Origin of the sequence: Streptomyces sp. DH10, from assembly GCF_029813805.1 — a bacterium.
In the GTDB taxonomy this organism is placed as follows: Bacteria; Actinomycetota; Actinomycetes; order Streptomycetales; family Streptomycetaceae; genus Streptomyces; species Streptomyces coeruleofuscus.
In genome coordinates this window covers 287,563-401,495 of the sequence record NZ_JARVKU010000005.1, presented here as the reverse complement: position 1 = coordinate 401,495, position 113,933 = coordinate 287,563, and the positions used below count along the sequence as shown (strand labels likewise).

The 113,933-nt window shown below is 71.7% G+C and carries 107 protein-coding genes and 5 pseudogenes (2 of these 112 only partly in view); 60 read left to right on the top strand and 52 right to left on the bottom strand.

From position 1 onward, the window contains the following. The 4 genes in view from QC385_RS13590 to QC385_RS13575 are tightly spaced (at most 34 nt apart) and all read right to left on the bottom strand, a layout consistent with a single transcriptional unit that may run on beyond the window. A protein-coding gene (locus QC385_RS13590; RefSeq protein ID WP_279541552.1) for a glycosyl hydrolase family 28 protein crosses the window boundary here: on the bottom strand, positions 1-167 show its 5' portion. Its footprint begins 1,366 nt before the window's first position; only the first 167 of its 1,533 coding nucleotides appear in the window; it begins with the start codon at positions 165-167; its stop codon lies beyond the left edge, outside the window. Positions 168-201: 34 nt separating this feature from the next. Next, positions 202-1,065, bottom strand: a complete 864-nt coding sequence (locus QC385_RS13585) for a carbohydrate ABC transporter permease (RefSeq protein ID WP_279541551.1) — start codon at positions 1,063-1,065, stop codon at positions 202-204. Next, complete coding sequence (locus tag QC385_RS13580) at positions 1,062-2,057, bottom strand: carbohydrate ABC transporter permease (protein ID WP_279541550.1); 996 nt, start codon at positions 2,055-2,057, stop codon at positions 1,062-1,064. The genes QC385_RS13585 and QC385_RS13580 overlap by 4 nt, the downstream gene beginning before the upstream one ends. After that, positions 2,054-3,403, bottom strand: coding sequence for an extracellular solute-binding protein (locus tag QC385_RS13575; protein ID WP_279541549.1), 1,350 nt, complete (start codon positions 3,401-3,403; stop codon positions 2,054-2,056). Before QC385_RS13575 ends, QC385_RS13580 begins: the two co-directional genes overlap by 4 nt. Positions 3,404-3,906: 503 nt before the next feature. Here QC385_RS13575 and QC385_RS13570 point away from each other — a divergent pair. From QC385_RS13570 to QC385_RS13530, 9 genes are all read left to right on the top strand, one after another. After that, positions 3,907-4,920: a hydroxyacid dehydrogenase gene (locus QC385_RS13570; RefSeq protein WP_279541548.1), complete on the top strand. Its 1,014-nt coding sequence runs from the start codon at positions 3,907-3,909 to the stop codon at positions 4,918-4,920. A gap of 363 nt (positions 4,921-5,283) precedes the next feature. After that, complete coding sequence (locus QC385_RS13565) at positions 5,284-6,372, top strand: LacI family DNA-binding transcriptional regulator (RefSeq protein ID WP_279541547.1); 1,089 nt, start codon at positions 5,284-5,286, stop codon at positions 6,370-6,372. 393 nt (positions 6,373-6,765) lie between these two features. After that, entirely contained in the window at positions 6,766-8,103 is a 1,338-nt protein-coding gene (locus tag QC385_RS13560; RefSeq protein ID WP_279541546.1) for an ABC transporter substrate-binding protein, read from the top strand. A 10-nt stretch (positions 8,104-8,113) separates the two neighbouring features. Continuing rightward, a complete protein-coding gene (locus QC385_RS13555) occupies positions 8,114-8,998 on the top strand; it encodes a carbohydrate ABC transporter permease (RefSeq protein ID WP_279541545.1) in 885 nt (294 codons plus the stop codon). Continuing rightward, positions 8,998-9,912: a carbohydrate ABC transporter permease gene (locus QC385_RS13550; RefSeq protein WP_279541544.1), complete on the top strand. Its 915-nt coding sequence runs from the start codon at positions 8,998-9,000 to the stop codon at positions 9,910-9,912. Before QC385_RS13555 ends, QC385_RS13550 begins: the two co-directional genes overlap by 1 nt. 138 nt (positions 9,913-10,050) lie before the next feature. Further along, positions 10,051-11,649, top strand: a complete 1,599-nt coding sequence (locus tag QC385_RS13545; protein ID WP_279541543.1) for a glycoside hydrolase family 43 protein — start codon at positions 10,051-10,053, stop codon at positions 11,647-11,649. Between the two features lie 214 nt (positions 11,650-11,863). Next, positions 11,864-12,907, top strand: coding sequence for a LacI family DNA-binding transcriptional regulator (locus tag QC385_RS13540; RefSeq protein WP_279541542.1), 1,044 nt, complete (start codon positions 11,864-11,866; stop codon positions 12,905-12,907). A gap of 187 nt (positions 12,908-13,094) precedes the next feature. Further along, complete coding sequence (locus QC385_RS13535; protein ID WP_279541541.1) at positions 13,095-13,517, top strand: RidA family protein; 423 nt, start codon at positions 13,095-13,097, stop codon at positions 13,515-13,517. Between the two features lie 225 nt (positions 13,518-13,742). After that, entirely contained in the window at positions 13,743-14,765 is a 1,023-nt protein-coding gene (locus tag QC385_RS13530; protein WP_279541540.1) for a DUF5954 family protein, read from the top strand. Here the strand turns inward: QC385_RS13530 and QC385_RS13525 are convergent. Further along, positions 14,750-15,169, bottom strand: coding sequence for an SRPBCC family protein (locus QC385_RS13525; RefSeq protein ID WP_279541539.1), 420 nt, complete (start codon positions 15,167-15,169; stop codon positions 14,750-14,752). The genes QC385_RS13530 and QC385_RS13525 overlap by 16 nt on opposite strands. 124 nt (positions 15,170-15,293) lie before the next feature. On the opposite strand from QC385_RS13525, the gene QC385_RS13520 reads away from it, so the two are divergent. Beyond that, positions 15,294-15,695, top strand: coding sequence for a VOC family protein (locus tag QC385_RS13520; protein ID WP_279541538.1), 402 nt, complete (start codon positions 15,294-15,296; stop codon positions 15,693-15,695). A 57-nt stretch (positions 15,696-15,752) separates the two neighbouring features. Then, a complete protein-coding gene (locus QC385_RS13515; RefSeq protein WP_279541537.1) occupies positions 15,753-16,226 on the top strand; it encodes a hypothetical protein in 474 nt (157 codons plus the stop codon). A 4-nt stretch (positions 16,227-16,230) separates the two neighbouring features. On the opposite strand, the pseudogene QC385_RS13510 reads toward QC385_RS13515, so the two are convergent. Then, positions 16,231-16,534: pseudogene (locus QC385_RS13510) on the bottom strand (transposase); the annotation flags it as partial. Between the two features lie 27 nt (positions 16,535-16,561). Here QC385_RS13510 and QC385_RS13505 point away from each other — a divergent pair. From QC385_RS13505 to QC385_RS13495, 3 genes are all read left to right on the top strand, one after another. Next, the gene (locus QC385_RS13505; protein ID WP_279541536.1) at positions 16,562-16,786 is read left to right on the top strand and encodes a hypothetical protein; all 225 of its coding nucleotides are present in this window, start codon (positions 16,562-16,564) and stop codon (positions 16,784-16,786) included. A 173-nt stretch (positions 16,787-16,959) separates the two neighbouring features. After that, complete coding sequence (locus QC385_RS13500) at positions 16,960-17,955, top strand: DUF7847 domain-containing protein (protein WP_279541535.1); 996 nt, start codon at positions 16,960-16,962, stop codon at positions 17,953-17,955. A 164-nt stretch (positions 17,956-18,119) separates the two neighbouring features. Then, positions 18,120-18,758, top strand: a complete 639-nt coding sequence (locus QC385_RS13495) for a TetR/AcrR family transcriptional regulator (protein WP_279541534.1) — start codon at positions 18,120-18,122, stop codon at positions 18,756-18,758. Here QC385_RS13495 and QC385_RS13490 read toward each other — a convergent pair. Both QC385_RS13490 and QC385_RS13485 read right to left on the bottom strand, forming a co-directional pair. Continuing rightward, positions 18,742-19,404, bottom strand: a complete 663-nt coding sequence (locus QC385_RS13490) for a response regulator transcription factor (protein ID WP_279541533.1) — start codon at positions 19,402-19,404, stop codon at positions 18,742-18,744. The two genes, QC385_RS13495 and QC385_RS13490, sit on opposite strands and share 17 nt — an antisense overlap. After that, complete coding sequence (locus tag QC385_RS13485; protein ID WP_279541532.1) at positions 19,401-20,522, bottom strand: sensor histidine kinase; 1,122 nt, start codon at positions 20,520-20,522, stop codon at positions 19,401-19,403. The genes QC385_RS13490 and QC385_RS13485 overlap by 4 nt, the downstream gene beginning before the upstream one ends. A gap of 263 nt (positions 20,523-20,785) precedes the next feature. Here QC385_RS13485 and QC385_RS13480 point away from each other — a divergent pair, with 263 nt between their 5' ends. The 4 genes and pseudogenes from QC385_RS13480 to QC385_RS13465 form a co-directional block, all read left to right on the top strand. Beyond that, the gene (locus QC385_RS13480) at positions 20,786-21,706 is read left to right on the top strand and encodes an ATP-binding cassette domain-containing protein (protein ID WP_279541531.1); all 921 of its coding nucleotides are present in this window, start codon (positions 20,786-20,788) and stop codon (positions 21,704-21,706) included. Then, positions 21,703-22,527, top strand: a complete 825-nt coding sequence (locus QC385_RS13475) for an ABC transporter permease (RefSeq protein WP_279541530.1) — start codon at positions 21,703-21,705, stop codon at positions 22,525-22,527. Before QC385_RS13480 ends, QC385_RS13475 begins: the two co-directional genes overlap by 4 nt. 277 nt (positions 22,528-22,804) lie before the next feature. Beyond that, positions 22,805-23,350, top strand: coding sequence for a GNAT family N-acetyltransferase (locus tag QC385_RS13470; protein WP_279541529.1), 546 nt, complete (start codon positions 22,805-22,807; stop codon positions 23,348-23,350). A gap of 267 nt (positions 23,351-23,617) precedes the next feature. Further along, positions 23,618-23,863: pseudogene (locus tag QC385_RS13465) on the top strand (transposase); the annotation flags it as partial. Between the two features lie 179 nt (positions 23,864-24,042). Here QC385_RS13465 and QC385_RS13460 read toward each other — a convergent pair. Continuing rightward, entirely contained in the window at positions 24,043-24,732 is a 690-nt protein-coding gene (locus QC385_RS13460) for a helix-turn-helix domain-containing protein (RefSeq protein WP_279541528.1), read from the bottom strand. A gap of 108 nt (positions 24,733-24,840) precedes the next feature. Beyond that, positions 24,841-25,812: an AraC family transcriptional regulator gene (locus tag QC385_RS13455; RefSeq protein WP_279541527.1), complete on the bottom strand. Its 972-nt coding sequence runs from the start codon at positions 25,810-25,812 to the stop codon at positions 24,841-24,843. Between the two features lie 81 nt (positions 25,813-25,893). Here QC385_RS13455 and QC385_RS13450 point away from each other — a divergent pair, with 81 nt between their 5' ends. Further along, positions 25,894-26,739 (top strand): NmrA family transcriptional regulator, encoded by an 846-nt coding sequence (locus QC385_RS13450; protein ID WP_279541526.1) that lies wholly within the window; start codon positions 25,894-25,896, stop codon positions 26,737-26,739. Positions 26,740-26,992: 253 nt separating this feature from the next. Here QC385_RS13450 and QC385_RS13445 read toward each other — a convergent pair whose 3' ends face one another. After that, positions 26,993-28,150: a YihY/virulence factor BrkB family protein gene (locus QC385_RS13445; protein ID WP_279541525.1), complete on the bottom strand. Its 1,158-nt coding sequence runs from the start codon at positions 28,148-28,150 to the stop codon at positions 26,993-26,995. 109 nt (positions 28,151-28,259) lie between these two features. Here QC385_RS13445 and QC385_RS13440 point away from each other — a divergent pair, with 109 nt between their 5' ends. The 15 genes from QC385_RS13440 (at position 28,260) to QC385_RS13375 (ending at position 43,082) form a co-directional block, all read left to right on the top strand. Next, positions 28,260-29,894, top strand: a complete 1,635-nt coding sequence (locus QC385_RS13440) for an acyl-CoA dehydrogenase family protein (RefSeq protein ID WP_279541524.1) — start codon at positions 28,260-28,262, stop codon at positions 29,892-29,894. 247 nt (positions 29,895-30,141) lie between these two features. Next, positions 30,142-31,419: a GAF domain-containing protein gene (locus tag QC385_RS13435; RefSeq protein WP_279541523.1), complete on the top strand. Its 1,278-nt coding sequence runs from the start codon at positions 30,142-30,144 to the stop codon at positions 31,417-31,419. Between the two features lie 173 nt (positions 31,420-31,592). Then, positions 31,593-32,921 (top strand): hypothetical protein, encoded by a 1,329-nt coding sequence (locus tag QC385_RS13430; protein WP_279541522.1) that lies wholly within the window; start codon positions 31,593-31,595, stop codon positions 32,919-32,921. 22 nt (positions 32,922-32,943) lie between these two features. Further along, positions 32,944-33,516, top strand: coding sequence for a GNAT family N-acetyltransferase (locus QC385_RS13425; RefSeq protein ID WP_279541521.1), 573 nt, complete (start codon positions 32,944-32,946; stop codon positions 33,514-33,516). Between the two features lie 126 nt (positions 33,517-33,642). Continuing rightward, the gene (locus tag QC385_RS43995; protein WP_310887545.1) at positions 33,643-33,726 is read left to right on the top strand and encodes a putative leader peptide; all 84 of its coding nucleotides are present in this window, start codon (positions 33,643-33,645) and stop codon (positions 33,724-33,726) included. A 129-nt stretch (positions 33,727-33,855) separates the two neighbouring features. Further along, the gene (locus tag QC385_RS13420; protein WP_279541520.1) at positions 33,856-35,553 is read left to right on the top strand and encodes a nitrite/sulfite reductase; all 1,698 of its coding nucleotides are present in this window, start codon (positions 33,856-33,858) and stop codon (positions 35,551-35,553) included. Beyond that, positions 35,550-35,729, top strand: coding sequence for a hypothetical protein (locus QC385_RS13415; protein ID WP_150483728.1), 180 nt, complete (start codon positions 35,550-35,552; stop codon positions 35,727-35,729). Before QC385_RS13420 ends, QC385_RS13415 begins: the two co-directional genes overlap by 4 nt. Then, entirely contained in the window at positions 35,726-36,436 is a 711-nt protein-coding gene (locus QC385_RS13410; RefSeq protein WP_279541519.1) for a phosphoadenylyl-sulfate reductase, read from the top strand. Before QC385_RS13415 ends, QC385_RS13410 begins: the two co-directional genes overlap by 4 nt. Before the next feature lie 65 nt (positions 36,437-36,501). Beyond that, positions 36,502-37,038 (top strand): adenylyl-sulfate kinase, encoded by a 537-nt coding sequence (gene cysC / locus QC385_RS13405; RefSeq protein ID WP_436801031.1) that lies wholly within the window; start codon positions 36,502-36,504, stop codon positions 37,036-37,038. Beyond that, positions 37,035-37,970: a sulfate adenylyltransferase subunit CysD gene (cysD, locus tag QC385_RS13400; protein ID WP_279541517.1), complete on the top strand. Its 936-nt coding sequence runs from the start codon at positions 37,035-37,037 to the stop codon at positions 37,968-37,970. Before cysC ends, cysD begins: the two co-directional genes overlap by 4 nt. A 2-nt stretch (positions 37,971-37,972) precedes the next feature. After that, a complete protein-coding gene (locus QC385_RS13395) occupies positions 37,973-39,307 on the top strand; it encodes a sulfate adenylyltransferase subunit 1 (RefSeq protein WP_086851634.1) in 1,335 nt (444 codons plus the stop codon). Between the two features lie 216 nt (positions 39,308-39,523). Next, entirely contained in the window at positions 39,524-40,627 is a 1,104-nt protein-coding gene (locus QC385_RS13390; RefSeq protein ID WP_279541516.1) for an aliphatic sulfonate ABC transporter substrate-binding protein, read from the top strand. A 36-nt stretch (positions 40,628-40,663) separates the two neighbouring features. After that, positions 40,664-41,452, top strand: a complete 789-nt coding sequence (locus QC385_RS13385; protein ID WP_279541515.1) for an ABC transporter ATP-binding protein — start codon at positions 40,664-40,666, stop codon at positions 41,450-41,452. Then, positions 41,439-42,335, top strand: coding sequence for an ABC transporter permease (locus tag QC385_RS13380; RefSeq protein WP_279541514.1), 897 nt, complete (start codon positions 41,439-41,441; stop codon positions 42,333-42,335). Before QC385_RS13385 ends, QC385_RS13380 begins: the two co-directional genes overlap by 14 nt. A gap of 6 nt (positions 42,336-42,341) precedes the next feature. Continuing rightward, on the top strand, positions 42,342-43,082 hold the full coding sequence (locus QC385_RS13375; RefSeq protein WP_279541513.1) for a sirohydrochlorin chelatase: 741 nt from the start codon (positions 42,342-42,344) through the stop codon (positions 43,080-43,082). 17 nt (positions 43,083-43,099) lie between these two features. Here QC385_RS13375 and QC385_RS13370 read toward each other — a convergent pair whose 3' ends face one another. The 8 genes and pseudogenes from QC385_RS13370 to QC385_RS13335 all read right to left on the bottom strand — a co-directional run bounded on the left by QC385_RS13370 (position 43,100) and on the right by QC385_RS13335 (position 46,598). Next, entirely contained in the window at positions 43,100-43,234 is a 135-nt protein-coding gene (locus QC385_RS13370; protein WP_279541512.1) for a hypothetical protein, read from the bottom strand. 103 nt (positions 43,235-43,337) lie between these two features. Continuing rightward, positions 43,338-43,619: pseudogene (locus tag QC385_RS13365) on the bottom strand (MFS transporter); the annotation flags it as partial. Continuing rightward, entirely contained in the window at positions 43,619-44,467 is an 849-nt protein-coding gene (locus QC385_RS13360) for a GvpL/GvpF family gas vesicle protein (RefSeq protein WP_279541511.1), read from the bottom strand. The gene QC385_RS13360 and the pseudogene QC385_RS13365, both read right to left, overlap by 1 nt. After that, the gene (locus tag QC385_RS13355; RefSeq protein WP_279541510.1) at positions 44,464-44,826 is read right to left on the bottom strand and encodes a gas vesicle protein; all 363 of its coding nucleotides are present in this window, start codon (positions 44,824-44,826) and stop codon (positions 44,464-44,466) included. Before QC385_RS13355 ends, QC385_RS13360 begins: the two co-directional genes overlap by 4 nt. Further along, positions 44,823-45,074, bottom strand: a complete 252-nt coding sequence (locus QC385_RS13350) for a gas vesicle protein GvpG (protein WP_150483717.1) — start codon at positions 45,072-45,074, stop codon at positions 44,823-44,825. Before QC385_RS13350 ends, QC385_RS13355 begins: the two co-directional genes overlap by 4 nt. 2 nt (positions 45,075-45,076) lie before the next feature. After that, positions 45,077-45,796 carry a GvpL/GvpF family gas vesicle protein gene (locus QC385_RS13345; protein WP_279541509.1) on the bottom strand — a complete coding sequence of 240 codons (720 nt, stop codon included), beginning with the start codon at positions 45,794-45,796 and terminating at the stop codon, positions 45,077-45,079. Then, positions 45,793-46,179, bottom strand: a complete 387-nt coding sequence (gene gvpJ, locus QC385_RS13340) for a gas vesicle protein GvpJ (protein WP_279541651.1) — start codon at positions 46,177-46,179, stop codon at positions 45,793-45,795. Before gvpJ ends, QC385_RS13345 begins: the two co-directional genes overlap by 4 nt. A 122-nt stretch (positions 46,180-46,301) precedes the next feature. Next, positions 46,302-46,598: a gas vesicle protein GvpO gene (locus QC385_RS13335; RefSeq protein ID WP_086851657.1), complete on the bottom strand. Its 297-nt coding sequence runs from the start codon at positions 46,596-46,598 to the stop codon at positions 46,302-46,304. A 70-nt stretch (positions 46,599-46,668) separates the two neighbouring features. Between QC385_RS13335 and QC385_RS13330 the strand changes: the two genes are divergently transcribed. Next, entirely contained in the window at positions 46,669-46,851 is a 183-nt protein-coding gene (locus tag QC385_RS13330) for a hypothetical protein (protein WP_279541508.1), read from the top strand. Here the strand turns inward: QC385_RS13330 and QC385_RS13325 are convergent. Both QC385_RS13325 and QC385_RS13320 read right to left on the bottom strand, forming a co-directional pair. Then, positions 46,823-47,371, bottom strand: a complete 549-nt coding sequence (locus QC385_RS13325; RefSeq protein ID WP_279541507.1) for a DUF1697 domain-containing protein — start codon at positions 47,369-47,371, stop codon at positions 46,823-46,825. The two genes, QC385_RS13330 and QC385_RS13325, sit on opposite strands and share 29 nt — an antisense overlap. A gap of 213 nt (positions 47,372-47,584) precedes the next feature. Continuing rightward, positions 47,585-47,905 (bottom strand): hypothetical protein, encoded by a 321-nt coding sequence (locus tag QC385_RS13320; protein WP_279541506.1) that lies wholly within the window; start codon positions 47,903-47,905, stop codon positions 47,585-47,587. Positions 47,906-48,105: 200 nt separating this feature from the next. Between QC385_RS13320 and QC385_RS13315 the strand changes: the two genes are divergently transcribed. Beyond that, on the top strand, positions 48,106-49,056 hold the full coding sequence (locus QC385_RS13315) for a zinc metalloprotease (RefSeq protein WP_279541505.1): 951 nt from the start codon (positions 48,106-48,108) through the stop codon (positions 49,054-49,056). A 27-nt stretch (positions 49,057-49,083) separates the two neighbouring features. Here QC385_RS13315 and QC385_RS13310 read toward each other — a convergent pair whose 3' ends face one another. From QC385_RS13310 to QC385_RS13290, 5 genes and pseudogenes are all read right to left on the bottom strand, one after another. After that, positions 49,084-50,286: a glycosyltransferase gene (locus tag QC385_RS13310; RefSeq protein WP_279541504.1), complete on the bottom strand. Its 1,203-nt coding sequence runs from the start codon at positions 50,284-50,286 to the stop codon at positions 49,084-49,086. A 46-nt stretch (positions 50,287-50,332) separates the two neighbouring features. Beyond that, positions 50,333-51,112, bottom strand: coding sequence for a 23S rRNA (adenine(2058)-N(6))-methyltransferase Erm(O) (erm(O), locus tag QC385_RS13305; RefSeq protein ID WP_279541503.1), 780 nt, complete (start codon positions 51,110-51,112; stop codon positions 50,333-50,335). A 281-nt stretch (positions 51,113-51,393) separates the two neighbouring features. Then, complete coding sequence (locus QC385_RS13300) at positions 51,394-52,668, bottom strand: ABC transporter substrate-binding protein (RefSeq protein ID WP_279541502.1); 1,275 nt, start codon at positions 52,666-52,668, stop codon at positions 51,394-51,396. Next, a pseudogene (locus QC385_RS13295) lies at positions 52,668-53,500 on the bottom strand (carbohydrate ABC transporter permease). Before QC385_RS13295 ends, QC385_RS13300 begins: the two are co-directional and overlap by 1 nt. After that, positions 53,497-54,441, bottom strand: a complete 945-nt coding sequence (locus QC385_RS13290) for a carbohydrate ABC transporter permease (protein ID WP_279541501.1) — start codon at positions 54,439-54,441, stop codon at positions 53,497-53,499. Before QC385_RS13290 ends, QC385_RS13295 begins: the two are co-directional and overlap by 4 nt. Before the next feature lie 176 nt (positions 54,442-54,617). On the opposite strand from QC385_RS13290, the gene QC385_RS13285 reads away from it, so the two are divergent. Beyond that, a complete protein-coding gene (locus QC385_RS13285; protein WP_279541500.1) occupies positions 54,618-55,481 on the top strand; it encodes a phosphotransferase enzyme family protein in 864 nt (287 codons plus the stop codon). Positions 55,482-55,485: 4 nt separating this feature from the next. On the opposite strand, the gene QC385_RS13280 is transcribed toward QC385_RS13285, so the two are convergent. Next, positions 55,486-56,391 carry a LysR family transcriptional regulator gene (locus QC385_RS13280; protein WP_279541499.1) on the bottom strand — a complete coding sequence of 302 codons (906 nt, stop codon included), beginning with the start codon at positions 56,389-56,391 and terminating at the stop codon, positions 55,486-55,488. 91 nt (positions 56,392-56,482) lie between these two features. On the opposite strand from QC385_RS13280, the gene QC385_RS13275 reads away from it, so the two are divergent. Both QC385_RS13275 and QC385_RS13270 read left to right on the top strand, forming a co-directional pair. After that, positions 56,483-57,481, top strand: coding sequence for a DMT family transporter (locus tag QC385_RS13275; RefSeq protein WP_279541498.1), 999 nt, complete (start codon positions 56,483-56,485; stop codon positions 57,479-57,481). Beyond that, the gene (locus QC385_RS13270) at positions 57,412-57,948 is read left to right on the top strand and encodes a YbaK/EbsC family protein (protein WP_279541497.1); all 537 of its coding nucleotides are present in this window, start codon (positions 57,412-57,414) and stop codon (positions 57,946-57,948) included. Before QC385_RS13275 ends, QC385_RS13270 begins: the two co-directional genes overlap by 70 nt. Positions 57,949-58,001: 53 nt before the next feature. On the opposite strand, the gene QC385_RS13265 is transcribed toward QC385_RS13270, so the two are convergent. Both QC385_RS13265 and QC385_RS13260 read right to left on the bottom strand, forming a co-directional pair. Next, positions 58,002-58,718 carry an exonuclease domain-containing protein gene (locus QC385_RS13265; protein ID WP_086851686.1) on the bottom strand — a complete coding sequence of 239 codons (717 nt, stop codon included), beginning with the start codon at positions 58,716-58,718 and terminating at the stop codon, positions 58,002-58,004. A gap of 139 nt (positions 58,719-58,857) precedes the next feature. Further along, on the bottom strand, positions 58,858-60,129 hold the full coding sequence (locus tag QC385_RS13260; RefSeq protein ID WP_279541650.1) for an SAV2148 family HEPN domain-containing protein: 1,272 nt from the start codon (positions 60,127-60,129) through the stop codon (positions 58,858-58,860). Between the two features lie 448 nt (positions 60,130-60,577). Between QC385_RS13260 and glgX the strand changes: the two genes are divergently transcribed. Together glgX and treY are read left to right on the top strand one after the other, a co-directional pair. Continuing rightward, the gene (glgX, locus tag QC385_RS13255) at positions 60,578-62,710 is read left to right on the top strand and encodes a glycogen debranching protein GlgX (protein ID WP_279541496.1); all 2,133 of its coding nucleotides are present in this window, start codon (positions 60,578-60,580) and stop codon (positions 62,708-62,710) included. A 160-nt stretch (positions 62,711-62,870) separates the two neighbouring features. Beyond that, entirely contained in the window at positions 62,871-65,240 is a 2,370-nt protein-coding gene (treY, locus tag QC385_RS13250; protein WP_279541495.1) for a malto-oligosyltrehalose synthase, read from the top strand. Positions 65,241-65,266: 26 nt separating this feature from the next. On the opposite strand, the gene QC385_RS13245 is transcribed toward treY, so the two are convergent. Then, on the bottom strand, positions 65,267-66,217 hold the full coding sequence (locus QC385_RS13245) for a LysR family transcriptional regulator (RefSeq protein ID WP_279541494.1): 951 nt from the start codon (positions 66,215-66,217) through the stop codon (positions 65,267-65,269). Between the two features lie 87 nt (positions 66,218-66,304). Here QC385_RS13245 and lpdA point away from each other — a divergent pair, with 87 nt between their 5' ends. Next, positions 66,305-67,726 carry a dihydrolipoyl dehydrogenase gene (gene lpdA, locus QC385_RS13240; protein WP_279541493.1) on the top strand — a complete coding sequence of 474 codons (1,422 nt, stop codon included), beginning with the start codon at positions 66,305-66,307 and terminating at the stop codon, positions 67,724-67,726. A 173-nt stretch (positions 67,727-67,899) separates the two neighbouring features. After that, positions 67,900-69,150: a M14 family zinc carboxypeptidase gene (locus tag QC385_RS13235; protein WP_279541492.1), complete on the top strand. Its 1,251-nt coding sequence runs from the start codon at positions 67,900-67,902 to the stop codon at positions 69,148-69,150. A gap of 252 nt (positions 69,151-69,402) precedes the next feature. On the opposite strand, the gene QC385_RS13230 is transcribed toward QC385_RS13235, so the two are convergent. Beyond that, a complete protein-coding gene (locus tag QC385_RS13230; protein WP_279541649.1) occupies positions 69,403-70,770 on the bottom strand; it encodes a M14 family zinc carboxypeptidase in 1,368 nt (455 codons plus the stop codon). A gap of 185 nt (positions 70,771-70,955) precedes the next feature. Then, positions 70,956-71,507, bottom strand: a complete 552-nt coding sequence (locus QC385_RS13225; protein WP_279541491.1) for a DUF1707 and FHA domain-containing protein — start codon at positions 71,505-71,507, stop codon at positions 70,956-70,958. A 173-nt stretch (positions 71,508-71,680) separates the two neighbouring features. Between QC385_RS13225 and treZ the strand changes: the two genes are divergently transcribed. Next, positions 71,681-73,426, top strand: a complete 1,746-nt coding sequence (gene treZ / locus QC385_RS13220) for a malto-oligosyltrehalose trehalohydrolase (protein ID WP_279541490.1) — start codon at positions 71,681-71,683, stop codon at positions 73,424-73,426. A gap of 22 nt (positions 73,427-73,448) precedes the next feature. Here the strand turns inward: treZ and QC385_RS13215 are convergent, their stop codons facing one another. Then, complete coding sequence (locus QC385_RS13215) at positions 73,449-74,486, bottom strand: aminoglycoside phosphotransferase family protein (RefSeq protein ID WP_279541648.1); 1,038 nt, start codon at positions 74,484-74,486, stop codon at positions 73,449-73,451. Positions 74,487-74,533: 47 nt separating this feature from the next. Continuing rightward, positions 74,534-75,661, bottom strand: a complete 1,128-nt coding sequence (locus tag QC385_RS13210) for an aminopeptidase P family protein (RefSeq protein ID WP_279541489.1) — start codon at positions 75,659-75,661, stop codon at positions 74,534-74,536. 184 nt (positions 75,662-75,845) lie between these two features. Here QC385_RS13210 and QC385_RS13205 point away from each other — a divergent pair, with 184 nt between their 5' ends. Beyond that, entirely contained in the window at positions 75,846-76,601 is a 756-nt protein-coding gene (locus QC385_RS13205; protein ID WP_279541488.1) for a phosphodiesterase, read from the top strand. Here the strand turns inward: QC385_RS13205 and QC385_RS13200 are convergent. From QC385_RS13200 to QC385_RS13175, 6 genes and pseudogenes are all read right to left on the bottom strand, one after another. Then, complete coding sequence (locus QC385_RS13200; RefSeq protein WP_279541487.1) at positions 76,594-77,148, bottom strand: PDZ domain-containing protein; 555 nt, start codon at positions 77,146-77,148, stop codon at positions 76,594-76,596. The genes QC385_RS13205 and QC385_RS13200 overlap by 8 nt on opposite strands. 227 nt (positions 77,149-77,375) lie before the next feature. After that, positions 77,376-77,894, bottom strand: a pseudogene (locus QC385_RS13195) (multicopper oxidase domain-containing protein); the annotation flags it as partial. 86 nt (positions 77,895-77,980) lie between these two features. Next, a complete protein-coding gene (cyc2, locus tag QC385_RS13190) occupies positions 77,981-80,146 on the bottom strand; it encodes a germacradienol/geosmin synthase Cyc2 (protein ID WP_279541486.1) in 2,166 nt (721 codons plus the stop codon). A 324-nt stretch (positions 80,147-80,470) separates the two neighbouring features. Continuing rightward, positions 80,471-81,661, bottom strand: coding sequence for a damage-control phosphatase ARMT1 family protein (locus QC385_RS13185; RefSeq protein WP_279541485.1), 1,191 nt, complete (start codon positions 81,659-81,661; stop codon positions 80,471-80,473). 109 nt (positions 81,662-81,770) lie between these two features. Continuing rightward, positions 81,771-82,418 (bottom strand): ScbR family autoregulator-binding transcription factor, encoded by a 648-nt coding sequence (locus tag QC385_RS13180; protein ID WP_279541484.1) that lies wholly within the window; start codon positions 82,416-82,418, stop codon positions 81,771-81,773. Positions 82,419-82,718: 300 nt separating this feature from the next. Then, on the bottom strand, positions 82,719-84,518 hold the full coding sequence (locus QC385_RS13175) for a S8 family peptidase (protein ID WP_279541483.1): 1,800 nt from the start codon (positions 84,516-84,518) through the stop codon (positions 82,719-82,721). 353 nt (positions 84,519-84,871) lie between these two features. Here QC385_RS13175 and QC385_RS13170 point away from each other — a divergent pair, with 353 nt between their 5' ends. Beyond that, entirely contained in the window at positions 84,872-85,813 is a 942-nt protein-coding gene (locus QC385_RS13170; protein WP_279541482.1) for a lytic polysaccharide monooxygenase, read from the top strand. A gap of 18 nt (positions 85,814-85,831) precedes the next feature. Here the strand turns inward: QC385_RS13170 and QC385_RS13165 are convergent, their stop codons facing one another. Then, the gene (locus QC385_RS13165) at positions 85,832-86,473 is read right to left on the bottom strand and encodes a Tat pathway signal sequence domain protein (protein ID WP_279541481.1); all 642 of its coding nucleotides are present in this window, start codon (positions 86,471-86,473) and stop codon (positions 85,832-85,834) included. A gap of 647 nt (positions 86,474-87,120) precedes the next feature. On the opposite strand from QC385_RS13165, the gene QC385_RS13160 reads away from it, so the two are divergent. The 8 genes from QC385_RS13160 to QC385_RS13125 all read left to right on the top strand — a co-directional run bounded on the left by QC385_RS13160 (position 87,121) and on the right by QC385_RS13125 (position 95,062). After that, complete coding sequence (locus QC385_RS13160; protein WP_279541480.1) at positions 87,121-87,792, top strand: DUF6230 family protein; 672 nt, start codon at positions 87,121-87,123, stop codon at positions 87,790-87,792. Then, complete coding sequence (locus tag QC385_RS13155) at positions 87,792-88,250, top strand: DUF6114 domain-containing protein (protein ID WP_279541479.1); 459 nt, start codon at positions 87,792-87,794, stop codon at positions 88,248-88,250. The genes QC385_RS13160 and QC385_RS13155 overlap by 1 nt, the downstream gene beginning before the upstream one ends. A gap of 125 nt (positions 88,251-88,375) precedes the next feature. Continuing rightward, a complete protein-coding gene (locus QC385_RS13150) occupies positions 88,376-89,632 on the top strand; it encodes a cytochrome P450 family protein (protein WP_279541478.1) in 1,257 nt (418 codons plus the stop codon). Between the two features lie 324 nt (positions 89,633-89,956). Continuing rightward, on the top strand, positions 89,957-90,967 hold the full coding sequence (locus QC385_RS13145) for a substrate-binding domain-containing protein (protein ID WP_279541477.1): 1,011 nt from the start codon (positions 89,957-89,959) through the stop codon (positions 90,965-90,967). A 194-nt stretch (positions 90,968-91,161) separates the two neighbouring features. Further along, complete coding sequence (locus QC385_RS13140) at positions 91,162-93,684, top strand: sensor histidine kinase (RefSeq protein WP_279541476.1); 2,523 nt, start codon at positions 91,162-91,164, stop codon at positions 93,682-93,684. A gap of 14 nt (positions 93,685-93,698) precedes the next feature. Beyond that, positions 93,699-94,130: a roadblock/LC7 domain-containing protein gene (locus QC385_RS13135; protein WP_020271575.1), complete on the top strand. Its 432-nt coding sequence runs from the start codon at positions 93,699-93,701 to the stop codon at positions 94,128-94,130. Between the two features lies 1 nt (position 94,131). Then, positions 94,132-94,491 carry a DUF742 domain-containing protein gene (locus QC385_RS13130; protein WP_193503679.1) on the top strand — a complete coding sequence of 120 codons (360 nt, stop codon included), beginning with the start codon at positions 94,132-94,134 and terminating at the stop codon, positions 94,489-94,491. Continuing rightward, a complete protein-coding gene (locus QC385_RS13125; RefSeq protein WP_279541475.1) occupies positions 94,478-95,062 on the top strand; it encodes a GTP-binding protein in 585 nt (194 codons plus the stop codon). The genes QC385_RS13130 and QC385_RS13125 overlap by 14 nt, the downstream gene beginning before the upstream one ends. Positions 95,063-95,095: 33 nt before the next feature. Here the strand turns inward: QC385_RS13125 and QC385_RS13120 are convergent, their stop codons facing one another. From QC385_RS13120 to QC385_RS13090, 7 genes are all read right to left on the bottom strand, one after another. Beyond that, on the bottom strand, positions 95,096-96,010 hold the full coding sequence (locus QC385_RS13120; RefSeq protein WP_279541474.1) for a hypothetical protein: 915 nt from the start codon (positions 96,008-96,010) through the stop codon (positions 95,096-95,098). A gap of 129 nt (positions 96,011-96,139) precedes the next feature. Next, on the bottom strand, positions 96,140-97,099 hold the full coding sequence (locus QC385_RS13115; RefSeq protein WP_279541473.1) for an ABC transporter substrate-binding protein: 960 nt from the start codon (positions 97,097-97,099) through the stop codon (positions 96,140-96,142). 91 nt (positions 97,100-97,190) lie between these two features. Next, positions 97,191-97,856 (bottom strand): ABC transporter permease, encoded by a 666-nt coding sequence (locus tag QC385_RS13110; RefSeq protein ID WP_279541472.1) that lies wholly within the window; start codon positions 97,854-97,856, stop codon positions 97,191-97,193. Continuing rightward, positions 97,853-98,539, bottom strand: coding sequence for an ABC transporter permease (locus QC385_RS13105; protein ID WP_150485608.1), 687 nt, complete (start codon positions 98,537-98,539; stop codon positions 97,853-97,855). The genes QC385_RS13110 and QC385_RS13105 overlap by 4 nt, the downstream gene beginning before the upstream one ends. A gap of 8 nt (positions 98,540-98,547) precedes the next feature. After that, complete coding sequence (locus QC385_RS13100) at positions 98,548-99,669, bottom strand: ABC transporter ATP-binding protein (protein WP_279541471.1); 1,122 nt, start codon at positions 99,667-99,669, stop codon at positions 98,548-98,550. Positions 99,670-99,735: 66 nt separating this feature from the next. Beyond that, positions 99,736-101,217, bottom strand: coding sequence for a sensor histidine kinase (locus QC385_RS13095; RefSeq protein ID WP_279541470.1), 1,482 nt, complete (start codon positions 101,215-101,217; stop codon positions 99,736-99,738). Then, positions 101,214-101,912, bottom strand: a complete 699-nt coding sequence (locus tag QC385_RS13090) for a response regulator transcription factor (RefSeq protein ID WP_279541469.1) — start codon at positions 101,910-101,912, stop codon at positions 101,214-101,216. Before QC385_RS13090 ends, QC385_RS13095 begins: the two co-directional genes overlap by 4 nt. Positions 101,913-102,064: 152 nt before the next feature. Between QC385_RS13090 and QC385_RS13085 the strand changes: the two genes are divergently transcribed. From QC385_RS13085 to QC385_RS13070, 4 genes are all read left to right on the top strand, one after another. Further along, positions 102,065-103,405 (top strand): ferredoxin reductase family protein, encoded by a 1,341-nt coding sequence (locus QC385_RS13085; RefSeq protein WP_279541468.1) that lies wholly within the window; start codon positions 102,065-102,067, stop codon positions 103,403-103,405. A 13-nt stretch (positions 103,406-103,418) separates the two neighbouring features. Further along, the gene (locus QC385_RS13080; RefSeq protein ID WP_279541467.1) at positions 103,419-103,835 is read left to right on the top strand and encodes an FMN-binding protein; all 417 of its coding nucleotides are present in this window, start codon (positions 103,419-103,421) and stop codon (positions 103,833-103,835) included. A 4-nt stretch (positions 103,836-103,839) separates the two neighbouring features. Continuing rightward, entirely contained in the window at positions 103,840-104,574 is a 735-nt protein-coding gene (locus QC385_RS13075; protein WP_279541466.1) for an FAD:protein FMN transferase, read from the top strand. 163 nt (positions 104,575-104,737) lie between these two features. Then, the gene (locus QC385_RS13070; protein WP_279541465.1) at positions 104,738-105,736 is read left to right on the top strand and encodes a lysylphosphatidylglycerol synthase transmembrane domain-containing protein; all 999 of its coding nucleotides are present in this window, start codon (positions 104,738-104,740) and stop codon (positions 105,734-105,736) included. A 15-nt stretch (positions 105,737-105,751) separates the two neighbouring features. Here QC385_RS13070 and QC385_RS13065 read toward each other — a convergent pair whose 3' ends face one another. The 4 genes from QC385_RS13065 to QC385_RS13050 all read right to left on the bottom strand — a co-directional run bounded on the left by QC385_RS13065 (position 105,752) and on the right by QC385_RS13050 (position 110,568). Then, on the bottom strand, positions 105,752-106,690 hold the full coding sequence (locus QC385_RS13065; protein WP_279541464.1) for a Dyp-type peroxidase: 939 nt from the start codon (positions 106,688-106,690) through the stop codon (positions 105,752-105,754). 124 nt (positions 106,691-106,814) lie between these two features. Continuing rightward, positions 106,815-108,878, bottom strand: a complete 2,064-nt coding sequence (locus QC385_RS13060; RefSeq protein ID WP_279541463.1) for a beta-galactosidase — start codon at positions 108,876-108,878, stop codon at positions 106,815-106,817. 28 nt (positions 108,879-108,906) lie between these two features. Continuing rightward, positions 108,907-109,521 (bottom strand): carbohydrate ABC transporter permease, encoded by a 615-nt coding sequence (locus QC385_RS13055; RefSeq protein ID WP_279541462.1) that lies wholly within the window; start codon positions 109,519-109,521, stop codon positions 108,907-108,909. A gap of 282 nt (positions 109,522-109,803) precedes the next feature. Then, on the bottom strand, positions 109,804-110,568 hold the full coding sequence (locus tag QC385_RS13050) for an SIS domain-containing protein (protein ID WP_279541461.1): 765 nt from the start codon (positions 110,566-110,568) through the stop codon (positions 109,804-109,806). 139 nt (positions 110,569-110,707) lie between these two features. On the opposite strand from QC385_RS13050, the gene QC385_RS13045 reads away from it, so the two are divergent. Beyond that, positions 110,708-111,592 (top strand): MurR/RpiR family transcriptional regulator, encoded by an 885-nt coding sequence (locus tag QC385_RS13045; protein WP_279541460.1) that lies wholly within the window; start codon positions 110,708-110,710, stop codon positions 111,590-111,592. Positions 111,593-111,698: 106 nt separating this feature from the next. Continuing rightward, positions 111,699-113,933, top strand: partial view of an NEW3 domain-containing protein gene (locus QC385_RS13040; RefSeq protein ID WP_279541459.1) — the 5' portion only. 2,019 nt of this gene lie beyond the right edge of the window; only the first 2,235 of its 4,254 coding nucleotides appear in the window; the start codon lies at positions 111,699-111,701; the stop codon falls past the right edge of the window.

The window sequence follows — 113,933 nt, the reverse complement described above, 5'->3', positions numbered from 1 at the left end:
ACGGGCACCTTCGGAAGCGTCGGGTGGATGACCACGCTGTCGCCGGTGGTGCCGGTCTCATCCGCCGCGGCGGCCTGTGCGGTGCCGGCGATGCTGCCGGCCAAGCCTGCGGCGGCGATGACACCGGCGGCCTGGAGGGTGGTCCGGCGTGACAGGGGCGTGTTCATGAGTGACTCCTTGCAAAAGGATCAGGAAGAGGGGCTACTTCAGTCCGGTCGTGGACATCCCGGCCACGAAACCGCGCTGGGCGATCAGGAAGATCAGCAGGATGGGGACGACGTACATCACGGAGGCCGCGGCCTGGAGGTTGGCGACCGGGGTGCCGGCAGAGGTGACGTACGTCGTCATGACGGCGACGGCGAGCGTCGACTTGTCGGTGGACAGGAGGAGTTGGGGCGCGATGTAGTCGCCCCAGCTCCAGGTGAAGGCGATCACGAAGCTCGCGGACAGCACCGGCCAGGACTGCGGCAGGAAGATCCGCCAGAAGATCATGCCGTAGCCGCAGCCGTCGACGATCGCGGCCTCCTCCAGCTCACGCGGCAGCCCGGCGAAGAACTGCCGGAAGAGGAAGACCAGATAGGGAGCGGCGGCCAGTCCCCAGAACACCCACGGCCAGTACGTGTCGACCATGCCGAGCTTGGCGAAGATCAGGTACGTCGGCAGCAGGGTGATCATCTGGGGCAGCATCATCGAGCCGATGAGAATGCCGAACAGCGTCTTCTTGCCGGGGGCTTCCAGGCGGGCGAAACCGAAGCCGACCCAGGCCGAGCTGAGCGTGACGAGCACGGCGTAGATCAGGGCGATGATCAGGGAGTTGCGGGCGTAGCCGAGGAAGTCGATCAGGTTGAAGGCGTCGGCGAAGTTCTGCCACTGGAAGTCGGTGGGCAGCCAGTGCACGGGCGAGGCGGCCAGTTCCGCCGGGGTCTTCAGGCCGGAGAGGATCAGCCAGCCGAAAGGACCGATGAACAGCCCGGTGAGGGCGACGAGGACCGTGTAGAGGACGAGGCGGTTGACGCGCACCCGCACCCGGGGCGCGGAGTTCGGCGGCAGGCTGGTGGCGGTCACTTCTTCGCCTCCGGGTCGACGTTGTAGAACACCACGCCGGACGTGAACTTGAAGATGAGTCCGGTCACGATGAGGATCAGGACGAAGAGCACCCACAGCAGTGCGGAGGCGTAGCCGTAGCGGCCGAGCGCGAAGTACTGCGAGAAGACGTGCATCATGTACAGGTAGTTGGACTGCGGCAGGGCGGTGACGCCGGCCGTGGTGCCGTCCGGTGACAGCAGCAGCGGCATGATGGTCTGCACGGAGGCGATCACGCCGGTCACGGTCTGGAAGAGCAGCACCGGCGACAGCAGCGGCACGGTGATGCTGCGGAAGGTCCGCCAGGCACTCGCCCCGTCGATCCGGGCGGCCTCGTGGAGTTCCCGGGGCACGTCCTGGAGCCCCGCCAGCGAGATGATCATGACGTTTCCGGCCGCCCACAGCACGCTCATCAGCAGCACGTAGCGGGCGTAGGGGTCGGCGAGCCAGCCCAGCGCGTCGAAGCCGAACAGGGTGATGACGCCGTTGGCGGCACCGGAGTTCTGGTCGAAGAGCGCCTTGAAGGTGAGGCCCACACCGACCGGGGGCACGACGGCCGGCAGGTAGAGCAGGGTGCGGAACAGCCCGCGCGCCTTGACCGGCCGGTTGACCAGGACGGCGAGCCCCAGCCCGGCGATGATCGACAGCGGCACCGACGTGAGCGCGAACAGGCCGGTGCGGCCCAGGGAGTTCCAGGTCTGCGGGTCGGAGAACAGCTCGGTGTAGTTGCCGAGGCCGACGAAGCGCCAGTGCGGCGAGATGCCGTCGTACGTGGTGAAGCTCAGCCACAGCGCGTACGCCATCGGCACGATCGTCAGCAGCAGGAAACCGAGGATCCAGGGCGCGGTGAACAGGTAGAAAGCGCGATGCCTGCGCACGGTCATGGAGATCCGGGGCCGCCGGTCCGGCGCGGCGCGGCCGGCACTCGCGGCCGGGCGGGACCGTTCTGTGACGGGTATCTGGTCGACCGTCATCCCACCTGCTCCTTACCGCGCTTGAGCTGCTCGTTCATGGCCGAGTTCAGGCGGCCCGCCAGGGTGTCGACGGACATCCGGCCGTTCATCGCGGCCGGGGCCTCCTGGTTGAAGAGGGCGTAGAGCGAGTCCGCCGTGGCGTAGGGCGTGTAGGCGATCACCGAGAAGTGCTTCAGCTCGGCGTTCTGCACCTTCAGCACGCGCTTCTGGTAGTCCTCCTGGGCCGGCATCAACGGGCGCAGGGACTTCAGCGTGGGGATGCCCCAACCGCTGGAGGCGCGGCCCTTGGCCGGTCCCTCGCCGAAGAACCACTCGAAGACCCGCCAGGCGGCGTCCTTGTTCTTCGCCTTCCTCGGCATCCACAGTCCGGTGCCGGCCTGGCAGGGGCTCACCCGCTGACCGCCCTCGAACATGGGGGCCGGGGCGAGGCGGGCGAGGGGCGCCAGCTTCTTGTCGGCGTTGATCAGGCCGCCGAGCCAGTAGCCGGAGTTGGACATGGCCATGCGGTTCGCCTGGAACGTGGGACCGTCCCAGGTGTTGGGGTCCGGCTGGATGATGCTGGGGCCGACTTTGGCCCGGCCGTACTCGATGTACCAGTTCAGCGCCTTGCGGGCCTCGGGGGTGGTGAAGTCGACCCGGGAGAAGTCGTCGCTGAACAGGCTCCCGCCCGCCGCCGCCGTCAGGCTCGCGAGGAGGTTGGGCGTCAGCACGCCGTTGTAGCTGCCGCCGAAGACGGTCGTCTGGCCGCTCTTGCGCCGGGTGAGCCGCTTGGCGTTCTCCAGCCACTCCTCGAAGGTGACCGGCTCGGTCTCGGGCGGGTGGTCGACGCCCGCCTCGTCGAAGAGGGCGGTGTTGTACCAGAACATGGAGTCCTGGGAGAAGTCCTTCGCCATGCCGTAGCGGGGGCCCTTGCCCTGGATACGGCCGTCGAAGCGCCACAGGTCGTTGACCGGGTCCAGGTCGTCGACCCGGAGGACGCTGCTCCCGGCGAAGTAGGGGTCCAGGTCCTCCATCACGTCCCGCGCCGCGAAGTAGGGCGCGTCGGTGGCGCCGACACCGCGGACCAGATCGGGCGGGGCGCCGTTGGTCATCATGCCGATGAGCTTGGTGATGTCGTAGCGCACCGTGACGATCTTGACGCCGATGTCCTTCTGGGCCTGTCTGATCAGCTCCGGTGAGATGTCGTCGGGCTTGACCATCAGCGTGACCGTCTCGCCGCCGCCGCTGACGCCGCCGGAGACCCGCATCGCGCAGCCGTTCAGCGCCGCCGTGCCGGTCGCGGCGCCGGCCGCGGAGAGGGCGAGGAATCGGCGGCGGCTCAGGGAAGCACCAGCATGTGGGTGCATGAACGCACCACCTCCTTGCTTTTCCGGCTTGCTGTGGCAACCGGTTGTTGTGCGTGGGGCAGAGCTTCTTGCCGTCGGGATGGCGCGTCAAGAGCCTTGACGAGTTTTCGAAAAGACTGTGTAACCTCGGTGTCATCAGCCAGAGTGCTGGTGAGTCCTGTTTTCGGCCGTCGGGATCAAGCCGCCGACAGGTGGTGGGACGCCCCTGACCAGGGGCGGGTGGGACCTCGTTTCGGCAACAAGTTTGGGAACCGGTTGCCGAAGTGGCCGACCGAGCGCTCAGGTGCCGACGGTGGCGCAGTCGGCCTCCACCTCTGCGCACTGAAACCTCAGTAACCGATTACCGAACTTGCTCGTGCCAGCCCCCGAGGGCCGGAGGCTCCTGCCTACTCCTCTACTGACAGCTGCCGCCCCGGCCCTGCCGATTGACCACCGCTTCCCGGCGGATCTACGGTAGAAGGCGCTTTCTGAAACTGTTTCCATCCTCTGCTCCCAGGAGTGTCATGCCCAGCCCTCAGCTGCCGCGGGCCGTGTTCGCGATGGACCCGGTACACCTCCCGCTGCTCTTTCCTCCGCCGCTGATGGAGCGGCTGAGGCGCACGGCCGACATCGATCCCGGGTTGGTCGTGCGGGACTTCACCGATCCGGCCGCGGCCGGCGCACTGGCCTCCGCCGAGGTGCTGATCACCGGCTGGGGCTGCCCGCACCTGGACGCCGGCGCCCTCGCGGCGGCCCCGAAGCTGGACGCCGTCCTGCACGCGGCCGGGTCCGTGCGCTCCCTGGTCGGCGACGCCCTGTGGGAGCGCGGCGTGAAGGTGTCCAGCGCGGTGACGGGCAACGCCGTGCCCGTCGCCGAGTACACGCTCGCGATGATCCTGCTCGTGGGCAAGGACGCCTTCGACCACCGCGAGCGCTTCCGCCGCACGCACGCCTACCCGGGCCCCGCTCAGACCGCGGCCACCGGCAACCTCGGCCGCCGGGTCGGCGTCATCGGCGCGTCCCGTGTGGGCCGCCGACTGCTGGAGCTGCTGCGGCCGTTCGACCTCACCGTCCTGCTGCACGACCCGTATGTGAGCCCGGCCGAGTCCGCCGCCCTCGGTGCCGAGTCGCTGTCGCTGGAGGACCTGCTCAGGCACAGCGACATCGTGAGCCTGCACGCCCCCGACATCCCCGAGACCCACCACATGCTCGACCGCGACCGGCTCGCCCTGGTGCGGGACGGCGGCGTGCTCATCAACACCGCCCGCGGCGCGCTGGTCGACCACGACGCGCTCGCCGACGAGCTGGTCTCCGGCCGGCTCAGCGCGGTCCTCGACGTCACGGACCCGGAGCCGCTGCCGGCCGGTTCCCCGCTGTACCACCTGCCCAACGTGTTCCTCACCCCGCACATCGCCGGCTCCCTGGGCAACGAACTGGAGCGGCTCGGCCGCATCGTGGTGGAGGAACTGGAGCGCCTGACATCGGGCGCGCCGCCGGCCCACGAGGTGCTGCGGGCGGATCTGGCGCGGGTGGCGTGAGGCCGCGGTGCGGTGGCGGCCGGGCCGCCGGCGGGGCGGGGTTGACGGCCTCCCCGCCGTGCCGCATCAGGACGCCTTGCCACACCGGCGTTCCCGACGTCCCGCTCTGCCGTGCCCTCGCCGCTGCCCGCGCCTCACCCCGCCGACGGTCCCGGGCCGGCTTGCGGCGCGGCGGCGGTTCCGGATCGCGGCACGGCAGCGCACCCTGCCCACGCCAGGGCGGCCCGCAGCACGTCGGACGGCCCCTCCAGCCCGCTGTCCACAGGCCCTCCTGCCTGGAGTAACGATGGGATACGGTTTCCGCACGGGTGGGGGCAGAGCCCCGGCGCCGGATCGAGACGCAACGGTGAAGGAGCCGCAAGGGTGAGTCAGCGCAAGGCGACGGGCGACGCCGGACGGGCGACCATTCGCGACGTCGCGGAGCGGGCCGGCGTCTCCGTGGCCAGCGTCTCGCGGGTGCTGTCCGGCAACTACCCGGTCTCCGAGGAGCTGCGCCGCAGGGTGATGAAGGTGGTCCGGGACCTGGACTACGTCACCAACGCCCACGCGCGTTCGCTGGCCGGCGGCGGCACCCCGACGGTGGCGATCCTCATCAACAACATCACCGGCGCCGCGTTCGCGCATGTCGCCAAGGGCGTCGAGGGCGCCGCGACGCTGCGCGGCTGGCTCTCCCTGGTCGGCACGACCGGCGACGACCCGGAGCGGGAGCTGGCCCTGGTGAACCTGATGCGCCAGCAGGGCGTGGCGGCGGTGATCCTGCTCGGCGGGGCCTACGACTACGACGAGTACCAGCTGCGCATGGCCCGCTTCGCCCGCTCGCTGGACGCCGCCGGCTCGCACCTGGTCCTGGTGGGCAGGCCCCCGTTGGAGGGCGACGTCCCGGCGACGACCGTCGACTACGACAACGAGGGCGGCGCCTACGCGATGGCCAGCCACCTGCTGTCGGCCGGTCACCGGCGCGTCCTGGTCCTGCCGGGACATGCCGAACTGACCACCGCGCAGGGCAGGTTGAGGGGAGCACAGCGCGCCTTCGAGGCGTACGGCGTGCCGTTCGACCCGGGCATGGTCCGGCACGGCCCGTACGACTACGAGCACGGGTACGAGGCGGTCGAGGCGGCCCTGCACGACACGCCGGACTTCACCGCCGTGCTCGCGGGGACGGACGTGGTCGCCGCGGGTGCCATGCAGGCCCTGCGCGCGGCGGGTCTGCGGGTGCCCGAGGACGTCTCGATCGTCGGCTACGACGACATCCCGCTCGCGTCCCAGCTCACTCCCCAACTGACCACCGTGCACGTGCCGTACGAGGAGATGGGCCGCGTCGCGCTGCGCGCGGTGGCCGACCGGCGCGAGGGCGGCGCGGGGCGGCGCAAGAACGCCGACGGGGACCATCTGGTGCTGGGCACGCATGTCGTGGTCCGCAACTCGGTGCGGCCACCAGGTCAGCACGGATAGCGACCAGAGGTATCGGAGGTCGTTACGTAACCGGTTACTAGGGCGTTTGCGGCCGTTCGAGGTTTCGTCGACGTGACCGCCGAGGGACCTGGGCCGCCACGCCTGAGACCACCTTGACCTGCATATATAAGAGCCCGTGCGCGAGCGGAGGCCGCGCGTCCGAGGACAGCCCGGCGGACAATCCGCCGTAACAAATTTCCGCGCACCTCTTGCTAAGAGCCGAGCTACGCGCCTACCGTCCCAGCAACCGCTTACTACAGCTTCTGCTTACGCTTGGCCGAACCCCCCGCAACCGCGAGCCGACGGTTTCCGGCCGCCGTTCCCTGGCCAGCACCACCGAGCCGCTGCCGTCCTCTCGTTCTGAGAACGCCTATTCCGAAGGATCACGGTCAGATGAACTTCACCAGCCCCCGGAGAAGGTTCGCCTCCGCCGCAGTCGCGGGTATCGCGCTGACAGGTCTCCTCTCCGCCTGCGGCGGATCCGGCTCGGGTGACGACGCCGCGTCGAAGTCCGGCCCGGTCACCCTCCCCTTCTGGGGCTGGGCCAACGGCCAGGAGGCGGTCGTCAAGGCGTTCAACGCCTCGCACAAGGACATCCAGCTGAAGTACACCAAGGTCACCGACCAGCTGACCATGCAGAAGCAGCTGACCAACGCGGTGAAGGCCGGCAACGCCCCCTGCCTGGTGCAGAACACCGCCGAGTACGTGACGAGCTGGGTCTCGCAGGGCGCGCTCGCCGACATCACGAGTTACGTCGAGGGCGAGAAGGACAAGTTCAACACCGGCGCCTGGGCGAGCGCTCAGGTGCAGGGCAAGCTCTACGGCGTGCCCACCAGCTCGGCACCCCAGTTCACGATCTACCGCACGGACATCTTCAAGAAGTACGGCCTCAAGCCCCCGGCGACCTGGGACGACTTCATCGCCGCCGGCAAGGAGCTGAAGAAGCACGGCATCAAGATCACCAATTACGCCGGTGAGGACCCGAGCACTCTGGAGGTGCTCGCCATGCAGGGCGGTGCGCACTGGTACTCGATCGACGGCGACGCCTGGAAGGTGGACTTCCAGGACGAGGGCACCCTCAAGGCCGCGAAGGTGATCCAGGAGATCATCGACAACGACCTGAACGCCAAGCTGTCCTTCGCCGACTACGCGGCCGTGCAGCGCAGCTACGACACCGGCGCCACCGCCACCCGGCAGATCTCCACCTGGCAGATGGCCGGCATGGTGCAGAACTTCACCAAGTCCTTCGGCGACTGGGCCCTGGCCCCGTGGCCGACGTACAAGGGGGAGGCGCCCAAGACGCCGGCGGGCACGAATCTGACCGGCAGCGTGACGCTGGTGACCGAGCAGTGCAAGAACCAGGAGCAGGCCGCGCAGGCCGCGCTGTGGATGTCCACGAACCAGGACGCGGTCAAGACGATGGCGAGCCCGGAGACGGGCAACGGCGTGATGCCGGCGCTGGCCGACAGCGAGACCTACGTCGGGGAGTCGATCTCACAGAAGCTGCTCGGCGGGAACTACGAGCCGGCGCAGAAGGTCGTGACGGACAGCCTGGGCACCGTCACCACCGACTGGACCTTCGGGCCCAACTGGACCGCGATGTTCACCGAGCTCCAGGCGGGCTGGGCCAAGGTCGTCAACAAGGAGCAGAAGGTCACCAACCTGCTCGCGCACATGCAGGAGTGGACGGTCAAGGACCTGAAGTCCCGCGGTATCAGCGTCAAGGGCTGAGGCATTCTCGATGATTCGCTCCATGCGCTGGAAGGGTGCCGCGTTCACGGTGCCCTTCCAGCTCGGCTTCGTCTTCCTGTATCTGCTCCCGATCGGCTACGCCGTCTACGAGTCGCTGTTCACGGAGAAGCAGTCCGGGCTCGGCCTCGGCGGCGCCACGACGGAGTTCGTCGGGCTCGACAACTACTCGCAGGGCCTGACCGACTCGGCGTTCATGAACTCCATCCTGCGCGTGGTGCTCTTCGCCTGTGTACAGATCCCGTTCATGCTGCTGATCAGCCTGCTGCTGGCGCTGTTCCTGGACGCGCTCGCCTCCAGGGTGGCGAGCCGGTTCCGGATCCTGCTGCTGGTGCCGTACATGATCCCGGGCGTGGTCGCGGCGATCGTGTGGGTCAACCTCTACAGCCCGGACGTCGGCCCGCTCACCCCGATCGGCAAGGCCCTCGGCTTCGACTGGAACTTCTTCGCGCCGTCGATGGTGTGGTCGTCCATCGGCAACCTGCTGACCTGGCACGGCATCGGCTACAACATGGTGATCATCTACTCGGCGCTCCAGGGTGTGCCCCGCGAGCTGTTCGAGGCGGCCCGGCTCGACGGCGCCTCCGAGCTGCGGATCGCGCGGAGCATCAAGATCCCCTACGTGCGCGGGGCGCTGGTGCTGACGGGTCTGCTGTCGATCATCCAGATGCTCCAGATCTTCAACGAGCCGGCGCTGTTCCGGAACATCACTCCGCAGACGGTCAGCGACAGCTTCACCCCGATCATGATCATCTACAACCAGGCGTTCAACGCGGGCAACTACAACTACGCGGCCGCCCTGTCCGTGCTGCTCGCCCTGATCCTGGGCGTCGCCTCCTTCCTCTTCTACCGGCTCACCTCGAAGGAGGCCGACTGATGGTGCTGACCGAGCACACCACCGAGCGGCCCCCCGTCCGCAGCGTCCGGCGCCTGACCCGTCCGGACGCGGCCTCCCGCGGGCGGGGTGGTCAGCGCTTCCTGCTGGTCGGGCTGATCCTGGCCAGCGTCTACAGCCTGTTCCCGGTGTGGTGGCTGATCGTCGCCGCGACCAAGGACCGCACGGCGCTGTACCAGAGCAACGGCCTGTGGTTCTCCGGCTGGCACCTGTGGGACAACCTGCAACAGGTGTTCACCTACCAGGACGGCATCTTCCTGCGGTGGACGGCCAACTCGTTCCTGTACGCCGGGGTCGGCTCGCTCGGCGGCACGCTGATCGCGCTCGCGACCGGTTACGGCCTTGCCCGGTTCGACTTCCCCGGCCGCAACGTGATCTTCGCGTGTGTCGTGGGCTCGTTCCTGATCCCGATCGCCCTGCTCACGCTGCCGCTGTACCTGTTGTTCTCGGCGCTCGGCATGGTGGACACCCCGTGGGCGATGCTGGTCCCCTGCCTGATCAACCCGTTCAGCGTGTATCTGGCCAAGGTGTACACCGAGGCCACGGTCCCCTACGAGCTGCTGGAGGCGGCCCGGATCGACGGCGCCGGCGAGCTGCGGATCTTCTTCAGCATCGTGCTGCGGATGATGACGACGGGCGGCGCCACGGTGTTCCTGCTGGCCTTCGTCAACACCTGGAACGCCTTCTTCCTGCCGCTGACCGTGCTGCGCGGCAAGGAGAACTGGACGCTCAACCTGGGCCTTTACAACTGGACCGGCACCCGCCTGGAGTCCGGCATCGACCTGACGGGCCTGGTGCTGACCGGCGCGCTGCTGTCCATCGTCCCGATGGCGATCATGATGGTCGCGATGCGCCGCTACTGGCGGTCGGGCGTGACGCTCGGCGCCCTCAAGTGATCGGCGTCCTCGAGTGATCGGCACCGTGGTGATCGGCGCCCTCAAGTGATCTCCCTCGCCTCTCCCTGACTCCCGGGGGCCGCAGGTGACCCTGACTCCCCGCGGCCCCCGGGTGCCCATCCCTCCCGGAGCCCTCACGTGACCGTCCTGCACAACCCCGTCCTGCGCGGCTTCGCCCCCGACCCCTCCCTGGTCAGGGTCGGCGACTGGTACTACGTGGCGACCAGCTCCTTCGAGTGGTTCCCGACCATCCCGGTCCACCGCTCCCGCGACCTGGCGCACTGGGAGTACGCGGGGCATGTCCGGGGCGCGGCCCCCGGCGGCTCGCTGGCCGGGGTGCCCGACTCCGGGGGCGTCTGGGCGCCGTCGCTGAGCTGGGACGGGGAACGGTTCTGGGTGACGTACACCGTCGTGCGCTCGGTCGGCACGCCGTACTTCGACCTGGACACGTACGTCTCGACGGCCACCGACGTGAGCGGTGAGTGGAGCGTGCCGCGCCGGGTCGCGAGCCACGGCTTCGACCCGGCCCTGTTCCACGAGGACGGCAGGCTGTGGTTGCTGAACCTCCAGAACGACCACCGGCCGGGCGGCCGGAGGTTCGCCGGGATCGTCGTCACGGAGCTGGACCGGGACACCCTGGCGCCCATCGGGCCGACGCGTCTGCTGCTCCAGCACGACCGGCTCATCGAGGGACCGAAGCTGGTGCGCCGCGCCGGCTGGTACTACCTGGTGCTCGCGGAGGGCGGCACGGGCTGGGAGCACGGGGTGCGGGTGGCCCGTAGCCGGGAGCTGACCGGGCCGTACGAACTCGACGAACGGCCCTTGCTGACTACCCGGGACGACCCGGACGTGCCGTTGCAGAAGGCCGGGCACGGCGAGCTGGTCGAGACGCCGGACGGGCAGTGGCTCCTCAGCCATCTGACGGCCCGTCCGCTGCACACGCCGCAGGGCCGCCGCTGCCCGCTCGGCCGGGAGACCGCGATCCAGGCGGTGATCTGGGACGCGGAGGGCTGGCCACGGCTGCGGCAGGGCGGCTGGCACCCGGCGGCGGAAGTGGACGTGCCGACGCGGCCGCACCCGCTGCCTCCCGTCGCCCCGCCCGAGGGGTTGTCCTGGCCGTGGAGCTCCCTGCGCGAGCCGGCGGATGCGTCCTGGGCCGACACGACGTCCCGGCCCGGCTGGATCCGGCTGCGCGGCCGGCACGGCCCGGAGTCCCGCTGGGCGAGCAGCCTGCTGGCCCAGCGCGTCACCGAGCACCGCGCGCAGGCCGAGGTCACCGTCGAGGCACGGCCGGTCACCTTCACCCAGGCCGCCGGGCTGGTGCTCTGGTACAACCCCGAGGCGTACCTGAGCCTGGACCTGACCTGGGCGGAACCCGAGGGCGAGCCGCAGCGCGGACAGCAGTGCCGGGGCACACCCGGCGCGGGTGGCCGTACGGTGCTCAGCCTCGTGGAGCGCGACGAGGAGGGCGTGCGGCAGGTCGCCGTCGTGGAGGTGCCGGGCGAGGCAGCCGTGACGCTCGGCGTGACGATCGAGGGAGCCGAGGCACGCTTCTGGCACGTACGGGACGGGGCGCGCACGGCGATCGGACCGGCCCTGGACTTCAGCCGGCTGTCCGACGACCACGGTTCCCGGCTGCGCTTCACCGGTGCGATGGCGGGCATCCACGCCCGGGATCTCGTCGACGCGGCGTTCACCGCGGACTTCGCCGGGTTCCGGCTGACCTGCTCCGGCTGACCTTTCCCGCCGCCCCGCACCACGACTGAGCCGTTGTTCGGAGTTTCGAAAGTTTTGACCGGCGAGAACCCGTGAATTCACTTGTCTTCCCGCCGTCCGGCGCCGCACCTAGAGTAGGAAGCGCTTTCTGTCGGCTCGGACTCCGGACCGCGGTGAGCAAGCGCTGGTCGAAACTTTCCACGGCCCTCGGGCGGGCCGGAGAGGTGGGTTCCCGATGGTCCGTACGGCGAGTGCGAGCGCGGCGGCAGGTCCGACGCTCGCGGTCGTGGCGCGCGAGGCGGGGGTGTCGGTGCCGACCGCGTCGAAGGTGGTCAACGGCCGGGAGGACGTGGCGCCCGAGACCCGGCGCCGCGTCACCGAGGCGCTCGACCGGCTCGGCTACGTCCGCAGACCCCGGTTCGACGCGACGAAGGCGCCCCGGCTGGTCGACCTGGTCGTTCACTCGCTGGAGAGCTCCTGGTCGGGCGCGGTGCTGCACGGGGTGGAGGAGGCGGCGCACGACGCGGGCCTGGAGGTCGTGGTGTCGGCGGCCCTGACCCGCACCCGGGCCGGGCGCCCGGAGCGCGGCTGGCTGGACAAGCTGGTCGCCCGGGGTTCCTCCGGAGTCCTGTTCAATCTGGCCGAGCTGAGCGACTCCCAGTACGCCTGGCTGGAGCAGCACCGCATCCCGTTCGTGATGATCGACCCGGTCCAGGAACCTCCGGAGGGCGTGGCGTCGGTGGGCGCGGCGAACTGGCAGGGCGGTCTGACGGCCACGGAGCACCTGCTGTCCCTGGGGCACGAGCGCATCGCCGTCATCGCCGGTCACCGGCGCACGCTGTGCAGCAGCGCCCGGGTCGCCGGGCACCGCTCGGCGCTCGCGGCGGCCGGGGTCCGGCACCGCCCGGAGTACGTCCGGCACGCCGGCTTCGACGAGAACCTGGCCCGTCGCCGCATGCTGGAACTGCTCGACCTGCCCGAGCCGCCGACGGCCGTCTTCGTCTGCTCGGACCGGATGGCGCTGGGGGTGTACGAGGCCTTGGCCGAGCGGGGGTTGAGGGTCCCGGAGGACATCAGTGTGGTGGGCTTCGACGACCTGCCCGAGGCGCGCTGGGCCTCCCCCGCGCTGACCACGGTCCGCCAGCCGCTGTCGGAGATGGCCGCGACGGCCCTGCGTTCGCTGCTGCGCCTGATGGACGGCCACCACCCGGAGAGCACGCGGACGGAGTTGTCGACGCGGTTGGTGGAACGGGCGAGTACGGCGGCGCCGCGGGTGTAGCGCAGTCGACGGGGACCGGCTCGGCCTCCGGGCGAGGACGGCATGAGCGACCGGCAGGCGTTCGTCACGCGCGTGCGCTGAAGGTGCTCCGGAAGGGAATACGCATACATGCGTGGGGAGTTGGCAGCAGGGCCAGGGTCGCCGCCGGTGTGCGGCGGCCGTAGTGACGCGAAAGGACTGCCCGTTCATGACGCGCGACTCGCGCACGATCACCAACCCGGCCACGCTCCACGACCCCACGCCCTTCGGCTACAGCCACGCCGTCTCGGCACCCGGCGAAACCGTCTTCATCGGCGGCCAGTACGCCTCCGACGCCACCGGCGCCCCCGTGCCCGGCGACTTCGCCGCGCAGGTGGAACTGGCCTTCGACCGGCTGCGGTCGGCGCTGGAGGGGGTGGGGCTCGGCTATGAACACGTCGTACGGCTCGGCACGTTCATCGTGGACCACGACCCCGGCAAGCTGGAGATCCTGGGCAAGGCGCTGCACGCGCGCTTCGGCGGGCGGCTCCCGGCGCAGACGCTGAGCGGGGTCGCCTCGCTGGCGCTGCCGGGGATGCTGTTCGAGGTCGACGCGGTAGCGGTACGTCCCGGCGGGCCGCACACCGACTGAGTGTCCCCGCCGCCTCACGGTGCACTCACACCGGCCGGACGTCGCCCGCCGCCTCGCAGTACATCCCTGGCACGGCCCAGCCTCACGTGCCGGGGCGGCGTCCCGCCGGAGGGTGGGACGCGGGACCGGCATGGACCGGAGACCACTCGCCCCCCGATTCCAACAACCGCCTTTGTTGGCTCGTTCGGCCTGCTCCGGCTCCACGGCGGCGATGACAATGAGTACATGATTGATGACTGGCGGCAACAGATCGAGGCTCTCCGGGAGGAGTTGGTCCGCCGTGACGACCCCGCCGCCTGGGTGCGGGAGGCCGACGCGATGGACGCCTCGCGGCGCTATCCCGCTCTGTCGCTGCGCGGGCCGGTCTTCGGGGTCGCCGTGCAGGATCCGGCGGCGGGGCCGCAATGGCGGCTGCTGAAGCCGGTGACGGACGGCATGCCGCAGGTGGCCCGGGACGGGCTGCACTCACACCTGTGGTTCACGGCGAAGGACGACACCGACGACCCGGCGGTCCGGCGTGAACTGCTGGCGGCCGTCGCGGTGATGGAGCGCGAGCCGGTGAACGAGATCGAGGCGTGCGGGGTCCGCTACCGGGTGGTGCGCGGCGACGAGTTCGCCCGCTGCAATGACGGTGGTCTGGAGCCGCCGCGGCCCACCGACCCGGAGCCGGCACGGCGGTCGTGGGAGAGGCGGGTCAAGGACACCGCGTCCCCGGACGTCGGTTTCGTGCTCGACCCGGCCCGCCCGGACGGCCTGGCGGTGGGCGCGCTGCGGCTGGGCCTGCGCGGATTCGCGTACACGGGCGCCCGTTTCCCCTCCGACGTCCGCGCGGACTCCGAGAAGGCCGTGGCCACACACCCGGACCCCGTGCTGCTGCCCACCGGTTTCGGCGTCGTGGAGCGCGGCCGCCACGGCTGGCAGCCCCGCGGCGCGCTCATGGCCACACCGCACGACGCCCGCCGCCTGCTCTACAACGGCATGTCCGAGGTCTGGGCCATGCTGTACCAGTACGACGACGCCAAGAAGGCCAGGTACGCGCGCGCCGCCGAGGAGTACAAGGCACTCGACCGCGCGGACGAGTTCCGCTTCGACGACCGCGTGTTCCGCATCTGCCGCGTCGAACGCATGCTCCGCATGGGCCCCGACGGACCGGAGTGCCCGCACCCGTCGGACATCGACGAGTACGGGCCCATGAAGATGCACCCGACGATGGACGAGGACGGCACGATCCACTACGGGACGGCCTGAGCCTGTTCCATCAGCCGCTTCAGGGCGGTGAGGTCGGCGGTCACCGCCTCCGCGTCGCGGCGGAAATCCTCGTCGCTCATCCAGGGCTGCCGGCGCAGGGTGAACACCACCTCGCAGCCGGGGCCGTCGGCGATCACCCGCATCGGGTTGTGGACGGTCTGCCCCGAGGGCAGCGTGACGTCGTGGTCGAGCACGCCGAAGTCGTTCCTGGGCGTGAAGTCCACCACCACCCGCCCCATGGGCGACTCCCCCACCCACCGGCCGTCCACCAGCTCGATGGAACGGGCCAGTCCGGGGGCCCAGCCGGGGACGTTGGCGGGGTTCGAGACGTAGTCGTAGACCTCCCGCGCGGGTCGGTCGACGGTGATGCCGAGGTGTCGGGACTGCCGTGTCGTGGTCGTCATGGCGGTGACGTTACGAGCCTGCCGGGGGGCCGTCTTGAACGGATCGGACACGGATCGGGCACCGGCCGGCGCGGTGTCCGATTCCTTCAAGACCGGGCGTCGCGGGCCTGCCTACGGTGGGCCCATGACTGCACGATTCGATGCCATCGGCCTGGTCGTCTCCGACATGGCCGCCTCCGTCGCGTTCTACCGCCGGCTCGGGTTCGCCTTCCCGGAAGGCGCCGAGAACCAGCCGCACGCCGAGGCCGAACTGCCCGGCGGACTGCGGCTGATGTTCGACACCGAGGAGACGGTCCGCTCCTTCCTGCCCGAGTGGCGGCCGCCCTCGGACGGCGGCCGGACCTCGCTGGCCCTGCGCTGCGACGGTCCGGCGGAAGTGGACTCGCTGTACGAGGAACTGGTGAGCACCGGGTGCCACGGCGAGCTCAAGCCCTGGGACGCCTTCTGGGGGCAGCGGTACGCCGTCGTGCTCGACCCGGACGGCAACGGGGTGGACCTGTTCGCTCCGCTAGGCCGTTTCGTATGAATCACCATGAGCGGGTCAGTTCTCGCCGAGCAGCGGAAGGTTGCGTAGATTCACCCGGTGACCTACGACATCATGCTCGTGCGGGTGCAGCCGGGCCTGACGCTTCAGGAAACGCTTGACCGCCTCAACGCCGACTTCAATCCCGATGCCGACCTGCCGCTGCTCCGGCTTAGCGACGCGCAACGGGACGAGTGGGACCGGATTCTGAGACGAGTCTCTCGGGACATTGGTTCTGTCGAGTCTGCGGAGTACCCGTATGGCCTCACCCTTGAGACCGTTGGTCCGCCGGGACGCGTGCAGCTCGACTACTGCGGCGACACAACCCACATCGAGATCGCTTACCGCCACCCGGGTCCGGCGGCGTTGGAAGTGATGGAGCTGGCCTATCGCATCGCTCGCATCGTCGAGGACGAGAGCGGCCTGACCGGCCACGACTTCGAGGTGGGCCAGCCCACCCGAACCGGTGACCCTGGCAAAGCCGCCGCCCGGCTGAGCGGCGTCTCTGATTGGGCACAGCATCACTTGAGCTAGCAGATCACCCGATGGACCAGAGGAAGATGTCGGCGACGTGGAGTCCGGCCAGGTAGATGGTCTGGGTCTTCTCGCAGCGGGTGGCGTTGCCGCGCCACTGCTTCGATCGGTTGATGCACCGCTCAACGGTATTGCGCTGCTTGTATGCCTCCCGGTCAAAGGCAGGCGGTCTGCCCCCAGCCCGTCCGCGCCGTGTTCGGTTGGCCCGCTGGTCGGCCCGTTCCGGGATCACTGCGCGGATACCACGTCTGCGCAGGTGGTCCCGGATCTCGCGGGAGGTACGCCTTGTCGGCCAGGACCATGTCTGGCGCGGAACCCTGACCAGCATCAAGGCCGTGCAGCGCCGCGTCGGCCCGGCCGGCGCCCACCAGCTGCTTCAGCGGGACGAGCGAGCACGGCTCTATCGCATCGACCGGGTGCTGGTGGACGGGCTCCAGCGGGCCTACGTCCTCGCCGATGCCCGGTCCGACCTACTGCGCCGCGAACCGCCCGCCCGCGGCACCCGAGGCGAGGGCGAGGCTGCATCGGTCCCCCGCTGCCCCCCGCCCGACCTGGGCTAATGTATGCCGCCTCGAACCAAAGAACGGAATAAGGCATGGCGCACCAGGGGTGGGGACCACAGGGGTCGAACGGGCCGCAAGGACCGTACGGTCCGCAGGGGCCATACGGTCCGCAGGGGCCATACGGCCCCTACGGCTGGGGCGGCTGGCAGCCGCCACCGCCCAGACCGGGCGTGATACCGCTGGCACCGCTCGGGCTCGGGGCCGTCTACAACGGTGCGTTCTCGACGATGGGGCGGTACGCGCGGCAGTTGTTCGGCGCGATGGGCGCGGGCCTCGCCCTGCTCTTCGCCGCGACGGCCGGCGCGTTCGCGCTGGCCTACCTCAGCGTCGAAGACGACTGGCAGGTACTGATCCACGCCGACGAACCGACCTGGGCCATGGTCAGCCCGATCGTGATCTCCGTCGTGGTGGCGTACGTGTTGCTGATGCTGCTCACCCTGCTGGTGAACTCGTTCCTCTCCGCTGTCAGCCCGGTGGTCCTGGAACACGCCGTGCTGGGCCGGCGCACCACCTTCGGTGCGGTATGGCGCCGCGCCTGGGCCCGTACACCGTCGGTGCTCGGCGTCACGCTCCTCATATACCTGCTGATCGCGATCCCGGTCGCCCTGTTCTTCCTGCTCTGGATCAGCCTGATCGCCCTGCTGGTGGCGTCCGAGAGCCCCTTGATGGCGCCGGGGCTCGTGTTCTTGCTCGTGCTGCTCATCCTGCCCTTGGTGACGTGGCTGGTGGTGTCCTTCTCGTTCGCGCCCGCCGCCGCGGTCCTTGAGTCGGCCGGTCCGATCACCGCCCTGAAGCGCTCGTTCCGGCTGGTCCGCGGTGCCTGGTGGCGCACGTTCGGCATCCTGTTGCTCACCTGGGGCATGGTGGCCGTCGGAGGGTGGATCGTGCAGATCCCGCTGCTGTTCGCTGGTCCGCAGCCCTCGTACGACGCCTACGGCCCGTACGACGAACCGCCCGCCGACGTCGGCGAGTTCTTCACCCACGTGTACGGCGACGCGCTGCCTGGCCTGTGGACCTATCTGGTCCTCACCGTCGTCGTCATGCTGGTGGTCCAGCTGCTCGCCACCGCCTTCACACAACTGGTCAGCTCTCTGCTGTACATCGACCAGCGCATTCGCCGCGAAGGCCTCGGTGAGAGCCTGGCCCGAGCGGCCGGCCACCAGTAGACCGGCACATGGAGGCGTTCGACTACCCCGACGATCTCCTCAGGGCGCAGCAGGACCGTAACGGGCCCTCCGCGGCAATGTGAATCTTGGTGGTCAGTCCGCCGCGTGACCGGCTGAGGGTTTCGCCCGGGGCACCGCCCCCTCCGGGAGGCCGTGCCGCATCAATGCTGGCCGACGGTCGCCGTCCTGGCCTGCTCGACCGGGCCGCACACATGCTGCGGACGAGACAACCGGTCACACTCCGCACCCTGGTCGCCGGAACCGGCGTGTCAACGATGGCCGTCTACACCTACTTCGGTGGTATGGACGGCCTGAGGAAGGCATTGCGGCAAGAAGGCTTCACACACCTGGCCGCCCAACTCGCTGCCGTCAAAATGTCTGCGGACCCGGTACGAGACCTCGCCGCCCTGGGCGCCGCCTACCTAGCCAACGCCTTGGAGAATCCCGATCTCTACCGCGTCATGTTCGACGCGGGCTTCGACCTCGAAGACACCGGCGCCGCGGACGAAACCCTGGACCGCCTCGTCCGCGCCATCGACCGGGCCAGGACGAACCGCCGCTTCCATGACGAGGTCGATCCGCTGGAACTGGCAACACAAAGCTGGACCATTGGCCACGGACTCGCCTCACTCGTCGCCACAGGCCCCCTGCCGCACCAGGCACTCACTCACACCGAACCCAGAGGCCCCCACCTCGTTCAAGGACCGCTCAAGGCGTGTCGCCTGTCACCAACGTCCCGGGACAGCACAAACTGCGACAGCATCACGTTGGGGGCAGGGGACGCCATCAGCGAGGCAGGGTGACGAGCCCCATCTCATAGGCGGTGATGACGAGCTGGACCCGGTCCCGGGCACCCAGTTTGGTGAGCAGCCGTGACACGTGCGACTTGGCGGTGGCTATCGTGATGAAGAGGTCCTCGGCGATCTCGGTGTTCGACCGGCCGCGTCCGACCAGGGTCAGCACCTCTCGTTCCCGCTCGGTGATTCCCTCGACCGACCGTGGGGAGCGCTCCGAGACAGCCGCAGGGCGCCTGATGAAGTCCGCGATCAGACGGCGCGTCACGCTCGGCGCGATCAGTGCGTCGCCGGCGGCGACCACGCGGACCGCAGCAAGGATGTCGTCCAACGCCATGTCCTTGACCACAAAACCGCTCGCGCCGGCCCGGAGTGCGCCGTAGACGTAGTCGTCCTCGTCGAAGGTGGTCAGGACGAGGACGCGAGTCGCCGCGGGACCGGCCGTGATCAGACGGGTGGCCTCGATCCCGTCCATGCCGGGCATCCGGATGTCCATGACCACGATGTCGGGGCTGGCATCCCTGACCAATTGGACGGCCTCAGCACCGGTGGCGGCTTCACCGACGACCTCCAGGTCGGGGTAATCGGCCATGAGTACGCGCAGACCGGACCGAACCAACGGCTGGTCGTCGGCGAGCACCACCCGGACGGTCATCGGGCCTCCACCGGGGCTCCGACGGGTGCGGGCATCGGCAGCCGGGCCTCCACCCGGAAGCCGCCCTCGGGACGCGGCCCGGCGCTGAGCCGGCCGCCCAGCAGGCCGACCCGCTCCCTCATCCCGATGATGCCGAAGCCGTGGGCCGAGCCGTTCCCGGTGGCGCCACGCCCATCGTCGACGATCTCCACAGACAGTTCCTCGTCTCCGTAATCGATGGCCACCCGGCAACGTCCGGTGCCCGCGTGGCGGACTACGTTGGTCAGCGCCTCTTGAACGATGCGGTAGGCGGACAGGTCGATGTCGGCCGGCACAGGACGCTGCTGCCCGCTGCAGCGCACGTCGACGCGTACCCCCGCGCCCGCAGTCGCTGCCGCCAGCCGTTCGACGTCGGCCAGCCCCGGCGAGGGTGCGAGCGGTGACTGCTCCGATGCGGTCGCGCCCCGGTCAGCCTGACGGAGCGACACCAACGTACGCCGAAGCCCTGACAGGGTCTCTCTGCTGGTGACCTCGATGGCGCGCAGGGCCTCGCGCGCCTGCGTCGGCTGGGTCTGGATGACCCGGCTGCCCACACCGGCCTGAATGGCGATGATGCCGATGCTGTGCGCGACCATGTCGTGCAGCTCCCGTGCGATCCGCAGCCGTTCGGCGGTCACGGCCTCGGCCACCTCCTGCGAGCGCAGTGCCACCGCGTGCTCGCGGCGCTCGCGACTCAGCAGACCGGCCATGCAGGATGTGGCCAACGCCAGGAAGGCGATCACCGCGTTGACGGTCAGGCCGTCACCGTGCGCGAAAAGCCCGATCACCAGGAGTTGCACGGCGACAGACACGGCCACGGCGACAATCGAAGCGCGCCGTGCGCAGGTGGCGACGATGAAGCCCAGCACGAGGTCCACCGCCAGATACGACAGGAACTGGCCCTGGTACGACGCCACCAGGCTCTCATGGCCGGAACTCGGAGGACCCACCACCACAGCGGTGGATCCGAAGAGTGCCATGGCCAGAGTCAGCAGCGGCATCCGTCGCACCACGCCGGCGAGCAGGCTTACAGCCAGCAGCGCCCCGACACCGTGGACCGTGGCCGGCGCCCGCGGCGCGCCCCCCACCAGCAGACCCACCACGGGGAGGTAACAGGCACCCCCCGCCCAGGCCACGGCCTTTGTTCTCGTCATCGGCGGCATTCCCTCCCGGGAACAACACCGTGATGCGCGACGCGCGCAGGCAGCGAAGTGGTCGTCATGGGGTTCACGCCGCGAGACTAACCGGCCACCGCCGGCTCGGCATCGGCCCGGGGACGTACGCCCACGGGCCAACCCCGGCCGCATGATTGTCGCCCACGGCCCCATGTCTGGACGGGGGTTCTGTCGGCAGTGTGGGTGCCGTGATCGAAGTCAGCGAACTCACCAAGCGCTACGGCAGCAAGACGGCCGTCGACCATCTGTCCTTCACAGTGCGGCCGGGCCAGGTCACCGGATTCCTCGGCCCCAACGGAGCCGGCAAGTCCACCACCCTGCGGATGATCCTCGGCTTGGACGCGCCCACTACCGGCGCCGCCACAGTCAGCGGCGTCCCCTTCCACCGCCACCCGCGCGGACTGCGGCATGTCGGCGCCCTCCTCGACGCCGGCCAGGTCCATGGCGGCCTCAGCGCCGCGGCCCACCTGTCCGCTCTGGCCCGCAGCAACGGCATCCCGCGGCGCCGGGTGGACGAGGTCCTTCAGGAGGTGGGGCTGGCCGAGGTGGCGAACCGCCGCATTGGCGGATTCTCCCTCGGTATGAAGCAGCGGCTGGGGATCGCCACCGCTCTGCTCGGCGACCCGCCTGTGCTCATGTTCGACGAACCGATCAACGGCATGGACCCGGAGGGCGTGCTCTGGGTACGCCGGCTCTTCCGGCGTCTGGCCTCCGAGGGGCGCACGGTCTTCCTCTCCAGCCACCTGATGTCGGAGATGGAGAACACCGCCGACGAACTGGTCGTCATCGGCCGGGGCCGCCTCATCGCCGCCGAGCCGCTACGGGACTTCGCGGCCCGTAGCACCCGTAGCAGTGTTGTGGTGGGGACACCACAGGCCGCCGAGCTGGCAGCGGTGCTGACGGCGGCGGGCGCCTCGGTCGAGCCGGAGGGCTCGGCGGGCGCCGAGAAGCTCGTCGTGACCGGGCTCCCGGCGGACCGGATCGGGGCGCTCGCCTTCGAGAACGGTGTCCGGCTGGACGAGCTGACCACCCGTACCGCCTCGCTGGAGGCGGCCTTTATGGAACTGACCGCCGACAGCGTCGACTACCTGGCAGGACAGCCCCGATGACCGCACTCGCCTCCGTCCCCCGGACCGCCCCCGTCGCTGTGCCGCCCGCCCGCTTCCGTGACCTGCTCGCCTCCGAGTGGATCAAGACGCGGTCCTTGCGCTCCACCCCGTGGACGATCGGACTCACCGTCCTGTTCGTCGTCGGGTCCGCGGCCGTGGCCACGCTGGCGGACAAGGCCGTGGGCTCCGGCCCCGCTGATTTCCTGCCCTTCGACGCCTACCCTGCGGCCGGCTATTGGACGCTGATGCTCGTCGCCAGCAGCATGGGTGCCCTCACCGTCGTGAGCGAGTACAGCAGCGGGCTGATCCGCACCACCACCGTGGCAGTCCCGGCCCGCGGCTCGGTCGTGCTGGCCAAGGCGGCCGTCACCGCCGCGTTGTGGACCGCGGTCGGCACTGCCGCCTCCACTGGTTCCTTCCTGGTCTCCCAGGCCATCCTGGACGGGCGCCACGCCGGCGTTCCAATCACCCACCCAGGGGTGTTCCGGGCGCTGGTGGCATCCGCGTTGCTGGCTCCGGTCTGCGCCCTGGTCGGTCTGGGCCTCGGCGTTCTGCTCCGGCATGCCGCCGGGACCATGGTCGCCAGCGTCTTCACCCTGCTGATGCTGCCCACCATGTTCTCGGAGAGCAACCGCTGGTCGGCAGACATCAACCACGCGATGGTGTCGGCCGCCTGGAAGCGCCTGGTCCAAACCTGGGGGCCGGATCCCGGATCCCTGGGTTACACCGCCACGGTCCCCGGCTCCTGGATCGTGTACACGCTCTGGCCGCTGATCACGGTCGCACTCGCCGTTCTCGTCGTGAGGCGCCGCGACGTGTGAGTGTGCCTCCAGACCGCGACATGTGAGTGCAGCAGGCCGACGGTCTCCTACATGCCAAGGCGCGAAGGATGCGCTGGCTTCGTGCATCTCTGGGAACAGCAGATGTGGACGGGTTCGGGCGGCGGTCGGTGATCTCTCGTCGCCTGGATGTCGATGAGAAATGACGGCGTCGGCTGTGGCGGAAGCTGGCTCACGTTCCTGACCGTCGCCCAGCTCCCTGATCAGGCCACTGCGAAACGGACGTGACAGGCGATGTCTGCTGAGGGAGACTCAAGTCGTGCGTGACCGTGTAGATGCTTCCTCTGGCCTGGTGTTGCGGAGATGGACGACCGAGGATGCCTTGGCGGTGATGACCGCGTTCGCGGATCCGCTCATGCGTGGACAGTCCATCGAGCCAGTTGATTCTGTGCAGGCTGCTGAGCGGTGGGTAGCGGCTCGTGATGACCAATGGGTTGCGGATTCTGCCTATTCCTTCGCCGTCGTCGATGGTGGTGGTCTCGTTCTCGGCCACGTATGTGTCGGCTCGGTGGATCGGCGTCATGCCGTTGGATGGGTGTCCTACTGGACGACTGCAACGGCTCGTGGCCAGGGCATAGCTTCCCGTGCCTGCTGTGCTGTGGCCCGCTGGGCTTTCGACGATGCCGAACTCTTCCGGCTGGAGCTTGGGCACCGGGTGAACAATCCCGCCTCATGCGGTGTGGCTCGCGCTGCCGGCTTCGCGGTGGAAGGACAGCAGCGACAGAAGCTCGAGTACGACGGTGTGCGCTTCGACGTGGAACTCCATGCGCGTCTGGCAACGGATAGGGAGCCTGTGTCGTTGTGAAAAGCCGGTGCGGGACGGCCCGCTGCCCGCGAGGGTCAACGGACCGTCGGGTGAGTGCCCGTATCAGCTGACCTTGGCGGGCGGCGTCCAGGGGCTGGCCCGCACTGGGCAAGAATGACGCCTGGAACCGATCTGTTCGGACGCGATACCAGGGACCGTCCCATCCCTGCTCGGCGGCTTTGGTCCCGGTGCTGGTCATGCGGGGAGTATGTCGAGCTGGCCCGGAGGGCTCAACCGGATTCTCTGGCAGTCTTCAGCATCGTGACCATGAACCTTGCCCCCGACGAGCTGTGGGACCGGATAGTCCCGCTGCTGCCGGCACGACCCGCGCGACGACATCGCCACCCCGGGCGTCTCTCCGTGCCGGACCGGGTCGCACTGGCCGGCATCATCTACGTCCTGCGCAAGGGCGTGGCCTGGCGTGACGTACCGAGCACCGTCGTGGGTTGCTCCGGTGTGACGGCCTGGCGCCGATTGCAGGACTGGACCGAGGCCGGTGTCTGGCCGCGCCTGTAGAAGCACTGACGGCTGATGCCTAGTAGCGGCACGTCGCGGCGACGTTGCCGCTCACTTCCTCGGCGTGGCGCAGCACTGCGAGCCGGTGTCGGGCGCGTCTTGCGAGCTCGCGTTCAGTCATGCGGGTCTCCTGGGGACGGGAGACCCACCTGTCAATGACGTCCGTCAGTTTCGACCTAGCCGCGGCGGGCGAGTAGCTCCCCCAGTGGGAGCCCTGCCAGCTCCCTGACGTCCCGGGCAAGATGGGCCTGGTCGGCGTATCCGGTCCGGGCGGCCGTGTCCGCGAAGGGGAGACCGGCCCGGGCCAGCGCGAGGGCGCGGCGCAGCCGCAGGATCCGGGCCAGGGTCTTGGCTCCGTAACCGAACGCGGACAGCGAACGGCGGTGCAACTGGCGTGCTCCGAGGCCGAGTTCGTCGGCGATCGCGGCGACCGGGCGGCCCGCGTCGAGTGCGGTCACGACGTGCCGCAGCAGCGGATCCGGCGGATCGGCGCCGGCCGCCTGCCGCAGGGCGAGGTCCTCCAGTCCGCTCGCCGGGTCGGGGGCCGCGTTCACCCGTGCCGCCAGTCGCCGTACCTCCGCGGCCGGCCACAGATCCGCGAGCTCGACGCGGCGGTCGCGCAACTCGTGCGCCGGCACGCCCAGCAGGGCCGGGGCCGTGCCCGGATAGAAGCGGACGCCGGCCCAGGCACTGTCCTCGCCGTCCGTGACATGGGCGTGGGTGTCGGGCCCGGCGACCAGCAGCCGCCCCTCGTGCCACAGCAGATCCATGCACCCGTCGGGCAGCACCCGCGCCGCCCCGTCCCGCTCCGGGACATTGCTCCACACGACCGCTCCGGCCAGCCGTGACGCCCGCTCCACGTACACGTGAGCCAGGCTACGCCGCGCGGCGAGGCTGCCGCGAGCGTCCCGGATCGGGCCTGCCACCGCCGCCGACCAGGGCACCGCGGCGCCCCCCGCCCCGCACCACTCGCCCTACGCCATCCGCCCCCGGTACTCCACCGGGCTCACCCCGTACACCCGCTTGAACGCCGTCGACAAGGCGAACGCGCTGCCGTAGCCCACCCGGCGGGCCACCGCGTCGAGCGTGTCCTCGGAGTCGCGCAGGCGGTCGGCGGCGAGGGCGAGGCGCCAGCCGGTGAGGTACGTCATCGGGGGCTCGCCGACCAGGGCGGTGAAGCGGCGGGCGAGTGCGGCGCGGGACACACCCACCTTGGCGGCGAGCGCGGCGACGGTCCACGGGTGGGCGGGATCGTCCTTGAGCAGGCGCAGAACACCGCCGACGACCGGGTCGGCGAGGGCCCGGTACCAGGCGGGCGCCTCCGCCTCCGGGCGGGCGAACCAGGCGCGCAGCGCGGCGATGACCAGCAGGTCCAGCAGCCGGTCCAGGACCACCTCCTGGCCGGGCTCGTCCCGCACGATCTCCTCGGAGACGTACGGCGTGAGCGGGCGGTCCCACACGTCGGACGTGAGGGCGAGCAGCGGCGGCAGCGCGTCCAGCAGCCGGCCGCTGATCTCGCCCTGCGTCGGGTAGGTGCCGATCAGCATCACCGTGGCACCGTCGAGCCGACCGCCCCAGGTGCGCACGCCCAGGTCCATGGAGCCGTTGAGGGGGCGTCCGTCGGGGTGGCGGCACTCCTGGCCGGGCAGGATCAGCGCCTGCGGAGCCGTGCCGGGGGCGTCTGCGCAGGTGTACGGGTCAGGGCCGCGGGCGATGGCCAGGTCCCCGGCCCGCAGCCGGGTCGGCTCGCCCCGGTCGGGCAGGACCCAGGCCTCGCCGCGCGCGACGAGCATCACGGTGAGCGGCGCCCGGTCCTCCACGCGTACCGCCCACGGCGGGTCGAAGCACGCCCTGATCATGAACGCGCCCCTGGCACGCGGGCCCTCCAGCAACCCTGCAAGGGGGTCCCCCCGCGTGAGCGTGTTCGAGCGTGAGGGCGCGTCCATGGGGTCAGCGTAGACGCGGTCGTATGGGAATGAGCCGTTCAGCGATGGTTCCGTGCGGTGTACGGCAGTTGACTCGACGGCATGACGAACACGACACGGGACTCGCAGGACATGACGGTAGTGGTGACGGGCGCCTCGGGCCGTACGGGGAGCCGGGTGGCACGGGCGGCGCAGGCCGCCGGGCTCACGGTACGGGCGGCGTCGCGGGCGACCGGCTTCGACTGGTGGGACCGCTCGACCTGGGGGGACGCCCTGCGCGGCGCCGACGCGGCCTACCTCGTATGCCCCTCGGACGTCGGCGCGCCGGGGGCCGCCGAGGCGGTCGGGGAGCTCGCGCGGGAGGCGGTCGGGCTCGGGGTGCGGCGGCTGGTGCTGCTGTCCGCGCGCGGCGAGGATCAGGCCCTGCCCACGGAGGAGGCGCTGCACGCGTCGGGGGCGGACTGGACGGTCCTGCGGGCCGCGTGGTTCGCGCAGAACTTCAGCGAGGGGCCGCTGGTGGCGGAGCTGCGGGAGCACGGGGAGCTGGTGTTCCCGGCCGGCGAGGTGCGCGAGCCGTTCCTCGACGTACGGGACATCGCGGACGTGACGGTGACCGCGCTGACGTCCGGCGACCGGTACGTGGCCCGGACGATCACCCTCTCCGGCCCGCGCCTGCTGACGTTCGGTGAGGCGGTGGCGGAAATCTCCCGGGCGACGGACCGCCCGCTCACCTACCGGGCCGTGTCGACACAGGACTACGGCAAGAGGCTTCTCGGCTTCGGCGTACCACCGCGGGAGGTCACGGCCCTGAGCGAAATCTTCGACACCCTCCTGGACGGCCGCAACGCACACCTCTCACACGGCGTACGGGAGGTCCTGGGCCGCGCGCCCAGGGACTTCACGGACTTCGTACGGGAGGAGACGGCGGCGGGAACGTGGAAGGGCTGACGACAGCGGTCCGCCTGCCGAGCGGGCGGTGCGCGCCGTGGGCAGACCACGGCCGGACCGGCACCGGCACCGGCGGCGATGCGGCGGGCCACAGCCCGCGGGCCCGCCCGGAGGGCCCGCGGACGCGGCGGGGACGCGCGGACGCGGCGGACGCGCGGGACCCTCCGGGCACGAGGGAGCGGGGCCGGCGCGGGAAAGCCGGGCCGGTGCGGGCCCATTGTGGCGGCGGTGGGTGCCGTGGTGCGCCGGCCCGTCACTTGTCCGCGGGCGGTGGTGGTTCCGCGTCGGACTGGTCGACGGGGCCCTTGGTGTGGGTGCTCTTCACGTGCGTGCGCAGCCGGGCCGTGACGTCCTCCGGGGGCAGGAAGCGGGACCAGCGTTCCGGGAACTCGGAGGGCATGTCGGGGTCGGACTCCCCCGCGGCGGCGGCGCGGGCCACGTACTCGGCGACCTGCGCCTGCCGCAGCCGCTCGTTGGCCTCGCGGGCCGCGGCCGTCGCGGCGGCCGGCCAGACCCGGTCGATGGCGGCGTTGACCGCGGCCCCGACGAGCACGGCGAACGCGGCCACACCGATCCACAGCAGCACGGCGACGGGCGCCGCCAGGGAGCCGTAGATCGTCGGGCCCTCGACCGTGCTGGTCAGGTAGATCCGGAGCAGGAAGCTGCCGAGGACCCACATGCCGAGGGCGACGAGCGCGCCGGGCACGTCCTCGATCCACGGGGAGCGGACGGGGACGGACACGTGGTAGAGCGTGGTCAGGAAGGCGATGGACAGGAGGATGACGACCGGCCAGTAGAGGATCTGCACGACCGTCGTCGACCACGGCACGATCCGCACCACCGCGTCCGGCCCGGCCACCATCAGCGGCAGCGCGATGGAACCGATCAGCAGGGCGACGATGAACAGCGCGAAGGCCATCAGGCGGGTCTTCACGATGCCCCGGACGCCGTCGAGGCCGTACATGACGGTGATGGTGTCGATGAAGACGTTCACGGCGCGGGAGCCGGACCACAGGGCGAACAGGAAGCCGATGGAGATGACGTCGGGCCGGCCGCCCTTCATCACGTCGTGCAGGATCGGCTCGGCGATCTGCCGCACGCCCCGGTCGGACAGCACCGTGCGGGCGGCCTCCAGGATGTTGGCCTGGAGGCTCTCGATGGTGTCGGCACCGGTCCAGGCGTCGACGTAGCCGAGCAGTCCGATCATGCTCAGCAGCAGCGGCGGCACCGACAGCAGCGTGAAGAACGCCGCCTCAGCGGCGAGGCCCAGGATGCGGTACTCGATGCAGGAGTTGACGGTGTCCTTGAGCAACAGCCAGGCGGTCCTGCGCTTGGATACGTTCCGGTAGAGAGCACGCGCCCGGTGGAGGCGCCCGGAGGGTGTGTCGGGGGTTTCACTTGCTGGCTGCACCCCCTAACGGTATCCGTCGTGCCTGACCGTACTCACGCACAGGTGGGGCTCCGGCGCCCGGGCCCCGCCCCTTGGTGACCAAGGGGCCGCCCCGGGGTACGTTCGCAGCATGGCTGGCAGCACCCACTCCGTGAACAACCAGGTCCCGCCGCTGGTCGGGTACGACGTCTTCTCGGCCGACCGGGCCCTCACGGCGGCGGTCGAACGGCACCTCGATCCCGGCCTGCGCGACGAGGTGCTCGGCGAGCTGTCGGCGCTCGGGCGGACCTCCGGCTCGGCCCAGGTGCAGGAGTGGGGGGCGCAGGCCAACGAGAACCCGCCCCGGCTGCGCACCCACGACCGGTACGGCCACCGGATCGACGAGGTCGAGTTCCACCCGTCCTGGCACCGGCTGCTCGGCAAGGGCGTCTCGGCGGGGCTGACCGCGGCCTGGGACCGGCCGGCCGGGCATCTGCGGCGGGCCGCCGCCTTCCTGGTGTGGACGCAGGTCGAGGCCGGCAACGGCTGCCCGCTGTCGATGACGCACGCGGCGGTGCCCGCCCTGCGCACGGACCCGGAGCTGGCCGCCGAGTGGGAGCCGCGGCTGACGTCCATGGTCTACGACCGTGAGCTCAGGCCCGCGCACCTCAAGGCCGGGGCGTTGTTCGGGATGGGCATGACGGAGAAGCAGGGCGGCAGCGACGTACGGGCCAACACGACGTCGGCTCGGCCGCTCGCGGAGGACGGGACGTACGAACTGACCGGGCACAAGTGGTTCTGCTCGGCGCCGATGTCCGACGGTTTCCTGGTGCTGGCGCAGGCGCCGGGCGGGCTCACCTGCTTCCTGGTGCCGCGGGTGCTGGCGGACGGCACGCGCAACGTGTTCCTGCTCCAGCGGCTCAAGGACAAGCTCGGCAACCGGTCGAACGCCTCGGCCGAGGTCGAGTTCGACGGGACATGGGCCCGCCGGGTCGGCGAGGAGGGGCGCGGGGTGCGCACCATCATCGAGATGGTGGCGGCGACCCGGCTGGACTGTGTGCTGGGCTCGGCGGGGCTGATGCGGCAGGCGGTGGCGCAGGCGGTGCACCACTGCACGTACCGGGAGGTGTTCGGCGGGAAGCTCGCCGACAAGCCGCTGATGCGCAACGTCCTCGCGGATCTCGCCGTCGAGTCGGAGGCGGCGACGACGCTGGCGCTGCGGCTCGCGGCGGCCTGCGACGACGGCGGCGAGCAGGAGCGGGCGCTGCTGCGGATCGCGGTGCCGGCGGCCAAGTACTGGGTGACCAAGCGGTGCCCGCCGGTGGCGGTGGAGGCGGCCGAGTGCCTGGGCGGCAACGGCTACGTCGAGGAGTCCGGGCTGCCCCGGCTGGTGCGCGAGTCGCCGCTCAACTCGATCTGGGAGGGCGCGGGCAACGTCCAGGCCCTCGACGTGCTGCGGGCGTTGCAGCGGGAGCCGGGGGCGTTCGACGCGTATCTGCGGGAGGTCGGACAGGCGCGCGGCGCCGATCACCGGCTCGACGCGGCCATCAAGAACCTGCTGACCGAACTCGCCGATCTGGAGGGCGTGGAGGGTCGGGCACGGCGGCTGGCGGAGCGGCTGGCGCTGGTGCTCCAGGGGTCGCTGCTGGTCCGCTTCGCGCCACCGCAGGTCGCCGACGCGTTCTGCGCGGCGCGGCTGGGCGGCGACGGGGGCGCGGCGTTCGGGACGCTGCCGCCCAGTCTCGACCTGGCGTCGGTGGTGGAGCGGGCCCGGCCGGTGGCATGAGCCGGGCACCCGAAGCGGAGGTGGTGCTGCGCCGACACGGCACCACCCCCGCCGCACTGGCCCGTTCGAGCCACTGAACGCCGCTCGGGACGGCGCCGCTCAAGTTTCGGACACGGCCCGGGCTGTCCACCAGGGTTGCAAGGGGTTGCAACTTGCTGCTGACTGTGTGCGGACTGTACGCGTCCGCTCCGGGGCGGACGGCACTATGAGACGGACAGTCAGAGAAGACTCCGGGGGGCCCACGCCTATGGACGTCACGCAGCTCGCCGCCGTGGACACCTCGCGTGCGGCCCGGGTGCTCAGCGAGGTCCGTTCCGCCCGGCTGTCCGGGCAGCCCGCGCCCGTGCCGCCGCGCCGGGTGATCGAGCAGTCCTGGGAGCGCATGCTGCGCAGCGGTGTCGATCCCGACCACGACTTCCGGGCGGATCTGCTGTCCCGCGAGGAGGTGCAGCGGCGGCGTGAGAGGTCGGTGCTGCGCCATGTGCTGCCGGTGTTGCGGGAGGGTCTGCTGGGGTTCGCGGACGTGGCCCACCACATCATGGTCGTCGCCGACGAGGAGGGCCGGGTGCTGTGGCGGGAGGGCAGCGCGCCGGTGCTGCGCAAGGCCGACGGGCTCGGCTTCGAGCTCGGCGCGGACTGGCGTGAGGACGTCGTCGGCACGAACGGTCTGGGCACCCCGGCGGTGGTGCGCCGGCCCGTGCAGGTCTTCGCCTCCGAGCACTTCGTGCGCTCCCAGGCCGTCTGGACCTGTGCCGGCGCTCCGCTGACGGATCCGCGGGACGGCCGGCTGCTCGGCGTGGTGGACGTGAGCGGTCCGCTGGAGACGATGCATCCGGCCACGCTCGCCTGGGTCGACTCGGTGGCCAAACTCGCCGAGGCCCGGCTGCGGGAGCGGCACCTGGAGTCGCTGGAGCGGCTGCGCGCGGTGGCGGCGCCGGTGCTGGCCCGGCTCGGCGGGCGTGCCCTGGTCGTCGACCGGGACGGCTGGACCGCCGCGGTCAGCGGGATGCCGTACACGCGGCGCGTGGCCCTGCCCAAGTCCCTGTCGACGGGCCCGAGGTGGGTGCCGGCGCTCGGGCTGTGCTCGGTGGAGCCGCTGGCCGGGGGCTGGCTGCTGCGGGCGGCCGCCGACGAGCCGGTGCCGCGCGGGGCGGTCCGCATCGTGCTGGACCTGAGACAGGCCCGCGGATGGACGGTGGCGGTCTCCGGCGGTGCGGGTTCCTGGACGCGCGAACTGAGTCCCCGGCATGCCGAGTTGCTGTACCTCCTCGCCGTCCACCGCACCGGCCGCAGCGCTTCGGACCTGGCCGGCGACGTGTTCGGCGACCCGGCCCGCACGGTGACGGTACGCGCCGAGATGTCGCGGGTACGGCGTTACCTCGGCGCGTTCCTGGAACACCGGCCGTACCGCTTCGCCGAGGACGCCGAGGTCGAGGTGCTCCTCCCGGACGACCCGCACGACGTGCTGCCGCACTCGACGGCACCGGCGGTGAGGCGGCTACACACCCGCGCACCGGCCCCCTGAGGTTCACGGAACGTGCCGTCCGGCCGTCCCCAGGGGTGCATCTTGCGCATATTTGCAGGGTCTTCGTCCCTCACCCCGCCCACCTGCCGTAGCATCCTCTACGGGCCACCCCACCTGCTCCTCCGTCAACGTACGGACCACAAGGCGCAGTTGGCCTGCCTCGGGAGGACGTTATGAAGCAACGCGGCAGACACCGGCGGCGCAGGCGGGGCAGGGCACTGCGTGGGGCCCTGGCCGGGACGGCTCTCGCACTCACCGCCGCCGCCACCCTGATCAGCGCCTCGCAGGCCACGGTCGCCGACGCGCCCGGGGCTCTGAAGCCCCTCTCCGTGACCGCCGAGGCCGGCCGGCTGCCGCTGGCCGAGCAGCGGGTGCCCGGGCGGTGGCTCGACCGGCTCGCCTCGAAGATGGGCCGGCCGGTGGGTGTGGGCACGGTGCTGGACAGCGCCGAGGGCACGCTGCGGAACGCGGGCGACTGCCCGGCGGCCGAGAAGCGAACCCTGCCGGTCGAACCGGCGGCCACGCGCGCGTACTGCTTCGGCGGCGCCGACACCCGGGGCTGGCGGCCCGGCGCGGTCACCACCTCGGGCGACGCGGACGACGACGGCCGCTGGGGCGGCAACCGTGTGATCCTCTCCGGCTGGACCCGCGGCGGCACCGAGGGCGGCTCCATGGACGGCCCGGCCCCCGAGCAGGGCCTGGCCAAGGTCGCCTTCGTGGACGCGAACGCCCCGGACCGGCTCCGCTACACCTGGGCACTGCTGGCCGTCCCGGTGGACGGCGGGCGGGACTACCGGGGGCTGGTCTCCCCGCTGTCCGGCATGGTCTGGTACCAGGACAAGCTGCTGGTGACGACCCGGGAGGGCGACCGGGACGCGCTGTACGTGTACGACCTGGACCGCATCCAGCGCGCCACCGTCGACTCCGGTGCGGTCGGCCGGGTGCGGGGCGGCTGGTCGGCGTACGGCAACCGCTACGTGCTGCCCGCGGTCGCCTCGTACACCCTGCCCGGCGGGGACGACGTGCCGCACCCGGCCGCCGTCTCCCTCGACCGCAGCACCTCCCCCGACAGCCTGGTGGCGAGCGAGTGGGTGCCGGCGGACGGCGACCGGCGCACCCGGCTGTGGCGCTACGCGCTGAGCCGGGACCCGGCCCGGTCCGGCCTGCTCGCCACCAACTCCTCGGGGCTCGCGGACCCGGTCGAGGCGTACGAGTCGAAGACGACCGACGTGCGGGGCGTGCTGTCGTACCGCACGGGCTGGTACCTGGACCGTGCGGCGGGCACGCCCGGCGGGCACGGGACGCTGTGGCGCCAGGACACCGACGGCGCCCGGGCGACGGAGTGCGCGACGGACGAGACGCGCCACTGCTGGAGCGGCCGGTCGGGTTCGCTGTCGTACTGGGAGGAGACCGGCGAGCTGTGGTCGCAGTCGGGGCGGATGCTGTTCGCGCTGCCGCTGGCGTCGGCCGACCGGGCACTGGGCCGATCGACAGATGGGTAGGTCAGATGATTTTCTGGCCCTCATGACCACCCTCGCCGTGACCACCTGGTCCCTGGAGCAGACCGCCCCGACCGACCTGCTGCCGGCCGCCGCACCGGACGGGGACGTCCGGGTCGTCCGCTCCGAGGTGCCCTCGCCCGAGTTCAGCCGGTTCCTGTACGCCTCGGTCGGCGGCGACATCCACTGGACGGACCGGCTGAGCTGGTCGTACGAGCGGTGGCTGGAACACCTGGAGCGGCCCGGCGTGGAGACGTGGGTGGCGTACGACCGTGGCACACCCGCGGGGTACGTGGAGCTGGAGGCCCAGGACGACGCGGTCGTGGAGATCGCCTACTTCGGCCTGCTCCCCGCTTTCCGCGGCCGGCGCATCGGCGGGCACCTGCTGTCGTACGGCGTGGCCCGCGCCTGGGACCTCGCGGACCGCTGGGCGGGACTGACGCCGACGAAGCGGGTCTGGCTGCACACGTGCAGCAAGGACGGCGAGCACGCGATGGCCAACTACGAGCGCCGCGGCTTCAAGCTGTTCGACACCAAGGTCGAGGAGGAACCGGAGGCCACCGCTCCGGGACCGTGGCCTGGGGCGTTCCCCGTCTGACCTGGCCGGACACCTCGGGACGGCCCGATGTGACCAAGGACACGCACGTCTTGCATACCGAGACAGGAGTGTCCGAATCTTGGACGAAGCTGGACTCTGTCCAGATCGCCGTGACACGCTTCCGTCATGCCTGGAACTGGGATCGCCTTGGTGAGTCGACGCCACGTCGACCTCGGCCGCATGTCCAGCGCCATCTGTCCGGCGCGCTGAGAGCACTCACGCGACGCCCGACATCCCTTTCTCGTCTCCTCCCCGCGCAACGACGCGCCCTATGCCCATGCGCGCCCGCACGCGCAGGTCAGAGCCGGTTTCCCGCCTGTCCCGAAGGACGTATCAACCATGGCCGCCACCCCGCAGAACCCTGCCGCCGCGACTCCCCGCCGCAAGGTGAGCCGTCACCGCGGTGAGGGTCAGTGGGCCGCGGGGCACCACACCCCGCTCAACGGCAACGAGCAGTTCAAGAAGGACGACGACGGTCTCAACGTGCGGACACGCATTGAGACGATCTACTCCAAGCGGGGCTTCGACTCGATCGACCCGAACGACCTGCGCGGCCGGATGCGCTGGTGGGGCCTCTACACCCAGCGCCGTCCCGGGATCGACGGCGGCAAGACGGCGGTCCTGGAGCCGGAGGAGCTGGACGACGAGTACTTCATGCTGCGCGTCCGCATCGACGGCGGGGCGCTGACCACCCGGCAGCTGAGGGTCATCGGCGAGATCTCGCAGGAGTTCGCCCGCGGCACCGCCGACATCACCGACCGGCAGAACGTGCAGTACCACTGGATCCGGATCGAGGACGTGCCCGAGATCTGGAACCGGCTGGAGGGCGTCGGCCTGTCCACGGTCACCGCCTGCGGCGACACCCCGCGCGTGATGATCGGCTCGCCCGTCGCCGGCATCGCCGAGGACGAGATCATCGACGGCACTCCGGCGCTGGAGGAGATGAAGCGCCGGGTGCTGAACAACAAGGCGTACTCGAACCTCCCCCGGAAGTTCAAGACGGCCATCTCCGGCTCGCCGGTGCTGGACGTCGTGCACGAGATCAACGACGTCGCGTTCGTCGGCGTCGTGCACCCCGAGCACGGCCCGGGCTTCGACGTGTGGGTCGGCGGCGGCCTGTCCACCAACCCCAAGCTGGGCGTGCGGCTGGGCGCCTGGGTGCCCGGTGACGAGGTCCCGGACGTCTACGAGGGCGTCATCTCGATCTTCCGTGACTACGGTTACCGGCGGCTGCGCACCCGGGCCCGCCTGAAGTTCCTCGTCGCCGACTGGGGCGCGGAGAAGTTCCGCCAGGTCCTGGAGGACGAGTACCTGGGGCGCAAGCTGGTCGACGGCCCCGCTCCCGAGCAGCCGGTCCAGCAGTGGCGCGACCACATCGGCGTGCACCGGCAGAAGGACGGCCGCTTCTACGTCGGCTTCGCCCCGCGCGTGGGACGCGTCGACGGCGCGACGCTCACGAAGATCGCCGACCTCGCGGAGGCCCACGGCTCGGGCCGGGTGCGCACCACCGTCGAGCAGAAGATGATCGTCCTCGATGTCGAGGAGGACAAGGTCGAGTCGCTCGTCGAGGGCCTGGAGGCGCTCGACCTGACCGCCCGGCCGTCCTCGTTCCGGCGCGGCACCATGGCCTGCACCGGCATCGAGTTCTGCAAGCTGGCCATCGTCGAGACCAAGCAGCGCGGCTCGCAGCTCATCGACGAGCTGGAGCGCCGTCTGCCGGACTTCGAAGAGCCGATCACCATCAACCTCAACGGCTGCCCGAACGCCTGCGCACGTATCCAGGTGGCGGACATCGGTCTCAAGGGCCAGCTGGTCGTCAACGACAAGGGCGAGCAGGTCGAGGGCTACCAGGTGCACCTGGGCGGCGCGCTCGGCCTGGAGGCGGGCTTCGGCCGCAAGGTACGCGGCCTGAAGGTCACCTCCGAAGAGCTGCCCGACTACGTCGAGCGCGTCCTGAAGCGGTTCCAGGCGGAGCGCGAGGACGGCGAGCGGTTCGCCACGTGGGCGGCCCGGGCCAGCGAGGAGGCCCTGTCGTGAGCGAACGTGCGGCCCCCTTCTACTGCCCCTACTGCGGTGACGAGGACCTGCGTCCGCACGAGGAGGGCCACGGCGCGTGGGAATGCGCGGCGTGCAACCGAGCCTTTCAGCTGAAGTTCCTCGGGCTGCTGGCCCAGGGACTGAAGCGATCCGACACCGGAGGGGCGAAGATATGACCACGGTTCAGGAACAGCGCACGGCCGAGGAGCTCAAGGCCCTCGCCGAGCAGGCGGGCCGCGACCTGGAGGACGCCTCCGCGCTGGAGATCCTCCAGTGGGCGGCCGAGACGTTCGGCAAGCGCTTCTGCGTGACGTCCTCCATGGAGGACGCGGTCGTCGCCCACCTGGCCTCCCGCGCGATGCCCGGCGTCGACGTCGTCTTCCTCGACACCGGCTACCACTTCGAGGAGACCATCGGCACCCGTGACGCGGTCGACGCCGTGATGGACGTCAACGTCATCACGCTCACGCCGCGCCAGACGGTCGCCGAGCAGGACGCGGAGTTCGGCCCGAAGCTGCACGACCGCAACCCCGACCTGTGCTGCGCCATGCGCAAGGTGGAGCCTCTGGAGCGAGGCCTGAAGGACTACCAGGCCTGGGCGACCGGTCTGCGCCGCGACGAGTCCCCGACCCGGGCGAACACGCCGGTCGTCGGCTGGGACGACAAGCGCCAGAAGGTCAAGATCTCCCCGATCGCCCGCTGGACCCAGGACGACGTGGACGCGTACGTCACCGAGCACGGCGTCCTGACGAACCCGCTGCTGATGGACGGCTACGCCTCCGTCGGTTGCGCCCCCTGCACCCGCCGCGTCCTTCAGGGCGAGGACGCGCGCGCCGGCCGCTGGGCCGGCCGCAGCAAGACCGAGTGCGGGCTGCACGGATGACGGCGCCTCAGACCCAGGCCACCCAGCCTCAGACGACACAGACTCAGACGATTCAGGAGACCGACGTGACGACCGGAGCCACCGTCTGGCTCACGGGTCTGCCGAGTGCCGGCAAGACCACCATCGCCCACGAGCTGGCCGGCCGGCTCCGCGCCGAGGGCCACCGCGTCGAGCTGCTCGACGGTGACGAGATCCGCGAGTTCCTCTCGGCGGGCCTCGGCTTCAGCCGCGAGGACCGGCACACCAACGTGCAGCGCATCGGCTTCGTCGCCGAACTGCTCGCCCGCAACGGCGTGCTCGCTCTCGTCCCGGTGATCGCGCCGTACCAGGACAGCCGCGAGGCGGTGCGCAAGCGGCACCAGGCGAACGGCACCGCGTACGTGGAGATCCACGTGGCGACCCCGGTCGAGGTGTGCAGCGAGCGGGACGTGAAGGGCCTGTACGCCAAGCAGGCCGCGGGCGAGCTCACGGGGCTCACCGGGGTCGACGACCCGTACGAGGCACCCGAGTCGCCCGATCTGCGCATCGAGTCGCAGAACCAGACCGTGCAGGAGTCCGCGGCGTCCGTGTACGCCCTGCTGAGCGAAAGGGGACTGGCATGACGACCGCCGCCACGGTTTCCGAGGAGACCGACAGCCCGTACGCGCTCTCCCACCTCGACGCTCTCGAGTCCGAGGCGGTGCACATCTTCCGTGAGGTGGCGGGTGAGTTCGAGCGGCCGGTGATTCTCTTCTCCGGCGGCAAGGACTCGATCGTCATGCTGCATCTGGCGCTGAAGGCCTTCCGGCCGGCGCCGGTGCCGTTCTCGCTGCTGCATGTGGACACCGGGCACAATTTCCCCGAGGTCCTCGACTACCGGGACCGCACGGTGGCCCGGCACGGACTGCGGCTGCACGTCGCCTCGGTGCAGGACTACATCGACCGGGGTGTGCTCAAGGAGCGCCCGGACGGCACCCGCAACCCGCTCCAGACGGTGCCGCTGACGGAGAAGATCCAGCAGGAGCGTTTCGACGCCGTCTTCGGCGGCGGCCGCCGGGACGAGGAGAAGGCCCGGGCCAAGGAGCGGGTGTTCTCCCTGCGGGACGAGTTCTCGCAGTGGGACCCGCGCCGGCAGCGCCCGGAGCTGTGGAACCTCTACAACGGCCGGCACGCCCCGGGCGAGCACGTCCGCGTCTTCCCGCTGTCCAACTGGACCGAGCTGGACGTGTGGCAGTACATCGCCCGCGAGGGCATCGAGCTGCCGGAGATCTACTACGCGCACGAGCGTGAGGTGTTCCAGCGCGCCGGCATGTGGCTGACGGCCGGTGACTGGGGCGGGCCGAAGGACGGCGAGACCGTGGAGAAGCGCCTGGTGCGCTACCGCACGGTCGGTGACATGTCGTGCACCGGCGCCGTCGACTCCGAGGCCGACACGATCGAGAAGGTGATCGTGGAGATCGCCGCGTCCCGGCTGACCGAGCGCGGCGCCACCCGCGCCGACGACAAGATGTCCGAGGCCGCGATGGAAGACCGCAAGCGCGAGGGGTACTTCTAGAGATGAGCACGATCACGACCGAGGAGCTCTCGGCCACCACGCTGCTGCGGTTCGCCACCGCCGGTTCCGTCGACGACGGCAAGTCCACCCTCGTCGGGCGGCTGCTGCACGACTCCAAGTCGGTCCTCACCGACCAGCTGGAGGCCGTGGAGCGCGTCTCCGCCAGCCGGGGCCAGGAGGCGCCGGACCTCGCGCTGCTGACGGACGGTCTGCGGGCCGAGCGGGAGCAGGGCATCACCATCGACGTGGCGTACCGCTACTTCGCCACGCCCCGGCGCCGGTTCATCCTCGCCGACACCCCCGGCCACGTGCAGTACACCCGCAACATGGTCACCGGCGCCTCGACGGCCGAGCTGACGGTCATCCTGGTCGACGCCCGCAACGGGGTGGTCGAGCAGACCCGCCGGCACGCCGCGATCGCCGCCCTGCTGCGTGTCCCGCACGCGGTCCTGGCGGTGAACAAGATGGACCTCGTCGGCTACGACGAGAAGGTGTTCGCGGCGATCGCCGAGGAGTTCACGGCGTACGCGACCGAGCTGGGCGTCCCCGAGGTCACCGCGATCCCGATCTCCGCGCTCGTCGGCGACAACGTGGTGGAGCCTTCCGCGAACATGGACTGGTACGGCGGCCCGACCGTGCTGGAGCACCTGGAGACGGTCCCGGTCGCGCACGACCTGAGCCACTGCCACGCCCGGCTGCCCGTGCAGTACGTGATCCGGCCGCAGAGCGCCGACCACCCCGACTACCGGGGTTACGCCGGGCAGATCGCGGCCGGTTCCTTCCACGTCGGCGAGGCCGTCACCGTGCTGCCGTCGGGCCGCAGCTCGAAGATCTCCGGTATCGACCTGTTGGGCGAGCCGGTCGACGTGGCCTGGACGACGCAGTCGGTGACCCTCCTGCTGGAGGACGACATCGACATCTCGCGCGGCGACCTGATCGTGCCGTCCAAGGACGCGCCCCCGACCACGCAGGACATCGAGGCCACCGTCTGCCACGTCGCCGACGCCCCGCTGACCCTCGGCCACCGGGTCCTGCTGAAGCACGGCACCCGCACGGTCAAGGCGATCGTGAAGGACATCCCGTCCCGTCTCACGCTCGACGACCTGTCCCTGCACCCGCACCCGGGACAGCTCGTCGCCAACGACATCGGCCGGGTGAAGATCCGCACCGCCGAGCCGCTGCCGGTCGACTCCTACGCGGACTCGCGGCGCACCGGCTCGTTCATCCTGATCGACCCCAACGACGGCACAACGCTGACCGCGGGCATGGTCGGCGAGTCCTTCGCCGCCCCCGATCCGGTGAAGGACGAGTCCGAGGACGACGGGTGGGACTTCTGACATGAACTCCCCCGACTTCTACTCGATGTTCGCCAAGGAGGGCGGCCGCGTCGGCAGCGGTGCTCTCGGCAGCGGGCAGGGCGGAGTCGCGCGATGTGTGCGCTGACGTACGCGCACCGCTCGCGCGCCCTCACCCCCCACCGCCGTAGACCTGCCGACCTCCCGGCCACGACCTGAGAGACCGTGACCGCCGGGCCTCCGAGAGGAAACCCTCCCGTGCCTGCATCATCCGCTCTGCGCCGATCCTTCGCGGTGCTGGCCGCACTGCCCCTGCTCACGCTGGCCGCCTGCGGCTACGGCTCCCAGGCCAAGGACGACGGGGCCGCCAAGGTCGCCGCCGGGGCGAAGAAGATCGAGGGTCTCGACACCGTCAAGATCGGTTACTTCGGCAACCTGACCCACGGCACCGCGCTCGTCGGCCGTGAACAGGGCATCTTCCAGAAGGCGCTGGGCGCCACCAAGGCGGAGTACGCGACCTTCAACGCGGGTCCGTCCGAGATCGAGGCGCTCAACTCCCAGTCCATCGACATCGGGTGGATCGGCCCCTCCCCCGCCATCAACGGCTACACCAAGGCGGACGGGAAGAACCTGCGCATCATCGGCGGTTCGGCGTCCGGCGGTGTGAAGCTCGTCGTCAACCCGGAGAAGATCAAGTCCCTGAAGGACGTCAAGGGCAAGAAGATCGCCACCCCGCAGCACGGCAACACCCAGGACGTGGCGTTCCTGAACTGGGCCGCCGAACAGGGCTGGAAGGTCGACGCCGAGAGCGGCAAGGGTGACGTCACGGTCGTCCGCAGCGACAACAAGGTCACCCCGGACGCCTTCAAGGCCGGTTCGGTCGACGGCGCCTGGGTGCCGGAGCCGACCGCGTCGAAGCTGGTCGCCGAGGGGGGCAAGGTGCTGCTCGACGAGGCGACGCTGTGGCCGGACAAGAAGTTCGTGATCACGAACATCATCGTGCGGCAGGACTTCCTCAAGAAGTATCCGAAGGTCGTCGAGGCCGTGCTGAAGGGCTCGGTCGAGACCAACAAGTGGATCAAGGCCAACCCGGACGCGGCGAAGAAGGCGGCGAACGAGCAGCTGGAGCAGGACTCCGGCAAGGCGCTGCCCGCCGAGGTGCTGGACCCGGCGTGGAAGTCGATCCAGTTCACCGACGACCCGCTGGCCTCCACCCTCAACACCGAGGCCGAGCACGCCGTGAAGGCCGGGCTGCTGGAGAAGCCGAACCTGAAGGGCATCTACGACCTCGCGCCGCTGAACAAGGTCCTCAAGGCCGAGGGCGAGCCCACGGTCGACGACGCCGGTCTCGGCGTCAAGTAAGCCCGCATCCCGACCCGTTCCCAGGAGGTGACGACCATGGCCACGACTCTCGCCAAGGCCGCCGACGGCACCGAGGCGGCCACCCACGCCGCCCGGATCGCCCACGTCTCGAAGTCGTTCCCGGGCCCCGCCGGGCAGCAGCTCGTCCTGGACGACATCACCCTCGATGTCGCCCCCGGCGAGTTCGTCACCCTCCTGGGAGCCTCGGGCTGCGGCAAGTCCACCCTGCTCAACCTGGTGGCCGGTCTCGACCGGCCCTCGGCCGGTGACATCACCACCGACGGCCGCCCCGCGCTGATGTTCCAGGAACACGCGCTGTTCCCCTGGCTGACCGCGGGCAAGAACATCGAACTCGCCCTGAAGCTCAGGGGCGTGCCGAAGGCGGAGCGCCGGGACCGGGCCGAGGAGCTGCTCGAACTCGTCCGGCTCAAGGGCGCCCACCGCAAGCGGGTGCACGAACTGTCCGGCGGAATGCGCCAGCGCGTGGCGATGGCCCGCGCGCTCGCCCAGGAGAGCAAGCTCCTGCTGATGGACGAGCCGTTCGCCGCGCTCGACGCCATCACCCGTGACGTGCTGCACGACGAGCTGACCCGTATCTGGCGCGAGACGCAGCTGTCCGTCCTGTTCGTCACGCACAACGTGCGCGAGGCCGTCCGGCTCGCCCAGCGCGTGGTGCTGCTGTCCTCCCGGCCGGGCCGCATCGCCCACGAGTGGACCGTGGACATCGAGCACCCGCGCCGTATCGAGGACACCGCCGTGGCGGAGCTGTCCGTCGAGATCACCGAACAACTGCGTGGGGAGATCCGCCGTCATGGCCAGCACTGATTCGACGACCGTCGCCAAGGACGGCAGCGATCTCGCCGGACTGGAAGCCGGCCTGGACGCGCTGGAGACGGTGCAGACCGGCCGCAAGCCGTTCCGGCAGACCTTCGTGGAGAAGATCCTTCCGCCCGTCATCGCCGTCGCCCTCGTCCTGGCGGCCTGGCAGGCCCTGGTCTCCTTCAAGGTCGTCGACGACCCCACCAAGCTGCCCGCGCCGTCGGCGGTGTGGGACGTCGTCCACACCGCGTGGCTCCAGGGCGAACTGCTCGGCTACATCTGGACCAGCGTCTCGCGCGGCCTGCTCGGCTTCTGCTTCGCCCTGATCATCGGCACCCCCCTGGGCCTGCTCGTGGCCCGCGTGAAGTTCATCCGCGCGGCCCTCGGCCCGATCCTGTCCGGCCTCCAGTCCCTGCCCTCGGTCGCCTGGGTCCCCCCGGCTGTCATCTGGCTGGGCCTGAACAACTCGATGATGTACGCGGTGATCCTGCTCGGCGCGGTCCCCTCGATCGCCAACGGCCTCGTCTCGGGCGTCGACCAGGTGTCGCCGCTGTTCCTCCGCGCGGGCCGCACCCTCGGCGCGACCGGCCTGAAGCACACCTGGCACATCGTCCTCCCGGCCGCCCTGCCCGGCTACGTGGCCGGTCTGAAGCAGGGCTGGGCCTTCTCCTGGCGCTCCCTGATGGCCGCCGAGATCATCGCCTCCTTCCCCGACCTCGGCGTCGGCCTCGGCCAGCTCCTGGAGAACGGCCGCAACGCCAGCGACATGGCCATGGTCTTCGAAGCGATCCTCCTCATCCTCATCGTCGGCATCGCCATCGACCTGCTCATCTTCAGCCCGCTGGAGCGGTGGGTGCTGCGCAACCGCGGCCTGCTGGTGAAGAGCTGAAATCCCATGACCCACACGCCTGTCCTCCTCGTCATCGCCCACGGCAGCCGCGACCCGCGGCACGCCGCGACGGTGCACGCCCTGGTACGCCGGATCCGCTCCCTGCGTCCCGGCGTACGCGTCGAGACAGGCTTCCTGGACTTCAACGTGCCCTCGGTGCAGGGGGTGCTGGAGTCCCTGGCGGTCCAGGGCGTCCGTGACGTCGTGGCCCTCCCCCTCCTGCTGACCCGGGCGTTCCACGCGAAGGCGGACATCCCGGCGGTTCTGGCGGACGCTCCCCCGCAGCTCCGCATCCGCCAGGCGGAGGTCCTGGGGCCGTCGCCCCTGTTGCTGTCCGCCCTGGAGCGACGCCTGTACGAGGCGGGCCTGTCCCCCGCCGACAAGCCCTCGACCGGGGTCGTGCTGGCCTCGGCGGGGTCCACCGACCCGGAGGCGATCGCAGTGATCGCAGAAATCGCGCGGGAGTGGCGGCACACCGGTTGGTGCGCCGTGCGACCTGCGTTCGCCTCCGCATCTCTGCCCCGCACGGAGGACGCCGTCCGGAACCTGCGCGCCCTCGGCTGCTCCCGGGTGGCCGTCGCCCCCTACGTCCTCGCTCCCGGCTTCCTGCCGGACCGCATCGCCCGGGGCGCGGCGGAGGCGGACGTCCTGGCGGATGTACTGGGGCCGGCGCCGGAGGTGGCCCGGGTGGTGCTGGAGCGGTACGAGGCGGCCCGGATGCCGCGGTTGACCGCTGTCGGCGCCTGAACGGCACGGACTCCCGGTCACCTCGGCTGCTTCGAGCCCCCGGCGGGCGCTTGTTCCGGTTCGTGGGTCCGCGGGAGGTCGTGTTCGCGGCGCATCGGGCTCATGACGAGGACGAGCCAGGAGAGCGCGACGACACCCGTCATGATCCCCATGGCCGTCCGGTACCCGACCGCGTCGCCGAGCACGCCGCCGAGCAGGGATCCGAGCGGCCATGTGCAAGAAGGTGAGCGCGTCGAGCGAGGCCGCCAGTGGAATGCTCAGCAGCGTCGCGGCGGAGACCAGATCGCAGGTGATCATCAGCGGGCGTTTGCGCATCCGGTCCGTCCAGGCGCCCACCGGCAGACCCACCAGCAGCCAGGGCAGCCACACCGCCGTGGCGATCAGGCCGACGGCGGTGGAGCCGGCGTCCAGCACCACGACCGCGATCAGTGGCAACGCCACCGCGGTGATGCTGTTGCCCAGTCCGCTCACGGTCTCGCCCGTCCAGAGCAGGCGGAAGTCCCGGCGGGTGGAGGGGACTTGCCCCGGTGGAGCCATCAGAGCAGGTTACCCGAGGGGTCCGGGACCGGTTCCGGCCGGAGTGCGAAGGAGTAGGGGGCCCAGGGCCCGCTGACTTCGACGCGGAGGCCGGGGATGCCCTCGGCGGCCGCCAGTACGCCGGTGCGGAAGGCGTCGATGCGGTCGGCGGGGACGAGGTACGCGTCGTTGCCGAGGTTGATGCCGGGGCCCGGGCCGGCGAGGCTTCCGCGTTGCGGAGTGTGTGCGACGCGGTCGACGGCGAGGGTGCCGGCCGTCCGCGTGAGGTGTGCGGCGGCCTGGGCGACCGTGCGCCAGGCTTCCTCGTTCCTGCGCTGTCTGCGGCGGCGGATCGCCAGGTAGGCGCGGCCCACGCCGACGCCGACGCCGAGGCCGGTGGGCGTCGCCTCTGCTGTGCCGGTGTCCGGCTCGGGTGGCGTGATGTCGGGTGCGGCGTAGGTCTTGACGCCGAGTTCGACGTGGCCCGTGAGGCGGTCGAGGAGGGACAGGAAGTACGCGCGGCGGGTGTCGAGGGCCTGCCGGGCATGGTCCTCGTCGGGGTAGACGGTGGCCAGGCGGAGGGGCAGGACGGCGGCGCCGCAGGCGACGAGCGCACCGACCACCGCGTGGTGGGACCGGACCGTGGACTCCAGCCAGTCCAGGTCGTCGAGGTGGGCCTTGAGGGGTGCCTCGTCGTAGTCGGCGGCCGGTACGGGGCCGACGGCGAAGGCCAGCGGTGAGACGGGATCCGTGGGCTCCAGCAGGTGGACCGGGTCGCCCGCGACACCGCGCAGGTCCGCCACCGCCACGGCGGCCTCGGGGGTGCGGCGCAGGACCGCGTAGGCGTAGACGAGGTTCGGGTCGGTCATGACTCCGGTCTCCTGTCGGCCGCCTTGAGGGCGGCGATCTCGGCGCGCAGGCGCTCGTTCTCGTCGGCCAGGGACCGCTCGGGGCGGGCGGCCCGGGAGGAGAGGGAGGGGTCGTGTTCCCACCAGTCGATGCCCATCTCCTTCGCCTTGTCGACGGAGGCGACGAGCAGGCGCAGTTTGATGGTGAGCAGTTCGATGTCGAGGAGGTTGATCCGGATGTCGCCGGCGATGACCACGCCCTTGTCGAGGACGCGTTCGAGGATGTCGGCGAGGTTGGCGCTCTGGGCGCCGGGCCCGTGGCCGTAGGGGGAGGGAAGACGGGGCGGCCCGGTGAGTCCGCCTGCTGCCGGATGGGTCATGGTCGGGGGGCTCGTCTCCGGGCGTTGATCTCGTCGAGTCGGTCCAGCAGTTCGTCCTCGCGGCGGTCGTACTCGTCCTCGTCGACGCGCCCCTCCAGCAGGGCCCGCTCCAGGTCGACGAGGGCCTGCCGGACGGGGGCCGGGTCGTAGTACTGCGCCTCGGCGGCTGCCTGTAGCTGCTCGGCGGCCCAGAGGGTGGTGCGCAGGGGCGCGAGCGGGAGGGTGAGGATGCCGGTGAGCAGGCCCATGGTCAGGCGGCGAAGCTGTAGGGGGGCAGCGGGCCGCGCAGCCGGAAGTCGTAGGCGTCGCCGTAGTCGTGGGCCAGGCGCCGGCCGGCCGTGGTGAACTCGTCGGCGCGGGCGTGTTCGACGAGGAACGACACGTTGAGGAAGTCGTCCTTGGACGGGTCCGCCACGACGCTGGATCTGGCCAGTGCGGACAGCCGTCCGACGATCTCGTCGGCCTGCCGCCGCTGCCGGGCGTCGACCTGCCGGGCGACCAGTTCGCCGAGGGCGAGGCGGTCCTCGTAGCTGCCGGTGCCGTCGCGGGTGGACCGGTTGAGCCGGCGGGCCTCCTCGGACTCGTCGAGCACCTCGCGCAGCAGGTCGTCCTGGTCACGGGCGGCCTTGAGGTTGTACTCGGCGGTGCCGTGCAGTTCGCCGAGCCTGCGGGCGTAGTCCCGGCCCCGCTCCTCAAGGGCCGTTCTGACGGCGGTGTCGTCGGGGGCGAGCAGGCCGAACCTCATGGGCAGGACCGATCCATCGGCCATGAGCCGTTCCTGGAGTGCCTGGTGGGCGGCGAGGTCGCGCCGTTTGGGACGCAGGTCGGGGGGTGCGGGGCTGACCACGGCGGCGAGCGGCCCGTGGACGACGACGCGCGGCGGGTCGTCGGTCCCGCCGACCGTGCGCAGACCGTCGAGCCGCAGGGGGTGGTCGGAGCGGGTGACGGCGTAGACGTAGACGCCGCTCACCGCTCTTCCTCCCTGGCGTCCTTGTCGTCGCGGTCGAAGATGTCGCCGATGGCGTCGATGGCGCCGCCGATCGCGCCGCCGGTCTTGCCCCGGGCGCCGCTCTCGACGAGGTTGCCGACGATGTCGGTGAGCTTGTCGGGGGCCTTGCGGCCGGCCTCCAGGTCGAGGCGGTTGCAGGCCTCCGCGAAGCGGAGGTAGGTGTCGACGCTGGCGATGACGATCCGTATGTCGATCTTCAGGATCTCGATGCCGACCAGGGAGACACGGACGAACACGTCGATCACGAGCCCGCGGTCCAGGATCAGTTCGAGGATGTCGAAGAGGCCGCCGGTCCCCGACCCGCTGGAAGTGGCGGCGGGTTGCATCCCGCCGGTCTGCGTCATGACGGTCACGGTGCGATTCCTCTCGCGAGACTCGTTCTCGTGCCGCCCGTAGGTACGGGGGTGGCGGCGGGCGTGTTCACGCAAACACCGAAACGGGTCTCAGCGGGAGGGGGAGCCGGGTGCTACCGCCCTCGGTCGAGCTGGCCGCGGGCGTACCGGCGTACCCGTTCGTAGCCCAGGAGCCGGCCCTCCGGGTCGAGGGTGACCCGGTAGGTCGCCATGATGGTCATGGTGTCGGGGACCCGCTCCAGCTCCACGACCTCCACGTCGGCCGTCCAGCCGTCGGGCGTCGGGCGGACGGCGGTGACGGAGTCGGGGGCCGTGCCGAGCAGTTCGGCGAGCTGCGCCGCCGCGCCACGCATGGCCTGGACGGCCGTCGTACGACCGGAGGGGGTCGCCTGATCATCGGTGCTCGTCATGGTCCTACCGTGCCAAGGCCCCCGTCCGCGTGGGGGTGATTCGGCCAAACGTGCGCTGCCGCTGTGGTTCGTGTGGGGCAACGTGGTGCGCGACCTGGCCGCCGCCAAGGGCGTCGAACTGCTCCCCTGGGACGGCTGGGGTCCGCAGTTCCTCGGCCGGGTGCCGCTGAGCGAGCAGCAACTGGCGGCGGCCGACGCGGCCGGCTCCCGGGACGACCCGGTGTTCAGGCCCCCGTCAGCTCCACCAGCTTGACGACGGTGTTCCAGTTGCGGGTCGTGGCGATGACGCCCTTGTTGATGCGCGGCTTCGCGAGGTGTTCGGCCAGCTTGGAGCGGCCCAGGCCGTTCGGGGCGTACAGGTACAGGGCGCGGTCGCCGAGGCGGAACTCCTCGGGGAGGTAGGCGGATCGGTCGATCTCCGCGAAGCGCTCGGGGGTGACGGGGGCGGAGAAGTAGGTGACGTGGAGTTGCTTGGGCTCCAGGTCGGCGGCCGGGAAGGGGCAGGCGTCGGCGATCGCCTTCAGATAGGCGTGGTCGCGCACGATCACGTCGACGCCGAACCCGAAGTGCTTCTCGATGGCGTGCGTGATCTCGGCGGCCAGCGACTCCTCGTCGCCTTGAGTTGAGGCGAACACGGCCTGGCCGCTCTGGAGGTACGTCCGTACGTCCTCGTAGCCGAGGCCCGCCAGGAGTGCGCGCAGGTCGGCCATCGGGACCTTTCTGCTGCCGCCCACGTTGATTCCGCGCAACAGTGCCGCGTACGTCGTCGTCATCCGCTCACCATAAGGCGGTCACACGCCGCAAGGCGGCCGTCGTGCCCCGTGGGGGCGGGCACGACGGCCGGTGGGCGGCTGCCCGAGCCCCGTAAATTACTCACCGGTCACCGCGGGGCACAACCTTCTGCTCAGGATCCACACACCCGAGGAGACCGATAGTCGTACGGGACCGAGGTCCTTCCGGTGGGGCGGGGGAACCGACGGGCCCTGTCAGCCGGTGAGCCGCCGCACGTGCAGCACGTCCTCGTCGCAGCGCAGGATCTCCAGCTCCCGGTCCGGGCGAGCGCCCCCGAACGTGAGCGCGATGTGACGGTCCGACACGAGCCGCCAGCGGCCGGGCACGGCGTCAGGAGCGTCACCGCGTCCCAGCGGGTGGTCGACGAAGGTGCCGTCGGGCGCGAATTCCATGCCGCGCCGCCCGCGCGCCGGCGGGAACGGATGGTCGTCCGGCCGGTACACCCGCACGTCCTCGTGGTCCTCCTCGTAGGAATGGACCCACGAGCGGAACAGGCCCGACGGGGGCTCACTCATGATCGGGCCACCTCACTCACCCACAGCCGTCCAAATTGCCGGTCTCATACCTGAGTGTCTAGGATTATTAGTGTATGGGTTCGAAGGGAACGGGCAACCGACCGCTCCCGCCGGCGGCGCCCGGCCCCCGCAGCGCATGTCACACGCGCCCTTCCGCAGCCGCGTCCGCGGCACACCCCCAGCTCCCCCGAGGGACAGTCATGTCCGATGCGCAGTCCTACCATCGCGTCACCTCCGCCAACTACAGCCGCTGGTGCGGCGCCATGGAGGTGCACCGCAGACTCCTCACCCTGAACCCCGAGTACGCCGAGAACCGGGCCCAGATCGAGAACGCCGCGTTCGCCTACGAGCACCTGGAGACGGCCACCGCCCGGCAGAGCCTCGTCGACATCCCCGTGGTCGTGCACGTCGTGCACAACACCCCCGAGCAGAACGTCGGCGACGCCCAGATCCACAGTCAGATCGAGGTGCTCAACCAGGACTTCCGCGCGAGCAATCCGGACGTCGACAAGGTCCCCGAGGCCTGGCAGGGCCTCGTGGCGGACGCGCGCATCCAGTTCCACCTCGCCCGGACGGACCCGCTGGGCCGCCCCACGGACGGCATCACGCGGACGCCGACCTCCGCTGCGGACTGGGACACGGACGACCTGGTCAAGTTCAGCCTGAGCGGCGGCCACGACGCCTGGCCCGCGGACGTCTACCTGAACCTGTGGGTCTGCCAGTTGCGTCGCGGACTGCTGGGCTACGCCCAGTTCCCCGGCGGCGCCGCCTCCACGGACGGCGTGGTCGTCACGCACACCGGCTTCGGGACCACCGGCACCGCCACCGCGCCCTTCGACGGCGGCCGCACGGCCGTGCACGAGATCGGGCACTGGCTGAACCTGCGGCACATCTGGGGCGACGACGACGAGGGGTGCAGCGGCAGCGACTTCGTGGAGGACACCCCCAACCAGGGCGGGCCGAACACGGGTTCACCCGGCTTCCCCCATGTGTCGTGCGGCAACGGGCCCAACGGCGACATGTTCATGAACTACATGGACTACACGGACGACGCCGCGATGTTCATGTTCACCAAGGGCCAGTCGGCGCGCATGGACGCCGCTCTCGACCACGCCCGCATGACCCTCACACGCCAGGCCGTCGCGGTGTGACGGCCCTGCGGGTGACGGCCGTCCCGACTACCCCCGGCCCGCGGGCAGTTCGGCTTCGATGAGGTCGGCCGCGCGCCGGGTGCCGCCCTCCCGGGCCGTCTCGGCCTGGATCTCCTTCAGGCGGCGGGCCACCTCCGGGTCGTCGACGAGGGCGAGGGCCGCCTCGCGCAGCGCCTCGCCGGTCGCCTCCTCCGTGGGGAGGTACCGGGCGACACCGAGCCCCTGGAGCATCTCCGCGTTGCCGAACTGGTCCACGGCCTGCGGTACGGCGATCATCGGCGTGGCCGTGGCCAGGCCCTCCTGGCTGCCGCCCGCCCCGGCGTGCGTCACGAACAGGTCGGCCTGCTTCAGGATCGCCAGCTGCGGCACCCAGGAGCACACCTCGACGTTCGCCGGGACCTCCCCGAACCCGGCCGGTTCGATGTGCTTGCCGACCGAGAGCACCAGGTGCCAGCCGGGCAGGTCGCCGAACGCCTTGACGCACTCCCGGTAGAAGCCGGGCTGCTTGGTGAAGGCGGACCCGAGCGAGACGAGCGCGACCTTCTCGGCACCGGCCGGCCGCTGCCAGTCGCCGTCGGCACTCCGGTCGCCCTGGCAGGCGCCGACGAAGGAGTACACGCTCTCGTCGACCCGGTCCGTGTTCGGCTGGAGGGCCTTGGGAATCAGGACGATCGAGCGGTCGGGCCGGCCCCCGAACGCATCGGGGTGCAGGGTGATGCCGTTCTCCTCCAGCCAGGCGTGGAAGCGGGCGTAGTAGGCGCGGCCGCGCTCGGTCTTCTTCGGCTCCTCCCACATGGGCTCGGCGACCTCCTTCTCGTACCCCTCCCAGGCGACCATGGCCGGCGACAGGGAGATGGCCGGCACGCCCCAGCGGTGGGCCAGGACGCGGGCCGGGTAGGAGGCGATGTCGTGCAGGACAAGGTCCGGCTCGTCGCCCTCGTACGCCTCGATCAGCTGCGGGAGGGCCTGGATCGCGTCGTCGAGGAACGGCTCCACGTTGTCCAGCAGGCTGCTCCCCCAGGCCTCCGGGTCGTCGTCGGGCGAGGGCAGCGTCGAGGTCCACGGCTTCACCTCGGCGCCGGTCTCCGCGACCTTCTCCGCGAAGACCGGCGGGATCGCGTACGTCACGCGGTGGCCGCGCGCCACGAGCTCGCGGATCACCTCCAGGCTCGGGTTCACGTGGCCGTGGGCGGCGATGGAGAACATGGCGATGTGTGCGCGACTGGTCATGCGGCGACCGTACGCGAGACGAGACGTCTCGTGCAACCATTTTGGTTCAGTGGGTCAGCACCTCGTGCAGCCGCAGCCAGCGCTGAGGCGCCACCTCGCCCACCAGCACGCCCGGGTCCAGCCGCGCGGCCCGGAACGCGGCGTCCACCCGCCGCCTCGGGTGGGCACGCCGCAGCGACGCGTGCAGGGAACCGCCGACCCCCGAGAAGCCCAGCTCCACCAGACGGCGCCAGCTCCGGTACCCGGCGGCGTCGAGCAGCGGGGTGTCGCGCCGTTCTATGCGCAGCACCCCGGCGTCCACCCGCGGCACGGGCCGGAAGCTGCGCCTGCCGACGCGGCCCAGCAGCCGCCACTCGTAGCGGGGCCAGGTCCGGACCGTCAGCAGCGTCCAACTGCCGTAGTCGCCGGTGCGTTTGCGGGCGTACTCGAGCTGGGTGAGCAGCGTGGCGTCGGTGAGGGCGGGAGCGCGCAGGCACCAGTCGACGACGGCCGCGGTACGGGAGAACGGCACGTTCCCGGCGACGGAGAAGGGCGTGCGCGGCGGGCGCGCCGCCAGGAAGTCCCCGTGGACGACACGCACCTGCGGCATGCCGGAGAAGCGGCTGCGCAGGACGGGCACGAGCCGCGGGTCGATCTCGTACGCGCGCAGCTCCCGGCAGCGTCCCGCCAGCGGGGCGGTCAACGCGCCTTTGCCGGCGCCGACTTCGAGCAGCAGCGGGACCGGCCGGGTCTGCGGGACGGCGAGCCGGGCGAAGCGTTCGGCGGTGGCGCGGTCGGCGAGGAAGTTCTGTGAGAGCGCGCGGGAGGTAGCGGTGGGGCGGGCCATGGCCTGCGGTCCTTGTCTTCCGTGAGGGATGCGAGGGCAGCCGAAGGCCCCGACCGGAAGACAGAGGAGACGGGAGAGATGAGACGCCGGGCTCAGAGACTTGGAAACTCAGAGGCTCAGCGGGCGTGGCTCCCCGGGCCGGTCAGGGCTCCGGGGCCGCGGCGCACCCGTGCGGCGTGCGCGCAGCCCCGGCCGTGACCGGAGACGTAGATCGCGTTGATTCCCACGGGCAGCACGCTAGGCGCTGCCCGTGGCGACGCACAACGAGATTTCGCCGGGGCTCAGCGCTGGTAGCGCGCCAGCACCAGGTTGCCGTCCTCCTCCAGGCGTTCCCGCAGCTCACGGATGCCGATCGCCCCGCTGTAGTACTCCTGGAGCGCCGGGGTCGCCACCTTGTCCTTCCACTCCGGGTAGCCCCGTACGGTCCGTGCGGGCGCCGGGCGCAGATGGGCGGCGAGCGCGGTGCCCGTGGACCAGCCGTGCTCGGGCGTGCGCAGGGCCGGGTCGTTCAGCGCCCGGTCGCCGGTCGGCAGCATCCAGTCGCCGAGGGCGAGGCGGACCATGTTCTTGGGCCTCAGCAGGAAGTCGATGAAGGCGGCGGCCTCCTGCTTGTGCGGGGAGTCCTCGGCGACGGACAGGGTCTGCGGGCTGACGCCCTGGGTGAGTCCCCCGGCACCGGCCGGGGCGGGCAGCACCTGCCAGTCGAATCCCTTCGGGGCCTGCTGCACGATCTGCTGACGGTAGGAGAAGCCGAGCGGGACCATCGCGTATCTGCCGCCGAAGAAGCCGGGCAGGGTGTCGGAGCCGCCGCTGCCCAGGGTCGTGGGCGAGGCGCTGCGGTCGGTGCCGGCCTGGGCGTGGATGGTACGCGGCACCACCTGGTCGGCCGCCTCGAACCGGACCGTCACCTTGCCGTCGGCCTCGCGGTGGAAGAGCTGTCCGCCCGTCGACAGGGAGAGGTTGAGCGTGGCGGAGACCGGTTCCTTCAGGGGCCAGGCGATGCCGTACTTCCCCCCGCCGCTGAGCTGTTGGGTGATCCGGCGGAACTCGGCCCAGCTCCACGGCTTCTTGGGGGTCGGGATCCGTACTCCGGACCGCTCGAGCCACTTGGCGTTGGCGATCAGGACGCGCGGTTCCTGGAGGAACGGCACGCCGTAGATGCCGTCGCCGAAGGTGGTCGTCTCCCAGCTGCGCCGCGGGATGTCCAACTTCAGCCGGGCGGGCAGCAGATCGGTGAGGTCGGCGAGGTAGCCGCCGTAGGCGAAGTCGGCGAGGTCGTCGGAGGCGTCGTGGATGATGTCGGGTGCCTCGCCGCCCTCGAAGGCGGTGAGGAGCTGGTCGTGGACGCTGTCCCAGCTGCCCTGGACGTACTCGACCCGGACGTCCGGGTGGGTGGCGTTCCACTCCTTGACCAGTTCCTTGTTGGCCTCGACCGACTCCTCCTGCCAGGCCAGGGACTGGAAGCGCAGGGTGATCCGGCGGTCGTCGCGGGTACCGCCGGAGGAGCAGCCGGCCAGGAGCAGCAGGAGGACGAGGGCCAGCAGGCGTGCGCGCATCAGCTCTTCACCGCCCCGGTGAGCATGCCGCCCGTGATCCGCCGCTGGATGATCGCGAAGACGACCAGCGAGGGCAGCGTCGCGAGGAACGCGGCCGCCGCGAGCGGGCCGAGGTCGGCGACGCCCTCGGCGCCGATGAAGTGGGTGAGCACCACCGGAAGGGTCTGTTTCTCCGGCGTCTTGAGCAGCACGAGCGCGAAGAAGAACTCGTTCCACGCGGTGATGAACGCGAACAGCCCTGTCGCCACGATGCCCGGCGCGAGCAGCGGCGCCGTCACCGACACCAGCGTCCGCACCCGGCCCGCCCCGTCGACCGCGGCGGCCTCCTCCAGCTCGGGCGGTACGGCCCGTACGTACCCGGCGAGCATCCACAGCGCGAACGGCAGCGCCCACACCACGTACACCAGCACCAGCCCCGGCACGGAGTTGATCAGGCGGAGGTTCTTCAGCACGAGGAAGAGCGGGATGATCAGCAGCACGAACGGGAACGCCTGGCTGACCACCACCCAGCCCGTCACCGCCTTCGCGAGCCGGGTGCGGCGCCGGGCCACGACGTAGGCCATCGGTGTCGCGATCAGCACGGCGATCGCGGCCGCCGCGAGCGCGGCGAGCAGGGAGTTGAGGGCGGCGTGCAGCAGCGGCTGTTCGTCGAAGGCCTGCCGGAAGTTGGCGAGGGTGGGGTCGTCCGGAATCCAGGCCGGGTGGAGGCTGCCCAACTCGCGCGGGGGCTTGAAGGCGGTGGAGACCAGCCAGAGGAACGGAAGGCGAGGAAGACGAGATACGCCAGCAGCGCGGTGTACTGGCCGAAGCGGGCCGGGCGGCTGGTCCTCACGCGTCGTCACCTCCCCTGAGCCGGCCGGCGAGGAAGACGGCCAGGGCGATGGAGATCACGGCCACCATCACGCAGCCCATCGCCGCCGCGTAGCCGAACTGCCCGTAGCGGAAGGCCTCTTCGTAGGCGAAGAGCATGGGCAGGCGGGTCCGGCCGCCGGGGCCGCCGCTGGTGAGGACGTAGACCAGGGCGAAGGAGTTGAAGTTCCAGATCAGGTTGAGTGCGGTGATGGCCAGGGCGATGGGCCTGAGGGCCGGCCAAGTGACCGTGCGGAAGCGGCGCCAGGCGCTCGCGCCGTCGACCGCCGCCGCCTCGTGCAGTTCGCGCGGGGTGTTCTGGAGCCCGGCGAGCAGCGCGACCGTCGTCTGCGGCATGCCCGCCCAGACGCCCACGACGATCACGGCGGGCAGCGCGGTGGCCAGTCCGCTCAGCCAGTCGCGGCCGCCCCCCAGGCCGATGTCGCGCAGGGTCTCGTTGAGGATGCCCGCGTCCGGGTTGTAGACGAGCCGCCACATGATGCCGACGACGACCTCCGGCATGGCCCAGGGGATGATCGCCAGGGCGCGGGCCAGCCAGCGCAGCCGCAGGTCCTGGTTGAGCAGCAGGGCGAGACCCAGCGCGAGCAGGAACTGCGGCACGGTCACGCCGACCGCCCACACCAGCCCGATCCGGAACGACTCCCAGAACAGCGTGTCGTGCAGCAGGTCCCGGAAGTTGAGACCGCCGATCCACTGGGTGGGCTCGGTGCGGCCCGACTGGGCGTCGGTGAAGGCCAGCAGGATCCCGTACAGCAGCGGCCCGACGCTGAGGACGAGGATCGGGAGCAGGGCGGGCAGCACCAGGAACCAGGCGCCGTGGTCGACGACCCGCCGGGGCCGGGCCCCGCCGGGCTCGCGGCCGGCCGGTCTCCTCGGCGGCGAAGCCTCGGTCACCGATGTCACGGAATCAGCCCCTTTGCACGGCTCGGCTGCCACGTCATGGTCGTGAAGGCGGTCCGCCTCGTCAAGGCACCGCGCATGCCGCCCCACCTGTGCCGATGCGACACTGACCGGCGGATGGCCGGAACCCGACGGCGGCAGACGGACGACGGCGGAGAACGTGACGACGGAGGCGGACGATGGACGAGGCACGGGCCCGGGACGTACTGGCCGCGGCGGGAGTGCTGCCCGGCGCGGCCCGCGAGGCACGGCTGCTCGCGCTGGGCGAGAACGCGGTGTTCGCCGCCGGTGACCTGGTCGTCAAGGTGGGCCGCGACGCCGAACTCCTCGACCGGGCGCGACGCGAACTGGACATCGCGCTGTGGCTCGCGGAGGCGGGTGTGCCGGCGGTACGGGCGGCCGGGCCCGAGCCCCTGCTGGCCGACGGGCACCCGGTGACGGTGTGGCACCGGCTGCCCGACGCCGTACGGCCCGCCGAGCCGCGGGATTTGGCCGAACTGCTACGGCTCGTGCACGCCCTGCCCGCGCCCGCCCTCGACCTGCCGGCCCGCGATCTGCTGGGCGGTGTGGAACGCTGGCTGCGGCTCGCCGGGGACGCGATCGATCCCGCGGACGCGGCGTATCTGCGGGATCGGCGGGACGGGTTCGCGGCGGAGGCGGCGGCGCTGACGCCGCATCTGCCGCCGGGGCCGATCCACGGGGACGCGCTGCCGCGCAATGTGCACGTCGGGCCGGACGGGCCGGTGCTGGTCGACCTGGAGACGGTCTCGGCCGATCTGCGCGAGCACGACCTGGTGGTGATGGCGCTCTCCCACGACCGGTACGGGCTGCCGGACGAGGCGTACGAGTCCTTCACGGAGACGTACGGCTGGGACGTGCGCGCGTGGGACGGGTGCGGTGTGCTGCGCGGGGCCCGGGAGACGGCCAGTTGTGCGTGGGTCGCTCAGCACGCGCCGGGCAATCCGAAGGCGCTGGCGGAGTTCCGGCGGCGGGTGGCCTCGCTGCGGGAGGGGGACGAGACGGTGCGGTGGTATCCGTTCTGAGCGCCTACGGTTGTCCGCCCTGGATGCTTCGGGCGGCCCGGCGTAGTTCGGTAAGTACGGTGCGGACCGCTGTGCGGGCCGTGCGCTCGGGGCGGTACAGGGCGTCGATGTGGCGTCGCGCCCGCACTCCGCTGAGCGGCCGGAGCACGAGCGCCGGATGCGGGCGCATGGTCCAGCGCGGCATCAGGGCGATACCGCCCCCGGCGGCCACGGCCTCGGCGACCACCGAGAACTCGTTGATGCGATGGGCGAGACGGAGCCTGCGGCCCGCCGCGGCGGCGATGGCCTCGACGGTCGCCAGGACCGGGAACCCTTCGTGCACGGTGATCCACGGCTCGTCGGCCACGTCACGCGGGGTGACGCGGCGCTTGGCGGCCAGGGGGTGGCCGGCGGGCATGGCCACGTCCAGCGGCTCGCGCAGCAGCGTCGTCGTGGCCACCGTGTCCGGCCATGGCGGGGCGTGGTCCAGACGATGGGCCAGGACGACGTCGTACTCCCGGGTGAGCCGGGGGAAGTCCTCCTGCGGTACGTCCTCGTCGGCCAGCCTCGGCACCGGCTTGCCCGGACCGGCCAGTGCGCGCAGCAGCGGCGGGAAGAACGCGGCACCCGCGCTGTGGAACGCCGCCACCGACACCTCGCCGTCGGGCCGTCCGACGAACTCCTCGACCGTGTGCCGTGCGCGTGCCAGCGCCGTCTCCACCTCCACGGCCGCGCCGGCCAGCGCCTGACCGGCGTCGGTGAGCACCAGCCGTCGCCCCTGGCGCTCGGTGAGCGGCACGGGGATCGCGCGCTGGAGCAGCCGCAGCTGCTGGGAGATCGCCGACGGCGTCACCAGCAGCGCCTCGGCGACCGCCGTGACGCTGCCCAGTTCGCCGAGTTCCCGCAGGATCCGCAGCTGGCGTTCGTCCATCGCCTCAGTGTAGGGACGATGTAGGGCTGCTAAATGATCGTTTTAGGGACTGGTACTGGGCTTCACGATGGCTCCGGTGCACCGTAGGCGGGTGTCCGATGTCCGCCGCACCGATGCGGTACTCCTCCTCGTCGCGCTCGTCTGGGGTTCCAGCTACCTGTCCGCCCAGACGGCCACTGCCGCGCTCCCCGTCCTGGTGGTGCTGTTCGCCCGCTACGCCCTCTCCGCGCTCGCCTGCCTCGGCGTCGTCGCCACCCGCGAGCCCGGATCGCGCCGGTGGACGCGGGACGAGCTGCGGGCCGGGGTGCCTCTGGGGCTGACCCAGGCCGCGGTCCTGGTCGTGGAGACGTACGGTGTGGCGCACACCAGCGCCGCCAACGCCGGGCTCATCATCAGTCTGACCATCGTCCTCACCCCGTTCCTCGACCGCGGCCGCCACCGCGGCGCGCTGCCTGCCTCCTTCTTCGCCGCGACCGGCGTGTGCGTCCTGGCCGTCGGGCTGCTGATGTCCGGCAACGGCTTCCACGCGCCACGCCTCGGCGACCTGCTGATGCTCGGCGCCGCAGTGATCCGGGCCGCGCACGTCGCGCTGGTCGGCCACTTCACGACCGGGCGGGCCGTTCGGCCCCTGCATCTGACAACGGTGCAGACCCTCGTCGGCACGGCCCTGTTCCTGCCGGCCGCCGCCCACGATCTGCCGACGCTGGTCCGCACGGACCCGGCGACCTGGGCCCAGCTGGTCTATCTCGCCCTGTTCTGCAGTGTGTTCGCCTTCCTGGCCCAGACCTGGGCCGTGCAGCGCACCTCCGCCAGCCGGGCCAGCCTGCTGCTGGGCACCGAGCCGGTCTGGGCCGTCGCGGTGGGCATCGCCCTCGGCGGCGAACACCTCACGCCCCTCACCGGCCTCGGGGCGGCCCTCATGGTGGCCGGTACGTACTGGGGGCAGGCGGTGGAACGGACGCACCGAAGCGCACCCGGCCCCCTGCCTCCCCCGCCCCACTCCCCCGGCAAGGACTCCGCATGCCCGACGGCACCCACCGCGACACCGGCCGACAGGACACCGGCCGACAGGACACCTACGGCCACCTGATCTCCCTGCTCGACTCGGCCGCCGTCGATTACCGGCTCATCGACCACGAGCCCGAAGGCGCCACCGAAGCCGTCTGCGCGTTGCGCGGGCATCCGGCCCGCGAGGCCGCGAAGTGCATCGTGCTGCGGGTCAAGGTGGACCGCCGAACCACCCGCCACGTCCTGGCGGTCGTCCCCGGGGACCGGAGGGTGGACCTGGACGCCGTCAGGGCGCTGTTCGCCGCCCGCTACGTGGGCTTCAGCGACCCCGGGACCGCTGAACGGCTGGCCCGCGCCGCGCCCGGCACGGTCCTGCCGTTCAGCTTCGATCCCGGCCTGGAACTGGTCGCCGACCCGGACGTCGTGGCCCTGCCGAAGCTGTACTTCAACGCGGCCCGGCTCGACCGCTCGCTCCTCATCTCGGGCGCCGACTACGAACGACTGGCCAAGCCCCGCATCGAACGCATCGCGACGCCCGCGCCGGCGTGACGGAGAGAGCGCCGGGCCTTGTGAGGGGCCGGGCTGTGAGGGGCGGGCGCGGTTTACGCGTCCGCCAGCTCCCGCAACGGCCATGCCCCGTCCACCAAGGCCGTCGTGTCGCCCTTGCCGCGCAGGAAGTTCTGGAAGTCCGCCGCCCACTCCGCGTACCACTCGATCTGGCGGCGGTGGAGGTCGGCCGGACCGAGGGAGGCGATCTTGGGATGGCGGGCGGCTATCGCGCCGGCCAGGCGGGCCGCCGCGAGGGCGTCGGCCATGGCGTCATGGGCGGAGTCGAGGACCACGCCGTACTCGGCGCAAACCGCTTCGAGGTTGCGCTTGCCGCGGCGGTAGCGGTCGACCCAGCGGTCGATGGTGTACGGGTCGATGACCGGGGCCGGGTCCACGCCGCCCAGGCGCTCGCGCAGGGACGGCAGTCCGTAGCGGCGCAGCTCGGCGGAGAGCAGGGTCAGGTCGAAGGCGGCGTTGTAGGCGACGACCGGCACGCCCGTCTTCCAGTAGGAGGTGAGGACGTCGGCGAGGGCGTCCGCCACCTGGTCGGCCGGTCTGCCCTCGGCCGCCGCCCGCTCGTTGCTGATGCCGTGCACCGCCACCGCGTCCTCGGGGATCGGCACCCCCGGGTCGGCCAGCCACTCCCGGCGCCCCATCGGCTCCCCGCCCCTGACCTCGATCACGGCTGCCGTGACGATGCGCGCCTCGCGCGGATCCGTGCCCGTCGTCTCCAGGTCGAAGCCGATCAGCAGCTCCCGGTGCCAGCCCATGGGCGGCCCCCCTTCTATGGTGCGTTCCCCCAGTGGTCTCCACCCTCGCATGCACCACTGACAATCAGAGGACCGCGTTCCGCTCAGCCCCCGCCGCGGCCGGGCGAACCACCACAACCACCGCACAGCGGGGCACGGTTCACGACACGGGCCGCGAATCCGCCCACATCACCTCGAACTCCTCGCGATAGGTGGGGAAGAGGCCACTTTCATCGATCTCGCCCGACTTGACCACCTTGCCGCTGTTGCGCAGCACGAACACCGGTGCCTCCATGCCGCGGGTCCGGCGCAGATAGTTCTGCACGACCGCGATGCCGTCCGCGCCGTCGCCGTCGACCAGGTACGCCGTGAAGCGGGGCGTCTCGTCGAAGACCTGGATCTCGAAGGCCCCGGGGTCGCGCAGCCGGGCCCGCACCCGGCGCATGTGCAGGATGTTCATCTCGACGGCCCGGCTGAGCTCGCCGCGCTTGATGCCCAGTTCGCGCTCGCGCCGCTTGACCGCGCTGGAGGCCGGGTTCAGGAACAGCAGCCGCACCCGGCAGCCGGACTCGGCCAGCCGGACCAGGCGGCGGCCGGAGAAGTTCTGCACGAGCAGGTTGAGGCCGATGCCGATGGCGTCGAGGCGGCGGGCGCCGCCGAAGATGTCCTCGGCCGGGAACTGGCGCATCAGCCGCACCCGGTCCGAGTGGACGGCGACCACGTCGGCGTACCGGTCGCCGACCAGGTCCTCGACCGCGTCGATGGGCAGCCGGCGCGCGGAGGGCACGTCACCGCCCGCGCCGAGCATCTCCAGCAGCCGGGCGGAGGCGCGCTCGGCCTGGTTCAGGACGGCCTCGGACAGGGCCCGGTTGCGGGAGACGACGTTCCGGGTGACCTCCAGCTCGTCCAGGGCGAGCTCGACGTCCCGGCGGTCGTCGAAGTAGGGCTCGAAGCAGGGCCAGTGCTGCACCATCAGCTCGCGCAGCTGCGGCAGCGTGAGGAAGGACAGGACGTTGTCGTCGGCCGGGTCGAGGAGGTAGCCCTTGCGGCGGCTGACCTCGCGTACGGCGACCGCGCGCTGCACCCACTCCTGCCCGGCGGGTCCGGCGGCGGCCACCACCCAGTCCTCGCCGTGGACGGGTTCGTAGACGGGGCGCAGGACGGCGGCGACGACCGCGCGCAGCCGCTGCTCGACGAGGTTCAGCCAGATGTAGGCCCGGCCGGCCCGCTGCGCGCGGGTGCGCACCTCGCGCCAGGCGTCGGCGTCCCAGTCCAGCTCCGGGCCGATCGAGCCCGTCGCGTCCATCGGCCGCGCCAGGGACACGGCACCGGTCGGGACGTCTGCGGAGTTCCCCTCGTGACCTTCGTCACCAGGGGGCAGCTCCAGCCCTCCCGAGCCCACCCGCGCACCGCCTTCCGCTCCCCCGAGCATTCCGGAGGGGCCTGACCCCACCCAACGATCAAGGAAGGGTACTCCGGGAGCGGTCGGCGGTGCAGCCGGATGGGCAGGGTAGTTCTCAACCGTGCGGCCGCCGGTGCCCGTTCCGCCGGGAGCGCGACCGGCCGGAGTGAGCGGATTCATAGCGGTCGGTCTTCTCGGCCCGGTCCGTCTCGCCGCCTGCCGCTCGGTCGGCGGACGGCCGGGACGGTCCGACCCGGCTCCCCGCCGGACGGACCGCCCCACGCCGGTCCCCGTGTCAATCTTTCCCCTACTCCCTCAAACGCCCCGGGAGTATCACTTGCCCCACTGGTTCGGCATAACGCGTATGCACTGGTCACCCGGTAAGAGGGACATAAGTCATAGGAGGTTCCCTCACTTTCGAGGAGACTCGAGGCCAAGGCGTCCCCACCGACGCCGCTCACCTGAAAGAGTCGTATCCATGCAGGTCTGGCCTGGAGAGGCATATCCACTCGGTGCCACGTACGACGGCGCCGGCACGAACTTCGCGGTCTTCACGGAGGCCGCGGACCGAGTAGAGCTGTGTCTGCTGCACGACGACGGCTCGGAGACGGCGATCGAGCTCCGGGAGAGCGACGCGTTCGTACGGCACGCGTACCTGCCGGGCATCATGCCGGGGCAGCGGTACGGGTTCCGGGTGCACGGCCCGTACGCCCCGGAGCGCGGGGCGCGCTGCAACTCCGCGAAACTGCTGCTCGACCCGTACGCGCGTGCGATCAGCGGTTCGATCAGCTGGGGCGAGGAGGTCTACGGCTACCACTTCGACGATCCCGACCGGCGCAATGATCTCGACTCGGCGCCGCACACGATGACGTCGGTCGTGGTCAACCCGTACTTCGACTGGGGCGACGACCGCCTGCCGCGCACCGATTACCACCACACGGTGATCTACGAGGCCCACGTCAAGGGCCTCACCATGCGGCACCCGGGCCTGCCGGAGGAGCTGCGCGGCACCTACGCGGCCCTCGCCCACCCGGCGATCATCGAGCACCTCACCGAGCTCGGTGTCACGGCCCTGGAGCTGATGCCCGTGCACCAGTTCGTGAATGATCATCGCCTGGTCGACATGGGCCTGAACAATTACTGGGGCTACAACACGATCGGTTTCTTCGCCCCGCACAACGCCTACGCCTCCTGGGGCGACCGGGGCCAGCAGGTGCTGGAGTTCAAGTCGGCGGTGAAGGCGCTGCACGAGGCCGGGATCGAGGTGATCCTCGACGTGGTCTACAACCACACCGCCGAGGGCAACCACCTGGGCCCGACCCTGTCCTTCAAGGGCCTGGACAATTCGCGCTACTACCGGCTGACGGACGACCCCCGCTATTACATGGACACGACAGGGACCGGGAACTCCCTGCTCATGCGGTCCCCGCACGTGCTCCAGCTGATCATGGACTCGCTGCGGTACTGGGTGACGGAGATGCACGTCGACGGGTTCCGCTTCGACCTGGCGGCGACGCTCGCCCGGCAGTTCCACGAGGTGGACCGGCTGTCGTCGTTCTTCGACCTGGTGCAGCAGGACCCCGTGGTCTCGCAGGTCAAGCTGATCGCCGAGCCGTGGGACGTGGGCGAGGGCGGCTACCAGGTGGGCAATTTCCCGCCGCTGTGGACCGAGTGGAACGGCAAGTACCGGGACACCGTGCGGGACCTGTGGCGGGGCGAGCAGCGCACGCTCGCGGAGTTCGCCTCGCGGCTGACCGGCTCGTCCGACCTGTACCAGGACGACGGACGGCGCCCGCTGGCCTCCATCAACTTCGTGACCTGCCACGACGGCTTCACGCTGCACGATCTGGTGTCGTACAACGACAAGCGCAACGATGCCAACGGCGAGGACAACCGGGACGGCGAGAGCCACAACCGGTCCTGGAACTGCGGCGCCGAGGGCGAGACGGACGACCCGGACGTGCTGCGGCTGCGGGCGCGGCAGATGCGCAACTTCATCGCGACGCTGATGCTGTCCCAGGGCGTGCCCATGATCAGCCACGGCGACGAGTTCGCCCGCACCCAGCGCGGCAACAACAACGCCTACTGCCAGGACAACGAACTGGCCTGGGTCGAGTGGCCCGACGAGACAGAGGGCGCCGAGGGTGGCCTGAGCAAGGAGCTGCTGGCCTTCACGCGCGCGATGGTGTGGCTGCGCCGGGACCACCCGGTCTTCCGCCGCCGGCGCTTCTTCCACGGCCGGCCGGTGGAGGGCACGCACGACGACCTGTCCGACATCGCCTGGTTCACCCCCGAGGGCCGGGCGATGACCCAGCGGGACTGGGACTCGGCGCGGGCCTCGGCGCTGACGGTGTTCCTCAACGGCAACGCGATCTCGGAGCCGGGACCGCGCGGGGAGCGCATCACCGACGACTCGTTCCTGCTGATGTTCAACGCCTCGCCCAAGCCGCTGGAGTTCCTGGTTCCGGTCAACCACGGGCGGCAGTGGCAGGTGGTGGTCGACACGGCCAGGGCGGACGGTGTGCCGCCGGGGACCGGCCCGAAGGTGCAGGCCGGGGACCGGCTGACCCTGGCCGACCGGAGCATGACGGTGCTCCAGCGGCCCGTGTAGCCGCCCCGGCGAGCCGTGCGGCTGCCCCGGCGGCCCGTACGGCCGCCCTTGTCCGCACCGTCGCCGCGTCGCCCGGAAAGAGGCACTCGTCCGGGCGACGCGCGACGCACCTGGCGCGGACGATGACACGAACGGCGGCGGGGCGGGTACGTAGGTCTGCATGACACCTGAGCGACCTAACCCGGTGGTGCCCACGGCCACGTACCGGCTGCAACTGCAGCCCGACTTCCCGTTCGGGGCCGCGGCGGCCATCGTGCCGTACCTGGCCTCGCTCGGCGTCTCGCATCTGCATCTGTCCCCCGTCCTGGAGGCCGTGCCGGGCTCGATGCACGGCTACGACGTCGTCGACCACGCGCGCGTGCGTGAGGAACTGGGCGGCGAGGAGGGACTGCGGGCGCTGGCGCGCACGGCGCGCGAGCACGGGCTCGGCCTGGTGGCGGACATCGTCCCGAACCACATGGCCATGGCCCCGCGCCACAACCGCGCCCTGTGGGAGGTGCTCCGCGAGGGCCCGAAGTCGCCGTACGCGCGCTGGTTCGACATCGACTGGGAAGCCCAGGACGGCCAGGTGCTGCTGCCGGTGCTCGGCGGGCCGCTGGGCGAGGTGCTCGGGGAGCTGCGCGTCGACGGTGACGTCCTGCGCTACTACGACCATGTCTTCCCGCTGCGCGAGGGCACCGAGGACCTGCCCCTGCCGCACCTGCTGGACGCGCAGTGGTACCGCCCGGTGTGGTGGCGGCTGGCCCGGACCGAGCTCAACTACCGGCGGTTCTTCAGCATCTCGGAGCTCATCGGGGTGCGGGTGGAGGACCCCGAGGTGTTCGAGGCCACCCACGACAAGATCCTCCAGCTGCTCCACGAGGGGGTGATCGACGGGCTGCGCGTCGACCATCCGGACGGGCTCGCCGACCCCGACGACTACCTCCGGCAGCTGCACGAGGCGACCGGGGGCCGCTGGACGGTCGTGGAGAAGATCCTCGCCGACGGTGAGCACCTGCCGGCCGCCTGGCCGGTCGCGGGCACCACCGGCTACGACGCCCTGCGGCACGTGGACGGGCTCTTCACGGACCCGGCCGGGTTCGGGGACCTCCTGGGCCGCTACCGGCGGTTCGCGGCGCCGCAGACGGACCGTGGCGGGCAGTGGGACGCGACGGTGCGCCGGGCGGCGTACAAGGTCCTCACGCACGAGCTGGCCACCGAGACCGACCGGCTGGTGCGGGTGGCGGCCCGGCTGTGCGCCACCTCGCCGGAGCCGGCGCTGCGCGACCGCGCGCCCTGGGCGCTGCGCACCGCGCTCCAGGAGCTGCTGGTCCGGATGGAGGTCTACCGGCCGTACGAGTCCGTCGACGCGGCGTCCGTGGTCACCGAGGAGGCCGCCGCCGAGGCCCGGCTCGCCTTCACCGTGCCCGAGGAGGCCGGTGCGGTGGACGTCGTGCGGGACCTGGTGCTGGGGCGGTACGGCGACGGGCCCGCGCAGCTGGAGTTCCGGACGCGGTTCGCGCAGACCTCGTCGGCGCTGCGGGCGAAGTCCGTGGAGGACACGGCGTTCTACCGGTACGTACCGCTGCTGTCGGCGACCGAGGTGGGCGGGAATCCGGGCCGGCCCGCGCTGTCGCCGGAGGAGTTCCACGCGTACTGCGCGCGCGTGCAGCGCGACTGGCCGGTGAGCGGGACGGTCGCCTCGACGCACGACACCAAGCGCAGTGCCGACGTCCGGGCGGCGCTGCACGTGCTCACCGAGTGCCCGGACCGCTGGGCGGACGTCCTCGCCGAGGTGACCCGCACCGGCGAGGGCATGCCGGACGCGCAACTGGCCTGGGCGGCCTGGCAGACAGTGTTCGGGCTCGGCCCGGCGTCCGGGGCGCTGGAACGGGTGCAGGGGGCGCTGCTGAAGCACGTGCGCGAAGCGGGCCTGTTCACCAGCTGGACCGAGCAGGAACCGCCGTACGAGGAGGCGGTGGCGCGGTTCGTGGCGGCCGGGCCGTGCGGGGCGCCGAGTGCGCGGGTCGCCGCGTTCCGGGACTCGCTCGAGCCGCACATCCGGGCGAACGTGCTGGGCACGGCCCTGGTCCAGCTGACGATGCCGGGCGTGCCGGACGTCTACCAGGGCACGGAGGCCGAGTACCGGGCGCTGGTCGACCCCGACAACCGGCGGGCGGTGGGCTTCCCGCCCGAGGAGTCCGGCGTGACGTCCGGGGAGAAGGCGGCGGTGACGCGGGCGGCGCTGGGGCTGCGGGCACGACGGCCCGACGGCTTCGGCGACACGGCGACGTACATGCCGCTGCCGGCCGAGGGCCCGGCGGCACAGCACTGCCTGGCCTTCGTCCGCTCCGGCGCGTCACTGACGGCCGTCACCCGCCTGTCCCTCCGGCTCGCGGAGGCGGGCGGCTGGCAGGACACCCGGCTGACCCTGCCGCCGGGGCGCTGGGCGGACGTACTGGAACCGGGCCGGGAGTTCACGGGGCACGCGCGCGTGGAGGAACTGTTCGCACGGCTGCCGGTGGCGTTGCTGGAGCGGGTGGGCGACTGAGGCCGGGCCGTACCTGCGCGCCCTGCTCAGGCGACCGCAGGTCCGTCCTCAGGGCAGTCCTCGTACGCTCGCAGCGGCGAGGTGGGAGCGACGCGCGGGTGGGGCCACACCGTCCGCAGCAGGTCCACGAAGGCCTCGGCCGCCCCCGTCGGTGGCAGACGGGAGAAGACCGTCAGCGTGCGTTTCCACGGCGGGTCGGGGGTGAGGACGACGCAGCCGTCGCCGACCGCGTCGCGCACGAGGTGCGAGGGCACGGCGCAGACGCCGACCCCGGCGGCGGCCATCCGTACCGCCGTGGAGCTGTGCTCGGTGAACACGGCGGTGCGCGGGGTGAATCCGGCCCGGCCGCAGGCCCAGTCGAGGAAACGTTCGCCCTGGACGACGGGTTCCATGGCGCAGCGCACCCAGGGGCGGTCGGCGAGTTCGGGCAGCGTCACCGTCGTACGGCCGGCGAAGCGGTCGTCGAAGGGCACCACGAGGACGATGTCCTCCTCGCCGACCGGCACGACGGTCCCCGGCCAGTCGGCGGGTGCGGGGCCGACGGCGAGGTCGGCCGCGCCCCGCTCGACCTGTTCCTCCAGGGCCTGCGAGGAGGCGTACTCGTGGAGGTGCAGCAGCACGCGGGGATGGGCGGCGTGCCAGCGGGCGAAGACGTCCGGGAGGACACCGACCGCGACGGAGTGGACGGCGGCGATGTGCAGTTCACCGCCCTCGGCACCGGCGGCGGCGCGGGCCGCGCGGCGGGCCTGCGCGGCGCTGCGCACGGCGAGTTCGGCGTGCGGCCGGAAGGCGCGTCCCATCGGGGTCAGGCGCACCCCGCGCGGCATGCGCTCCAGCAGCGCGCCGCCGACCGACCGCTCCAGGGCCTTGATCTGGTGGGAGAGCGCGGGCTGCGAGACGTGCAGGAGCTCGGCCGCGCGGGTGAAGGACGCCTCCTCCACGACCGTCAGGAAGTACTCCATCTGCCGCAGGCTCATCGACGGCCCCTCCCATAAACGCCCTGCATCGATGCCACAAGAACATTGCCTTGGACTCATGGCAAGGGCCGGGCGGAGGCTGAGGGCATGAACTCACCGGACGTCATCGTCATCGGCGGCGGCACGGGCGGCTACAGCACCGCCCTGCGCGCCGCGGCCCTCGGTCTGGACGTCGTGCTCGTCGAGCGGGACAAGGTCGGCGGGACGTGTCTGCACCGCGGCTGCATCCCGAGCAAGGCGATGCTGCACGCGGCCGAACTCGTCGACGGCATCGCCGAGGCACGCGAGCGCTGGGGCGTGAAGGCGACGCTGGACACCGTCGACTGGCCGGCCCTGGTGGCCACGCGCGACGACATCGTGGCCCGCAACCACAGGGGCGTGGAGGCCCATCTCGCACACGCGCGCGTGCGGGTGGTGAGGGGCAGCGCGCGGCTGACGGGGCCGCGCTCCGTGCGGGTCGAGGGCGTGCACGGCGAACCCGGCGTGTACGAGCTCTCCGCGCGCCGTGGGATCGTCCTCGCGACCGGCTCCCGGCCGCGCACGCTCCCGGGGCTCGCACCGGACGGACGGCGCGTGGTGACAAGCGACGACGCCCTGTTCGCGCCCGGGCTCCCGGCGTCCGTGCTGGTGCTCGGAGGCGGTGCCATCGGCGTGGAGTACGCCTCGTTCCACCGCTCCCTGGGCGCCGACGTCACCCTGGTGGAGGCCGCCGACCGGATCGTGCCGCTGGAGGACGCCGATGTGAGCCGGCATCTGACCCGCGGCCTGAAGAAGCGCGGCATCGACGTGCGGGCCGGCTCCCGGCTCCTGGACGCCGAGGTCCTCGACGACGGGGTGCGCGCACGCGTGCGTACGGCCCGGGGCGAGACCCTCACGGTCGAGGCCGAACGGCTGCTCGTGGCGGTCGGGCGGGCCCCGGTCACCGACGGCCTGGACGTGGCCGCCGCGGGCCTCACCACCGACGAGCGCGGTTTCGTCGTACCGGCCGACTGGGACCGGCTGGAGACGGCCGTGCCCGGCGTCCACGTCGTGGGCGACCTGCTCCCGCCACCGTCGCTCGGACTGGCCCACGCGTCGTTCGCGGAAGGGCTGCTCGTGGCCGAGACGCTGGCGGGCGTGCCGTCCGCGCCCGTGGACTACGCGGCCGTGCCCCGGGTCACGTACTCGTCGCCGCAGACCGCGGCCGTCGGTCTGAGCGAGGCCGAGGCACGCGCGCGTGGGCACGAGGTGCAGGTCAACAGCATGCCGCTGACCGCCGTCGCGAAGGGCATGGTGCACGGGCAGGGCGGCATGGTGAAGGTCGTCACCGAGGCCGGCGGCGGGCGCGTACTGGGTGTGCACCTGGTGGGCCCGCACGTGTCGGAGATGATCGCCGAGAGCCAGCTGATCGTCGGCTGGGACGCGGAGCCGTCCGACGTGGCCCGGCACGTCCACCCGCACCCGACCCTCTCGGAGGCGGTCGGCGAGGTGTTCCTGACCCTGGCCGGACGCGGGCTGCACCAGCAGTGACCGCGCCGGTGAGGCCACGCCGACGGCGGTGGCGGCACACCGCCCAGGACGTCTCGCCCCGCACCGGCCGGCAATGCTTCCGGGCGCCCCCTGGAGCCTCCCCCGCCGTGCCCTTGACAGCGCACCATGGCCGTGGGGTACTGCGATTGCGAACTCGGGCGGATGTGACGGGGGTGAGTGTCCTGCCGGAGCTGCGCTACCCGACGGTGGCCGAACAGGTCTATGCCGCCCAGGCGTTGGCCGCGCACCGACCCGGGGTGTGCACCCTGCGGCAGGTGGGTCTCTCGCGCGCGGGCAGACCTTTGCACCTGCTGTCTGTGGGCCGCGCCCGCCATGCCGTGCTGGTGGTGGCCGGCGCTCATGCCAACGAGCCGACCGGCTCCTGCACGCTGCTCGCTCTCGCCCGACGGGTGCTGGAACAGCGGGAGTTGCGCGACGGCATCTCCTGGCACTTCCTGCTGTGCGCGGACCCCGACGGGGCGAGCCTGCATGTGACGCCTGCGCCGCGCAGCCTGTTCGACTACCACCTCGGCTTCTTCCGCCCCGCGGGCCCGGAGCAGCCGGAGTGGGCGCCGTCCGTGCTGCCGCCGGACCGGCTGCCGCCCGAGACCCGGGCCCTGACCGGCGTCATTGACGAGCTGCGCCCCTACCTCCAGGTGACCCTGCACGGCACGGATCTGGGCGGCAGCTGGGTGCAGTTGACCAAAGACGTGCCCGGGCTGGCCGAGCCGTTCGCCAAGTCCGCGGCCGAGCTGCACATCCCGGTGGAGACCGGCGCCTCGGACGCCGCGGGCTGGCCCGCGTCCGGGCCGGGGGTGCACGTCATGCCCGCGGCGGAGGCAGGACCGGCTTATCCGAGTCTGCCGGACGACGCGCGGCACAGCACCTGGTACCACGCCCATCGATACGGCGGTCTGACCGCCGTGGTCGAGGTGCCGATGTGGGCGAGCGACCTGGTGGACGACCCTGCCCCGCATCCGGCCCCGGCGGCGGCCCTCGGACGGCTCGCGCGCCGGCTGCAACGGGACGCGCTGGAGGTGACGCGGGTGCTCGACACCGCGCTGCCCCGGCTGGCGGATCTGGACGGGCCGTTGTTGCGGGCCGCGCGGTGGGGGCTGGAGCTGGTGCCGGGGCTGGCCGACGACCTGATGCGCACTCCGCCCGTGGACGGCACCAGGGCGTACGTCGGGAGTGTGGACGCGTTCGCGCGCCGCGTGCCGCTGCGGGCGGCGGCCATGCTGCGGCGGGTGCTGCGCGGGACCGACGACCGGGCGGCCGAGCGGCTGGAGGAGCTCGTGGCGACGTGGAGCGACGCTTTCGCGGAACGTTTCCGCGCCCGCTGGGTGCCGTTGGAGCACCAGGTCGAGCACCAGTCCCGCACGGTGGTGGCCGCGGCGCTGCACGCGCGCGAGGGGGCGTCGTAGGCGCCCGCGCGTCCAGGTCCCCGGGGGTCCCTGGTGGCCGGGCCGAGCGACGGCCGGGGCGAACGCGGGCCGGGTCGGGCGCGGCCGGCATCAGCCTCCCGGAGCGTGCGCGGCCGGCAGCCGGCCACCGCCCGGCTGCGGCATGGCGGTCGCCGCCGCAGAGCCTCGCCGGAGGCCGCGCCCAGCGGGTCGCCCCGGCCGCCGCCAGTGCTGTGCCGGTTGGTGCCGCACACGTCGGTCTCGGCCGCGCCGTCACTCCCGCTGCATCGGCACCGCCGCCCCGGACTCCCACCCCGGCTCGCCCGAGCGGGAGCCCGCGTCCGTGTGCCGCGCGGCCAGTTCGAAGGCGGAGAGCACGACCCGCGCCTGGTACTCCGCCTGGCGTGCCACCGGGATCCAGCGCGCCCCGCAGCCGTCGCGGTAGTCGGCGCACCACTCGTCGATCAGCCGGTCCAGCTCCGGCAGCGCCCCGGCCGGGTCGTGCCCGGCGGCCCGCACGAGCTGGTGCAGGAGACCGGCGGTGCGCAGGGCCAGCCGTCGTCCGGAGATGCGCAGGGCGGCGAGGTGGGCGGTGCTCAGCGGCGGAAGGGGGTGGGCCGCGCCGTCGCCGGTGTCGGGGTCCCAGGCGTCGGCGAGGCCGGGGCAGACCAGTAAATAGTCGTCGACCGGGGCGAACAGGCGGGCCGCGTCGGGCACGGCGGCGAGGTGCGGCCGGATGCGGGCCAGGAGGTGCCGCAGAAATCCCGTGTCGTGGCGCAGGGTGCGGCTCACCGCCCGCAGCACCGCGTCCCGGTCGGCGGGCGGCGAGCCGTCCGACACGGCCGCCACGCCCCACATGGGCGCCTCGACGACCGCGGTGAGCGTGCCGTGCCGGTGCGGATGGAACCACGTCGACTCGACGGCGGCCTCCGTTATGGCCGCGGCCAGGTCGGCCCGGCGCGGCGGCGGTATCCGGTAGACGGCGGGCCCGAGGCCGGGCCAGTACAGGGCGTCGTAGGCGCCGAGCTCGCGCGGGATGCCGAGCCGGGCCGCGGTGTGCGCGACGCGCTGGGCGAGCCCGGGCAGGTCGTCGGTGAGCTCGACGAAGCCGCCGCCGACGTCGACGCCGTGCAGGGAGCACTGGAGGAACGGCCGCAGTTCGTCCTGGACGCCGAGCAGGGCGCGGGTCTCCGGCAGGGCCGCACCGGCCGCGCCGTCGGGCAGCCATTCGGGCTGTTCCAGGAAACCGGGCCGGAAGAAATTCCGGAAGTACCGGCCGAGGGTGTAAGGGCCGGTCAGCCAGCCCTCGTTGCGGCGCAGTCCGTCCGGGTCGAGGCACAGCAGCAGGTTCCAGGTGGCGTCGGCGCCCTCGGTGAGCCGCGGGTCGGCCAGCGCCCGCTCGGCCAGCCGCAGCACGGTGGCGCCGCCCACGGGTTCGTTGGCGTGGGGGCCTGCGACGACGAGGGCCTGGCGGCTGCCGTGGCCGACGGAGAGCAGCCACATGGGCGTGCCCGCGCGGGACGTGCCGATCCTGCGCAGCCGGGCCTCACGCGGGTGGCGGGCGACGAGTGCGGCGGCCCGGGCGCCCAGTTCGTCGACGGTCGGGTAGCGCGGGAGGGGCGGCAGGGCACACCTCCCAATGCGGTGCCGTCGCTTCACCAGCTGTACATGGTGTACGCACAGTCAGTCACGACTTCGGGGCTACGTCAACACCGTGGAGAGCAACGGGTTTTGAGCCACTCCCCGCGGATCGACAGCCGGTAAATCCAAGGCCAGAGCTAAGGCATGGCTCGGTTTCCGGTCAGCGGCCGCGGGCCGGTGTGCGGTCAGTCGGCCGACAGCCGGAAGGACATCCGCCCGAAGCCCACCTGGTCGCCCTCGCGGACGACGGCCGCGCCGACCACGCGCCGTCCGTTCACCGTCGTGCCGTTGGTGGAGCCGAGGTCCCGCAGCACCCACATGCCGCCCTGGTGACGCAGTTCGGCGTGGACGCGGGAGACGGTCTCGTGGTTGAGGCGCAGTCCGCTGGCGGGATCGCGGCCTATGCGCAGCGGATGGCCGTGCGCCGGGTGGGGCAGCAGCAGCTTGGGCAGCTTCTCGGCCTGCCAGGCTCTGCGCAGCCGTACGGTGAACCCGGAGACCGCCTCGACGGTGCCGAACACCACGCGGGAGAACCGGCTCTCCGTGGGCAGGTCGGCGGTGAGCACGGCGAGCTCGTCCGCGCGGCGGGCGGAGAGCGCCAGTTCCATGCGGCGGATGAACGTGTCATGGGAGAGGCGACCCATGGCGACGCCGTCACGGAGCACCTTCAGCGCCCTGTCGCGCTCCACGTCGGAGAGCCGCGCGGGGTACGTGTTGAACTCGAAGGACGACGTCACGATCGTGATTGTCGGGCAGTGCGGCCGGGCTGTCCAGAAAACGGGAAAACGGCCGCCACGCGTCCGCATCCGCCGAGACCCGCCGCAAATGGGTGGATGCACCAGCGGATTGATCGCGTTTGGCGCACCATGGACGGGCTACATCACGGTGAGCAGACGAAGGGGAACCGTCCGTGCAGTTCGAGGTGTGGGCACCGCAGGCAGGCCGTGTGACGCTCCAGTGCGACGGCGTCACGCGCGCGTTGGAGCGCGATCCGGAACGGGCGGGGTGGTGGCGGGGCGAGGCGGACGCGCACGACGGGTCCCGGTACGGCTTCGCGCTGGACGACGGTCCCGTACGGCCCGATCCGTGCTCGCGCCGGCAGCCGGACGGCCCGGACGGGCTGAGCGCGGTCGTCGACCACGAGCGGTACGAGTGGCGCGCGCAGTGGCGGGGGCGGCCGCTGCCCGGCGCGGTGCTGTACGAGATGCACGTCGGGACGTACACCCCCGAGGGCACCCTGGACGCGGCCGCCGAGCGGCTCGGCCATCTCGCCGAACTGGGCGTCACGCACGTGCAGCTGATGCCGCTGTGCCCCTTCCCGGGCACGCACGGCTGGGGGTACGAGGGCGTCTCGCTGTGGGCCGTGCACGAGCCGTACGGCGGGCCCGAGGCGCTGAAACGCTTCGTCGACCGGGCCCACGAACTCGGCCTGGGCGTGGTGCTCGACGTGGTGCACAACCACTTCGGCCCGTCCGGGAACTACCTGCCCGTCTTCGGGCCGTATCTCACCGACCGGCATCACACGCCCTGGGGCGCCGCGGTCAATCTGGACGCGCCCGGCTCGGACGAGGTGCGCGCGTTTCTCATCGGCAGCGCGCTGGCGTGGCTGCGCGACTACCGGATCGACGGGCTGCGCCTGGACGCGGTGCACGCGCTGGTGGACACGCGGGCGCTCCACTTCCTGGAGGAGCTGTCGACGGCCGTGGACGCCCTGGCCGCCGAGGTGGACCGGCCGCTTTTCCTGGTCGCCGAGTCGGACCTGAACGACCCTCGGCTCATCACCTCCCGGGACGAGGGCGGCCTCGGGCTGCACGCGCAGTGGAACGACGACTTCCACCACGCCCTGCACACCACGCTGACCGGCGAGTCGCAGGGCTACTACGCCGACTTCGCGCGCGCTCCCCTCGCCGGGCTCGCCAGGACCCTCACCGGCGGCTACTTCCACGACGGGACGTACTCGAGCTTCCGGGAGCGGCACCACGGCCGCCCCCTGGACCGTACGCGGGTGGCCGGGCACCGGCTGCTCGGCTACAGCCAGACCCACGACCAGGTGGGCAACCGCGCCCAAGGGGACCGGCTTTCGTCCCTGGTCTCCCCCGGGCTGCTGGCCTGCGCGGCCACGCTGACCCTGACGGCCCCCTTCACACCGATGCTCTTCATGGGCGAGGAGTGGGCGGCGGGCACGCCCTGGCAGTTCTTCACCGACCACACCGACCCCGAACTGGCGGACGCGGTACGGCGGGGCAGGCGGCGGGAGTTCGCCGCGCACGGCTGGAAGGAGGAGGACGTTCCCGACCCGCAGGCCCCGGCGACCCGGGACCGCTCCTGCCTCGACTGGTCAGAGCCGGAACGCGAGCCCCACGCGCGCGTGCTGGCCTGGTACCGGCGGCTCCTCGCCCTGCGCCACGAGCAGCCCGACCTGACCGATCCCGACCTCGCCGACACCAAGGTCGCCTACGACGAGCAGCGCCGCTGGATCGCCTTCCGGCGCGGGGACGTCCTCGTGGCGGTGAACCTGGCGCCGGAACCGGCCGCGCTCTCGCTCGGCGTCCCGCACGCGCGCGTGCTGGCCGCGTGGGAGCCGGTGGAGACGCCCGGGGCGGACGGGGTGGTGCACGTGCCCGGGGAGTCGGGTGTGGTGCTGTTGCAGGAGTGACGTCCCTTGAAGGCGTCGACGGTCAGAGGGCGTCGTCCGTGTCCCTCAGGTCCGTCACCCGTTCCAGCAGGATCGGCTCCCAGGCCCGGCGCACCTGCGTGCGCAGCAGGGCGAGCCGGCCCGCGTCCCGGCTGGTGAGGGCCCCGGCGAGGTGGACGACCGTGTCGCAGCGGGCGAGCCACAGGCCGCGCAGGCAGGGGCGGGCGCCGTAGCCGGCGAGGGTGGCGGCGCGTACGGCGGCGGGTGAGCCGACGGCGAGCGCGAGGCCCGCGATGTCCTCGGCCGGGTCACCGACGACCGCGTCGGCCCAGCCGAGGACGCCGCGCACCCGTCCGTCGGCGCTGACCACGAGATGGCCGCCCGTGAGGGCGTGGTGGGTGAGGACCGCCGAGCCGGACTGGGCGGCGAGCTGCGCCGCGGCGGGCGCGGTGAGCTGGTTCAGGCGGGCGGCGTCGAACTCGTCGGCGCCGGCGAGGCGTTCGGCGGCCCGTACGGCGGCCCGGCGCAGCCCCTCCAGGGAGCGCGGCGCGGTACGCGGCACGCCGAGCGTCTCGGCCTGCCGGACCGGCACCTCGCGCAACCCCGTGAGCAGTCCGGCGAGGTCGGCCTCGCCGACGGCGGACACGTCGTGCGCTTCCCCCGAGCCACCGGGCACCTTGGTGTCCAGCGTGTAGGTCAGTCCGGGCGCCCACTCGCCGTGCGCCACGCTGACCGGCACCGCCACCGGGACGTGCGGACGGACGAGGTCGCGCAGGCGCAGTTCCCGGCGCTGGCGCACGGTGGCCTCGCGGTCGGGGGCGAGGCGCAGCACATGGCGGGTGCCCACCCACCAGGTGGCCGGGTCGGCGCCCTCGGTGGCGGGCCGGACGTCGGGGCCGGCGGCGGAGCCCCTGCCCTGCCGGGCCTCCCTGCCGCCCTTGCCGTCCTTGCCCTGCTTGATGTCCTGGCCGTGCTGGCCGTCCTTGCCGTCCTGGCCGTCCTTGCCGTCCTGGCCGTCCTTGAGCAGGGAACGGACCAGTCGGCGGACGGTGTCCGCGGTGGGTGTCGGTGCCTGGGTCATGGTCGCGCCGTTGCCGTTCGGGAGGCGTGCGGGGGACATCGGTGGCGTCACTCCACTATGACCAGCTCGCGGGAGGTGGTGTTGAGGCGCCGTCCGCCGTCCTCGGTGACGGTCACGATGTCCTCGATGCGCACGCCGAACCGGCCGGGCAGATAGATGCCGGGTTCCACGGAGAAGCACATGCCGGGCACGAGGGGCCGCTCCTCGCCCTCGATCATGTACGGCGGCTCGTGGGTGGTGACGCCGATGCCGTGTCCGGTGCGGTGGATGAAGTACTCGCCGTAGCCGGCGTCGGCGATGACCGCGCGGGCGGCCCGGTCGACGTCCTGGCAGGCGGCGCCCGGCCGCACGGCGCGGAACGCCGCCTCCTGGGCCTCGCGCACGATGTCGTGCACGCGGCGCTCCTCGTCGGTCGGTTCACCGACGTGGACCGTGCGGGAGGTGTCGGAGCCGTAGCCGTCCTTCAGGCCGCCGAAGTCCAGGACGACCATGTCGCCGTGTTCGACGACGCGGTCGCCGGCCTCGTGGTGCGGGTTGGCGCCGTTCGGGCCGGAGGCGACGATGGTGAAGTCGACCTGCTCGTGTCCGTACCGGCGCAGCAGCCGGTCGAGGTCGGCGGCCACCTCCGCTTCCCGGCGGCCGGCGAAGGGGACGTTCCTGATCTCCTCGAACGTCGCGTCGGCGGCGGCTCCCGCGGCCGTCATGAGCTCAAGCTCCGCCGCGTCCTTGACGGCCCGCAGCATCGGCAGGGCCTCGGTGAGCGAGGTGTAGGAGCTGCCGGGCACGGCCTGCTGCAACGCCAGCAGGTGCAGCGCCCAGGCGTTGTCGCTGATGCCGAACCGGCCCGAGGCGTCGAGCAGGGCGGCGGTGGCGGCGTACGGGTCCTTGCCGTCGGTCCAGTCGCGCAGGGTCAGGGCGGGGGCGCCGGCCGCCTTCTGCGCGTCCGGGGCCTCCAGGGCGGGGACGACGAGGACGGGGTCCTGCCCGGCGGCGAGGACCAGCAGGGTGAGCCGTTCGGTGACCGCCGGTGGCGTGTAGCCGGTGAGCCACACCAGGTCCGGCCCCGGGGCCACCAGCAGGCCCGCGAGGCCGGCCTCAGCGGCCGTCCGCGCGGCGCGCTCCATACGGGCCCTGTAGTCGTCGGCGGTGAACGACGCCGCCGTGCTTCCGGTCATCCGGGCCTCCCAGGGACGGACGAAGGGGCTACGGGCAGCATCCTGCCCGGCCGGAGGGGGTGACGCGAGCGGTCTGCGGACTTAGCCCGAAGATCGCCGCTAATGGCAGAGGATTGCTCAGGCATTAGAACTAATGCTTAGATGCTTGGCATCCATTAAATGTTCGATCGAGGGGCGTCCGACCGTGCTCGTACTCGCACACATCAGCGATCTGCATCTGGACGGGAGCGCGCGGGCGACGGAACGCGCCGAGCGGGTGCGCGACCGGCTGTGGGAGCTGCCCGGCCAGGTGGACGCGCTGCTGGTGACCGGGGACATCGCGGACCACGGCACCGAGCCGGAGTACGAGGAGGCCGCCCGCATCCTGGGGCTGCGCGGCGGCGACGTCCCGTTCCCCGTGCTGACCTGCCCCGGCAACCACGACCGCCGCGCGCCCTACCGCAAGGCGCTGCTGGGCCTGCCGGCGGCGGAGGGGCCCGTCAACAGCGTGCAGGTCTTCGACGACGGTGCCGTGCTGATGTGCGACTCCAGCGTCCCCGGCCGCGACGACGGGGAGCTGGACGAGGAGACGTACGACTGGATCGAGGCGACCCTCGACGAACTCGACGGCGGCCTGCCGGCTCTGCTCGCCTTCCATCACCCGCCGGTGGCACTGCACCACCCGCTGCCCGACTCGTACCAGTTGCGGGAGTCCGGCCGGCTGGCCGGGCTGCTGGCCCGCCGGCCCGAGATCGCGGGCCTGATCACCGGCCACGCGCACACCCCCGCCGCGACGTCGTTCGCGGGGCGGCCGCTGGTCGTCGGCCCCGGCGTGACGTGGACGCTGCGGCTGCCCTGGGAGGGCGAGCAGGTCGCCGACCGGGACGCGCCGCCCGGGATCGCCTTCCACGTCCTGGACGACTCGGGACGGCTCACGAGCCACTTCCGGGTGGTCACGTGACGACGGCCGGTACGACCGTGAGCTGCTGGTAGCCACCGCCGCGGTGCCGCACCGTCAGTTTGACCTTCGTGCCGGGGCGGGCGCGGGCGACGGCCCGGGCCAGGTCGGCGGCCGTGTCGATGCGGGTCGTGCCGAAGACGAGGAGCAGGTCGCCGCGTACCAGGCCCGCCTGCTGAGCCGGCCCCGGGACGTGAAGCCCGACGACCAGGGCCCCCGGCTTCCCGGCGTCCATGACCTGCACGCCGAGGGTCACGGCGGCGGGCGCGGACGCGACGGCGGACGGCGAGGGGGCGGGCGGTGACGGCGCGTGCCGCCCTCGCGGATCGATGACCCCGCCCTTGCCGATCACCGTGGCGCCCATCGCCCCGAGGCCGATTCCGGACAGGACCAGGACCGCGCCGGCGAACGCGGCGAACAGTACGTTGAGCAGCCGCCTCCGGCGACGCCGGGCGGCGTGCGGTCGGGGCCGTACGGGGCCCGTCGCCAGCGCCGCCCTGTCGGGCTCCTGACCCGGCATCGGCTTGGGTCGCAGCGCGGTCTGTTCCATGGCTCGCCTCCGGATGGTGCGGATCGCCCCCGTCGGATGCGGAACGATCACGGCTGGTGCTCTACCCGGCGCTCCGGCGTGCGATGAGCCACGAACGAGTGAGACTGATCCGGCGTCGGGGGGCCGTGCGGCGGAAGCGGCGCGCCCCCGGACAGGCGGGAACGACGGCACGGCTCGCACCGCACCCGGCGTACCGGGCGCGGCGCGAGCCGTGGTCGCGGGGCGGGTCAGCCCGTGTGGCCCTCCCCGTGGTCGCCGTGGGCACCGCCGTGGTCGAACTTCAGCACCTGCTCGGGCATCACGACGAAGGGCCGCATCATGCCCATGTCCTCGTGCTCCAGCAGATGGCAGTGGTACATGAAGCGGCCGTGCGCGCCGTCGAACTTACCCATGACGCGCAGCATCTGGTTCCCGGGCACCCGGAAGACGTCCTTCCAGCCGCGCTCGTTGGGCGCGAGCGGGATGGAGGTGCCGGCGTCGTAGCGGATCGGCGAGCGGGTGCCGCCCACCGCCGGGTCGAAGCCCGACACGTCGTAGGCGTCACGGCCCAGGAGCTGGAAGTCGGCCAGGTGGATGTGCATGGGGTGGACGATGGGCGCGAGGTTGAGGAAGCTCCACTGCTCGTGGCTGCCCTCCGCGATGGTGTAGCCGAGGGCGTCGTTGAACGTCCGTGCCGCGCGCCGGTACGTCCTGGTCTTGCCGTCCGGGCCGGTGATCTGGATGACGCCGTCGGTGGGGACCTGGATGTCGCCCGGGTGTGGAAGACCCCCGGCGCACCACCGGGGGTTCCGTCATGTCCCGTTCCGAGTAGATCCGGCCGGAAAGAGCCGCTTCAGCGGAAGGCGGGCACGGGCACGGCCGGCGGCCGGTCCGGGAGGAAGCCGTGGGCACGCCGGGACAGCCACTCGTCCTTGTAACGGTCCACCTCGCGATGCCAGTTGAGGATGCCGGCCATCCAGTTCCGCAGGTCCGTCACATACGTCCCCATGGCCGCGCGCGCTTCCTCCGTGAGCCGGAAGTCGTCGTACAGGATGGGCAGCTCGTGCTCGACGACGTGCTCGAACTGGCGCATGCGCTGGCTCATCAGGTCGTGCACGATGCCGAGCCCGGTCGGGTAGTCGCAGCCGAAGAAGTTCTGCACGACGAGGATCGCGTTGTGGATCTCGCCCTCGAACTCGATCTCCTTCTGGTACGAGAAGACGTCGTTGAGGAGGCACGCGAAGTCCATCGCGGCGTTCTCCAGGGAGCGGACCGGGCCGCTGCGGTAGACCTCGGGCGGGACGGCCGGGCCGTGGCCCATCCGGCACAGGCTCAGGGTGAGGTCGGAGCCGAAGGTCGCGCGGCGCATCTCCAGGTAGTCGACCGGGTCGGGCACGCGGTTCTGGAGCTGGTTGGACAGCTCCCACACCCAGCTCTCGGTCATGACGTTGATCGCGTCCTTCAGGGTGCGCCGCGCCTCGGGCGTCATCTCGGCGGTGGTGCGCACCCACAGGTCGAGCAGGCCGCGCTCCATGGCGTTGACCGGGAGCAGCGGCTCGTCGCCGTCGACGGGCATGCAGTCGGACAGGCGTGCCGTGGTCAGGCGGGCGGCGGCGAGGTCGCGGCGGTGGCCGTAGACCAGGGGGTAGTAGTCGTCGCCGTAGGTGCCCCAGGCGAGCCACTGCGCGCTGAGGTCGAGAGCCTCGGGGCTGGCGTCCGGGTCGAGGCCGGCCGAGCAGAGGGGGAGGTCGTAGGCCCGCAGCTTGTCCTCGTCCCAGACGCCCTCGGCGAGGATGCCCATCCGCTCCACCCAGTCGCGCAGGCTCCGGCGGGAGGCGTCCAGGTGCGGGCTGAGCTCCAGCGGGAACGGCATGCGGATGTCGGGGATCCGTGACGGCCCGACCTTCTGGTACGGCACGTGCGTGTAGGAGCGCAGCCGCTCCGCCCCGGCCGTGGCGAGCAGGGCGCGGACGTCGGCGGCCGAGGTGCCGATGCCGGTGCAGCCCGGCCATGGGCTGCCGCCGCGCACCGCGTTCTCGTTCATGTAGCGGCTGGAGCGCAGATGCCACTCGTGGCCGCCGGACTGCCAGTCCTGAAGCCCCTTCGTGTACGCCGCCACGGCCGCGACCTCGCCGGGGGTGAGCCCCTTCTCCAGGGCCACCGCGGGCACTTCGGTGAACGCCGTGTGCTCGAACTGCTGGAGGCGGGAGGTGAGGATGTCGTTGACGGTGTCGGCGGCCTCCTGGGTGGAGCAACCGAAGAAGTTCTCCAGGACGAGCACGCCGTTGCTGTTCTCGCCCTCGTCCTCGACCTCCCGCTGGTAGGAGAACAGGTCGTTGCGCAGGTGCACGGCGTCGGAGAACGTCTCCATCAGCACCCTGAGCGGCCTGGACTCCGCGACGGGCGCGGGAACTTCGGCCGTCGCGTACTCGACGAGGCCCGCCGACCAGGGGGCGCCGCCCACCTTGCGGCGCATCTCGATGTACTCGACGGGGTTGGCGATCCGCCCCTCGTTGATGTTGGACAGCTCCCACAGGGACTCGTTCAGCAGGTGCTCGGTCGCCACGGCGAAGCGGCGGCGCCAGTCCTGTGACATCTTCGGCACCGTACGCGCCCACAGGTCGGCCAGGCCCGCCTCGACCGGGTTCTCCGGCTCCGGTACGGGAGTCGAGAGGTCCAGCGGCATGAAGAGGGGCAGCCGGTCCAGGTGGGCCTTGCCGGCGACGCGGTCCTGGCTGCGCTTGTACTTCTCCAGGAAGTGGTCGTCGAAGAAGAAGACCCACACGTACCAGTCGGTGATGAGGGAGAGGTCGGGGCCGTCGCAGTCGGGGTGGGTATAGGCGCAGAGCAGGCCGTAGTCGTGCGCGTCGAGGTCGGCCTGGTCCCAGACGCCGGAGCCCTCCAGCATGCCCATCTCGCGTGCCCACTCGGTGGAATGGGCCCGGGCCTCGTCGAGATGGGGGTTCAGCCGCGCGGGATGCGGCATGTAGAAGTGCGGGAGTTCGAACGGCTGCGTCATGGCCGGGCCCTACCCGGCGCCTCGCGGCGGCATCCGCGGGGCCGGACATGATCACACCATCGCGTGAATCGGGGATGAATGCGCCTGTTCTCGCGGGAGGTTGTGTGAGGTTGTGGGACCTCCTAGGGCGTGTCCGCAAAGTCCCGTCGTCCGCCCGGAGGGCGGGCCTCGCGGCGTCCGGTGCGTGCTCTGGGGGTCCCCCCGGCCGAAGGCTGGGGGAGTGCCGGGCGGACGCCCGCGTACTGGTTGTACGCGGGTGTTCGCCCGGTGCGGCGAGAGGGCGTGCCGGGCGTCGCGAGGCAGGCGGGACTTTGCGGACACGCCCTAGGGGGTCCCCGGGCCGCGCAGCTGGATCAGCGCGTGCGTGCCGCCGGTGCGCCAGCGCTGGTCCTCCGCCGCGACGAGTTCCGCCTCGGTGCGGGCGTCGAGGCCGGTGATCACGTCGGACTTGAGGGTGCGCAGCGCGGCGACCGGGCCGGGGAAGTACGCGGTGACGTCGGGGAACGGCGTGGTCGGGGCCCAGAGCCGGTCGCCCACCAGGCGGCGGTAGTTGAGGTCGCCCTTGACGACGGTGAGCGTGGCCGAGGCGAAGTCGGCGCGCAGATCGGCGGGCATCTCCTCGTACGGCAGCGGGGCGCAGGAGAAGGGGTGGGCGCGCAGCGTCAGGCGGCCGTCGGCCAGGGCGGACCACAGGCACTGTCCGTACTCGGCGGCCGCTCCCCCGGCACGGGTCAGGCGGCGCAGTGCGTCGACGACGTCGGCGGTGGTGGCGTCGGAGACGTAGTACGGGTAGGGCTTGACGTGCAGGACGGCCCGTCCGATGCGCCCGTGGGCCAGGAGGTGGGCGATGAGGAGCAGGTCGGGGACGAGTTCGCGGCCCGCGTTGTCGGCGACGAGGCACAGGGCGCCCGTGCCGGAGTCGCCGAGCAGGGCCCACAGGCGGTCGCTGTCGTCGGCCACCAGTCCGGGGGCGGCGTCGGCGGCTCGTGCGCCCTCGGCGGAGAGACGGAAGCCGAGGTCGGCGCGGTTGCCCCAGAGGGAGCCGTGCAGCAGGGCCTGCGCCTGTTCGGCTGCGGGCAGCCCTGCGAGGTCGTCGAGCGCGGCGAGTTCCTCGCCGGTCTCACGGGAGTCGAGTTCGGCCAGTTTGAAGGGGCGGAACGGGTCGATGCCCTGCCAGGGGCCGGGGCCGAAATAGCCGATGGCCTGGAGCAGCCGGCGGTAGAACCAGCTCTCGGACCAGAGCCACGGCACGTCGAACCAGGACCGGCCGGCGTACTCGCGCAGCCCCCAGGTCTCCCAGAGGTCGCGGTCGTGCGCGTCGGCGGGGAGCGGTTCGATCTCGCCCTTGGTGCAGTTCGCCAGCAGCTCGTCGAGCGCGCGGTGCTGCCAGGGCTCGTAGGGGAAGGCCTCGCGCACCTGCCGGATGATGGCCGGGTGCCGCTCTGCGAGCACGCTGTGGGGGAAGGAGCCCGGCTGGTCGCCGAGGAGCACGGGTGCGGATGGGGTGTCGGGCATACGGCTCACCGTAACGCGCGGACGCCTCTCCCCGATCAACGTGACCGGTCCCCGATCAACGTGACCGGTGCCCCGGCCGAGCCCGTTCGGACCGTCCTGCCCGGGACCGTCAGACCGGTGCCAGTTCCCGCTCCAGGCGGGCCGCCAGGCTCAGGTAGCGGGCTCGCCGAGTCACCGGGACCAGGCCGCGGATGAGAATGTTCCACATCTCGGCCGTCCGGCGGGGCTGGCGCGCGACGGGCTCGCGGGAGCGGCCCACGACCCGGGTGCCGACGAAGAAACAGACCAGGGAGTGCGCCACGACGTCGACATCGACGTCCGGGTGGATGTCGGACTCCTTGACCGCGCCGACGAACCGGGCCGTGACGATGTCCAGCCACTCCGTGAACGGGTGGCTCAGCGGCGGACGGGGCCGGATCCCTCCGGTGGCGAGCCGCAGGCCGGCCCTGAGGACCGGGTCCTCGACGGACATGCGCGTGATGCCGAACGTGAGGCGCATCAGCGCCTCGAGGGACGTGTGGCCGCGATGGTCGGTCTCCGCCGCCAGCCGGCGGGCGGTGTGCGACTGGAGTTCGAGGATCGCGTGAGCGAGGTCCTCCTTCGCCGCGAAGTGGAAGTACAGGGCACCCTTGGTGACCTGAGCGTGCTCCACGATGTCGCTGAGACTGGTCGATTCGTAGCCGCGACGGTCGAACAGGTCAGCGGCGGCCGTGATGATCGTCGAGCGGGTCTGCTCGGCTCGCAACTGCCTCGCCATCGGCTGAACTCTCCCGGGACGGAAATGAACGGGTCATGCCGTTTGTTTTTACCCCGCGTACACGATAACTCACCCTCAGACGGTGTTCACCACACCAGTGTGCCGGAGTGCGGGTGCACATCCGGCAAAACAATCGCAACTGGTGAAAGAAAACAGCGCGTTCGGTATCTAACTGTGGGGGTTGTGCGGCCACACGTAAAGGCGGGCCGGCCGGTGCCCCATCCGCACCGGTCGGCCCGCCCGCTTGTGAGCTGCCCGTTCAGCGTCCTCATCGAAGGAGGACCAGGAGATTCAGAAGGATCAGAACGTCAGCTTCCAGCCGTTGAGCGTGCCGGTGTCCTGCGCCGCGGTGTCCTGGACGCGCAGCTTCCAGGTGCCGTTGGCGCTCTCGCCGGAGGCGTTCACCGTGTAGGTGGTGTTCACGTTGTCGGCCGAGTCGGAGGCGGCGGACTTCAGACGGTACGCCGAACCGTCCGGCGCGACCAGGTCGATGACGAGGTCGCCGCGGTAGGTGTGGGTGATGTCGACGCCGACCTGGAGGGCCGAGGGGGCGTTGCCGCTGCGGCCGGTGACGCTGATCGGCGACTCGATCGCCGCGCCGTTGTCCGGGATGGCGACGGCGGTGGTGCTGGCGAAGGTCGTGCCGGTGGACGTGCCGCCCTTGACGGCCTGGACCGTCTTGGCGGCGTCCGCGAGGCCGGCGCCGCAGCCGCCGGAGCAGGTGCCGGGCAGCGCACGGGCGTTGGCCTTGATGGCCGATTCGATCTGCGCCGGGGTGAGGGCGGAGTTGGCCGACTTCATCAGGGCGGCGAGGCCCGCGACGTGCGGGGTGGCCATGCTGGTGCCCTGGTAGTAGGCGTAGTTCTCGCTCGACGGCGTCTTCGTGCCCGAGTTCAGCGTGGACAGGATGCCGTTGGCGGTGGAGGACCGGGTCTCGCCGCCGGGGGCGGAGATGTCGACGACCGTGCCGTAGTTGGAGTACGAGGCCCGGCTGCCCGCGCGGTTGGTCGCGGCGACCGTGATGACGTTGTTGCAGTTCGCCGGCGAGGAGCTGCTGGCGTTCTGGTTCTCGTTGCCGGCCGCGACGACGACCGAGGTGCCGCGGTTCACGGCGCCGCTGATGGCGCTCTGGGTGGCGGTGGAGCAGGCGCCGCCCCCGCCGAGGCTCATGTTGATGACCTTGGCGACGTTGGTGTTGGCGGGGACGCCGGAGACGGTGCCGCCGGACGCCCAGGTGATGGCGTCGATGATGTCGGAGTCGTAGCCGCCGCACTTGCCGAGGACGCGGACCGGGGAGATCTTCGCGCCGTGGGCGATGCCGGCGATGCCCTTGCCGTTGCCGGTGGCGGCGGCGATGGTGCCTGCCACGTGGGTGCCGTGCCAGGAGGAGTTGGAGGCCGGGATGCCCGCGCCGCACTCGCCCGCGTTGTACCAGTCGCCCGGGTCGGCCGGGTTGCTGTCACGGCCGTTGCCGTCGACGGAGACGGCGGTGTCGGAGATGAAGTCGTACCCGCCGACGATGTTCGCGGCCAGGTCGGAGTGGGTGACGTAGCCGGTGTCGATGACGGCGACGGTGACGCCGGTGCCGGTGGTGGTGTCCCAGGCGGCCGGGACGTTCATGCCCGCGGTGGACTCGAACAGGTCCCACTGCTTGCCGTAGTCGGTGTCGTTCGGCGTGACGGCCGTCGGCTTGTTCAGGCGGTCCGGCACGACGTAGGCGACCTGCGGGTCGGCCTGGTACTGGGCGACGACGTCGGCGACGTCCGCCCGCGCGGGGTTCGTGCCCAGGTCGACGAGGGCGGCGCCGGTGCCGAGGCGGCGCTGGAAGTCGACGTCCTCGCCGGTCTTCTCGGCCTTGGCCGCGGCGTCGGCGGCGGCGGCCTTGTCGGACTTCGCCTCGCTCGCGCCGGACTTGTAGCCGACGATGAGCCGCTCGGCCGGGGTGCCGGGGGCGGCCTCGGTCTGGGCGGCCGGAACGGGGGCCGGCCGGGGTGCGGTCTCCTGGGCGACGGCGACCGAGGCGGGGGCGGCGGTCAGCAGGGCGGCGGAGACGGCGGTGACGGATATCAGCTTCCGTCTGAACTCTGGGGAGATACGCACGGTCGTTGCCTTTCGTGGCCGGACTCCGGGCTGGGCGGAGCGGCGGTGGATGCGCTTCCTCGCTGAAGCGGAGGGGGGTGGTTCGAAAGAGCGACGCGGTGGCCGGCCAAGCGTGTGGGGAGCGGACCCGTCCGGGGTTACCTGTGGGTCAGCTGTGGTCGAACGATAGGCAAAGCGAAGGTCATCGGGATACGGGGGAAACCCTCGATCGAGCCGGAAACCAACCCTCTATGGCGGGCAGTTGGACGCCAATGGCCCCCTTTTCGAACAGGTCGTGGCGCGGTGAACGCGCCGGGCCGGTTGCCCGTATTGCACTACCGACCGCACCGGTCCGGCCGAGGAGACGCAGACGGATGCCCCGTACCACCGCACACCGCGCCGCGCTCGCGGCCGCCCTCGCGACCCCGTTGCTGCTGCCGCTGTGGGCGGCGGGTCCGGCGGGGGCGCACGGTGCGCCGACGGATCCGGTGAGCCGGGTGGTGGCCTGTTCCCCCGAGGGCGGCGGGCGAGCGGACTCGGCGGCGTGCCGCGCGGCCGTCGCGGCGAACGGCGCGCCCTTCACGGCGTGGGACAACCTGCGGGTGGCGAACGTGGACGGCCGGGACCGGCAGGTCGTCCCCGACGGGAAGCTGTGCAGCGGGGGGTTGCCCGGCTACAAGGGGCTCGACCTCGCCCGCGCCGACTGGCCCGCGACCCGGATGACGCCCGGTGGGACGCTGGCCATGCGGTACGTCTCGACGATCCCGCACACCGGCACGTTCCGGATGTACCTGACGAAGCCCGGCTACGACCCGGCCGGGCCGCTGTCCTGGTCCGACCTGCCCGAGAAGCCGTTCGCCGAGGTGACGGACCCGGCCCTGACGGACGGCGCGTACCGCATCCAGGCGACCCTGCCGTCCGACCGGACCGGGCGGCACGTGCTGTACACGGTCTGGCAGAACAGCAGTACGCCGGACACGTACTACTCCTGCTCGGACGTGGTGTTCCCGGAGAAGAAGGACAGGGCGCTCCCGGAGAAGAAGCAGGAGAAGAAGGCGTCGCGGGGGGTCGAGAAGGAGAGCACCTCGTTGGCCTCGAGCTCCGGACCCACCTCCGAGCCCACTTCCGGACCCGCCTCCGAGCCCGCTTCCGGGCCCGCCTCCGAGTCCACTTCCGGGCCCGCCTCCGAATCCGCCTCCGGACCCACCTCCGAATCGGCCTCCGGCCCGTCCACCCCCATGCTGGCGGGCGGCGCCGCGACGGTGCTGTTGCTCACCGGCGGCGCCGCCCTGGCGGCACGACTGCGTCGGCGCTGAACCGACGCCCATCAGCGGTCAGTTGACGTTGACGGCGACGCCTCCCTTGGTCACCGGCGAGTACTTGGCGGTGAAGAACGCGTTGGCGAAGCACAGCGACGAGCCCGACGCCTTCGTGAACTGCTGGTTGGTGAAGGTGATGCTGTTGTCGGCGTTGCTCGCCGTGCCGGTCAGGCTGGGTGCCCGGTAGACGCAGTTGATGGTGCCGAGCAGGGTGCGCAGCCGGACCGTGGACTGGATGGCGGAACCCGCGCCCGGGGTCACGGAGACCGTGCCGTCCGAGGACACGCTGGTGGTGTAGGGCAGGTTGTCGACGGTGATGCCGCTGACGCCGAGCACTCCGACGACGTTGGCGGTGCAGCCGCTGGTGTCGAAGCTGTGCGAGGTCAGGGACTCGGTGGCGGTGCCGGGAGCGGCCGGGTTGTCGGTGACGGTGGCGGCGAACGCCGACTTGGTGCAGGAGATGCCGCTGGTGCCGGTCGCGCTGGAGTAGAAGGTGGCGGCGGTGCCGCTCGCCAGGGACGCGTCGAGGACGTCGCCGACCGCGACGGCCGCGCCGTCGGTGGTGGTCAGGACGGGGGTGTCGGCCGCCGAGGCGGGGGCGGTGAGGCCCAGAGCGGCGACGGCGGCGGTGAGGGTGAGGAGGGTGCGCGTACGCATGGGGGTGTACCTCTTCTCTGAAGCGGGGTGAGGGTGCGGGGACGCGGTTCGGCGTCCGCCGTCGCCGGCCCGTTACGCCTTCTCCGTACGTGACGGGCCGACAACGGCAGACCGGTGACCGGCCGGAGGCGCGCACGGGGACATGCCTCGGGCCGGGCCGGGCGGGGGGTGGCTGGTGGCACGGCGCTCTGGGGAAGGGCCCGTGCCGGTGCCGTGGAGGAGCGGACTCGGGCAGTGGAAAGCCCGTGCGGACGCGCCGGTGCGGCGAGCTGTCCGTACGGGACGAGCGGTCCGGGACGCGCGGACGGTGCCGCGCGGCGGATCCGGCGCCACGGATCCGGTGAGACGAGGAGAGTTGTAGACCTGGGCGTCAGCCAACGTCAAGGGCTCGCAAGGGAGTTGTGCGTTCGCTGCGACTTTCCGAAGGGCGATGACTCACATCCGGCGCACATCCCACACTCTTTGTTCACACTTCCCTTGACCCTTCATGTAACCCCCGGTAACTTCCGAGTCGGCTACTGCGGCGTAACGAGAAAGCCCTTGCAACCGCCGGGAGTTGCGGGGAGACGTGCGCACGTGGTCGGTGTCCGCGCCAGGGCAACGTGCCACCGAAGTCCGATCCGCACCGACACGCACCTGGAGCAGACATGACCTCCTCCCTCGAGCACACCTCCGAAAGACCGGAAGGCCCCGCCACCGCCGACGTCGGTGACGTTCCCGCGCGACGGGGGCGGGTCCGGGCACGCCGGGCCGCGGTGATGGCGGTGCCGGCCGCCGTGGTCGCCGCCGGCCTCGCGGTCCTCACCGCCGAAGGGGCACTGGGCGTGCAGTTCGCCATCTCCGGCATGCCGTTCACGGTCACCGCCACCGAGCTGAACGGCACCGGTTTCGCGCAGTTCGGCGGCCTGGACGAGATGGCCGAGGGCAGCCCGAACGCGGGTGAAACCGGCGGCCAGGTGCTGGTCATCACCTCCGTGATCAAGGACGCGACGCTCACCAAGCTGTGCCAGAGCGTGGACCTGGGCGGCACGAACCTGGTCATCAGGGCGGGTGGCGGCGGGCAGAAGGTCCGGGCCAGCGATCTGACCACCGACTCCACGGAGCTCTCCGGTGACGCGGCCTTCAAGAACATCGAGATCGGCAACGACGCCAGCACGCTCGACAAGGCCGGGCCGCTGGGCCGCGGGCCGAAGGGCGTGTTCAGCCAGCAGTCGGACACCGTGCGCATCGCCAACCTGCGGCAGACCAACTACGCCACGACCGCCGGTGTGTTCAAGCTGCCCGGGCTGAAACTGGGCTTCAGCGGGTCGGGTTGCTGATGCCCGGCGAACCGCGCGGGAAGGTCCGGCCCGCCTTCCGCCGGTGGCGGGCGGGCCGTCCCTTCTGGGGCGGGCTGCTGCTCGCCCTGGGCGGGGCGGAGGTCCTGCTCACCCTCAAGGCGTCGCTGGACGTCATCCTGCACGTCGGCATGCAGGGCCTGGCCGGCTACCTGCTCCCGGCCGTGATGCTGCTGTGCGGCGTGCTGATCCTCTTCAACCCCTCCCAGCGCCTGTTCTACTCGGTCGTCGGGGTGCTGGTCTCCCTGGGGACCTGGCTGACCTCGAACCTGGGCGGCTTCTTCTTGGGCCTGCTCCTGGGCGTGGTCGGCAGCTGCCTGACCTTCGGGTGGCTGCCGGACCAGGAGCCGCGCGTCAGCCGGCGGCAGCGCAGGAAGCAGGCACGGGCCGCCGGGGCGACGGCGCGGCCCCTGGAACGGGAAGCCGGCCACGCCGCCTGAATCAGGCCAGTGATTCTCCACCCTCTGGCGCCGCCCGGCCGCGGCCACTTGGCTGGACGTGTCGCGCACCCGCCCACGAGGCGCCCGCGTGCCATGCGAACCGCCGCCAGACCAGGGAGAGTCCCATGCAGTTCACACATCCGATAGTGATCGACCCGACCGGCCGCGACATCCACGGCGAGGCCGACCGGATCCGCGAGCGCGGCCCCGTCACGCCCGTCGAACTGCCCCACGGTGTCCCGGCCTGGGCGGTCAGCAGCGCCCCGCTGCTGAAGCGGCTGCTCACCGACCCACGGGTGTCGAAGGACGCGCGCCGGCACTGGCACCGCTGGCTCGACGGCGAGGTCTCACCGGACTGGCCGCTGTACACCTGGGTCTCGGTGCGGAACATGTTCACGGCCTACGGCACCGAGCACAAACGGCTGCGCACCCTCGTCTCCAAGGCGTTCACCGCCCGCCGCACCGCCGCGCTGCGGCCCCGGATCGAGGAGATCACCGCGGCGCTGCTCGACCGGGTCGCCAAGGTCGGGGCGGGCGGCGGGGCGGACGGCCACGCGGTCGATCTGCGGGAGGAGTTCTGCTATCCGCTGCCCATCCAGGTCATCGGCGAACTGCTCGGATTACCCGAGGAGTTGGGCCCCGAGTTGCGGGTCGTGGTGGACAGCGTCTTCCACACCTCGGCCGACGCGGCCGAGGTCGCCGACACCTATGCCCGGTTCTACGCCGTCCTCGGCGAGCTCGTCGCCGTCAAGCGGGCGACGCCGGGCGACGACCTGACCAGCGCGCTGATCACGGCACGCGAGGAGGAGAGCGGCACCCGGCTCAGCGAGCAGGAACTGCTCGACACACTGATGCTGATGATCAGCGCCGGCCACGAGACGACGGTCAACCTGCTCGACAACGCCGTCCACGCCCTGCTCACCCACCCCGACCAGCTCGCGCACGTCCGCGGCGGCCGCGCCTCCTGGGACGACGTGATCGAGGAGACCCTGCGGGCCGAGGCACCGGTGGCCAGCCTGCCGCTGCGGTACGCCGTCGAGGACCTGCCCCTCGGTGAACTGGGCGGCCCGGACGGCCAGGTGATCCGCAAGGGGGAGGCGATCCTCGCCGCGTACGCCGCCGCCGGACGCGACCCGGAGCAGCACGGCCCGGACGCCGGCGCCTTCGACGTCACCCGCGCCGTGAAGGACCACCTGGCCTTCGGATACGGCGCCCACCACTGCCTGGGCGCCCCGCTCGGACGGCTGGAGGCGCGCGTGGCCCTGCCCGCCCTCTTCGAACGGTTTTCCGGACTCACCCTCGCCGTACCGGCGGACGAGCTGCTGCCGGTGGACTCGTTCATCTCCCACGGCCATCGGACGCTGCCGGTTCTGACGGGCTGACCCACTGCGCGACGGGCCCGGCCGGATCACCGGAGGCCGGGTCCGCGGCGCTCTCGTCCTTCTTTCCGCACCGCACCATCACACCGGCGCCCGAACCGCGCGGACGGTACGGAAACCAGGGGGATGACCTCGGACGTTCGACCCGTCGGACAGATCATCACGATGCGACAGCAGCAACTCACTGCATGTGGCCGCTCACTTGACGCCCGGTGGTCACACAGGGTTGGCTCCGGGCCAGCGAGAGTCATCCGGTCCGTGCTCAGGTGCGGTCCGTGTGCGCTCTCCCCCTGCTCTTGCTCGGCCGCACAGCGAGGTCCGCCCCTCATGAACACTCCTCCCCCGCCGCACACCTCCGCGAGACTCACCCGTGTCGCGGCCCTGGTGTCCGCCGTGTGTCTGCTGGTGGCCGGCTGCTCCCTCCTCGGCGCGAGTGACGACGGGCCGGACGCGGACCCGGTGGGCGGGACGGGCGGCGGGATGAAGGTCGCCCTGATCACGCACGGCGGCAAGGGCGACGCCTTCTGGGACCTGGTGCGCAGAGGCGCCGAGGCGGCGGCCGCCAAGGACGGCATCGACCTGACGTACGCCAGCGACTCCGACGCGGCCGCGCAGGCCGCGCTGATGCGGGACGCGGTCGGCGACAAGGTCGACGGCATCGCGGTGACGCTGGCCAAGCCGGCGGCGATGCGGGGCCCGATCGCCCGGGCCAAGGCGGCCGGCATACCCGTCGTCGGGCTCAACTCGGGCATCGACGCCTGGCGGCCGGCGGGCCTGCTGGAGTACTTCGGCCAGGACGAGTCCGTCGCGGGCCAGGCCGTCGGCGACAAGCTGGACGAGGTCCGGGCCAAGCACGCCCTGTGCGTCGTGCACGAGCGGGGCAACGTCGCGCTGGAGGCCCGCTGCGCCGGCGTGCGCAAGACGTTCGGCGGCGAGACCGACAACGTGTACGTGGACGGCGCCGACATGAACGCGGTGACCGCCACGATCGCGTCCCGGCTGCGGCAGGACTCCAGCATCGACGAGGTCGTCACCCTGGGCGCCCAGTACGGACTCAGCGCGGTCGACGCCGTCGAGCAGGCCGGCAGCAGAGCCAAGGTCGCCACCTTCGACCTCAACAAGGACCTGGTCCGGGCGGTCCAGGGCGGCAAGGTGCAGTTCGCCGTCGACCAGCAGCCCTACCTCCAGGGTTACCTGGCGGTGGACGCCCTGTGGCTGTACCGGACGAACGGCAACGTCAGCGGCGGCGGGACGGCTCCGGTGCTCACCGGCCCGGCGTTCGTGACCAGGTCCAACGTGTCCGCGGTGGCACGGTTCGCCGCCGCCGGGACCCGGTGACCGGGCACGTCCTGTGACGGTGTCGCCAAAGATTCGGTCAGGCCGGGCCCGCGCGGTCACTTGTACGGATAACATCCAGCGCATCCCATGTGCCGTAACGGGCACCCCCACACCCCCGCGTTCGTCCCTCACTCCCCGCCTCCACCGCTCCGCCTCCCCGTTCCTCCCTCCCCGCTGATCGCCCTAGGACGACGATGCCTCGACGGACAGGTGCCCGGCGCCGCTTCGGATCCATACGCCTCTCCCTGGTGCTTCTGGCCCTGGTGCCCAGCGTCACCCTCGCCGCCATGTGGGGCGTGACGACCATCCAGATGTTCTCGGAGGGGCTCCGGCTGCGTGACCAGACGGAGCTGAGCCGGTCGACGGGTGCCATGGGCACGGACGCGACGCTCGCCCTCCAGCGGGAGCGCAGCCTGTCGGCGGCCTGGCTGGCCTCGCCGCACGGCTCCCGGGCCGCCCTCGACGCGCAGCGCGAGGAGACCGACGCGGCGGTCGCGAAGCTGGTCGGGCAGGCGGACGCGATCGAGAAGGCGCCCTCCCGCGTCTCGGACCGGCTGTACTCGGTGCTGGGCTCGGTGGGCAGCCTGGAGTACTACCGGGACCAGGTGGACGACCCGACCGACATCACCGCGCAGCAGGCGCTGGACCAGTACTCCTCGATCATCGACGACCAGATCCACGCCTTCCAGGAGCTCTCCCAGGTCGACGACGGCGACCTGACCTCGCAGGCGGGGCCGCTGATCGGGCTGGAGCACGCGGCGGAGCTGGTCTCCCGGGAGGACGCTCAGCTCACCCTGGCCTGGCCGTCCGGGCATCTGGACGACAACGCCTGGACGCAGTTCACGGAGCTGGTGAACACCCGGCGCTGGCTGGTCAAGGACCAGGTCGTGCCCCAGCTGACCGGCACGGCCAAGGCACAGACCGAGCGGATCCTGGCGAGTCCGGAGTGGCGGACCCTCCAGTCCATCGAGGACCAGGTGCTGGCGGCCAGGAACGCAGGTGCCACCGCGGACCGCATCGCCCTGCCCGACGCCCGGGAGCGGTGGAACGCCGCCATGGACAAGCTGTCCGAGCAGTACGCGAGCCTGATCCAGCGGCAGACCACGGGCCTGCTCGAACGCAGTGCCGACAAGGCGGACGGGCTCCTGCTCAAGGCGGGGATCCTGAGCGCCGGCGGACTGCTCGCGCTGCTGGTGTGCGTCGGCATGTCCTGGCGGATCACCCGCTCGCTGTCCCGGCGGCTGCGCGGCCTGCGCCGGGCCGCCGTCAGCCTCGCGCAGGAGCGGCTGCCCGACGTGGTGGCGCGGCTGGAGCGGGGCGAGACGGTCGACCCGGAGTCGGCGACGTCCCCGCTGGACTACGGGCACGACGAACTGGGCCAGGTGGCCCAGGCGTTCAACACCGCCCAGCGCACGGCCGTGCACACCGCGGTCGAACTCGCCGACACCCGGCGCGGCTTCCAGAAGATCATCCTGGGCATCGCCCGGCAGAGCCAGAACCTGGTCAACCTCCAGCTCAGCAGGCTCGACACGCTGGAACGCGAGCACTCCGACCCGGACATCCTCAAGGGCCTGTACGAACTGGACTCCACGGCCAGCCAGTTGCGCCGCTACGAGGAGAACCTCGTCATCGTCAGCGGCGAACGGCCCGGCCGCAGCTGGAGCGAGCCGGTCGCGCTGATCGACATCCTGCGCAGTGCGGTCGGCGAGGTCGCCGAGTACCAGCGGGTGGAGGTGCACACCGAGGAGGAGGTGTACCTCGCGCCGCCCGCGGTGGCCGACGTCATCCATCTGCTGGCCGAGCTCATCGACAACGCGACCGCGTACTCCCCCGCCCCGAGCGCCGTCACGGTGCGGGCCGGGATGGTCGCCAAGGGCCTGGCCGTGGAGGTCGAGGACCGCGGCCTCGGCATGTCGGAGGAGGACTACGCGTCCTTCAACGAACAGCTGGCGGTTCCCCCGCAGTTCGACGTGGTGGCGCTCGCCGACGACCTGCGGCTCGGCATGTTCGTGATCGCCCAGCTGGCCCACCGGCACGGCATCGCCGTCACCCTGCGCTCGTCGCCCTACGGCGGGACCACGGCGGTCGTGCTGATACCGCACGACATCGTGGTGCGGGAGATCCTCCAGGCCGGTGCGCCGGGCGCGCGGGACGCCGGGGACGTGGCCGGCCCGCACGGCCCGGCCGCCTCCGTCCGTCCGAGAGGGGCGGGCGGCGACCCGCAGACCGGTGGCGGCGCGAAGAACGGGCGGAGCCCGGCGGACGACGGGCGCAGTGCTGTGGACGTACCGGGTTCGGCCGGCGGGCGGATCCCGGTGGACGCCGAGAACGCCGACAAGTCGGGGGACGCCGAGGAGCCGCACGGTGCCGCGGCCGGCGCCGGATCCGCGCGCGAGCCCCGGCCCCTGGCGTCGGCCCGGACCGCCCCCGCTGCCGGCACCGTCATCCCCCGCCGGGACGGTCTCGCCCCGCTCCCCCGCCGGGTGCCGCAGACCAGCCTGGTGGAGGAACTGCGCGAGGAGCCCGCGTCCGCCGGCGGCGACGGCTCCCTCGACGACTTCACCGCGGAAGCGGCCGCCTCCTCCCTGGCCGGCTTCCAGCGCGGCACGCTCCGGGCCCGTGACGACGACGCCGAACCGCCGTACGACGAGGAGGCGGCCGCACCACCCCGGCAGGCCGCCGCCCCCGTCCCCTCGACTCCGCCCGCCGACCGCTGACTAAGGACACCGCAATGACACGCCCCATCCCCGCCACCCACACCCAGCTCGACCAGCTGCTGACCGGACTCGTGGAGCGGGTCGCCGATGTGAACCAGGCCGTGGTGCTGTCCGAGGACGGCCTGGTGGTCAGCAAGTCCACCGGATTCCTGCGCGACGACGCGGAGCGGCTCGCGGCGACCGCGTCCGGGCTGATGAGCCTCAGCAAGGGCGTCAGCATGGACTTCCGGGGCGGTCCGGTGCGCCAGGCGCTCATCGAGATGGCCAACAGCTATCTGATCCTCACCTCCGCCGGTCCCGGCGCCCACCTGGTCGTGCTCACCGGGCCGGGCGCTGACGTCGGTGTGGTGGCGTACCAGATGAACATGCTGGTGAAGAAGATCGGCGAGCACCTCAGCGCGGCACCGCGGGGCATGGCCGGGCCCGTCGTCGACCCCGGCGTGTGAGGTGGGCGGAGGCGACTCGGCGGGGCGGCTCGTACGGCCGTTCACGCTGACCGGTGGCCGGACCCGCCCCAGCCGCGCCGACTTCACGCTCATCGCGACGGTGACCGCGGTCGATCCGCAGCCCGATGCGGCGGCCCGGTGCCAGCCCGAGCACACCCGGATCCTCCGGCTGTGCGCCGAGCCGGTGGCCGTGGCGGAGCTGGCCGCCCGGCTCGACCTGCCGGTGAGCGTGGTCGCCATCCTGCTCTGTGACCTGCTGGAGGCGGGCCGGATCACCGTCCGCCCGCCGCGCCTCGTTTCCCGTACCGCTCCGGACCTGGACCTGCTGAAGAAAGTGAGGGACGGCCTTGGCCGGCTCTGACGTCGCCACCGACGCGTCCTCGGCACCCGACACGGTCAAGATCCTCATCGCCGGTGGTTTCGGCGTGGGCAAGACGACCATGGTCGGGTCGGTCAGCGAGATCGTCCCCCTGCGCACCGAGGAACCCCTGACCATGGCCGGTCTGGGCATCGACGACCTGGACGGTATCGAGGAGAAGCGGGCCACCACCGTGGCCCTGGACTTCGGCCGGATCACCATCAGCCGGGACCTGGTGCTGTACCTGTTCGGTACGCCGGGGCAGCAGCGGTTCTGGTTCATGTGGAACGACCTGGCCCTCGGCGCGCTCGGTGCCGTGGTCCTGGTCGACGTCCGCAGACCCGAGTCCAGCTTCGCCGCGATCGACTTCTTCGAACGCCGCGGCATCCCCTTCGTCGTCGGGGTCAACGGCTTCCACGGCGAACACCCGTATCCGCCCGAGGACATCAGGGACGCGCTGGCGGTGCCGGAGCACGTGCGGGTGCTGCTGTGCGACGCGCGGGAGAGGGAGTCGTGCCGGGACGTGCTGATCGCCCTGATCGACCAGCTGATCGCGACGGCGGTGCAGGCCTGAACCAGGCGGTGCGAGGCGGAAACCAGCGGTGTCTCAGCCCCGGCCGGGTGCCGGCCCGGGCCACTCGGTGTACGGCACCGGGCGGCCCGTGAACGCGTCCAGGACGACGCGGTCGCCGACCGGCCGGTCCAGCTTCACCGTCACCTTCTCGCCGCGCAGGTCACTCGTGCAGGGACCGTCGTCGGTGCCGGTCACGGAGGCGGACAGCACGACGCTGCCGCGCGTCTGAAGCGCCGTCACGACGGGGCCGTCGTCGCAGGATCCGTGGTGCGCCACCACGGTGACGGACCGGCCGTCCTGCGCCACCTTCGTCAGGCCGCCGAGCGGTGCCAGCACGTCCGTGGGGACGTCCGGCCCGAGCGGCGCGACGGGCGGCGCGGGCGGCTCCGAGGGGTTCACGGCGGCCGCCTTCAGAGGAGTGGCATAGCCCTCCAGGGTGAACAGCCAGGCCGGGACGGTCGCCGGCCCGCGACCGGTGAGCACGGTCATGTCCCCCAACTCGGCCTTGGTGACGGTCAGCCGGGGACCGGGGCCGCTGTTGCCGCCCAGGGTCCGGTAGGCCCGCTCGGCCGGCACGAGGGGCCTGGTGAGCGAGCCCCCTTCCTGCCACGTCACCCGGCCGCTCTTTCCCCGGGCGGAGGGGAGCGGCGCCTTCAGGTCGAAGGTGCCGGTCGCGTACGCGCGCCGGTCGGCGTCGTTGCGGAGGCCGCCCGCGGGCAGTTGGACGACCGGCGCGATGGGGTGGTAGCCCGCGCGCCACTGCGCGGCCGCCCGGGAGCCGTCCCAGGCTTCCGCGACCCGATGGGCGCGGTCCTTCGAGCGCGGGGACGGGGCAGGTTCGGTACGGCCGGCTTCCGCCGTGCCGCACCCCGCGGCGGCACCGGCTCCGGCGGTGGACAGGGCGAGGACGAGGAGCAGACGGGCGGTGCGGGTCATGTCGGTACGCATGACTCTCCCAGGGGTTCGCGGTGACCGGGGATGGTTCCGTCCCTGTGACGCCCCACCCCCGGCCCGCGTTCGATCCACCGGGGATCCGCCCGAACCGTTATCGCATCGTGCCGGGCGGCCGGCCCGGACTCAGACCAGGCCCGCCGACTTCAGCCACGCCTTGGCCACGTCCAGCGGGTCCTTCTTCTCGAGCTGCACCTGTGCGTCCAGGTCCAGCAGCGTCTTCGTGTCGAGCTTGGCCGAGACCGCGTCGAGCGCCTCGGCGCCCTCCTTGGACAGCTCGCCCTTGCGGACCAGCGGCTGCACGTTCTGGAAGCCGAAGAGGTTCTCCGGGTCCTTCAGGACGACAAACTTGTCCCGGGCGATGGTCGGGTCGGTGGTGAAGAGGTCCGCGGCCTGCACGGTGTTCTTCTTCAGCGCCGTCTGGGTCAGCGGCCCGCCCGCGTCGAGGGACTTGAAGGACTTGAACTCCAGCCCGTACACCGACTTCAGGCCCACCAGGCCCTGGTGCCGGGTCTGGAACTCCGGGGAGCCGCCGAACACCAGGTCCTTGGCGACGTCCTTGAGCTCCCCGATGGAGGAGTCGGAGGTGAGCTTGTACTTCTTCGCGGTCTGAGCGTTGAGGGTCACAGAGTCCTTGTTCTGCGCAGCCGACGGCTTCAGCAGTTCCAGCTTGGAGTCGAGCTTGCCGTTGATCGCGGTCGTGGTCTCCTCGACCGTCTTCGGCTTGGCCTTGGCGTCGAGGTACGCCAGCAGGGAGCCGTTGTACTCCGGCAGCAGCGTGATGGCGCCGTTCTTCATCAGGCCGTACGTGGTCTCACGGCTGCCGATGTTGGGCTTGTAAGTGACCTTGATGCCCTTGGCCTTGAGGGCCTCGCCGTAGATGTCGGCGAGCAGGATGCTCTCGGCGAAGTTGTTGGAGCCGACCACGACGGTGCCGCTCTCCGCTCCGCCGCCCTTGAGCGGGTCGTCGGAGGTGCCGCCGGAGGAACAGCCTCCGAGAAGAGCCGCCGCCGCGGCGAGCGCGACCGCTGCCGCGCCGGGGTGCCTCGTGATGGACCGGTTGCTGCTCTTCGCCGTAGTAATCACCCACTGATCCAAGCCAGCCGCCAATCGGTCAGTCAAGAGCAGCCTGGTTACAATCAGTGCCGATCTGCGGCGGATTGCGGCAATCCGTCTCTCATCTCCTGCGCACCCCGGGCGACACCGCGACCCGCGCGACCGCCCAGAACAGCGCGAGGGTGACCAGCGCCAGGACGGCGACCAGCGTCGCGCCGCCCACCACCTTCTCGTAGTTGCGCTGGTAGAGGCCGTCGACGATGTACCGGCCGAGACCGCCCAGGCTGACGTACGCGGCGATGGTCGCCGTCGACACGATCTGGATGGCCGCCGAGCGCAGGCCGCTCAGGATCAGCGGCAGGGCGACCGGCAGTTCCACCTGCAACAGGATCCGGGACTCCTGCATGCCCATGCCGCGGGCGGCGTCCACCGGTGAGGGGTCGACCGACCGCATCGCCTCATAGGTGGTGACGAGGATCGGCGGGACGGCGAGGACGACCAGCGGGATCATCACCGGCAGCATCCCGAACCCCAGCAGGGTCGTCATCAGCACCAGCAGGCCGAAGCTGGGCAGGGCCCGCCCGGCGGTGGCGACCAGGGACAGGGCGTTCCCGCCGCGCCCGTAGTGACCGGTGACCAGGCCGACCGGCAGTCCGATCGCGGCGGCGAGGGCGAGCGCCTCCAGGGTGTACTGCACGTGTTCGCCGAGGCGGGTCGGGATGCCGTCGTAGCCGTGCCAGTGGGCGCTGTCGCTGAAGAAGGCGTTGACGAAGTTCAGTACGTTCACCGGGCTGCGTCCTTGAGGGCGGGCGCCTGCTTGCGGCCGGCCGTGCCGCTGGGCATCCACGGCGTGAGCAGCACGCGCACGAGGACCAGCAGGGCGTCGACCAGGATCGCCAGGAGGGCCGTGGTGATCACGGAGTTCCAGGTCAGTTCGGGCCGGTTGTAGATCTGCGCGTCGTGGAGCAGGTTGCCGAGCGCGCCCTGGTTGCCGATCAGCATGCCGACACTGACGAGGGAGATGCTCGACACGGTCGCCACCCGCAGGCCCGCGATGATCGCCGGGACCGCGATCGGCAACTGCACCTGGAAGTACCGCCGTACGGGCCCGAAGCCCATGGCGGTGGCCGCGGACAGGGTCTCCGGGGGCACCGAGCGCACCCCGTCCACGATCGCCGGGACGAGCACCACCAGGCTGTACACCGCCAGCGGGATCATCACGGTGAGTTCGGTCTGCCCGGTGTAGTTGATGAGGACGACGAAGAACGCCAGCGACGGGACGGCGTACAGCACGGTCGTGATGCCGAGGACGGGCGGGTAGAGCCAGCGGAAGCGCACGCAGAGCTGGGCGATGGGCAGTGCGAGGAGCAGCCCGGCCACGACCGGCAGAAGGGCCTCTCTCAAGTGCAGTCCGACCAGGCCGATCCAGCTGTGCTGGAGGTCGCTCGGCATGTCGAAGAAGTCGTGCAGGTAGTCGCTCATCCGGCGACCTTCTCGTCGTCGCGCCCGGCGGCGTGGGCGCTGCGGATCGCCTCGCCGATGGTCTGCTGCGAGACGACGCCGGTCACCCGCCCGCCGGTGTCGACGGCGACGGCCCAGCCGGCCGGCGACAGCACCGCGCAGTCCAGGGCGGCCCGCAGCGAGTCGGTGCCGGGCACGAACGGCCGCCCGTAGGAGAGCAGTCGCTCCGGCCGGATGTCTCCCGCGACCAGGTCCCGCGGCTCGCTCCAGCCGAGCGGCCGGCCGTCCGCGTCGGTCACCAGGAGGTAGGGGGCGTCGGGGGCGGTGATCTGCTCGGCGGTGGCGTCGAGCGGGATCACCGGGTCGCTCGTCAACTCCAGCCGCGCGGAGGGGAAGAACGACAGGCGCCGGATGCCGCGGTCACCGCCGAGGAAGTCCTCGACGAAGGCGTCGGCGGGGCTGGACAGCAGCTCGGCCGGGGGCGCGTACTGGGCGAGGTGGCCGCCGGTGCGCATCACGGCGACCATCGTGCCGAGCTTGATCGCCTCGTCGATGTCGTGGGTGACGAAGATGATGGTCTTGCCCAACTCGTCCTGGATGCGCAGCAGTTCGTCCTGGAGTCCCTTGCGCACCACCGGGTCGACCGCCGAGAACGGCTCGTCCATGAGCAGCACCGGCGGGTCGGCGGCGAGCGCCCGGGCCACGCCGACGCGCTGCTGCTGGCCGCCGGAGAGCTGGTACGGGTACCGCTTGGCGAGCGCGGCGTCGAGCCCCACCCGTTCCATCAACTCGGCTGCCCGGGCCCGGGCCTTCTGCTTGCCCCAGCCGAGCATGCGGGGCACGGTCGCGATGTTGTCGACGATGGTGCGGTGCTGGAAGAGGCCGGCGTTCTGGATGACGTAACCCATGGACCGGCGCAGGGTGGTGACGGGCTGTCGCTGGATGTCCTCGCCGTCGAGGAGGATGGTTCCCTCGCTCGGATCGACCATTCTGTTGATCATCCGCAGGGTGGTCGTCTTGCCGCAGCCCGACGGTCCGACGAGGACGGTGATCGAGCGGTCGGGTATCTCCAGCGAGAGCCGGTCGACCGCCACCGTGCCGTCCGGGTACCGCTTGGTGACTGAATCGATCCGTATCAAGACGCCGGGCCCTTCGGGTTGGCGGAGACTTTTGGCCATGGTCGTACGGGTTGTTGCCGGTCGAGTCTAGACGGCGGTCGTTTCCGGCCCCGGGGCGGCCGGGAGCGTCGCCCCGTCCAGCGGCAGGCGCACGGTGAACACCGTCGCCCCCGGTTCGCTGTTCAGCTCGATGCGGCCGCCGTGGGCCCGGACCAGGGAGTGGGCGACCGCCAGGCCGAGGCCGCTGCCGCCGCGGTCGCGGCTGCGGGCCTTGTCGACGCGGTAGAAGCGGTCGAAGACGCGCTCCTGGTCCTCGGGCGGGATGCCGGGGCCCGCGTCGGCGATCCGGACCAGGGCGGCGTGGGAGGCGGCGGTGACGTCCACGGACACCGGCGTTCCGGGCGGGGTGTGCACGGCGGCGTTGGCGAGGAGGTTGTCCAGGACCTGCCGGACGCGCTGCGGGTCCAGGCGCACCTTGAGCGCCCCCGGGCCGACGGTCACCGTCAGCGGGTGGTCGGGACGGCTGGCCCGGAAGGCGTCCGCGGCCTGGCGCACGAGCTCCGCCAGGTCGGCGTCCTCGCACCGCAGCGGCGCCTCCACCTCCGCCGCGTCCAGCCGGGCGAGCAGCAGCAGGTCGTCCAGGAGGATGCCCATCCGGGCGGCCTCGGCGCGCAGCCGGGCCAGGTGCCGGTCGCGTTCCTCGGGGGCGTTGGCGGCGGCGTACTGGAAGAGGTCCGCGTAGCCGCGTACCGACATCAGCGGGGTGCGCAGTTCGTGCGAGGCGTCCGCGACGAACCGGCGCAGCCGCTGCTCGGCCTCCGCGCGCACGGCGAGGGAGTCGTCGATGTGCTCCAGCATCGTGTTGAAGGCGGTCCGCAGTTCGTCCACCTCCGGGCCGCCGTCCCGGCCGTCGGCGCGCAGCGGCAGCCGGGCCGCCGACTCGGTCAGGTCGTGCGAGGCGATGCCGTGCGCGGTGGACGCCATGTCGCTGAGCGGCTTCAGCCCGCGGCGCAGCATGCGGCGGCCGAAGACCACCAGCGCGAGCAGCGCGAGCGCGAAGGTGACGACCTGGATGGTGATGAGCTGCCCGACCGTGTCCTCGATGTCCTCCATGGGCGCGGCGCTCACCAGGATCACCCCGGGCTCGACCTCGCAGGCGCGCAGTCGGTAGGTGCCCGCGCCCCTGAGGTGCTCGGTGCGCAGCAGCTCCGTGTGCGCGGTGGTCTGCGCCGAGGCCAGGGCCGTGAAGTCGTCGACGTCCTTCGGCAGGTCGGCGGGGTCCTCGGGCCTGCGCAGCTCGGGCGTGCCGTGCGAGACGTCGTACACGGCGTAGAACCAGCTGTAGTACTTCTTGCCCGAGAGCGTGCCGTAGTCCGCGATGCTCTTGGACTGGGCGATCTGGGCCTGCGCCAGCTGGGTGTCGAGCTGGGCCGACAGGTAGTCGCGCATGTACGTGGTGAGGGCCGTGCCGACGACGGCGAACACGACCAGCGACAGGGCGCCGAGGCCGAGGGCCAGCCGGGTGCCCAGGCGCATCCCGCGGTAGGCCCGCCGCAGCCGGGCGATCACTCGGAGGCCTGTCGCAGGACGTACCCGAATCCCCGCACGGTGTGGATCAGCGGCGCGCCGCCGTCGTCCGTCTCGTCGAGCTTGCGGCGCAGCCGGCTGATGACCAGCTCGACGACGTTGGAGCGGCCGCCGAAGCCGTACTCCCAGACGTGGTCTAGGATCTGCGCCTTGGTGAGCACGGTGGGCGACTTGCGCATCAGGTAGCGCAGCACCTCGTACTCGGTCGGGGTCAGCGACAGCAGCCTCTCGCCGCGCCGCACCTCGCGGGTGTCCTCGTCCATGGTCAGATCGCCGACCTGGAGCACGGACCGCTGGAAGGCGGGGCCGGCGCTGCGCCGCAGCACGGTGCGCAGCCGGGCCATCAGCTCCTCCACGGCGAACGGCTTGACCAGGTAGTCGTCGCCGCCCCGGGTCAGGCCCGCGACCCGGTCGGCGACGCCGTCGCGCGCGGTGAGGAACACCACCGGCACCATCGTGCCGGAGGCGCGCAGCCGGTCCAGGACGCCGAAGCCGTCGACGCCGGGCAGCATCAGGTCGAGCACCACGATGTCCGGGTGGAACTCGGCGGCCCGCTTGAGCGCGTCCTCGCCGGAGTACGCCGTGACCGCTTCCCAGCCTTCGTAGCGGGCGACGGTCGCGACGAGGTCGGCGATGGGCGGGTCGTCGTCGACGACGAGGAGTCGTACTTTTTCCACCCGCTCATAGTGCTGCACGTGTCCGGTGCCGCCATAGCCGCCCGGGGCTTCGCCGCCGGATCGATAAACACTTGAAAGTCGGGCGACAGTATTCCGACAGCTCCCCCGCGACAAGCTCGGTGTCCCAGGATCCGATCAAGGAGCTGCCGATCGTGACGACCCTCCAAGAACCACCCGCGGCGACCCGGCCGGGCGTGCGCCCGAGAGTGGTGGGCCGTAGCGGCCTGTACGCGCTGCTGCTCGCCAACGCGGTCGTGGTGACCGTCTTCTTCGTCCAGGCCGGTTTCGCCTCGAACACGCTGATCGTGCTGGGGCGGCTGGCGGGGCTGTACGGGGCGCTGCTCATGGCGTTCCAGCTGCTGCTGGTGGCGCGGCTGCCGTGGTTCGACCGGCGGATCGGCATGGACCGGCTGACGTCCTGGCACCGCTGGACGGGCTTCTCGGTGCTGTGGCTGCTGCTGGCGCACGTCGTGTTCATCGTCTTCGGCTACGCGCAGTCCTCGTCCCTGGACCCGGTGAACCAACTGGTGGATCTCGCGGAGACCGTCGAGGGCGTGCTGCGGGCGATCGCCGCCCTGGCGATCATCATCGTGGTCGGCGCGGTCTCGGCCCGCTACGCCCGGCGCCGGCTGGCGTACGAGACCTGGCACTTCATCCACCTGTACACCTACGTCGCGGTGGTACTGGCGTTCACGCACCAGGTCGCGGCGGGTACGTCGTTCACCTCGTCGTCCGTGGCACGGACGTACTGGTACGCCGTGTGGGGCGTGGCCCTCGCCTCGGTGTTCCTCGGCCGCCTGGTGCTGCCGCTGTGGCGCAACCTCCGCCACCGGCTGCGTGTGACGGCCGTGGTCCCGGAGAACGACGACGTGGTCTCGGTCTACATCACGGGCCGCGACCTGGACCGGCTGCCCGCCCGGGCCGGACAGTTCTTCCTGTGGCGGTTCCTGACGAAGGACCGCTGGTGGCAGGCCAACCCGTTCTCGCTGTCCGCAGCGCCGGACGGCCGCACCCTGCGCCTGACCGCCAAGCGGGCGGGCGACGGCAGCGCGGCCCTGCGGCACCTGAAGGTCGGCACGCGGGTGTTCGCCGAGGGCCCCTACGGCGCCTTCACCACCCTGCACCGCACCCGCCCGGACGCCCTGCTCATCGCCGGCGGCGTCGGTGTCACCCCGATCCGGGCCCTGCTGGAGGAACTGCACGGCCACGCGGTCGTGATCTACCGGGTGGCCACCGACCAGGACGCCGTCCTCTACGACGAGCTGCGCGAACTCGCGCTCGCCAAGGGCGCCGAGCTGCACCTGGTCACCGGGCCGGCCGTGCCCGACCGGCTGGCGCCGCGGGAGCTGGCGCGTCTGGTCCCGGACATCACCGGCCGGGACGTGTACCTGTGTGGCCCGCCGCCGATGATGAACGCGGTGCTCGGCAGCCTGCGGGAGCTGGGCGTGCCCAGGACGCAGACCCACTTCGAACGCTTCAGCCTGGCCGGATGACGAGGAGAGATTCGTGAAGCGAGCCATACCCGTCCTCGTCCTGAGTGTCGCGGGCCTGATCCCGCTCTGGCGGTACACGCCGTCGCCCGACACCGGGCCGGCGTCGTCGTCCGCCGCCGGGGCCGCCGCGCCCGCGTCGACGCCCTCGGTCTCCTCGTCGGGCGGCACGACGACCACGGTCGTGTCCGGCTCGACCATCGACACCGAGAAGGGCCCGGTGCAGGTCGAGGTCACGTTCGACGGTGACGAGATCGCCTCGGTGCGGATGCTCCGGCAGCCGAACCACCCGCAGACCACGGCCGCCGTGCCCAAGCTGATCCAGGAGACGCTCCAGGCGCAGAGCGCCGACATCGACACGGTGTCCGGTGCCACGATCACCAGCGACGGCTACAAGGAGTCGCTCCAGGCCGCCATCGACGCGAGGGGCTGACGGCATGCGGCGCGTCGAGCACGTCATGGGGTTCCCCGTCTCGGTACGGATCGACGACGAGGGCTTCCCCGAGGCGCCGGTGGAAGGCCTCTTCGCCTGGCTGCGCGAGGTCGACGCGCGGTTCAGCCCGTTCCGGCCGGACAGCGAGGTGTCACGGCTGGACCGGGGGGAGGTGCGCGACCCCGGCCCGGAGCTCCGCGAGGTCCTGGACCTGTGCGAGGAGTACCGGATCGCGACCGGCGGCGCCTTCGACGTCCGGCCGCCCGGCCGCGGCCTCGATCCCTGCGCCGTGGTGAAGGGCTGGTCGGTGCAGAAGGGGGCGGAGCTGCTGTCGGCGGCCGGCGCGCGGCGGTTCTGCCTCAACGCGGGCGGCGACGTGATCGCCTCCGGCGGCCCCTGGCGCGTCGGCGTACGCCACCCCGAACACGCCGACCGGCTCTGCACGGTCCTGGACCTCACGGACCGGGCCGTCGCGACCTCCGCCCGCTATGAACGCGGCGACCACATCCTCGACGCCCGCACGGGCCGCCCGGCGACGGGCCTGATCAGCATGACCGTCGTGGCCCCGACCCTGACCGAGGCGGACACGGTCGCGACGGCGGCGTTCGCCCTGGGCGCCGAGGGCGTCGAGTGGGCGGCGGCCCGGGAGCACTGCGAGGTGTTCGCGGTGGACGCGGACAGGCGCGTGCTGCGGAGTCCGGGATTCCCGGTGGCGGAGGCGGGGTCCGTCGCGGCGTAGACACCCCCCTCACGGAACCGGCCGTGTCGTTCTCCCGCCCTTCTCGCTTCCGCTGCCCGACATCCCCGCGTCACACCGGGCGGGCACGTTTCCGGCGTCCCCCTGACTCGCCCTGCATCGTCCGCCCCGTCCCCGGGCGTGACGCGGAAGGACGACGTACGCCGTGTCCCAGCTCCGGCTCGAAACGCTTCCCGCCCCGCTCCCCACCGCACCCCGCCGCCCCTCCCTCACCGCACGGCTCGTGCGGCCGGTCCTGGCCCTGCTGCCGCTGTTGCTGGTCGGGGGGTGGGCCCTGGCCGACCGGCGGGCGGCGTACGAGGGGGCTGCCCGGCTGGCCTCGGCCGACCCCGGGTGGCTGCTCGTCGCGTTCGTCTGCACCTGCCTGACGTGGGTGGCCGCCGCCTGTGTCCGGCAGGGCGCCCTGCCGGAGCGGCTGCCGCCCGGGCTGCTGGTGGCCTCGCAGTTCGCCGCCGGTGCCGCGAACCAGGTGCTGCCGGCGGGCATCGGCGCGCACGCCGTCACCCTGCGCTTCCTTCAGCGCCGCGGCATCCCGCTGCCCCGGGCCACCGCCTCACTCGCCCTGTACTCCCTGGCCAAACCGGTCGCCAAGACGGTGGTGCTGCTCGCGTTCCTGGTGGCGTTCCCGGACGTCCTGCGGCTCGGTGCGCTCGTCCCGGACGATGGCACGCTGCTCGTCGCGGCGGGCGTCGCGCTGCTCGCACTCGCCGCGGCCGCCGTGACGCTGGTGACCGTACGGGCGCTGCGCCGCCCCGTCCTCGGCCTTCTGCGCACGGCGCTGACCGACGCCCGCGAGCTGCACACCCGGCCCTGCCGTGTGCTCGCTCTGTGGGGCGGGGCGGCCGTCACCCCGCTGCTCCAGGGCAGTGTGATCGCCGCGGTCGGTTTCTCGCTCGGGCTGCCGCTGTCCTGGGCGCAGGTGGTCCTCGCGCTGCTGGTCGCCGGCACCGCGGTCGGGGCCGTGCCCGCGCCGGGCGGCATCGGCCCCGTGGACGCCGCGCTCGTCTTCACCATGGCCGCGTTCGGTGCCCCGGTGGCCACCGCCACGGCCACTGTCATCGGCTACCGCGTCCTGACCGTGTGGCTCCCTCTCCTGCCGGGAGCCCTCGTCCTGTCGGCCCTTGTGCACCGCAAGGTGCTCTGACGGCACGCGGGGCGGTCAGCTCTCCGGCAAGGCCTCCAGGAACCCCGTCGGCGGCACGAAGAACAGGCTGCCGGTGACGGCCCGCGAGTAGTCCAGCAGCGGGTCCGGGCCCGAGCCGGGACCGCCGAGGAACATCTTGCGCAGCATCGTCTCGGGTATGTCCGGCGTGCGCGCGTAGGCCACGAAGTACGTGCCGAACTCCCCGTGCCCGGGCCTGCCGAAGGGCATCGCCGCCCGCAGTATCCTCTGCTCCGAGCCGTCCGGGCCGAGGACGGTGTTGACGTCCTTGTGCGAGCCGGGCGCGTCGAGTTCGAGGTTGGTGAGCTTGCTGCGGCCTATCACCTTCTCCTGCGCCTCGACGGCGAGGGCCTCCCAGGCGTCCACGTCGTGCAGGTACTTCTGCACGAGCGCGTAACTGCCGCCGCGGAAGCCGGGATCCTCCGCGCCGACCAGCGCCGCGTCGGCCGCCGCCGGGCCGACGGGGTTCTCCGTGCCGTCGACGAAGCCGAGGAGATTGCGCGAGTCGAAGTACGAGAACGCCTGCGTCTCGTCCCGCACGGTGATCGTGCCGCGCAGCCGCCGCACGAGCTCGGCGGCCAGCGCGAAGCACAGGTCGGTGCGGGCGGCCTTGATGTGGAAGAACAGGTCGCCGGGGGTGGCCGGGGCGTGGTGCCGGGGCCCGGCCAGTTCGCGGAACGGGTGCAGTCCGGCGGGCCGCGGGCCGCCGAACAGCCGGTCCCAGGCCCGGGATCCGATCCCGGCGACGCAGCCGAGACCGCCGTCGGGGCTGGGGAAGCCGACGGACCGCACCAGGCCCGCGAGGGACCCCAGCGCCTCCCGTACGACGGCTTCCCCGCCGGAGTCGATCGTGGCGACGAGGAACACCGCGACCGACGCCGGCGGATTCAGCACCGGCTGCGGCAGCGTCTCTCCCGGGGGCAGCGGTGACGTCATGGCTTCCCATCCCTTCGGCCGGCCCACACGGCCCGCCCGCTCCCCCTCCGGGGCGGCGCGGCCCACGCCCCTGACACGATGCCCAGCGAACGGGCGGCCGGAACGTTCCGACCGGAAGCGGTGGTTACCGGACCGGCTCCTCCAGCAGCACCTTCACGTCCCAGGGCCCGAGCGGCACGGCGTCGCCGTACACGGTCTCCGACAGTGCGTCCCGCAGGGTGGTGGGCACCGGCACGGACACCTCCTCCCACGACCAGTTGTGCAGGAAGCGCACGCGGCGGCCGTCCCGGGCGGTCGCCGAGGTGGCCGTGACACTCGGGTGGGCGGGGTGCCAGGCGCCCTCGGGCGCGTACCGGTCGAACAGGGCGCGGGCGAAAACGGGGTCGGGGACGGTGCCGACGTAGGTGACGCGCCCGGCGCCGTGGCGGTGTGTGGTGACCGCGGGCCAGCGTCCGAAGTGCGGGTGCACGTAGGCCGCGAGCGTCTCGGCGCCCTGCGGCCGCAGCCCGTCCGCCCAGTGCAGGGCGTGCGCGTCGGCCGGGAGGGGGAGGGAGTCCGTGCCGGTGACGGGCAGCGGGTCGCCCAGGTTGCTGAACTCGTCGTACGTCACCCCGGCCGCCTCGGCCAGCCCGCCCGGCTGGAGGCCGGTGCGGGCCCTGGCCTCGGTGTCGGCGTAGCCGGTGCGGGGACCGAGCACGAGATGGCCGCCGGCCTCGGCGTAGGCGCGGAGCCGGCCCAGGACGGAGTCGTCGGCCGCGTAGTAGGCCGGGACGACCAGGAGCGGCGGCAGTCCGGCGTCCGGGAGCTGCCCGGGATGCAGGATGCGCGCCTGGAGGCCGGCGTCGAACGCACCGCGGTAGAAGGCGTCGAAGATCCTCTCGTACGACCGCCCGTCCGGGCCTTTGTCGGGGCCGGCCAGCGGCGGCTGGCCCTGGAGCGCCCACTTGCTGGGCCCGTCGTAGAGGAAGGCCACGTCGGCGTCCGGGGTGAGGGACGCGACGAGGTCACCGGCCTTCTCCAACTCCCCTCCCAGCAACGCCAGTTCCCGGTAGACGCGGCCGGGGCGCCCGTTGTGCGGGAGGATGCCGCCCCAGTAGGTCTCGGTGCCGAAGTGCAGGGTGTGCCAGTGCCAGTACTCGATCATCGAGGCACCGCGGGAGACCAGCGCCCAGGCCGCCTGCCGCCACTGGCCGTCGTAGGCGGGGCGGTTGTCCCACGGCCCGCTGATGGCCTGCGCGTTGGTCTCGGTGACCAGGAACGGCTCCTGGCGGGAGGAGTACATGCGGTCGGCGCTGCGGTACAGCGCCCAGGTGCCGTTGGTCGTCCAGTCCTGCCCGGCGGCGCCCGTGTCGGGCAGGGCGAGGGCGTCCTGCATCGTGTAGTACGGGTTGCCCGCGGTGACGTCGAGGCGGTCGGTGAGCCGGTCGTCCTCGACGCCCTGGCGGTCGTAGGAGATGCAGGTCGTGACGAACTGGCCGGGCCGGGCGTACTCGCGGACGATGTCCGCCTGCCAGGCGATGAACTCGGTGGTGAGCCGGGCCTGGAAGCGCCGCCACGCCAGGTCGTACTGCGGCTGGGCGTTGCCGTCCGGGGTCCACAGGTCGGCCCAGGTGGACAGCCGGTGCGACCAGTAGACCAGGCCCCACTCGCGGTTGAGGGTCTCCACGTCGCCGTATTTCTCGCGCAGTTCGTCGGTGAAGCGCTGGAAGACGCCGTGGTTGTGGAAGAGGTGCAGCCCGGGCTCGTTGTCGACCTGCCAGCCGATGACGGCCGGGTGCCCGGCGTACCGTTCGGCGACCTTGCGGATGATCCGCTCGGCGTGGAAGCGGAACGCCGGGTGGGTGAAGTCGACCTCCTGCCGGGCGCCCCAGCCGATGCGCTCGCCGGTGCGGTGCTCCGCCGCGATCTCCGGGTACTGCCGGGCCAGCCAGGGCGGCACCGCGTACGTGGGCGTCCCGAGGATGACCGAGATGCCCCGCTCGTGGGCGCCGTCCAGGACGGGCTGGAGCCAGTCGAGGTCGAAGCGGCCGTTCTCCGGTTCCCAGGTGGACCAGACGGACTCGCCGACCCGGATCACCGAGAAGCGGGCCTCCGCCATCAGGTCGAGGTCGTCCTCGAGGCGTTCGTACGGCTGGTACTCGTGGTAGTAGGCGGCACCGAACAGGACGCGTCGGGGCAGCTCGAACATGCTTCTCCTCAAGTGAGTTGGTGGTGTGTCAGCCCTTGACCGCGCCCGTGGACAGGCCTTCGAGGAGCTGTTTGCGCAGCAGCACGAAGAGGGCGACGGCCGGCAGGACGGCGAGGACGGCTCCGGCGAGCACGAGGTCGTACTGCCGTTGCTCCGACACGAACAGGGTCTGAAGGCCCAGCGGCAGCGTGTACTGGGAGCTGTCGGAGACCAGCACCAGGGGCCACAGGAAGCTGTTGCAGCTCTGGAGGAACTGCCAGACGGCCAGGGCGCCCAGCGCGGGCCGCAGCAGGGGCAGCACGATGGTCCGGAAGATGCCGAACTCGCTCGCCCCGTCGATCCGGGCGGCCTCCGGCACGGAGTCCGGGATGGACTGCACGATGTACTGCTGCATCATGAAGATCCCGAACGCGGGCGCCGGCCAGGGCACGATCAGCGCGAACCACGGGCTGCCGAGCCCCGTCTTGACGAGGATCACGAACAGCGGCACGAGGATCACCGCGAACGGGATCGACAGCGAGCTGAACATGACGTTGAACAGCAGCCGCCTGCCCGCGAAGCGGAACTTGGCGAAGCCGTAGCCGGCGAGCGCGCACACGAAGACCGAGACGGTGGTGGCGACGACGGCGACGACCGTGCTCATCAGGAACCAGCGGCCGAAGGGCTGGTCGGTGAGCAGGGTGCGGTAGTTGTCGAGGGTGAACGGGTCGGGGACGATTTCCGGCGGGGGGTTCTGGTCGTGGACTACGTAGTCAGCGGAGGCCGCCTGACGGGTTGGCCGCTCATGACTACGTAGTCAGGCCAGTGTGTGAGTCCTCGGGGGGCGCGTCAACGGTCCGGACGGAAACGGTTCGCCGGCTGCCGGGCCGGGCTCACGGCAACGGCTGCTCCGTCACGCTCTGGGGGCGTGGCAGGCCGGTTCGGCTCAGCTCGCCGTGCGGCGGATCCGGCCCGCGTACTTCCTCTCCAGCTCCAGGTTGCCCTCGAAGCCGCCGGGGACATTGGCCGAGACGTAGACCGGCGGGCGCTCGCCGGCGGCGAGGAGACGGCCGGCCGCCTCGGCGACCGTCATCTGGACCAGCATCACGCCGGTGAGGGTGGACAGGGCGCAGACCGAGCCGCCGCCGGGGAGTGCGAGCAGGGAGTCGCCCGGCGGGGCCGCGTTGTCGAGGACGACGTCGGCGATGTCGGCGAGCTTCCGGCCGCTGGGATGGGCGGCGGGGACGGCCCGGGTGTGGGCCAGGGAGGTGACGGCCAGGACGCGGTGGCCGTGTTCCTTGGCGTGCAGGGCCATCTCCACGATGACGCTGTTGACGCCGGAGTTGGAGATGACGACGAACAGGTCCTGGGGGCTCGGGGCGGCCAGGTCGTACAGCCGGGCGGCCACCCCGGCCCGGCGTTCGAGGAGCGGGTCGTCGAGCACGGCCGGGTCCTCACCGCCGTAGAGGACGAGATCGGCGATGCTCAGCCGGTTGGTGGGGACCAGTCCGCCCGCGCGGCCCGCGAGTTCGAGGACGAGGGCCTGCGAATGGCCCGTGCCGAAGGCCTGGACGACACCGTCCGCGCGTACGCACTCGGCGACCAGACCGGCGGCGGCGGCCACGTCGCCCCGGGCGGATTCGATGACCTGCTGGAGTACGGCGAGGCTCTCCCGCGCGAACCCCTGGGCGCTCACAGACTCGACGGACACGCGACACACTCCCCACTGATGGATTGAATCACCCTACACTTCCCCAGAGATGAATCAATAAATCACGCATGGCTCCGGCCACCGAGTCGGGTCCTGGTATTCAATCCACACCCCAAAGGGTGGCTGTTACCTTCTCCCCATGCCTCCCACAGACGTCACCACACTGATCCGCACCGAGCTGCCCCGGCTGGCGGGGTCCCTGCGGAAGGTCGGCGAGCTGATCCTGGAGGATCCGGCCGCCGTCACCCACTGCTCGGCCGCCGAGCTGGGCCGCCGCACCGGCACCTCCCAGGCGACGGTGACCCGTTTCTGCCGGGCCGTCGGACTGGACTCCTACCAGCACCTGCTGATCGAACTGGCCCAGGAGCGCGGCCGGGGCGAGGTGTCCGACTGGGGGACCGCCGAGATCGGTCCCGACATCTCCCCGGACGACAGTCTCGAACGGGTGGTCCAGGTCGTCGGCACGGCGGACCTGCGGGCCATCCAGCAGACCATCGACCGGATCGACCTCGACGCGCTGGAGCGGGCGGCCCAGGCCCTGGCCCGCGCCCGGCGCATCGACGTCTACGGCGTCGGCGGCAGCGGCGCGGTGACCCAGGAGACGGAGACCCGGCTGTTCCGCATCGGCTGCGCGGTCCGCGGCTGGACCGAGGTGCACGCGGCCGCCACCTCCGCGGCCCTGCTCACCCCGGCGGACGCGGCCATCGGCATCTCTCACTCGGGGGCGACCCGCGAGACCCTCGAACCGTTCGAGATGGCCAAGGAGCGCGGCGCCACGACGATCGCCCTGACCACCGACCCGCGCTCACCCCTGTCCAGGTCCGCCGACATCCGGCTGATCTCGTCCTCCTCGGAGACCAGCTTCCGGTCCGAGAGCATCAGCAGCCGGCACTCCGTCCTGATGCTCGTCGACTGCCTGTACGTCCGGGTCGCCCAGCTCACCTACCAGCGCGCGAGCGCGTCGCTGGCACTGACCGACCACATCACCCCGCAGCACGCGGTGAAGTCCCGGCGAGCCAGGTGACACCACCGGCCGTGCATGGATGAACCACCAAGTTGACGTGAAGATGGTTGTTTGAATCACTTCCGCCGGGCAGGATGGGGCTCCCCAGAGCACTCGTAGGAGCCCCATGCGCGTCACCTCTGTCGAGTCGACCGAGCTCTTCACCGGGACCACCGAGCAGCCACGACAGGTGGTCGCCGTCGAACTGAGCCACACTCCGGGCCGGACCGTGCGGCTCACCGTCGAGGGCCCGGGCCTCACCGGCACCACGGAGACCGCAGTCGGCGAGGACGGCACCGTACGCGCCGAGATCCCCGTCACCGGCGAGGACCTGGTCCCCGGCGACCGCCGCGAGATCACGGTCACCGCCGCCGACGGCGACGAAGTCACCTCCCGCACGGGCGAGTTCACCGCGGCCGAGCCCGGCTGGACCATGTTCATGGTCAGCCACTTCCACTACGACCCCGTCTGGTGGAACACCCAGGGCGCCTACACGGAGACCTGGGACGTCGCCGACGACCCGGCGAGCAGCGGACTGCCCGCCCGCACCTTCGACTCCCGCGGGCAGTCCGGCATGAGCCTGGTCCGGGCCCACTGCGACCTGGCCCGGCGCGACCCGGCGTACACGTTCGTGCTCGCGGAGGTCGACTACCTCAAGCCCTACTGGGACGCCTTCCCTGAGGAGCGCGCCTTCCTGCGGCAGCTGATCCGCACCGGCCGCGTCGAGATCATGGGCGGCACCTACAACGAGCCCAACACCAACCTCACCGGCGCCGAGGCGACGATCCGCAACGCCCTGTACGGCGACGGCTTCCAGCGCGGCGTCATCGGCGCCTCCCCGGAGACGGCCTGGCAGCTGGACGCCTTCGGGCACGACCCGCAGTTCCCGGGGCTGATGGCGGACGCCGGGGTGAGCTCCAGTTCGTGGGCGCGCGGGCCGTTCCACCAGTGGGGGCCGACCCTCTCGGTGTTCGGCGAGGAACCGAGGGACCCCGGCCGGATGCAGTTCCCGGCCGAGTTCGACTGGATCGCCCCGTCGGGGCGCGGCCTGCTGACCGCGTACATGGTCAATCACTACGGCGCCGGCTGGGCCATCGACAACGCGCACACCCTGCCCGAGGCGGAGGCCGCCGCGTACCGGCTCTTCCAGCGGCTCAAGCAGGTCGCCCTCACCCGCAACGTGCTGCTCCCGGTGGGCGGGGACTACGCGCCGCCGTGCCGCTGGGTCATGGACATCCACCGCGACTGGAACGCCCGGTACGTCTGGCCCCGCTTCATCAGCGCGATCCCCCGGGACTTCTTCGCCGCCGTCCGCGCGGAACTGGAGACGGAGGGCCGCAGGGCATCGCCCCAGACCCGCGACATGAACCCGGTCTACACCGGCAAGGACGTCTCCTACATCGACACCAAGCAGGCCCAGCGGTACGGCGAGACCCTCCTCGCCGACGCCGAGGCCTGGGCGACGCTCGCCTCCCTCGTCACCGGCCGTCCCTATCCGGACGCTGCTCTGGACAAGGCCTGGCGGCAACTCGTCTACGGCGCCCACCACGACGCCATCACCGGCTCGGAGTCCGACCAGGTCTACATCGACCTGATGACCGGCTGGCGGGAGCTGCACGATCTGGCCGTGAGCGTGCACGCCGACGCGACCCAGGCCCTGGCCGACCAGGTCGCCCCGGGTGACGGCCCCGAGCTGGTCGTGTTCAACTCCGCGACCTGGGAGCGCCGTGACGTGCTGACGGTCGACGACCCGGGTCTCGTGCCGCGGGGGCTCCCCGCGGTCCGGGAGGACGGCCGGCTCCATGTCGTCGTCCCGGAGGTGCCCGGCATGGGCCTGACGACGCTCCCGCTCGCCGAGGGGCCCGCCCCCGGCTGGACGCCCGGCGAGGGCCTCACCATCCGCAACGAGTTCTACGAGGTGACGGTCGACCCGGCACGCGGCGGTGGCGTCAGCAGCCTGCGCGCACTGGCCGAGGACGGCCGGGAGCTGCTGCGCCCCGGTGACATCGGCAACGAGATCGTCGTCCAGGAGGAGTACCCGAGGCATCCGCGCTTCGGCGAGGGCCCCTGGCACCTCACCCCGACCGGCACGACCGCGGCCCGCGGCCGGGACGTGACCGCCGAGGTACGCGTCGAGCACTCCCCCGCCGGTTCCCGTGTCACCGTCACCGCCGACCTCGGTCTCTTCCGCTGCACCCAGCGGCTGACGCTGTGGCAGGGCGTCGACCGGCTCGACCTCACCACGACCGTCGACGGGTACGACGGCGCCGACCGGCTGATCCGGGTGCGCTGGCCCTCGGACGTACGGGGCGGGCTGCCGGTGCACGAGGTGGCGGACGCGGTGATCGGGCGCGGGTTCGGC

Coding starts and splice junctions, on each gene's coding strand:
- QC385_RS13525 (WP_279541539.1), bottom strand. CDS start 15,169: ATGACGACCACGACACGGCAGTCCCGACACCTCGGCATCACCGTCGAC.
- QC385_RS13265 (WP_086851686.1), bottom strand. CDS start 58,718: ATGGGCTGGCACCGGGAGCTGCTGATCGGCTTCGACCTGGAGACGACG.
- cyc2 (WP_279541486.1), bottom strand. CDS start 80,146: ATGACGCAGCCGTTCGAACTCCCGCACTTCTACATGCCGCATCCCGCG.
- cysD (WP_279541517.1), top strand. CDS start 37,035: ATGACGACCGCCGCCACGGTTTCCGAGGAGACCGACAGCCCGTACGCG.
- QC385_RS13560 (WP_279541546.1), top strand. CDS start 6,766: ATGAACTTCACCAGCCCCCGGAGAAGGTTCGCCTCCGCCGCAGTCGCG.
- QC385_RS13045 (WP_279541460.1), top strand. CDS start 110,708: ATGCCTCCCACAGACGTCACCACACTGATCCGCACCGAGCTGCCCCGG.
- QC385_RS13300 (WP_279541502.1), bottom strand. CDS start 52,668: ATGCGCGCACGCCTGCTGGCCCTCGTCCTCCTGCTGCTCCTGGCCGGC.
- QC385_RS43995 (WP_310887545.1), top strand. CDS start 33,643: ATGCCTGGAACTGGGATCGCCTTGGTGAGTCGACGCCACGTCGACCTC.
- QC385_RS13475 (WP_279541530.1), top strand. CDS start 21,703: ATGACCGCACTCGCCTCCGTCCCCCGGACCGCCCCCGTCGCTGTGCCG.
- QC385_RS13075 (WP_279541466.1), top strand. CDS start 103,840: ATGCGGCGCGTCGAGCACGTCATGGGGTTCCCCGTCTCGGTACGGATC.
- QC385_RS13550 (WP_279541544.1), top strand. CDS start 8,998: ATGGTGCTGACCGAGCACACCACCGAGCGGCCCCCCGTCCGCAGCGTC.
- QC385_RS13360 (WP_279541511.1), bottom strand. CDS start 44,467: ATGACCGACCCGAACCTCGTCTACGCCTACGCGGTCCTGCGCCGCACC.
- QC385_RS13425 (WP_279541521.1), top strand. CDS start 32,944: ATGACCACCCTCGCCGTGACCACCTGGTCCCTGGAGCAGACCGCCCCG.
- QC385_RS13200 (WP_279541487.1), bottom strand. CDS start 77,148: ATGGAACAGACCGCGCTGCGACCCAAGCCGATGCCGGGTCAGGAGCCC.
- glgX (WP_279541496.1), top strand. CDS start 60,578: ATGCAGGTCTGGCCTGGAGAGGCATATCCACTCGGTGCCACGTACGAC.
- QC385_RS13055 (WP_279541462.1), bottom strand. CDS start 109,521: ATGAGCACGGTCGTCGCCGTCGTCGCCACCACCGTCTCGGTCTTCGTG.
- QC385_RS13280 (WP_279541499.1), bottom strand. CDS start 56,391: ATGGACGAACGCCAGCTGCGGATCCTGCGGGAACTCGGCGAACTGGGC.
- QC385_RS13355 (WP_279541510.1), bottom strand. CDS start 44,826: ATGACCCATCCGGCAGCAGGCGGACTCACCGGGCCGCCCCGTCTTCCC.
- QC385_RS13575 (WP_279541549.1), bottom strand. CDS start 3,403: ATGCACCCACATGCTGGTGCTTCCCTGAGCCGCCGCCGATTCCTCGCC.
- QC385_RS13180 (WP_279541484.1), bottom strand. CDS start 82,418: ATGGCGAGGCAGTTGCGAGCCGAGCAGACCCGCTCGACGATCATCACG.
- QC385_RS13570 (WP_279541548.1), top strand. CDS start 3,907: ATGCCCAGCCCTCAGCTGCCGCGGGCCGTGTTCGCGATGGACCCGGTA.
- QC385_RS13285 (WP_279541500.1), top strand. CDS start 54,618: ATGGACGAGGCACGGGCCCGGGACGTACTGGCCGCGGCGGGAGTGCTG.
- QC385_RS13140 (WP_279541476.1), top strand. CDS start 91,162: ATGCCTCGACGGACAGGTGCCCGGCGCCGCTTCGGATCCATACGCCTC.
- lpdA (WP_279541493.1), top strand. CDS start 66,305: ATGAACTCACCGGACGTCATCGTCATCGGCGGCGGCACGGGCGGCTAC.
- QC385_RS13150 (WP_279541478.1), top strand. CDS start 88,376: ATGCAGTTCACACATCCGATAGTGATCGACCCGACCGGCCGCGACATC.
- QC385_RS13435 (WP_279541523.1), top strand. CDS start 30,142: ATGGACGTCACGCAGCTCGCCGCCGTGGACACCTCGCGTGCGGCCCGG.
- QC385_RS13350 (WP_150483717.1), bottom strand. CDS start 45,074: ATGGGCCTGCTCACCGGCATCCTCACCCTCCCGCTCGCGCCCCTGCGC.
- QC385_RS13555 (WP_279541545.1), top strand. CDS start 8,114: ATGATTCGCTCCATGCGCTGGAAGGGTGCCGCGTTCACGGTGCCCTTC.
- QC385_RS13245 (WP_279541494.1), bottom strand. CDS start 66,217: ATGAGCCTGCGGCAGATGGAGTACTTCCTGACGGTCGTGGAGGAGGCG.
- QC385_RS13440 (WP_279541524.1), top strand. CDS start 28,260: ATGGCTGGCAGCACCCACTCCGTGAACAACCAGGTCCCGCCGCTGGTC.
- QC385_RS13370 (WP_279541512.1), bottom strand. CDS start 43,234: ATGGGGATCATGACGGGTGTCGTCGCGCTCTCCTGGCTCGTCCTCGTC.
- QC385_RS13310 (WP_279541504.1), bottom strand. CDS start 50,286: ATGACCAGTCGCGCACACATCGCCATGTTCTCCATCGCCGCCCACGGC.
- QC385_RS13385 (WP_279541515.1), top strand. CDS start 40,664: ATGGCCACGACTCTCGCCAAGGCCGCCGACGGCACCGAGGCGGCCACC.
- QC385_RS13145 (WP_279541477.1), top strand. CDS start 89,957: ATGAACACTCCTCCCCCGCCGCACACCTCCGCGAGACTCACCCGTGTC.
- QC385_RS13135 (WP_020271575.1), top strand. CDS start 93,699: ATGACACGCCCCATCCCCGCCACCCACACCCAGCTCGACCAGCTGCTG.
- treY (WP_279541495.1), top strand. CDS start 62,871: ATGACACCTGAGCGACCTAACCCGGTGGTGCCCACGGCCACGTACCGG.
- QC385_RS13120 (WP_279541474.1), bottom strand. CDS start 96,010: ATGCGTACCGACATGACCCGCACCGCCCGTCTGCTCCTCGTCCTCGCC.
- QC385_RS13325 (WP_279541507.1), bottom strand. CDS start 47,371: ATGACGACGACGTACGCGGCACTGTTGCGCGGAATCAACGTGGGCGGC.
- QC385_RS13260 (WP_279541650.1), bottom strand. CDS start 60,129: ATGCTCGGGGGAGCGGAAGGCGGTGCGCGGGTGGGCTCGGGAGGGCTG.
- QC385_RS13375 (WP_279541513.1), top strand. CDS start 42,342: ATGACCCACACGCCTGTCCTCCTCGTCATCGCCCACGGCAGCCGCGAC.
- QC385_RS13320 (WP_279541506.1), bottom strand. CDS start 47,905: ATGAGTGAGCCCCCGTCGGGCCTGTTCCGCTCGTGGGTCCATTCCTAC.
- QC385_RS13270 (WP_279541497.1), top strand. CDS start 57,412: ATGCCCGACGGCACCCACCGCGACACCGGCCGACAGGACACCGGCCGA.
- QC385_RS13210 (WP_279541489.1), bottom strand. CDS start 75,661: ATGACCGGAAGCACGGCGGCGTCGTTCACCGCCGACGACTACAGGGCC.
- QC385_RS13060 (WP_279541463.1), bottom strand. CDS start 108,878: ATGTTCGAGCTGCCCCGACGCGTCCTGTTCGGTGCCGCCTACTACCAC.
- QC385_RS13535 (WP_279541541.1), top strand. CDS start 13,095: ATGACGCGCGACTCGCGCACGATCACCAACCCGGCCACGCTCCACGAC.
- QC385_RS13065 (WP_279541464.1), bottom strand. CDS start 106,690: ATGACGTCACCGCTGCCCCCGGGAGAGACGCTGCCGCAGCCGGTGCTG.
- QC385_RS13420 (WP_279541520.1), top strand. CDS start 33,856: ATGGCCGCCACCCCGCAGAACCCTGCCGCCGCGACTCCCCGCCGCAAG.
- QC385_RS13490 (WP_279541533.1), bottom strand. CDS start 19,404: ATGACCGTCCGGGTGGTGCTCGCCGACGACCAGCCGTTGGTTCGGTCC.
- QC385_RS13455 (WP_279541527.1), bottom strand. CDS start 25,812: ATGGACGCGCCCTCACGCTCGAACACGCTCACGCGGGGGGACCCCCTT.
- QC385_RS13540 (WP_279541542.1), top strand. CDS start 11,864: ATGGTCCGTACGGCGAGTGCGAGCGCGGCGGCAGGTCCGACGCTCGCG.
- QC385_RS13215 (WP_279541648.1), bottom strand. CDS start 74,486: ATGACCCAGGCACCGACACCCACCGCGGACACCGTCCGCCGACTGGTC.
- QC385_RS13165 (WP_279541481.1), bottom strand. CDS start 86,473: ATGCGTACGCGCACCCTCCTCACCCTCACCGCCGCCGTCGCCGCTCTG.
- gvpJ (WP_279541651.1), bottom strand. CDS start 46,179: ATGACGCAGACCGGCGGGATGCAACCCGCCGCCACTTCCAGCGGGTCG.
- QC385_RS13315 (WP_279541505.1), top strand. CDS start 48,106: ATGTCCGATGCGCAGTCCTACCATCGCGTCACCTCCGCCAACTACAGC.
- QC385_RS13520 (WP_279541538.1), top strand. CDS start 15,294: ATGACTGCACGATTCGATGCCATCGGCCTGGTCGTCTCCGACATGGCC.
- QC385_RS13580 (WP_279541550.1), bottom strand. CDS start 2,057: ATGACGGTCGACCAGATACCCGTCACAGAACGGTCCCGCCCGGCCGCG.
- QC385_RS13170 (WP_279541482.1), top strand. CDS start 84,872: ATGCCCCGTACCACCGCACACCGCGCCGCGCTCGCGGCCGCCCTCGCG.
- QC385_RS13395 (WP_086851634.1), top strand. CDS start 37,973: ATGAGCACGATCACGACCGAGGAGCTCTCGGCCACCACGCTGCTGCGG.
- QC385_RS13185 (WP_279541485.1), bottom strand. CDS start 81,661: ATGCCCGACACCCCATCCGCACCCGTGCTCCTCGGCGACCAGCCGGGC.
- QC385_RS13155 (WP_279541479.1), top strand. CDS start 87,792: ATGCCCGGCGAACCGCGCGGGAAGGTCCGGCCCGCCTTCCGCCGGTGG.
- QC385_RS13450 (WP_279541526.1), top strand. CDS start 25,894: ATGACGAACACGACACGGGACTCGCAGGACATGACGGTAGTGGTGACG.
- QC385_RS13530 (WP_279541540.1), top strand. CDS start 13,743: ATGATTGATGACTGGCGGCAACAGATCGAGGCTCTCCGGGAGGAGTTG.
- QC385_RS13430 (WP_279541522.1), top strand. CDS start 31,593: ATGAAGCAACGCGGCAGACACCGGCGGCGCAGGCGGGGCAGGGCACTG.
- QC385_RS13335 (WP_086851657.1), bottom strand. CDS start 46,598: ATGACGAGCACCGATGATCAGGCGACCCCCTCCGGTCGTACGACGGCC.
- QC385_RS13495 (WP_279541534.1), top strand. CDS start 18,120: ATGCTGGCCGACGGTCGCCGTCCTGGCCTGCTCGACCGGGCCGCACAC.
- QC385_RS13410 (WP_279541519.1), top strand. CDS start 35,726: ATGACCACGGTTCAGGAACAGCGCACGGCCGAGGAGCTCAAGGCCCTC.
- QC385_RS13160 (WP_279541480.1), top strand. CDS start 87,121: ATGACCTCCTCCCTCGAGCACACCTCCGAAAGACCGGAAGGCCCCGCC.
- QC385_RS13380 (WP_279541514.1), top strand. CDS start 41,439: ATGGCCAGCACTGATTCGACGACCGTCGCCAAGGACGGCAGCGATCTC.